The following is an 84297-nucleotide window of genomic DNA, read 5'->3' on the forward strand; positions in this document are numbered from 1 at the left end:
GCGCTCTGCGAGGCAATCGTTATAGAAGCGACGACACGTTTCAAGCGTGGCATCAAGCAGCCGCTCCTGGGCGCGGGAGGGATAGAGCCGGTAGCGAAAGGCTTTGCGCTCCATTGGCTAGAGTCCCTTTTGGGCGGCGATGTACCGCTGCACGGTTTCATTCGAGACGTTCCCGACCGTCGCGGCAAAGTAGGAGCGCGTCCAAAGTGACGGAAGTTTCCGCAAGACGGCATAACGTTCGCGTAGCTCGTGAGAGGTGAGACCCTTGACCGCCTTCACCACGTCGGCAGCCGAAACGCTCGGCCAAACGCGCACGAACAGATGGATATGATCGGGTTGGATCGCCAGCTCCACGATCTCCCATCCCTGCTCGGCGCACTTCTGCTCAATCAGCCGCCGACAGTCTACGGCAATCGCATCTTTGAGGACAGCCTTGCGGCGCTTCGGCGTCCAGACGAGGTGATAGAGGATGAGATGAACCCGGTGTTCGTCGCGCTGGTACTCCATCGCCCTGCCTTGCAGTTGTTGATTTCTATATTGACAGTATAGCAGAGAATGACAACAACCGCAAGGATGTTCGCTGTTCTGGCTAAAGCCAGCGAGAAACCCGCCTAACCGCACGCCCTAAAGGGCGGCGGCTTGCGGCGGGTTCCCGAAGGTCAATAGTGTCAACCACAACGGCACGGAGCAAGAAGATCTTGCCCCCACCAAAATCAACCTGAGATTGGTAGGCAACTCGTCCATTGCCCTCTGGCACTACCTGCTGAGGGTTTTCGAGGACGGAATCTACGAGGGACTGTGGGATCCTGCGATGCTCCATCTCCTCATGAGCGTGGTATGAGTAGGTAAAGCGAGGCACGGGTATTGCCTTCCACTGACGTTGCCTGCCACAACCTCCGAAGGCTCAGGGCGAGTTGCACGAGTGCCTGAGCATCTGAACGTAGGGTAGCACATCATTCGACCGGCGGCAACTGGCTGGCTGATCCCAACAGGGCTGATGCAAAGATACTGCTGGCAAACCCCTCCTCAGCGGGCTCCTGCGCTGATGGCGTCTGCGCAAAACCACCTCGTTTGTGCTATGCTTGGTCATACGAGCCGCAGACAGTTGGGTTGCTGCGTAGGGATTGGAGGTTACCGATGTCATTGCATGCCCCCCTGTTTTCCTGTATTCCGAACGAGACCGCACGGGTCGCCCATGCCGCCTTCCCCAAAGGCAATCCCTATATGCGGATGCGTGACACCCTTGGCCCGATCTATGCCAATCGCGATTTTGCCGACCTCTTTCCGAGGGACGGCGCACCCGCGCAAGCGCCGGCCCACCTTGCGCTCATCAGCGTGATGCAGTTTGCCGAGAACCTGTCTGACCGCCAGGCCGCCGACGCGGTGCGTGCGCGCATCGACTGGAAGTATGCCCTTGCCCTCGAACTGACTGACCCCGGCTTTGATGCCTCGGTGCTCTGCGACTTTCGTGCCCGCCTGGTCGCCGGAGGCGCGGAACAGCGTCTCTTTGAACAGATGCTCCTGCTGTTCAAAGAGCAGGGACTGGTTAAGGGCAAAGGCCGCCAGCGCACCGATGCCACCCATGTCTTGGCCGCCATTCACGTCCTCAATCGGCTCGAGTGTATCGGCGAAACCGTGCGTCACGCGCTTAATACCCTGGCGACCAGCGCCCCCGCATGGCTCACGTCCTGGGTGCCCGCCGAGTGGTATACCCGCTATGGACGCCGCATTGACGAATATCGCCTGCCTGAGGCCAAAGCCGACCGCTATGCCCTGGCAGAGGAATGGGGAACCGATGGTCGCGAGCTTTTGCATCGGCTCTGGGATCCGGCGACTGACCCAGCCCTGCGTGCATTGCCTGCCGTGCAGATCCTTCGCCTGGTCTGGCTCCAGCAGTTTTACGCCGAACCGCCCGAGGCACCGATGCGCTGGCGGGTGGCTGAGGATCTGCCTCCAGCCCCACAATTAATCTGCACGCCCTCTGATGTCGATGCCCGCTTCAGCAAGAAGCGCGAAACCAGCTGGGTCGGCTACAAGGTGCATCTGACCGAAAGCTGTGATGATGATGCGCCCCACCTGTTCACCGATGTGACCACCACGCCGGCGACCACGGCAGACAACACGATGCCTGCCATCATTCAGCAGCAGTTGGAGACGCGCGGCCTCGCACCCACCGAACACCTGGTGGATGCCGGCTATGTGTGTGCCGAGAACCTGCTGACGAGTCAGCAGGCGGACATCGATCTGGTCGGTCCAACCCCGCCCGAACCGGGCTGGCGGGCCAAGGCCAAGGAAGGGTTTGCGGGCTCTTGCTTTGTGCTGGATTGGGACGCGGAGCAGGCGACCTGTCCGCAGGGACAGGTGAGCCGCAGCTGGACGGCGAGTGCGGATCACGAGGGCCGGCCCTCGGTGGCCATCCGCTTTGACAAGTCAACCTGTGCCGCATGTCCGGCACGCACCCCATGCCTGGGAAACGCGCAGGGGCCGCGCTCCTTGCTGGTGCATGAGCGAGCGCACTATGAAGCGCTCCACGGGGCCCGCACGCGCCAGCAGACCGAGGCCTTCAAGACCGTGTATGCCGACCGGGCGGGGATTGAGGGCAGTATCTCGCAAGGGGTACGGGTCAGTGGGATGCGCCAGTCGCGCTACATCGGCTACCTGAAGACGCGCCTGATGCACTTCCTGGTTGCGGCCGCGCTCAATTTCATACGGGTTGCGGCATGGCTGGCCGAGGTGCCGCAGGCGCGCACGCGCACCTCGGCCTTTGCGCGCTTGGCGCCGGTCGCGACGTGAGCGCGTCTCCCAGGAGGGGTTTGCCAGCAGTATCATGCAAAGTCCCAGGAGGATTAGATAAAGTCCGCAGATGACGCAGATTACGCAGATGCGGAAGCTGTAATCTGCGTCATCTGCGGACGATCGAAATGACGTTGCAACAGCCCTGGAAGTGACCGTTACGATCAGTCGCGTTGCACTACCAAGCACATTCTAATGCTTTACATAATACGAACTGAGTGCTAAGATAAGCATACCAGCCTGACTCCAAAGGAGGGGTCCATGCTTTCCCGAACAGTGCGTGCCAGTTTGTTCATCATTGTCGTTGCGTTGCTGAGCCTGGTGGGTTCGTTGCTGTTGCGGTTGCCGGTCGGAAGTACGTTGGCGTTGGTTTCCGGTGCGTCACGTGCGGAAACCGAGGGCTCCCCTGGCCCGGCGGTGTCTCTGGCCAATACCCCCGACCCACCTGCGCATCCGGTGAAGCTGATCTTCATTCATCATTCGACGGGCGGCAACTGGCTGGCTGATCCTAATGAGGATCAGCCCTATGGTGGTCTGGGCCGGGCTTTGATGGAGAATAACTATTTTGTTAGTGCCACCAATTATGGCTGGGGGCCTGATCAGATCGGGAGCAATACCGATATTCCCAACTGGCCCACGTGGTTTACTGGCCCCAACCGCGATACCATCCTGGCGGCACTCTTTGCCGAAAATGACCAGCATATCTGCAACCCGACCTCGCCCTCGGACGATTGTTTTGGAGCCTGGCCGCGCCTTGCCTCTGACCCCGGCGGCGAAAACCAGATCGTCATGTTCAAGTCCTGTTTTCCCAATTCCGACCTGGGCGGCAACCCCGACGATCCACCGGCCTCAACGCCAAACGAAGATTACACGGTCGCCAATGCCAAAGCTGTCTATAATGACCTGCTTGCCTATTTTGCCACCCGCCAGGATAAGCTCTTTGTCGTTATCACGGCACCGCCCTTGATGCAGGGTGATACCAGTGCCGAACATGCGCTCAATGCCCGCGCCTTTAATACGTGGCTGGTCAACACCTGGCTCGTCGACTATGCTCATCGCAATGTGGCGGTGTTCGATTACTACAATGTTCTGACCAGCAATGGCGGCGACGTGGCTACGAATGATGCGGGTGCCGAGACAGGCAATCATCACCGCTGGTGGAACGGCGCGGTGCAACACCTGCAAACGGTCAACAATAACTACGCAGCCTATCCGAGCGGCGATAGCCATCCGACGACGGCCGGGCATCAAAAAGCTACGGCGGAATTTGTGCCGCTGCTCAACGTCGCGTACCATCGCTGGCAAAGTGATAGCCCACCGACCGATTCCAGGGTATACCTGCCGAGCATATTGAGACAGGCTGCATCCCAGCCGCCTGCATGTGCCGTGCCGCTGACCGGTGTCACTATCACCGGCCCGACCACTGGTGTTACTAATACGGTCGCCACTTTTACTGCGAATCTTCTGCCAGCGAATGCGACCACGCCCATTGCCTATACCTGGTCGCCGGAACCCCAAAACGGGCAGCATACAACCAGCGCAACGTATCAATGGGCTACTGTTGGCAGCAGAGCGATCAACGTCACGGCCAGCAACTGCGCTGGTGCGCATACCGCCAGTGCTGATCATACGATTACCATTCAGCCGCCAGCGGGCGATGGTTTGGTGCAACTGCAGGACTTCACCTATCTGGGCGCATTCCGGTTGCCCGGCGATGATGCCGACCCGCCGCGCACCTTGGCCTATGGCGGCAATGCGATGACCTTCAATCCCGATGGTGACAGTCCCAACACGGATGCTTTTGGTGGGTCACTCTTTCTGACGGGCCATGATCGGACCGATACATGGCTGAATGGCAGCCAGTTTGCCGAAATTGCGATCCCCGTCCCGGTCAACTCACGCAATGTGGATGATTTGCCCTATGCCGATCTTCTGCAGGGCTTTGCGAATGTGACCGACGGGCATTTTGTCGCCTTGAGCACCGTGCCCAAAGTGGGCATGCAATACCTCGCGCACCCGGATACCGGCCCCAGGCTCCATCTCACCTGGGGGCAACACTTGCAGCAACGCGAAGACTTTCTGCCCTCTCAGGCGTGGATCAATCCCGATCTGGCGCATCCTGATTTTCAGGGTGAGTGGTTTATTGGTGATCAAAACCCCAACAGTGTCAATGGGTATCTGTTCGATCTTCCCACTGACTGGGCTGATCTGCATGTGCAAGGCGGTTACCTTGCCACTGGCCGCTTTAGCCCCGGTGGGCTCGGCGGCATGGGGCCAGCCCTGATCGCCTATCGTCCCTGGCTAGCGGGCGGCGTCGCACCGGTATCGGGCACACATCTGCTGGAAACACCGTTGCTGCTCTACGAAAGCGCGATGCAAACCAGCGTCATCACACGCAGCCTGAACAATTATCAGCATGCCGATGCATGGGAAGGTGGTGCCTGGCTTACCACCTCATCGGGCAAAGCAGCCGTGCTTTTTGCGGGCACCAAAGCAACCGGCAGTCGCTACTGGTATGGTTACATTCACCCAACCGACCCGTCTGCGGCGTGCGTGGATATGGCTGTCATTGGGGACTTCTGGCCCTGTCGGTTGGCGAATGGCGACGAATGTCCGGCATCAGAAGTTGTGCATTGCTGTACCGAAGGTGTGGACTGTGTCAGTGCGCGTGGGTGGTGGAGCACGCGCCACGATGCTCAATTGATTCTCTACGATCCGGGCGATCTGGCCGAGGTTGCTGCGGGCACCTTGCAAGCCTGGGAGCCGCAGCCGTATGCGGTGCTTGACATTGATCAGTATTTGTACTTTGCCCCTCCTGAGTGGGATGTCTTTGAGCTAGGTTGGGGCGATCAGCGGCGCAACCGCATTGGCGACGTCGCCTTTGACCGACAAAACGGCTACTTGTACGTGGTGGAACTCTATGGCGATGGGGCCGTGCCGATCGTTCACGTTTGGCACGTGCAGTAGCGGGGGGCTGCGGTCCATGCTTGTGCAGGCGAACATGACCAGCTTTGTTGGTCATGTTCGCCTGCACAAGCGCGATTCTTAGGGGTCTGCGGCCCTGGATGCAAGCAAGCTCAACCCTGCTTGCGGCGCATAAAATCGAGCACCAGCGGGTCGATTTTATGCTCATCGAGACTGGTGAGGCGCATTTCGAGATTTTCAACCCCGCCGTAGGTCTCAAGGGCGCTGCGGGTTAGGGTCTCGAACTTGCCATCAGCAGGGCCGCCGTAATAGCCCGCCTCGCTGAGCATCGTCTGGATCTCGCACGTCAATTCGGGCGTAATCGGCAGCAGCGTGGCCGGATCTGACGTGGTAAGATAGAGCCGATGGAGTCGGAGGAGGCGTTCGAGTTCAACAATCGGATCTGGGTGATCGTCAACGCGCAAATCGACATAACGATCATGATTGCCACCATAGGCACCGCCAGCGCGTGCGACATAGAGTGCGGCGGCCTGGCGCCCGCGGCGATCACCGCCGGCAGCTTCACCGGCAGCCAGCGCAATGACCAGGCGTTCGGCGAGTTCACCCTGGGCCATTTCAAAGGCCTCGGCGATCGCCTCGGCGACCCTGGCCCCGGCGAGGATATTGCCTTGCACGGTATAGCCAGCGCCGAGATAGTGCCCTGCCCAGGGCATGCAAGCACTGCCGGTGTAGGCGGCAACTCGGCCTTGGGCATCAACGATGCCGAGCTGGCGCTGATCGCGCCCAGGATCATCGGCAATCAATTGGTCACAGACCTGTTCGGCTGAGAGCCCCTCGGCCAGCAGTTTTAGCCCGTCGGGGCCATAGCGAATATTGGCCCATGCCTGGGTGGCAAGGCCACCGACACCGGCCTGGGCCCAGGGGACAACCGAGCCAACGGCAAGAAACTTGGATTGAACCGCCACACCAACATCGCCCTGCTCAGGATCGAAGGCAACGATGGAAAAGGTGGCAACTGGTTGCATGTTTGTCCCTTTCTCTGAACTTCTGCGTAGTATAGCATATTGGAACATCCTGATGAGTCGCGAAACCCGCTATCCTATTCCTGCCGCACGTGCCACCACCGAGTTGATGGTCACCAATTCACGCTTCATCAGTCGTGCGGGCTATACCCCCGACGTGGACGCGGCCAAAGCCTTCATTGCGGCCATTCGTACCGCCGAGCCCGACGCGACGCACCACTGTTTTGCCTACCTGGTCGGCTACGGAGCCAGCGTCACCGCCGGTATGAGCGACGACGGCGAGCCCTCGGGCACCGCCGGACGCCCGATGCTCGCCGTGTTGCGCGGGGCCGATCTGGGCGATGTCACCGTTGTTGTAACGCGCTACTTTGGCGGAACCTTGCTTGGCACTGGAGGCTTGGTACGCGCCTATAGCGATGCGGTGCGGGCTGTGCTTGCTGTGTTACCCCGCGGCGAACACGTCGTCTTGCAGCGCCTGCGCATCGAAATAGACTACAGCCTCTATGCAACCGTGCGCCGCATCCTCGAACACGCCCAGGCGTTGATTGATGACGAAGTCTTTGGGGCGACCGTCGTCATCATGGCACGCCTGCCCGTCACGGACGTTGATCGCATCAGCGCGCACCTGGCCGAAAGCACCGCGGGTCAGGTACAGCTAGTTTTGACGTAAGGCAAGGTTTCAGAATGGCCCGATCAGCTTGACCGTTTGGTAGCACCGGCTGGAAGCCGCTCAGGAAGCCCCACCGGCTGGAAGCCGGTGCTACCCACCTGGTGGCGGACGCCTTTACCGCAACGATTGTGCAGCGGTCAGGAAGTCCCACCGGCTGGAAGCCTAGGGCGATTGCATCATATGAAACCGGATAAAAAAGACGCTCTATGTGGCAGCATGTGCATGCAACCAGCGGCGCAAACGGCGGCACCCGGCAACAACGAGGCGCCCGCAAGGGCACCCGCAAGGGCACCCGCAAGGGCACCCGCAAGGGCACCCGCAAGGGCACCCGCAAGGGCACCCGCAAGGGCACCCGCAAGGGGTGCCCCTACAGGGCCGGGGGCCGGGATCGGTGTAGGGGGCACCCCTTGCGGGTGCCCTGGTGGGGTGCATGCACGGAAGATGCAATCGCCCTGCTGGAAGCCGGTGCTACCCACCTGGCGGACGCCTTTACCGCAACGATTGTGCAGCGGTCAGGAAGTCCCACCGGCTGGAAGTCGGTGCTACTGTCTGTGAATGGTCAAGCTTGTTTGAAACCTTGTCCAAAGGCGCAAAGATCTCAAGTATCGCGACTTTCCTGGGTGCGTGGGTGCTTTTACGTGTGGGGCTCCCCTAGCGCACTCGGCACTTCGCCCACATAGGTTACGACCAGGCGCTGGCCTGCACGGGTCATCGCCATATAGAGCTTGCGGGTATTATCGCGGATCTGCTCGGCTCGTTCCTCTTCAGATAACCGCAGGCTCCCTTCGGCTTCAAGCAGACGATGGATGCCGACAAGAAAGACAATCGGGCTCTCCAGGCCAGTCGCTGAACCAAGTTGGCAGACGCGGATCTGTTCCGGCTGCACTCCTTCTTTGGGATGGGTCACATGCGCCGTCCCAAATTCAGCCCTGAGTCGGGTGAGCAGCCGGTTCGCGCCTTGCCAGTCGGCGTGCAAAATCAAGATATGCTCAAGCGGTGTCTCAGCCGCAACCAGTGCCTTGACCTCCTTGACGACCCGCGTGAGTTCATCCTGTTCACTGGTGAGGGCAACGACGTTAGGCGGCAAGCCACTCGGCGTTTGCTGCACATTGGCGGCAATGAGTGCCTCTTCATCGTCGGGTAGGCGGTGCTGATAGAAGCGGGTCGCAAAGGCCAGAATCTCTCTGGTTGTACGATAACACCGGTCAAGACGGCGGGTATGACCACGTACATTGAAGCCACTGGCGAGCCATGATTGGCGTCGTTTGAGGAAGCCCTGGGTCGGATCGGCGACCAGAAAAATCTGCCCCCGCTGCACTGGCAAAACGCGCTTGATAATCGCAAACCAGATCGGGGCAAAAAACTGAGCCTCGTCAATCAAGATAACATCATAGGTTGGTATGTGCGGGTCTTCTTCGATCAAAGCGCGCCAGATACGGCGCGGCACATCACCAAAATCGAGCCTTTCTTTTGCGTTCAACAGGTGCTGATAGGTCAGAATCGCCTCGTACACGCGGTCACGCATCGATTCTTTGAGCGCAAAGCCGCGGCCACTGCGATCGGCCTCGCGATAGCCCTGGCGTGTCGTAATCAAACGATCTTTGAGCCAATCAATTTCGCTCTTGAAGAGATCAAGCGAAATCGACGTATCGGCGAGGTGTTGCTGCCAGGCTTGCTGCAGAAGCGCACGCTGTTCATACTCTTTGATCAAACGCGGCCTGGGCGATGCAGGCCAATACGTGAAGCACCACCCCAAAAAAGTTCGCCATTCGACGCCCTGATCGCCCCCGCTTAAGACGCGATACCGATGCTGGAGATCGCGGATAAGGGGACGATTGTGGGTCAAGACGAGCATCCGCTTGCGCGGAAAAAACTGACGGAGCAAGCGCGCTCGATAGAGCAGGAGCAGTGACTTGCCGCTGCCTGCTACACCATTGACAAGTTGCAGGTGCAACTCGTGGCTGGCTTCTTCAGCCTCTTCGGAGAGGGCAAGATCATATTTGAGCACCCACTCTTGCTGGTAACTGAGCAGATATTCGGTCAGCACTGGTTCGGTGGCGCGCACCAGTGGTTGGCGGATGGTAAGCTGGGAAGGAACAATGATCTCTGGACTAAAGGCGCGTCGCAAGCGCTCGAAATGCTCGGGTGTGCAGCGCGAACCAAGCCGGGACACGAGCCAGGGTAAAAACGCCTCACTAGTCAGATCCTCGCGGGCACCCCAGACAACGCCTGGTGGAGGGTCGCCCAGGGCCGCCTGCAGATCGACGACCGGTATGCCTGGGAAGAGGATGAGGCCAGGAATGGATGCGAGGGCATCGGCAACATCCAGGTGCGTCCGAAACTGATTGAGGGCCTCTGTTTCCGTGGTTCCGGGCACGATAGCTTCGGCAAAGAGACCTTGCTGATGCGCCTGACGCAGATCGGTGAGGGTGGCAGGGACGACAGTGATCAAGGCGCAGCGCTCTTCCTGCGTATAGACCAGGAAGGAAGGCCCGTGATCCTGGATAGTCAGCCGTTGCCAGATAACAAAACTCTCAGGAAGTTGTTTGAGGAGCCGAAAGACGCGAATCGTTTCGCGTGGATATGAGCCAACCGGATGTTCGGGAAGAATCTTTGCCATAACGGTTTCGTAACGCTGAGCTCAGGTGATGCTCGGGTGGGCGCAACTGGCAAGCAGATCACGCCATAATTCAAGCCCGTGTTGTGATGTTGCCTCACCAGGGCGCGCCTCAAGCACGTGACGACTGCCCACGATAATCAATTTGTGACGTGGGCGCGTGATCGTCACATTGAGACGTTCAGGTTGGAAGAAAAAATCGGCCACGTCAGTGACAAACCTCGCATCGGAACTCGTCAGTGACACAATGATCACATCGCGTTCCTGGCCTTGCATGCGTTCAACGGTATCGATCACCAGCGCACGGCGCTCTGCATTATGCTCGGGCAGGGCCTGACGCAACCGATTGCGGATGGCCCGACTCTGGGCGCGGTAAGGTGTCACCACGCCGATTTCGGCAGGCGCTACTCCGCACGCCAGCAGGGTAAGGATGAGCTCAACCACGAGTTGCGCTTCCTGTTCATTGCGCGTGGTGGCGTTCCGATGCCCAAGATCAACAAAGACCTTCGGCGTGGCTGGATCAAGAATGTTGGCAAAGCGCTCGGGCGGCTGCGCATAGCTGATGCGCCGCGAACCGATGCCTTCGGCGGGCACCAGGCGTCCCGCATAAAAGGTCGTGCTTGGCCAGGCGGCCAGCACATCGTTGAGGCGATAGGTCTCTTCGAGCATCGTATCGAAGCCACGGTCAACTAGCACACCAAAGACCGAATCGCGCAGCATCTTGTCGCCATAGCGCGTCGCCAGGACGGGCGGTAGTTGCTGATGATCACCCACGAAAATGGCCCGCCGCGCCACGAGCATCGCCATAATCGCCAACGGGAGCGTGATCTGACTCGCTTCGTCAATGATCACCGTCTCGAATTCGACCCCCTGCAACCGACGTGTGCGGGTGGCAAATGGCGTTGCGCCAACAATATACGCCCCGGAGAGATCGCAGAGCGGCGACGAGTCGAAAGTGGCATAATGTTCGACCTGTAGTCCATCGGCACGGGACTCATGCCCGATCTTCACCGCCGTGACCGGTGTTGCATCCTCGCGTGAGGCGAGCTCGGCCAGTTTATTCAAGGCATTGGCGATCGCCCGATGGGTAAAGCACGTCACCAGGACGCGTTCGCCATCTTCGGCCAAGAGTTGGGCGAGGCGGGCCAGCACCACCGTCTTGCCGGTTCCCGGAGGCCCCTGAACCAGGTAGGCAAGATCGCTCGCATACGCCGACGCAACCGCATCGGCTTGCTGCGTGTTAAGCCCCCACTGTTCAGCCCGCTCAAGGGCATATTCAAAGCGTTCGAGATCAAGGCTTGGCCGGATCTGCCCGGTGAGCAAGGGCAGCACTCGTTCGCGACCAGCTGCCGTATCGGCGGCTTCGTCAAGTGCCTCCAGGATGTAATCGCTCACATTGAGGTAGCCCTCATCGAGCACCCAGCCATCGGGTTGAGCGACAAAGTCAAACGCCGTGATCCCTGGTGCATCAGTCGAGACAAGCAGATCCGTCTCTTCATCAAGCTCGAGCGTGACAAGGAAGTTTGGCTCGGCGAAAGGGTCGCCGCGGCTCAAACAGAGCATGTCGCCCTCACGAAAACGTGATTCGTTGCGACGACAGCGTAGCTCAACCAGACCGTCAGGGTGAACCTTGACGATCGTGACAGCATCAATCGCCCGCCCTGCTGCAACCCGTTTCATCAGCGGCTGAGACCAGAGATGCTCGATCTGCCGGGTTGCTTCGCTCGCCTCGGCCCGCACCAGGCGGGCTAATTCGGCAATGAAATCATGCAAAACGGCATCATCGGGAGGCAAGGGAAGTCGGCCAGCGTCGGGGGTCAACATAGCGCAACTTTCTCAACATGAAGAGGGCACGTAAATGCTCTGCTTGCCTCCGAATATAGCATGCCTTGCGCTGAGAAGCAACATGATACAATCGCATCGCCGTCTTGGCAAAACGCTGTACAATAGGGAACGGTTCACACGTGGCGGGCCTTGGTATGGGTACGCTTGAGAGGATGATCATAGATGGAGCAGAAGCCTGACCGTCGTTCACCACTGGATCTGGTTAGTCCAGGGTTGGTTGCTATCGGCATTCGTAGCTGGCTCTATCTCGGGGTCGCTGCGTTTGCCATCGCGGTGTTGTTCATTATGAGTGCGATTGGGAGCCTGGTGGTGCCGCTGGTTCTAGCAACCGTCATTGCGATGCTCTTCTATCCCCTGGTTGATTGGCTTGAGGCCCGGCGCGTACCTCGCCTGTTCAGTGCGCTCGGGGTGATGGCATTGCTTGGGGTGATTCTGGTGGGGGCGCTCTGGTTGGCGGTTCATGGCATTCTTGGTCAGGGTGACCAGATCGGCAAACTTGTGCTGTCGGGCTTGCAAGCCCTTGAGCGATGGACATCTGATGCCGATCTGCCGGTTGGCTTGTTTGACTGGGCGGTGACCAATGCACTGAATGCCGTGCCGCAGGTTGCGGCGGGTGTCGGCTCGTTCTTTACGGCCAGCTTTGCGGGTATGATCGGGCTTTTTATGGGCCTTTTTCTTGGTGTTTTCTTGCTTTATTATTTGCTAATAGATTGGCATGGTATTGTGGGCTGGCTAGCCCGGAATATTGGTCTGGCCCCTGCGTTGGGGGAAGTCGTGATCGCCAATACGACGAATGCGGTGCGGCGCTATTTTTATGCGCTGACCCTTTCGAGTATGGTCGTGTCGGTCTCAATTGGCAGTACAATGGCGCTGCTTGGTTTGCCACTGGCCGTGACGATTGGTCTGGTGACGATGGTAACGTCATATGTGCCCTATCTGGGGGCGATTGTTTCGGGCATCTTCGCCTTTCTCGTCGCGCTCGGGTCTGGTGGTGTGGGTTCGGCCATTACGGTGCTCTTTGTGGTACTGCTGATGCAGAATATTATCCAGACGATTATCCAGAATAAGCTGGCGAGCTCGCAGCTTCGGTTGCATCCTCTCGTGACGTTCATTGCGACGATTCTCGGCGGGATCCTGGTGGGCATTCTTGGGGCGATGCTTGGGACCCCTGCCGCAGCAGCGATCATCCGTGCCCGCGAGGATATTCTGCGTCTCCGCGATCCGCAGGAAGCCGAGCAGGCGCTTGCTGCCGCTGTGCCAGTCGTGATCGCTGCTGATCCGGATCCGTCGCGCTGAAGATTATGAGCATGGCCTATGTATGTGTTGCATCCGATCACGGTTCATTTTCCGATCGCCCTCTTGCTTGTCAGTACGCTCTTTACGTTCTTTGCCCTGCGGCAGGTGCGGGGCGCATGGGTGACAAGCGCGTATCATTGCCTGCTTGTCGGTTGGTTCGCTGGTGTGGTTGCGGTGCTCACGGGCCTGTTTGATGCGGCACGGCATCTGACTGGGCCTGATGCGTTGTACACGAATGAACTGATTGGTCAGGTGAATGCGCATGCCTTTACCAGTATCGCGGCCCTGCTTGTCTATGGGTTGGCTTTGCTGCGTCATCGTCGCCAACCCGATCTGCTTGAGGATGCCGAAGCACGACGCGGCTATCTTCGTCTTCATGTGCTTGGTGCGGCGCTCTTGATGGTGGGTGGATGGCTTGGTGGCTACCTTGTTTATGTTGCTGGTCTGGGGGTACGCTAATGTTTGTCCAGTTTGCGTATGGGTTGCTCTATCTCTGGCTTGGTTTTATGCGTCTGATTGGCTGGTTTCGCTGGAGTGTGGAGGGCATCGAGCGGTTGCCTCCCCGTGAAGCCGGCGGCATGATCATCGCGATGAACCATGTTCACTGGATTGATATTCCGATTATTGGGGCGATGCTCCCGTTTCGCTATCGTCTCTCGTGGATGGGCAAAGCGGAGCTTTTTCAAAACCCAGCGACAGGTTTGTTATTTCGTGCGATGGATGTGGTGCCGATCAAGCGCGGACAGCGCGATCTGGCGGCCCTTGATGCGGTGGTGGCCGCCCTGCGGGCCGGCAAGGTTCTGTTGATCTTCCCCGAAGGTACCCGCGGGCGAACGGGTGTTTTGCGAGCTGGGCGCGGGGGCACGGTGCGCATTGCCATGCAGGCCCAGGTGCCGATTGTGCCTGTGGCGTTGACGGGCACTGAACTGGGTTTTTGGGGGACAATCAAGCGCCGTCCGGTGCATGTGACGATCGGTGAGCCGTATCGCATTGAGGTGCCCGTGGGGACGAAAATCCCGGCGGATCAGATGGCCCGGTTGACCGATGATTTGATGAGGCGCATTGCGCTCCTCTTGCCCGAGGAGCGACGGGGGATCCATGCGCCCAAGCTGGCCGAGTAGGGCTACGCTGAAAATGGGGGAACCTGGTTCCCCCATTTTCAGCGTAGCCCTCTGACCAGAGCACCGTCGGGCTGAAGCCCTCGGCTACGGGTCGCGAAGGCCGGCTTCGCAGACGGTAGCCGAGCCGTTGACGACGACGGCGACCCTGGCGAGCTGACTTTGCCTTAGCCCTAAGCTGGCCGAGCGTGAGGAGTGATGAGGATCGGTTTCGTGGTACGATACGAGCATGTCGAATCGTGCTCTTTCACGTGATCTGCGGGCAACGCCACGCGTTTCCGCATGGCTGTTCCGTCTCTTGCGCCGGTATGCCGCTGCCCTGGGGCTGATGGTGTTGCTGCTGAGCGTGCTCGAGTGGGGCCTCCCTGCGGCTGGTGTGCCTCGCTATGTGCTGCCTACACCGTCGCAGGTCGTGGCAAGCTTTGGTGATCCGCGGGGCGATCTCTTTGGGCACGCCTGGGCGACTGCGTCGGCAGCCTTGCTTGGGTTAAGTCTTGGTGCGGCGATGGGGCTGTTGCTTGCCGTCGCGTTTGTGCATGCGCGCCCGGTCGAGGATGCCTTCTATCCGTGGGTCTTGCTCTCACAGGCGGTGCCTGCGGCGGCCCTTGCGCCACTTTTGACGATCTGGCTGGGCAATGGCCTTGCGCCACGGGTGGCGATGGCGGCCCTGTTTGCCTTTTTTCCGGTGCTGGTCAGTGCGGCACGTGGGTTGCGCGATCTCTCGCCCGAACAACTGGCCTTGATGCGTTCGTGGGGGGCGCATTCCTGGCAACTCTTGTGGCATTTGCGCATTCCTGTAGCCTTGCCAGCCATCTTTGCCGGGCTCAAGGTTGCGGCGGCGCTGGCGGTGGTTGGTGCGATCGTCAGCGAGTTGGCCGGGAGTGGGCGCGGCCTCGGTTTCCTGGTCAGCGTTGCAAGCTATCGCCTCCAGACGGATCGCGTCTTTGCGGCGGTTGTTCTGGCTGCCCTGATTAGCCTGTCGCTGCATGGGGCGATTGCGCTTGCCGAGCGCCTGATTGTCTTCTGGCGACGCCCTGGCTAGGATACCATTTCAGCGTGCAGATTTTGGATTGCAGATTGCCACCTGTGGTCTTCCAATGCGCCCTGGCCACACGGCCTATTGGCATAACATATTCGTTGCCGCAAAAGAACGCAAAGAAACGCAAAAAACAGGGAGACCTGATGTGCGTTGGTGTCCAATGGTGAAAGGTTGGCCTATGTCGCGGGCAGTGAGTTCTATGGTTGGGTTGGTTGTCTTCGTAGGGGTGCTTGTCGTCGGTTGTGGCGCGCCAGCGCAGCCTGCTGTCTCGGTGGTGCCTGATGGCCCCGAGCAGCCAGTCGTCAGCATGCGGTTGCAGTGGTTTCCGCAGTGGCAGTTTGCTGGTTATATCGTGGCGTTGCTCAAGGGCTATTATGAGGAGGCCGGCCTTGAGGTGACGCTTCACCCTGGCAGCCCTGATATGGTGCCGTTGCCGCTGGTGGCGGCTGGTGCTGATGATTTTGGCAGTACCGGGGCCGATACAGTGCTTCTGGCGCGTGAGCAGGGGATTGATGTCGTGGCCCTGGCAACCTGGTTCCAGGCGAGTCCGGTTGCGTTTATGGTGCATGCCGACGCGGGGATCGCTGGTCCTCAAGATTTTCCAGGACGCACCATTGGCATGTTCTACGGCGATAATGTCGAGACCGAGTATCTGGCGTTGCTGGCGGCCACCGGGGTAGACCGCACGCAGATCACCGAGATCCCGGGCGATTATAATATCGCACCGTTTCTTGAGCGTCGGGTTGATGTTTGGCCGGTTTATGCGACTGATCAGCCTTTTACGGCCCGCCGTGAAGGGGCCGAGGTTGATCTGATTCTCGCGCGGGACTATGGTGTCCAGATGATGGGTGATACGCTCTTTACCACGGCGGCGTTTGCGCGGGATCATCCTCGTACGGTGCAGGCCTTTGTTGCCGCTACCCTTCGTGGATGGCAGGATGCAATTGCCAATCCTGAGGAAGCAGTCGATCTGATTTTAACGTATAATCCTGAACTTGACCGTGATCAACTCGTCTTTGAGGCTGCCGAGACGATTGTCCTGTTGCAGCATGGCCCCGGCGAGCGCTGTGTTGGCTTTAGTGACCCCGACGTGTGGGCGGCGCAGGCGACCCTGCTGACCGAGCTCGATCTGTTGCGGCAACCAGTGGCTTTGCCTGATGTCCTGCTCAATCAGCCCTTGCTTGATTTCTATGCGGCGCAGGGGCTTGGGTGCGAATAAGTTTTTGATGCAGCAAGGCACGGCCAGTTCTGCTGGCCGTGTCTTGCTGCATCGAAAGCGATCTTTAGCGTGTCGGGTAGATCTGACCGACAAACCAGGTTCCCGAAGAGACCCAGGCGAGGTTGTCGTCGCTGCCAGCCCAGCCCTGGTTGACAAAGAAGGAGCGTTGGAATTCGGTCTTCCAGCTACAGTTGCGCCCGAAGATGTTACACGAACGGACGCGGCGGGTGCGTTCGGCATAACCGTAGGCCAGTGGGTAGTGGCTGAGCCAGCCGGTACCGATGATCGCCGGGGTTCCCCGTAGGACGATGGAGTCACGGGCGGCGTTGCGGAACCGGTCACGTTTGATGCCGACCGAACTGTAGTCAGTGCGCAGCGGATTGGGGCTGCGATTCTGGAGGTACCGCCGTGCATCGCTCATGCGCCACGGGAACGTAGCCCCGTTGCCGGCTGCGCAGAAGGTGCCGATCCGCTCACGGATCTCCCAGGTCATCGTCGCAACGCCTTGCTGTTCGGTGGTAAGCGGGTTGTTCATCCGCGGTGGCGCGATAGCCGCTGGCGAGCCGGTCGCAAAGCCTCCGGTACGGTAGATGCCTTCACTGCCGACCCACGGGGCGACGTTGTTGTGGGCTTGCTGGTCAACCCAGCCAAAGAGCATCGCCCAGGCGGTGGCGCCGCAGCCGCTGACGCAGCGTGACGTATTGGGGCCTTCGTCGCGGCGGAGTTGGCGGTAGATCCGCTGGTCGGCATTCGTTCCGGCCCACCAGAAGCGCCACGGCCCCCAACTCTGGGCAAGTTGCCCCCCTGACTGGGCAAACGGGTCGCGGGTTGCTCTGTTGCCCACAAGGGCGAGCGGGAGATAGAGACGGTTGGGTAGGGTGCTAATAATGAAGAAGGTGAATTGCTCGCTGGTGTTGTCTTCATAGGTAACGGTCGCCATCAGTTCGACGTCAGTGCCTGGCCGATCCGCGATAACTGTGATGCGATAAAAGGGGAGCGGGCCTTCGTTCTCCACCAACTCGCCTTCAACTAATGTTTCGCCAGGGCCACTCAAGGCCACGGTTGGCGTGGCGGCTAATGCGCTTGCCGCGCCTGTCTCAGCAACGAGCGGCAAGTGGTAGATATCGCCAACACGGAGGCCAAGGCCAAACGTGCTGGCCTCGCGTTCAAACGTCCAGGCCTCGGCAGCTAGATCACGCAAATTGGCAATATATGGCGTATAGGCTTCGGTATAGCCCGCCTTGAGCGCTTCCCACGACTCCCATTCGGCCAAACTAAAGCCGTCGGGTAGGGCCGGACCATCCGGGGTGCCAGGGCCACGCTCGATGGTCGTGCCTTCGCCACCTTCGGGATCAGGGCTCCATTCCATCATACTATCTTCGGTGAAGGTCTGGTGAAGATCGGGCGAGGCACCAACGATGCGCACCAGTTCTGAACCGAGGGTTGCTACGACTTCCCCCTTTGGCCCTTGCGCTGCATAGGCGAGCGTATCAAGCTTGAAGAACCGTTCGGGCGCAGCCTGACCATTTGCTTGGGCCTGGGCACGCATCTGCTCGGTTAGCGCAGGGCCTTCACTATGCCAGTGAGGGATGGGCAGATCGTGCTCGCCAGTGGCGAGGATCACAAAGCCCGCCGGTATGTCTGCTGGAGGGGGGGCCTGGTTGGGTTCAAGCTGTTGGCCCAGCGTCGGAGTACCAAGTACCTCGATTTCGTAGTAGGCAGGCACATCACCAAGATCGGGGCGATAGAGCGGTCGGGCCACCGTGCCCAGGCGGGCCTCGGCCCAGTTTGGCACAAGCGGGCTGCCCCGTAATTCGGCGACAAACGTCGCGGCACGGCGTAAGAGCGCCGCTGGCACAATGCGTAACCCGGGTTCGACCAGGAGTTGCACCTCGGCTTGTTGGGCAAACTCACCGGTGAAACAGGTGCCATCCGAGAGCGCGGCACAGACGCTGAGGGTTGCTGGGCCTGCTTGGGCGTCGAGGGGCACCTCGAGGGTGCGGGTAAATGAGCCAGCTACGGCTGGGCCAAGATCGGCAACCCTGCCCCCATTCCACAGGGCCGTGAGATCGATCTGCGGCGTAAACCCAGCGAGCGTCAGCGTCAGGCGCATCCCCGGCGTAACGACGGAACGATTCACCGCCAGACTCGGCGGTTGACTCTGAGCTGCAACTGGGACGTTGCCAATCAGCATGGCAACGACAAGCAAGCTACTGATCAACAAGGGCACGAACTGTTTTGGAAGAGCATATCTGGGCATCAAATTCTCCTTAAACCCATAGTTGCGCTAGCTATGCTCGCCAGCACAAGCGCGATTGTTAGGAGCTGTCGGCCTTGAGCCGTAGCCCCCAGCCTCCCTCGTCCCAGGGAGCCGTTGCGGTACGAGAAAAAACGCAGATTGCTTGCCAAAATAGTACAAAGCGGCACGGAATCAGGGCTGATTGCTCTTCAGATCTGCATTACACCTTGCGCCGGTGTGGTAGCATACAGCACAGAAGCAACGACGCTACTGGGTGCGTCGCCGCTGAGTGCAAAGGGGGGCAACGTGGACGTCAACCCGTCAATTTTCAAAGCATATGACATTCGTGGCATCTATCCGACCGACTTGAATGAGGATGCAGCTTATCTGATCGGACGTGCGTTTGCAAGCTTTCTTGGGGTAGAAAAGGTGATCGTTGGGCGCGATATGCGGATCTCCAGCCCGGCCATTTTTGAGGCGGTGACCCGTGGTTTGATGGATCAGGGCGCCGATGTGATCAACATTGGCATGGTCAGCACCGATCAATACTATTTTGCCTGTGCTACGCTCGGTGAGGCCGGCATGATGGTGACCGCCTCGCACAACCCCAAAGAGTATAGTGGCTTCAAGATGGTGCGCCAGATGCCGTATTTGCTCAGCGGTGACGAGGGCATCCAGGATCTGCGTCATCTCGTTGAGAGCGAAGCCTTCGCGACCACGACCCGCAAAGGCACGATGACCGAGCTCGACTTCCAGGCGCAGTTCATTGAGAAGATGCTCTCGCTGATCGATGTTGATCTGCTCAAAGATCGCAAGCTCAAGGTGATTGCCGATACGGGCAACGGGATGGTGGGGCCTTCGCTGCAAGCGCTCTACGAGCGTTTGCCGATTGAATTTGCCGGGATGTACCTTGACCCTGACGGCAACCTGCCGAATCACGGCCTTGATCCGTTGCAGCCCGAGAATCGTGCGGAATTGCAGGCGCGGGTCGTGACCGAAGGCTTTGATATTGGCTTCCTCTTTGATGGCGACGGCGACCGCTTCTTTGCCGTGGATGATCGTGGCGCGTTCATCTCGGGCGACTTCCTGACGGCGATTATGGGTCAATATCTGCTCGAAAAATATCCTGCCGCCAAGATCCTCTACGACGTGCGGGCCTCATGGGCGGTACCAGACCTGATCAGCGCCAAGGGCGGTACCCCCCTGATGGAGCGGGTCGGCCATGCGTTCATCAAGCAGCGTATGGCAGCAGAAGATGCGGTCTTTGCCGGTGAAGTGACTGGTCACTACTACTTCAAAGATTTCTTCTATGCCGACTCGGGCCTCTTGCCATCGCTCTTCTTGATGGAGATGCTGGCGAAACGGGGCATCAAGATGAGCGATCTGTTGCAAGAGTTGGAAGCGAAGTACTTCATCTCGGGCGAGATCAACTCGAAGGTGGCCGATGTCAAAGGCACCCTCGAAAAGCTGGCTACACAGTATCCCGATGCCACTATCGAGCGCATGGATGGCGTCTCGGTGAGCTATCCGACGTGGCACTTCAACGTCCGTGGCTCGAACACCGAGCCGCTGATTCGGCTTAATCTGGAATCGGTTGCCTCACCTGAAGAGATGGCCGAGAAACGTGACGAGGTTCTGGGGCTGATTCGGTCGTAACCTGGCTTCTGCCAATGGTGCTTGAAGGTGTTACATTGTCATGCTGAATAGTCTGGGAACTAAGTTTTCTGGCGTCCTCAGCCGTCCACGAATTGGGGGCACGAAGAAACGAAGAGCGCACCGCAACGCCCATATTCGTTTCTTCGTGATCAGTACTCGTGGTCGGCGGCGCTACCGGGAAATGTAGTTCCCAGACCACTGAGTGGTCTGTACACCCCCTCGTTTTCTGGAGTTTTGATGCCACGCACATTGCCTGCTCATCCTTGGGCGTTTCGCCTTGCTGTCGCAACTGAAGAAGATTTTGCCGTCGTTGCGCGTCTTTTTGCGGCCCTGCACACCTTTAACGCTTCCCTCGATCCCCGCTTTGCCCTTGCCGAAGGCTGGCAGGCCTTGCTGCACGCGCATTTTGTGCGTACCCACAATACCCCTGGCTCGCTCTGGTTGCTGGCCTGGGTTGATGGGCCTGACGCTGATGCGGCGCAGGGCGAGCCGGTTGGCCTGCTTTTGATGGAGTCGCATCTTGACTCGCCGCTGTTTGCGCAACGCCGCTGGGCCGAACTGGTGGCGCTCTATGTTGATGAGCGTGCGCGTGGCACGGACCTAGCCCAACAACTGGTCAAAGCGGGGACAGACTGGGCGGCTGAGCATGGCTTTGATCGCGTGCAACTCTATGTTACTGCCTCGAACGAGCGGGCCAGGGCCTTCTACACCCGGGCCGGCTTTGCGCCTGCCCAGGAGATCTGGCGGCTTGAGGTAGAGCCACAGCCGGATGTGACCCCTCCCCCTGAACCCACTGATCATATGCACCCCGAACTCGGGCACCATCACCTCGCTATTGACCTTGACCGTGATTGATCCACATCTGATCTTTCCGTCCATACTTTGGTATGCGCGACAAGGAAGCTACAAGCATCCACGCTTATTTGGTAGCTGAGCCGATCCTAGTGCGGGGCAATGGGATCAAGCACGGTTGCACACTGATCAAGCCAGATCAGAATTGCTTCAAGTTGACCGATGCGAAATTGGATCACTAGCCGATCAAGCAACTCAGACGCGGGGATTGTGCCCAGTTGGAGCTGAAACTCCGCTAACCATCCCTGGCACGCGTCTATCTGTCGCGCAATCAGAAGCGCTACCGTTGCGGGATCTTCTTTTTGCGCAAAGTAGAGTTTCGCCATAAATTGCTGACGAAACTCACGCCCATGTTCAACCGGGAGGGTAACCCATTGCTGAAAAGCAGCCATGCCATGGCTTGTCAAGCGAAGCATTCGTCGTGGAGGACGTCGTCCTTGTTCCAGTGTTGTGCTTTCGAGAAACCCCTCGGCTTGCAAGCGGTCGAGCAACGCATAGGTCTGCCGCTGTTTCAGATGCCAGACCAGGTGCAAGATGGCCGTCTGCTTGAGGCGTTGATGCACCTCATAGGGATAGCTCTGCCCATCGCGTAGAAAACCAAGGAGTGCATACTCCATACTCAATGGTAACTTGACCATCGGACTCATACCCGATCCTCGCAGCAATTGAACACGTTAGCCAAGAGTCAGACATTCAAGCACGAACGTGTGTACGTGTTCACCTTTGGGGTAAAGCACCACCCTGGGAGCGCGGGCGGCTCGCCCGCTCTGGTCTGGATGCGGGCGAGCCGCCCGCGCTCCCAGGACACGTGTCAACAGGTACGAACGTGCATCGATTTGACAGAGAGGAAAGCTGATGCCATAATACCATTGTCTGCCAATACTGATTAAATCAATATTGATATACTGTTGTCTGTGACGACAATGACTGAGCGGAGCAGCTGCATTGCCTCGTTTCTTACCTCGCGGGTGGCCTGAGGCCATACGCAGATACGATATGCCGCGTTAGCTGTCGAAGGAGGTTCTATGAAACACGCAGCGCTCGCCGTCATTGCCGTCGTGCTGGCCCTCGTGCTTGCTGCCTGTGGCGCACCACAGGCGAGCCAGTCCACGAGTCCGCCGCCCCCAACCAGTCCCCCTGCCGCGCCTACCGAGGTTCCAACCACCGGGCCGACCGTTGCGGCTACCGCGACCACGCTCAGCGGCCCCCTGATCGTTTTTGCGGCCGCCTCGCTGACGGATGCCTTTGAGGCGATCGCAACCGCCTTTGAGCAGGCCTACCCTGGAACCGAGATCATCTTCAATTTCGCCGGTTCGCAGCAACTGGCAGCGCAGATCAACGAAGGTGCGCCGGCTGACGTGTTTGCCTCGGCTAATCGCAGCCAGATGGAGGTCGCGATTGAGGGTGGCCGCGTGATCAGCGGTACGCAGCAGACATTTGTCCGCAATCGGCTTGTTGTGATTACCCCCAGCGATAATCCAGCAGGGATCACGACCTTGCAAGATCTGACCAACCCTGGCCTCCGGCTGATCCTGGCGGATCAGGCCGTCCCTGTTGGACAGTATAGCCTCGCCTTTTTAGCCAGGGCCAGTGCCCTGCCCGCGTATACCGAAAACTACAGCGCCACCGTGCTGGCGAATGTGGTCAGCTTTGAGGATAACGTGCGTTCGGTCTTGACCAAAGTGGCGCTAGGTGAAGGCGATGCCGGCATTGTTTATAGCACCGATGCCGCCCTTGAGGCCGACAATATTCTACAGATTGCCATTCCCGACGAGTTAAACACGATCGCGAGCTACCCGATCGCGCCGATCGCTGATAGGGCAAACCCCGCGCTCGCGCAAGCCTTCATTGATTTTGTGCTCGCACCCGAGGGTCAGCAGATTCTGGTCAAGTACGGCTTTATCTCGCCTGAGGGAACATAGCGTGGAAACCTCGCTTTCAGGTCGCTCCTCGCAGCCAGGATCACGACCAGGCTACCGCCTCCGCAACATAGCGGTGTGGTTCGCTGCGCTGCCACTGCTTGCGTTCCTCGTGGTTCCCATTGTGGCGATGTTGCTGCGGCTCGAATGGGGCGACTTGTGGCAGACCTTGGGGACGTCGGTGGTAGCGCAGGCCATCGGGCTCAGTCTGGTGACCTCGCTCGCGGCGACGATTCTCGCCCTGGTATTTGGCGCACCGTTGGCCTACCTGTTGGCGCGGCGGCACTTTCGTGGGCGCACCATCATTGACACCCTGATCGACTTGCCCATGGTTTTGCCGCCGTCGGTGGCCGGCATTGCGCTGCTTATGGCCTTTGGTCGTCGTGGCCTGATTGGAGCGCCGCTGGCCGAATATGGTATCATGCTCTCATTCACACAGGTAGCCGTAATCCTGGCCCAATGTTTTGTCGCCGCGCCCTATTTTGTCAAGGCAGCCACGGCTGGCTTTGCCAGCATCGATCGTGAGTTGGAACAGGCTGCCGCCTTGGATGGCGCGAGTGCCCGGCAGGTCTTTGGGCTAATTACCGTTCCGCTGGCCTGGCCAGCGCTCTTCAGTGGCGCAGTGATGACCTGGGCACGTGCATTGGGCGAGTTTGGTGCAACCATCATCTTTGCCGGCAATCTGCCCGGTCGCACCCAGACCATGCCCCTGGCGATCTATCTGGGCTTTGAACGAGACCTGAATCTTGCGCTAACCCTGGCGGTGATCCTGCTTGCCATCTCGTTCGCGGTGTTGGCACTGGTCAAAGGCTTGCTCAGGCAGCGCGTTGGCGTGAGTTAACGCGAACGGTAAAACGGGGTTCGTGAATCTTTTGTATAAGGAGAAATGACATGCGTTTGAGCGCACGAAATCAACTATCTGGTACGATCCGAAGTATTAAGGAAGGCGTCGTGACCGCCGAGATCGTGGTGCAACTCGCTGGCGGTGAGGAGATCGTGTCGGTGATCACCGTCGACTCGGTCAAGAGTCTGGATCTGAAGGTGGGCGACCCGGTGAAAGCCATCATCAAATCAACTGAAGTCATGATCGCAGCCGATGCGTAAGGCGAGGCGGAGGTTCCAAGTGGGGCTATCATTCATATCGAAGATGTTGATATGGTCGATGGCACGCCGCTGCTTGATATCAAACCGTATGTCCCGGCTTTCGATGAGCGAGTCGGTGCCAACATCGGTTGGTTCGCCGCAAATCTGCACCGCGTCCATACGATGCGCGCCGATGATCGATTTCGCTGATCAATTATCGTTCGGGAAGTTGGCTAGCTAACCTTCCCGGACGGTAGTACGTTCGCTGGCAAGAAATCGCAGCATAGGCCGTCAGGATGCGCCGATGCCAGCCTTGGCCCGGTAGCGATACACTTGTTCGCGTGATATAATGGCATACGTGGACTGTTTGTGAGCCAACACCGCAGGGGGCGTACGATGATTGTTGATATCGAACTGACACGGCGATCACATGATCGCTACGTCGCACGAGCATTGCAGTTCCCGGATGTCGAGGTTGAAGCAGTCTCACGCGAAGCCGCGCTTGCTCAGATACGCGAAGCACTCACTGCGCGTCGTCGGGCTGGCAGCGAGATCGTCCAGATCACCATTGACAACGGCAGCGCCGCACTGCAAGCGGCCTGGCCACATCATGCCGGCGCGTTTCCCGACGACGAAGCCTACCGCTCGATGCTTGCCGAGGTAGAGCGTCAGCGCCGTGAGCTTAACGAGGATGCTGAGGCGTGACGTTTCTCCTCGACACAGACCACGTCAGTCTCGATCAGCGCGGTCACCCGATCGTCCGCGCACGAGTTCAAGCTGCCGGATCTACACAGGTCGCAGTAAGCATCATCACAGTTGAGGAGCAAATGCGTGGTTGGCTCGCTGCGATCCGTGCTGCAACCACGCCCGAGGCTCGCACAACTGCGTATCAGCGGCTGCGGATGGCAGTCGAGTACTTCGCGAGTTTTGCTGTGGTCGATTACACTGTTCAAGCGGAAGCGCTGGTGAGCGATCTTCGTAAACAAGGTATCCGCATTGGGACGCAAGATCTGCGCATTGCTGCAATTGCAATAGTTCACGGTATCACGCTCGTGACCCGTAATACACGCGACTTTGCCCAGGTGCCCGGCCTGGTGATCGAGGATTGGTCAGCTATGTAGGCCGCTCGCAGACAAACGTGAAGGTATCGCCCTGGTGCTACGCCAGCACGAAGTGCGCCTGCGCTCCTTCGATCCTCAGTTCCCCCCGCCCGTGCATCGCATCCATTTCGTCCATCCCCGCGAAGCTGAAGCCGACTCGCCCCTCACCCTCGATTCGGCCATCGATATCGCCCTGCTGCAGCCCGACGTGATAGCTGCGGGTTCCGAGTTACCGGTCGCCCGACACGACTCAACGACCGAGCTTCGTTCGTTGGTAAGGTATCAAGAATGCGCGCTTCCAAGCGTCAGCACAGGACAAATCAGCGGTACCCACGAACGGCAGCTACTATCGCCCCAAGTCAGACGCCTGCGGTTCTGGCGCTTCGGCAAACGGGTCGCTGAAGCGTGGGTCGTTCACAAAGGTCTGGTCGGTTAGCGCTTCCAGGAAGGCCAGCAGGTCAGCCCGCTCCTGGTCGGTCAGGGTGAAGCCGCTTACAAGGCCGCTCTTGAGCGGGCTGTGCCGCCCATCACCGGCATATGGCCCGCTGAGGATGTGGCGACCACCTGCCTCATACAGGCGAACGACCTCTTCCAACGTCGCGACGCTGCCGTCGTGCATATACGGTGCCGTCAGCGCGACGTTCCGCAGGCTGGGGGCGCGAAAGCGGCCCATATCCTCGGGCCGGTTGCTCACCGCCGCCACACCAGTGTTATTGGCCGGGTAGGCGCCCTGGCCGTCCAGGTTGTAGAGACCGGTGTTGTGAAACGGGGTCTCGATGAAGACGGTATTGCGCTGCCGGGTTGAACCGGTGAAGTTGAAGCCGCCGTGGCAGTGGTGGCACTCGAGTTCCTCCGAGAGGAACATATCCATCCCACGCAACGCCGCCGACGACAGCGCACTGAAATCACCGGCCACGTAACGGTCGTACGGCGAGTCGGCTGAGATCAGGGCACGGTTAAAGGAGGCCAGGGCCTTGACGATGTTGCCCCAGGTATACGGGTCAGACTCGCCGGGGTAGGCTGCGGCAAAAAGCGCCTGGTAGTCCGCGTTGTTCTGGAAGCGGGCCAGCACCTCGGCCTCGTGCCCGGTGATGCCAAGCTCGACGGGGAACTCGCTGAACATCGGGATGAGGATCTGTCGCTCTAAGTCGGTCAATACCGGGTTGGCCCAGGTGAGCGTGCTGTAGTAGGCGACATTCGCCAAGCCCTGGCTGTTGCGGGTAAGCAGTTCGCCCGTTGCGCCGTGAGGGATGGGCTTGCCGTCGGTAAAGGCTCGACTCTGCTCGTGACAGCTTGCGCAGGCCATCGTCCCGTTGACCGAGAGGCGCTTGTCGTAGAAGAGCAGGCGTCCGAGCGCCACTTTCTCCAGCGTCATCGGGTTGTCGGGCGGGACATAGGGTGGCGGAAAGCCGGCGGGCAGGTTCCAGGCATAGGTATCTTCGACCTGTGCGGGTGCCAGCACATACCCCGCCTGGGCGGCATCGTCATGCACATGATTATGCCCATCGTGGCTGTGGCCTGGCGCCTCGGCCAACTGCGGCAAGGAGGGCGCAAGCACCAGACCGCCGCCCCAGGCCAGCAGTCCGGCACCAAGGCAAGGCATGACGCTGCGCACCAGCAGGGCGACCGGATTGCCCCGTGGGGGTGCGAAGGCCCCGGCATGATCGAGCCCCACCAGGGCGAGGAAAGCCCCGGCCTCGGCCAGTTTGGTGGCGGTCGCTGCCCAGTCAAGCGGGTGGGGCACCGTGGCAAAGGGCGTCGCCACTAGGTGCGTCAGCAACCAGAGCACCACGACCCCGCCCGAGAGCAGCAGCCCTGGCAGGCGCAGCGCCGGATCGAACCGATGCCACCAGAGCCCGGCATACCCGAGTTGGGCCAAGCCCAGGGCCGCGAAGATCAAGCCGTGAGCCGGCGCGTGAACATAGTGGTCGGGAGCGATCAACAGGTGAATCGCTCCAGCGACCATCATGCAGAAGAGGACGACACGTTGGATAGATCGCATTGGCTCGCTCCTCGTGTACTTTAGGGTTCAGGGTTCAGGGTTCAGGGTTCGGCGTGTAGCTACTCCCTGGCGGCTGAACTCTGATGCTGTTGCTTGTTGAACGCCCGCCTGAGGCCTCACAGGTCGTAGCGCGGGCTTCCAGCCCGCGTGGGGTCTGCGGGCTGGAAGCCCGCGCTACCATGGGCGGCTATGGACGATTGAGTATTCATTAGCCGGTACTCCAGCATACCAGGAAATTTCGTTCTCAGACCAGTGCGTACTACGCGTCGCGCCTGAGACCTCACAGGTCTTGAAGACCTGTGAGGCCTCAGGCAATAGGCAAACGCTACGGGTTTTGCAGCCGGAACAGTTGTTGGGGTCCGGCGACGGCTCCCGTCGTCAAATCCAGGCCGAAGCCAGCGAAGAGCGCAGGGCAGTCTGGGTCGCTCGGGCCAGACATGCAGCCGGGAGGCTCGGGTGTATTCTGGTCAAGGGGAACGCCCTTGAGCAGGCTGGCGAGGTCGGCGACGATGATGCTCTTGCTCGGGTCGAAGCCGTCGAGACGGGCCGAGACGAGGTTGGGGTTGCTGCATGGTGCGGTGGGGGCCGCAGCGCGGTCATTCGACTGGCAGCCAGTGCTGCCCATATGAATGAACCAGGCCGTTGGTGACGGGGCACCTTCCCCCTGCATCTCGCCCGCGCTGGTCGGGGCAGTGGCGCTCATGTCCATCGCCGGGGCAGTGGCGCTCATCTCCATCGTTGGAGCCATCGCCGCGTCAGCCATGCCGACCTGCATATCTACACGCATAAACTTGTAACCACCCTGCCAGTTCCACCAGAGCGCCTGGATATTGAGCGGTGAGGATGCGGCGGTGACGTCAACATGGTTGAGCGCGAAGGGCACGCCCATATCGAACGCGACTCCGGTGTACCGCCCGGCGGGTGCCGTGCCCTTGATCACGTTGTTGGTCGCTGAGTTGCCACTCTCGCTACAACCGGCGCTGCCATCTTCAAAGTCAAGCAGAGCGACGTTCTGGTACTGCCACACGCCATCCTGGGCGAGCTCAAGCGGAACCTCCTGACCCTGGGCGTTGATCAGGCGGATGTTGGACACATACAACCGCAAGTCGGTGAACGAGATCGCGCTACCCGAACTGCCAACGCCAGCGTAGGTCTGGCCGCAGACAGCGGGTTTGTCATCGACGTTCATAGCGAATTCGAGTGTGATATTGCCATCAGTATTGTTGGCCGGGCCGCAAGCAGCCAGGGCAAGCAGAAGCATGGCGGCCACAAGCAGGCCGCGAAGATAACGCAGCATAGAGAGTCCTCCCTTTCACAGTGCGAAAGCAAACACCAGCACAAGACACGGTGTTCTAGAGTCCAATTGATCCTAGAACATGCAAGTAGGCGAGCAGGCTGGGAAACTCAGGCGTGCAAAAGGCGAGGGGGTGGCGTAGGGGGAGGGATCGTGAGCGGTGCAAAGCGGCGAGCAGGTGGCAGGAAGAGCAGGGTGACCAGCAGGCTGGACAGCAACAGCAGTGGCGCAATGATCGAGACGAGCTCATAGAGCGCACGTGGCGTCATCGTTGTTGCCGGGGCCTCTGCTTGCCCCGTCGGGATCACGGTCACATCCTGCGCTGCCCTGGCGTGCTCACCGCAGAGGAAAAAGGCAATGGCGGGGCGCTCGGCGAGAAGTTGCTGCACAAGGCAGTGGATCACGCAACTGAGTGGGCTGAGCAAGCCAAGCTCGAGCGCGATCAGCAAGGCAACAAGGCGCGGCACCCAATGGCGCAGCTTGTTCGCCAGGGATGCCTTCACGCCCGAAGCCAACCGATGCCCAGAGGTCGGTATGAAATACAGGCTTTCATTTTTTGTGTATTTCATCACGAGCGTGATTATAGCAGCTTTGCTGCTGCGGGGCAATGAAGTTGCCCCGCAGCAGCAAAGCTGCGCTTGGCCTCTTTCCTCTCTCTTATCGCCGGAGCTGTGTTGCCGTCGAACAGCGAGCCGCAGACCTCGACCGTATTGCGCGCATCCGGGTTGAAGGAGTTCGACACGCCATCCAGGTGCAGCGCGCCGCCCCGCCGTGCCCGCGCACAACAATGCCGCCAGCGGTGGCGTCGGCAGCCCGGTTGTCGGTGAATGCGCTATTGTAGACCAGCAGACCAGTAGCAATGCCGCCGAAGGCCCCGCCGCTGCCCGCTTCGTTGTCATTGAAGCTGGCGCCAACAATGACCGTCTCGTAGATATTGGCGGCAAAGATCGCGCCGCCCTGATTATCTTCGTCAGTAATGCTGGTAGTGCGGTTGCTCTCGAAAGTTGTGTTCAAAACATGCAAGCGCGTACCCGGGTTCGCGCCAATCCAGATCGCGCCGCCGCGGGCATTGGCGTCACGGGCGAACGATGCGACGCAGGGCCTCACCAATCTAGGGCAAGGGTGCCGAGAAGTTCCCTTGTCGTGTAGGCCTCAATCCGCAAGTCGAAGGCACCATGTCTGATAGCCAGGGCTCTGCCATTTCGCGCCAAGCACCTGCTTAGGGCGACTGCATCTTCCGTTGGTGCGTGCCACCATGTGCGCGGATCGCACTCATCCGCCCATACCGTCGTCGTACACGGCTCGGCTACCGCGAGCGAAGCCGACCTTCGTCGGCTGAATCAGGCCACGAAGATGGCCTTTGCACACCACGAGCCGAGCCGTTATGGTCTTCCAGTACATAATTCGGTATGCGCCCGATGCCGTGGGGCTGAAGCCCTCGGCGAGGGGAAGCGAAGCCCGCCTGCGCGGGCTAGACCGGATTCATTTCGGGAAGATCATAAGCCGGCACTCCCTTCGGCAGCAGAGCAGAAAACTTATTTCCCAGACTACTGAATGCAGCGGCAATCGGCATCGCGCTGCGCATCCATGCGTCGGGGTCGTGGGTTGCCCGCTTCGTTGGCAGCGGCACCCTACGCGAACTGACCAGCGCGAAGGTCGCGCAGGGTGAGCCTAGGTGCGTAGGGAGATTGCACCTCTGGGCGCATCGCCGCCGCCGGAGCGCAGATGATCAGCGGTGTGAACAAGTGACTGATTCGCGTCGTGCTACTCCAAGATGGACGAAAGCGGTAGCACATAGGACAACGCTGATCTGATGGTTGGAGGAAGGGCATCACGTGGTATAATTCCGCTCGTCCAGATCCATCGCCCGCAGGCGAAAGCGCATCAATGATAGCAACGCATGTCAAGCGACGAACCCGGTCGAGTTTCCTGCCGCTCATGCCTCGCACTGCGACGGTGATCAGCTGCACTGCTGCCTTGCTCATTGGCTTCATCAACCCCATCCTGTGCCTCATCCATTGCGCGTTTTCCCGTCAGCACACAACGCTGACGAGCGAACAGCAGATCTTTCTCTGCGACCTCGAACCTAGAATAACATCCAGCGTAAGCGCACCCTTCTCGGCGGTCTGGAGCGGCCCCCGCGCGGTCTACCCAGCCCTCCAGGTTGCCCCGCCGATGCTGGTCGTCATCTTCATTATCGTGCTCAGGCTTGATTTCCTCATCGCTACGGTGCGTATCTATCTTCCGCCACCCAGCTTCCCTCCGCCAAAAGTGCGCCCCCACCTCACGGTGCGCTGAAATCGTTGCGTGTGCCTGCCGTTCTCGGCGTTTGGCGCTTGACGCTTGACGCTTTGCGCTTTGCGCTTGACGCTCTGCGCTTTGCGCTCTGCGCTTTGCGCTTGACGTTCTGCGCTTGACGTTCTGCGCTCTGCGTTCGGCGTTCTGCGCTCTGCGCTTTGCGTTCGGCGTTCTGCGCTCTCCAATCAGGTACCGCCTATGATTCAGCGCATCGACCATCAACTAGCACGAACTATTGTTCATCACTTTGGCATCTTATGGAGGTATGCATATGAGTTGGCGTCCAACGAACCATGATCGCCGCGGGTCATCATCATCTAGACCTGCGCACACCGAGCCCTCACTGCTCAATCCCACGTTGCTGATCCTGATCGGTGCCGCCCTGGTTCTGGGGGTGGTTGGCGTTGGGTTGATCGTTATCTTCGGCGGAGGGATGGGTCAGCAGGCTACGACGGCCATGCCGCCGCAGCCGGTTGCTGCCACCCTACCGCCGGCCGCGACCGCAACCTCGGCCCCGACCGCAACCCCAGCCCCGACCGTTGCTGCCCGTAGCCGTGCGACGCAAGCCACTGCGGCACCCGTCAGCGCTGCCGAGGCCGGGCCTGTGGAGACCACCGGCGATGCTGCTGCTGGTGCTGCCCTCTTCGTCGCCCTGCCGTCCGAGGCCATCGCCGTAGGCGGGATCAACTGCATTACCTGCCACAATATCGCTCCGGGGAGCGGCACCCTCGTGGGGCCGAGTCTGAGCGGTGTTGGCGCTACGGCCGCCTCACGCCAGCCTGACCTGAGTGCCGCGCAGTACCTGCGCGTCTCGATCATCAACCCGAACGCCTATGTCGTGGACGGCTTCGCTGCAGGAACGATGCCAGCGGTCTATCAACAACAACAGGGGCTCACCTCAGCACAGATTGAAGATCTGGTGGCCTATATGCTGACCTTGCCGTAACCACTTCTCGCATGGCCTTGCCGTCTGTGCGTATGGCATGACAAAGCCGCTCAGGGAGGATGCCCTCCCTGAGCGGCTTTGTCATGCTGCTGGCGGCTGATGCAACGTCATCCTGATCGCCCGCAGATGACGCAGATACGGAAGCTATCATCTGCGTCATCTGCGGATGCCACCTAACCCTATTGGGACGTTGCATCAGCTCTGGGGCTTCCCGCCCTATAAAGGTTAGCAATCCGTGAAAGCTGCTCTATCGTCCCTTCGTGCCACACCGGCGGCCACGCTGCGCATCAGATTGAGCTCGGCCACCACCACCTGGCGATGGAGCTTGAGGCCTGCCCTGACGAGGATCAAACGAAGGCTTGAGACCTTGACCCACAGCGGTTGAACGCCTGGCTCGCACGGCTGCTGCGCGAGCAAGGCACCGACATCTTCCGCATGAAGGGCGTGCTGCGCATTGCCAACGACCCGCGCCGCTTTGTCTTTCAGGGCGTGCATATGCTCTTCGATGGTCGCCCGCACCACGCATGGGGCAGCGATCCACGCACCAACAAGCTCATCTTCATCGGACGCAACCTGGATCGCGACGCATTGCATGCCGACTTCCAGGCGTGCCTGGTATAAGGAGCCGCGATGTTCTCTTCTCGCCAACGTGGTCGCGCCGTGCCGACCGATCCGCTTCGCCCCACGCTCACCCAGGGCTGGCAGGCGCAACTCGACGGCTACATCATCAGCCTGCGCTGGGCGTCCCATGGGCAATCCCTGGCGGCTGCAACCGTTGATGGCCCGATCACCATCTTTGCCGCCGACGGTACGCGCCTTCATGAGCTTCCCGGCCACACGATGGTCACCACCGCGCTCGACTGGCATCCTGAAGGACGGATCATGGCTTCGTCTGGGCAGGATGGGCACGTGCGGTTGTGGGATGCCGTCACCGATCGCGGCCCTGCGGCCTGATCTGGTGCTTGCCGGCCAGCAGGAGAACCGCGAGCGCGATGTGCTGGCGCTCGCCGCCGCTGGGATCAACGTCTGCGTGACCGCGATGCGTAGCGTCGCCGATGGACAGCGCAACTCGCCGCCCTGGCAGAGGTGAGCGTCGCCGATGTGACAGCGCAACTCGCCGCCCTGGCAGAGGTGTTGGACAATCCTGCATAAGGAAGCCTCATAATCGAGTTTCATGCCATCAAGCGATGCCAACCATGCGCGGATCTGCGTTTCTTGTTGGCTGCGCGTGCGCGGGCTCTTGCAGAGGAAGCGCATCAGCCTTGTCCCCAGCACCTCTTGGCGCAGCGTTTCCAGGCTGAGAAGGTGCGGGATCTGATGCTTCACGTGCGCACCGACCTGGGTGGTGCTGATCCCAGGCAGAGCAGGGGCGCGGCGGATCGGACTGAGGACACGCTCAGCCGTGGCTGGGTTGATGGCAAGGAGGGTGAATTATACATTTAGTCATCTGCATATCAGGAATGATTTAGCATAGTGTTAGATCACCATGATAGCCTCGTAGCACCCACAACGATTTGCAGTGCCATAATATAATCCTAATAGACAACGAAAATCATCATTATGGAGTAAATCGAAATATCTGCAATAATGCATTTTGCATCTACATGTGTCTGTTCAGGAAATAGTTTGTATATGCTGAAGGGGCGTTTGCCAGATTAGATGACAGATGCAAATACGGATGCTCAGACCAGATCTTCCCTCGGGAGAACGATCCTTCGCAATACGCTCTTTGTTTCTTCGGGTGGCGGTCTGATCCGCTTATTGACGTTTGCCTACACGATCCTTTACGTACGTACCCTTGGCGAGAGTGTCTATGGACAGTATGCCACGGTGCTTGCATTTGGCGGTCTCTTTGGCATCTTTTTTGAACTTGGGATGACGCAGTATGTTGAGCGTACGCTGGCGCAGGATCGTTCGCGTCTTTCCGAGTTGCTCTGGTTGCTGATTGGCGTGCGTCTCTTGCTGGCGCTTGCGGGCATTGGATTGTTGCCCCTGCTGGCCCTTGGCCTTGGCTATGAACGCGTCATTGTTCTGAGCATCCTCGTCTTGAGCCTGACGTATGTGCTTGCTGCGGTGTTGGCCCCGTTGATGGTCATCTTTACTTCTCATGAGCGGTATGACCTTTGGACGTTGTGCCAGGTGGTTGGTCAGGTTGGCACCATTGCGATTGGGGTACCGGTACTGCTGATGGGCGGCGGGCTCGTGGCGCTGGTGAGTGTCGGACTAGTGGTCATGCTCTTGCAGATCGTTGTTTGCCTGGGCTGCCTCAGATACATTCATCTTGATCCAGTGCATTTCAACTTTGACCGGAGAGCTGTACCGGGTTTTTTGCGTGCGAGTCTGCCGTTCGCGCTGAGTGCGCTTGCCTTGACGATCAGTTTTAACATTGATACCGTTCTATTGAGCTTGCTCCAGCCGAGCGAAGTTGTTGGGTGGTACAGTGCGGCGTATAAACTGGTACCAACGGCGATCTCGATCCTTGGAGGGTTTTTGACGGTGATTACGCCGTCGCTGGCCCGTACCTATGTGAGTGATCGTGAGACGGTGCATCATTGGACCCGGATAAGCATAAAGTGGCTCGCGCTTTTTGCGTTGCCTGTGGCGATGGGAACGTCGCTGCTTGCCCCCCAGATTATTGCGTTGCTTTATGGTCCAGCCTTTGCGCCAGCGGCGGTGGTTCTGGCGGTCATCAGTTGGGACATCCCGTTGCGGCTGTTCAATGCGTTTGCCGGCAATGTGACGGCGGCAGTGGGCCTAGAACGTGCCGCGTGGCGCACATTTATGACAGGAGCCCTGATTGGGGTTGTCTTGTACGCGCCGGCGATTATGGCGTTTGGCATGCTTGGCGCGGCAGTTGTGACGGTGCTGACTGATGGCATCAATGCGATCCTCTTTTACCGATTGATCGGCAAGCATTTGCATACGAGCGAAGTGGGGGTTACACTGCTGCTCGTATCTGCGGCAACGCTCGCGATGGGTGGTGTGGTCTGGGGTGCGGGGCAGTTTACAATTTTGCCAGTAACGGTGGCGCTTGGGATGGTGAGCTATAGCATTCTTGTTGTGATGCTGCGCCTGGTTGACCGGGCGGTTGTGGCGCAAGTGATGGCCCTGATTATGCGCAGGAGGCGTGTGATATGAGCGGGGTTTTCGGCTACTTTGGCTCAACCGCGTCGGCTGTCACTGTTGCCCGTACGATGGGGGTGGCGCTGAGTCACCAGCGGCGTTCGGTGGTCACGCTTGGGGCGGCCGGTGCCGAAGGGGCGTTGGGCCATGTCGGCATTGGTATTTTCAATCGCCGCGCCCAACCAGTGACAAATGCGGATGGATGTGTTCACCTCTGTCTTTGTGGTGAATTCTATTATCAGGATCGTCGGCGGGCCGAACTACACGCGGCGGGCGCACTGGCAGTTGATGCCGATGATGCGACCCTGGCGCTGGCGATGTATTTGCGCGAGGGTGCGACCGGCCTTGCCCGGCTCAATGGCGCGTTTACCGTAGCGGTATGGGACGAGAGTGTGGGCGCGTTGATCATTGTCAACGACCGTTTTGGCTTGTACCCGCACTACTACGCACATCCCGCTGGCGCATTGATCTTTGCCCCCGAGATCAAGGGCGTGCTGGCGGCCCCCGGGGTGCCGCGTCGGCTCGATTATACTGCCGTTGCCGAATATGTACGGTTTCAGCAGTTGCTTGGCGAGCGCACATGGCTTGAGGGTGTGCATTTGTTGCCGCCTGCTGCTATTCTGCGCTATACCCCTGCCGATGGTAAGGTGGTGTTGACGAAATATTGGGATTTTGATGCGATCAAGCCTGCGCCACGGGTGAGTTTTGACGAGGCCGTTGAGGAGACGATTGGCCGTTTTCAGCGTGCGATTGACGTCATGACGTTGCCGCCAGCGCGGGTAGGCGTCTATCTGAGTGGTGGGCTTGATGGGCGCACGATCCTCGGCTTTATTCACCCAGATAGGCCCGTGCAGACACTGACCTTTGGTGCGGCAAGTAGTCGTGACGTGCATTATGGAACTGCACTGGCACAGTGTGCCGGGCGACCACATCGCTGGTTTTCGCTTGATGATGGCCGCTGGGTATTGGAAGAGGCTGATCGTCACCTGATGCTCACCGAGGGCATGCATAGCTGGATGCATGCGCATGGGATGAGTACACTGGAAGAGGCCAGCGCGCTGATCGATGTCCACCTGAGTGGATGGGATGGTGGAACAACAATGGGCGGGCGGATCGGCGAATATGCTGATGATTATTTATTTCGTGAAGCGACAAGCGAGGCGACCTTAGCGGCACGTATGTACGAAGGGTTTTGTCGAGCCTTTACCTGGCCCGGTCTTACCGACGAGGAAGCCTCGGCCCTCTTTCTTGATGGCAACCTTGCGGGGCGGGCGCGTGAGTCATTGACGGCTGAATTGGCGCGGACGGCTCATTATGCGCCACCGTATCGTGCCGATTACTTTTATATACTCCAGCACTGTCGACGTTCGACCCAGAACATGATCGTCTTTCAGCGCTCGGCCTTTGAAGTACGCTGCCCTTTTTTTGATTACGATCTGATCAATTGGCTCTACAGCCTGCCAATGTCAATTCTTGCGTCGCCTGTGCTCCATCGGGCGGTGATCACCAGACGGATGCCAGCCCTTGCGCATATCCCGTGTGAAAAGGATAACCTGCCGCCGCATAGCAGCCCGCTGGTGCGTGGGAGGCATCGGGCCATGCACCGAACGCAACGCGTAGTGAACAGGCTGGCCGGGCCATACTTTCCAGAGCGTCCGCGGCTCTACGCCGACTACGAAAACTACCTGCGCCATGAGTTGAAGCCCTGGGCTGAAGCGATTCTGCTTGCCCCACGCACGCTCGAACGCGGTCTCTTCGATCCGGCGATGGTACGGCTGCTTTGGGAGCGGCACCAGCGTGGTGATGAGCTCTGGACGATTGGCAAGATTGCCCCGTTGATTACGCTTGAGCTTGTGATGCGAAGATTCATTGATGCAGCTGACCAATCAACGTGGCACGACGAGAACAAAACGCGAGAATGGGTTTCTTGAAGCTTGCGCGGCTCACTGGCATTCTGGTAGAGGGCAGCGAAGGAGCAGCATAGATGAAGACGCAGACTCTGTTGACAACTCAGCGCTGGCTGGTCGAGCCTGAACCACCGCAGCCAGATGCCGCTGTCCGCCTGATTTGCATGCCCTATGCTGGGGCCGGCGCGGTTGTCTACCGGCCGTGGCGCCAGGCATTGCCGTCACGTGTGGCGCTGAGCATCGCGCAGTTGCCAGGGCGTGAGACCCGCCTGCGCGAAGATCCGGTACGACGGATGGAGCTTTTGATCGAGGCCTTGACTGAAGCGGTAGCGCCGCTTGCGGCACGGCCATATGCATTATTTGGGCATAGCATGGGGGCGCTCGTTGCGTTTGAGCTTGCCCGCGCCTTGCGGCGCATCGGTGTGCCACCGCCGGTCTGCCTGTTTGTTTCGGGACGCCGAGCCCCGCAGTTGCCTGAGACCGAGCCTCATGTGCATCAGCTTGCTGACGGACCGTTTGTTGGCGCGATGGTGCGGCGTTACAACGCCATTCCGCGGGTGATCCTTGAAGATATCGAGTTGCTCCGCCTCTTTCTGCCCGCCTTGCGGGCGGATCTCGAGGTGATCGAGACCTATGCGTACACCAGTGAGGCCCCGCTTGGTTGCCCGATCGTGGCGCTTGGTGGCGCGAGCGACGTACGGGCTACGGCAGATGACCTAGAGGCCTGGCGGACGCAGACGGCTGCCGGGTTCGAGGTCGTTCAGTTTCCAGGTGGGCACTTTTATTTGCAGACCGAGCGACGTGCGCTGATCGACCAGATTGTGCGCGCACTCGGAGGGCAGCAAGGAGCAGAGCGATGAGCGAGCAGGCGATGCGATCAAAGGGTCAGGCAACGGGCGACCGCGAGCCGATCGCGATCGTCGGCATTGGCTGTCGGTTGCCAGGTGGTGCCGATAGCCCGGCGAAGCTCTGGCAATTGCTTGAAGACCGCGTCAATGCTGTGGGTCTCATCCCACCTGACCGCTTTGATCGTGAGCGTTTGTACGACGAGCGGCCTGCGATGCCGGGCAAGATTATGACCCGTTGGGGAGGTTTTCTCGACGATATTGATCTGTTCGACGCCGAGTTTTTTGGCATTTCGCCCCGTGAGGCCGAACGCCTTGATCCGCAGCAGCGCCTGTTGCTTGAGGTTGCGTGGGAGGCGCTTGCCGATGCGGGCATTGCGCCCGCAAGTTTGCGTGGTGGGCAGGCGGGCGTCTTTGTTGGGATGTGGCTCAATGAGTTTGAGTCGCGTCTGTTTGCCGATCCTTCCAGGCTCGATCTCTATATGACAACTGGCAGTGGACGTTATACTGCTTCGGGCCGGATTGCGTATATGCTTGATATCATGGGGCCAAGCATAACCGTTGATACCGCGTGCTCTTCTTCTCTGGTGGCGATCCACCTGGCCTGTCAGAGCCTATGGAGTGGTGAAACCCCTCTGGCGCTTGCTGGCGGGGCAAATGTGATCTTGCAGCCTCATATCACCATTGCCTATTCGCAATCGCGTATGCTGGCGTCTGACGGTCGCTGCAAGTTTGGTGACGCGCTTGCTGATGGTTATGTGCGTAGCGATGGGGCCGCAATGGTGGCCTTGCGCCGGCTCTCTGATGCGCTTGCCGCAGGCGACCCGATCTACGCGGTGATTCGTGGGAGCGCTGTGACTAACGATGGACGGAGCAGCGGGTTTCTTGCGACGCCTGGGCAGTTTGGGCAAGAAGAGATGCTGCGTCGTGCGTATGCAAACGCCGGCCTTGATCCGCAGGCAGTCCACTATGTTGAAGCCCATGGCACGGGGACGCGTGCCGGCGATCCGGTTGAACTTGGTGCCCTGGGAGCGATTGTTGGCGCGGGCCGTCCTGCTGATCGGCCGTGTCTGGTTGGTTCAATCAAGACGAACCTTGGCCATACTGAGGGCGCGGCGGGTGTTGCCGGGATGATCAAGGTAGCCCTGGCGCTCAAGCATCGACACATTCCCGCGTCGTTGCACTTGCAAGAGCCAAATCCGAACATATGCTGGGATGGCTTGGCGATTTGTGCCGAGGCCCAACTCTGGCCTGACGATGGTCGGCCTGCGACAGGCGGTGTTAGTTCGTTCGGCATTGCTGGTACGAACGCCCATGTGGTGCTTCAGGAGGCACCAGTTCAATCTGTTGGAACAGCCCTTGATCGGCGTGCGCAGCTTCTGGTGTTCTCGGCCCATACGCCTGCGGCCCTGGTTGAGCGTGCTCGTGCGGTGCAGGGCGTGGTGAGTTCAGATGGTTTGAGCCTGGCTGCGCTCAGTTATACTACCGGGGCGCGGCAGGCCCACCTTGGTCATCGGCTTGCGGTTGCAACCCACGATCGCACCGAAGCCGTGGCGGCCCTGGCGGCTTTTGCGGCTGGCGGCACCCATCCGGCGCTTCGGCAGGGTGAGGCGGCTGGAGAGCCTCTGCAGGTTGCGTTTGTTTTCCCCGGCCAGGGTTCGCAGTGGCTTGGCATGGCCCGCCAGTTGCTCGATGAAGAGCCTGTCTTTGCGGCTGCGCTTGCCCACTGCGACGAGGTCATTCACCACGAGGCGGGTTGGTCGTTGCTAACAGAACTGACCGCCGATGAGCGTACGTCGCGTCTGGATCAGATCGATGTGGTGCAACCCACGCTCTTTGCTATTCAGGTCGCGCTGGCGGCCCTCTGGCGGGCCTGGGGGATCGAGCCTACCGCTGTGGTTGGTCACAGCATGGGTGAAGTAGCGGCCGCACATGTTGCGGGTGCGCTGAGCCTGGCGGATGCCGCAGCAATCATTTGCCGGCGCAGCCGTTTGCTCCGCCGTGTGCGTGGGCAGGGGGCGATGGCTGTGGTGAGCCTGCCGCTTGCTGAGGCGCATCAAGCCATTGCGGGGTTAGAAGATCGTCTGGCCGTTGCGGTGAGCAACAGCCCACGTTCGACGGTATTATCTGGCGATCCGACTGCGCTTGAGCGTGTCCTGGCGCAGCTCCAGGCGCGCAATATCTTTTGCCGCCTGGTCAAAGTTGATGTGGCCTCGCATAGCCCGCAGGTTGACGGGTTGCTTGATGAGTTGGTGGTGGCACTCGCGACGATTGAGCCGCTGCCTGCGCATACGCCGCTCTGCTCGACGGTGACTGGTGACATGTTGGTCGGCGAGGCGGCGCGAGCCGCGCTTGGCCCCGCTTACTGGATGCATAATCTACGTCAGCCGGTGCGCTTTGCAGACGCGGTCGTTCAGTTGCATGATCATGGAGTGAGCGCATATATCGAAATGAGTCCGCACCCGATCTTGCTTGGGCCGGTAGAGGAGACCCTTGAGTACCATCAGCGGAGAGGGCTGACGTTGCCGTCGCTGCAACGCGGCCTGGCTGACCGCGTGTGTATGCTCGGGGCACTTGGTACGCTCTATACGCATGGCATTGCCCCGCATTGGCACGCCCTGCATCCAGCAGGCGGTACGCATGTGGCACTACCCCCGTATCCGTGGCAGCGGCGTCGCTACTGGATGTTGCCAACGACGTCTGATCCGGCGATGACATCTGTCTCCGATGGCACGCTGCTTGGTCGGCAGTTGCCGTCTCTTGCCATTATGCCTGATACCCGGATCTGGATTGGCAGCATCCAGGCAAGCGCCGTTCCTCCCGTGCTACGCGAGCGCATTGCTGGGGTTGAGTTTCTCTCATGGGCATACTATGTGGGCCAGGCTCTTCAGGCTGCGGCAGGCTCAGGAAGCGTGCATCTCGGGCAAGTTGTTTGTGAGCAGGAGCTTATCCTGGCAGGTGATGAGACGCGCATGTCTCAGGTTGTGCTTGCCAGGGCGGATGGCGAGCGCAACGTGCGGATCTTTAGTCGGCCTGGGGAGGATGAAACCTGGGTGGCGCACGTGCAGGCGCGCGTTGATGCCAGCGTGGACATGGTGACGCAGGCGTTTGCGCTTGATGCCATTTGCCCCGATGTGCCTGTTACGAGCGCAAGTCCTGTCGGGCTGATCGATGTGCGTCGTAGCAGCAATGAGGCATTGGCCCGGCTGGCACCTGTTGATGAGGAGCGGCAGGAACTGGCTGACGCTCTTGCTCTTGGGGCGGGCATGGGCCTGCTCCGTGAATTGGTCGCAGAGCGTGTTGCTGACGAGCAGGTGGTGACCGAGATTGGGAACGTCGCATGGCACGAGGGTCTGATCCCGGTGTGGGTGTATGCACGATGCAACGAGGCGAGCGTTGATGGGCATGGCGGTGAGGTGTACCTGCTTGATGAGCAAGGCCAGGTGGCAATGGGCGTCACAGGGGTGCATTTTGCGGCACCGAGTGATGCGCTCAAGGAACGTGCCGCGCAAGCACGGGCGGCTGATTGGCTCTACGAGTTGACCTGGCGGCCACTTGCGCCTACCTCGCATCCTCGTTCGGCGCACCTGTTGATCTTTGCCAACGGCACGGGACCTGGTGAAGAACTAGCCCGGCTCGTGCAGGAACAGGGCAGCCACGCTGTATTAGTCTATCCTGGGGATGCTTTTGCGCAACTGGATGCTGGCAGTTATCGCGTCGATCCTGCCGACAGCGAGGGTATGCGCAGGCTGTTCACCGAAGCATTGCCGCCCCAAAGCGAGAGGTGGGATGCCGTTGTGTACACATGGGGGATCGGGTACAGTGCGACCAGCGGCCTGACGGTTGAGCAATTGCTGTCCCGTCTTCAGGAGCTTGCGGGTGGTGCTTTGAGTGTCGCTCAGGCGCTTGCCGCTGAGCAGGCTGGGGCGCGGCTCTGGCTGATTACCCAGGGGGCGGTTGATGCAGGCAGCAACACCGTTGCGCCCGAACAAGCGACGCTGTGGGGGCTGGGGCGGGTTCTGGCTAACGAGCACCCAGAGCAGTGGGGCGGATTGATCGATCTGGATGATAGTAGGGCGGATGTGGCTCAACGGTTGCTTGATGCGCTTCTTGCGGGTGACGGCGAGGATCAGGTTGCCTTGCGTGGCAGTGTGCGCCAGGGAGCGCGGCTCAGTCGAACACGCTTTGGCCCGCCTGGGCCGGCTCTACGGCCTGATGTGACCTACCTGATTACTGGTGGGCTTGGTGGCGTGGGGCGTGTGCTCGCCCGCTGGATGCTGGACAATGGCGCCCGCAACGTCGCCTTGCTTGGCCGTAGCGTTCCTGGCGAAGCGTACGAAGCGCTGCTGCGTGCATATGGCGAGCGTGACGCGCAGATCATCTACCTGCAGGCCGACGTTGCGCAAGCCGCTTCGCTGGCGGAAGCTCTGGCGGTGATCGCGGCATCGATGCCACCGCTTGGCGGCATCATTCACACGGCAGGCGTGCTTGATGATGCTGCGCTGCTTGGTCAACGCTGGGGCCATTTTGAGCGCGTCATGGATGCCAAAGTGCTTGGTGCGTGGAATTTGCACCAGCAGACGGCTGGCCTAGACCTTGACATGTTTGTGGTCTGTTCGTCTGCCAACGCCCTGATTGGCATGCCAGGTCAGGCCAACTATGCTGCGGCAAACGCATTCCTCGATGCGCTGGCCCAGATGCGGCGCGCTGCGGGCCTGGCTGCGCTGAGCATTAGTTGGGGGCGCTGGGACGAAGTTGGCCTTGCCACGCGTGAGGGTCGGGATGCCCACCTTGAGCGGCGTGGGCTTGCCGCGATGGAGCCGGCCAGCGCTGCTGCTGCGTTTGGGCTGTTGCGAAGCGATCCGCGTGCCCATATTGCTGTGGCAGCAATCGATTGGACAACCTTGCTTGGCAGCTTGCCTCGTGGTGATGGCAATGCACTCTTGCGCCAACTCGCTGACGAAGGAGCGCTTCGCCCGCAAGCGGCCACGGTACAGCATGATCTGCTGGCAGTACTGACGGCGACCCCTGCGAGCGAGCGATACGAGCGTTGCCTGGAAGCGGTGCGTGGGCTGGTTGCGACGGTATTGCGCTTTGAGCATGCCGACCAGGTTGCCCCTGACCGAGGCTTCTTTCAGATGGGCATGGATTCGCTGACAGCGCTTGAATTGCGCAGCCTGTTGGGGCAAAAGTTTGGGCGAACTTTCTCGGCTACATTGGCGATCGACTATCCAACGGCGGCTGGGCTCGCACGACACCTATTGGTTGAGCTTTTTCCCGTCGTGCTATCCGAAACGCCTGAGGAAGCTGCGCATGATGAGTTGGATGGAGTAGCCCGCGATGATCTCAAGGCACTGCTTGATGCCGAACTTGATGCGATTGATCTGTAACGGAGACAGGGCATGACGATGACCCCGGAACACGCCGCCGATCTCGAGCAACTCAAGCGCGCGCTGGTGGCTCTGCGCAAGCTACGGGCGCGCGTAGATGAAGTAGAGCAGGCCGGGCGCGAGCCGATCGCGATCGTCGGTATCGGCTGCCGTCTGCCGGGTGGCGTCACTGAGCCTATGGCGTACTGGGAATTGTTACGCACAGGACGCGACGCCATCGCGGAAGTGCCAGTGGATCGTTGGGATAACGAGGCCTATTGGTCATCGGAACCAGATGTTCCCGGCAAGATACCGACGCGCTTTGGCGGCTTTCTTGAGGGAGTCGATCAATTTGATCCGCATTTCTTTGGGATCTCACCTCGCGAGGCCGCGTCGATGGATCCCCAGCAGCGCCTCGTGCTTGAGACGGCGTGGGAAGCGCTGGAAGATGCGACGATTGTTCCAGGGCGACTGGCGGGCAGCAATGCCGGTGTTTTTATTGGGATTGGTCTCAACGACTATGGGCGGCTTCAGGTACCGGCCCAGGCTGCCGATCCGACGCTGATCGACACCTACATGACGTCGGGCAATGTGCTGTGCATCACGGCGAATCGACTCTCGTATGTGTTGAATCTGCATGGCCCGAGCATGGCGATCGATACGGCGTGCTCGTCATCGCTTGTTGCGGTGCATCAGGCTGTGCGGAGCCTGCGCCATCGGGAGTGTGACCTGGCGCTGGTTGGTGGGTCAAATGTGCTCCTGGCGCCTGACATTTCGATCAGCCTGAACAAATTTCTTGCGCCTGACGGGCGCTGCAAGTTTGGTGATGCGCAGGCTGATGGGTATGTGCGTGGCGAAGGCGTTGTGATGCTGGTGCTCGTGCCGCTTCGACGTGCGCTTGCCGAGGATCTGCCGATCTATGCGCTCATCCGTGGCTCGGCGGTGAACCAGGATGGCTATAGCAGTGGCTTGACGGTGCCGAATGGCGTGGCTCAGCAGGCGATGTTGCGGGCGGCGCTGGCTGATGCGCGGGTCACTGCCCACGAGGTGAGCTATGTAGAGGCGCATGGCACGGGCACTGCGCTTGGTGATCCAATTGAATTGCAGGCCCTGGGCACGGTGCTCGGCGTGGGACGCCCGGCTGATCGCCCCCTGCTTGTTGGCTCAGTCAAGGCGAATATTGGGCACCTTGAGGCCGGGGCCGGCATCGCGGGCCTGGTCAAAGCTGCGCTGGCGCTGAAGCATCGCGTGATTCCGCCGAGCCTGCATTTCACCCAGCCTAACCCGCACATTGCCTTTGCGCAACTCGGCGTGCAGGTACCAACAATGGCGCGTCCGTGGCCGTCTGGGGATGGCCCGCGCCTGGCGGGGGTCAGTTCGTTTGGTTTTGGTGGAACCAATGCCCACGTCATCCTGGAGGAACCCCCGGTTGTGGCGGAGCCTGAAGCGCCGAGCGAGGCACGTCCGGTGCAGTTGCTCCCGCTTTCAGCGCGAGAGCCTGTAGCGTTGCGGGAACTAGCGGCACGCTATGCTACGTTGCTGGCGCGCAGTTCGGTGGATCTGGCTGATCTCTGTGCAGCAGCGAGCCGGAGCCGCACGCATTTTGCCGAGCGGGCCAGCTTTGTGGCAGCGACGACAACGGAATTGCGTGAACAGCTTGCGGGGTTTGCTGCTGGTGAGATGCCTCAGGGCGTGTATGCAGGGCGGATAGACCGGGCCACGACGCCGAAGGTTGCCTTGCTTTTCACCGGCCAGGGAGCGCAGTATCTTGGGATGGGGCGGCGGCTTTATGAGGCCGAGCCGATCGTGCGTGCGACGCTTGATCGCTGTGCCGAACTTTTGCGCCCTGAGCTTGCGCATGATCTGCGTGAGGTGATCTTTGGTGAAGGGAGCGAGGCAGCGGCCTTGCTTGATCAGACGGCCTATACGCAACCGGCGCTTTTTGCCCTCGAGTACGCTGTCGCCGAACTCTGGCGCTCGTGGGGGATCACGCCTGCGGCGGTGCTCGGCCATAGCCTTGGCGAGTATGTCGCTGCCGTGGTTGCCGGTGTGATGAGCCTGGAGGACGGCTTGCGTCTGGTGGCGGCGCGTGGCCGTTTGATGGGCAGTCTGCCTGCTGGCGGTGCCATGGCTGCGATCTTTGCGACGCCTGAACGTGTACGCAGTGCTCTGGCTAGCTCTGGTGATCGTGTCACGATCGCGGCGGTGAATGAGCCAGAGCATGCGGTCATCTCTGGGCAAGAGGCTGCGGTCGAGGTGATCTGCGCAGCCTTTGCCGCCGAGGGTGTCAAGACCCGCCGCCTGGTGACGTCGCACGCGTTTCATTCGCCGCTGATGGAGCCGATCCTGGCGGCGTTTGAGCAGGAAGCCCGGTCGATCAGCTTTCGCCCACCGCGGCTTGCCCTTGGCGCGAACCTGACTGGTGCGGTGTGGTCAAACGAGCGTGCGCCCGATGCGACCTATTGGCGACGGCACCTACGTGAGCCAGTGCAATTTGCAGCGGGTGTTCAGGCGCTGCATCAGCTTGGTTGTACCCTGTTTATCGAGGTAGGGCCTGCGCCTATCCTTGCGGCGGCGGGCAGTCGCTGCCTGCCCGATGCTGCTGCTGTCTGGGTTCCCTCGCTGCGCGCCGGGGCCGACGATCTCTACACGATGCTCAAGGCGCTCGGCATGCTCTATGGTGCTGGCGTCAGCCCTGATTGGCGTGCGGTTACCGCCGGGGCGAGTAGCCGCTCTCTTGCGTTGCCCACCTATCCATTCCAGCATGAACGCTACTGGATCAGTCTGCCGAAACGCTCGTCGGGGATGCCAATGGCCGAGCAGATCCACCCGCTGCTTGATCGGCGTTTGCGCTCGCCCGTACTGGCAGCGCAGGTTTTTGAGCTTGCGCTGAGTCTTGAGCGTCTGCCGCTGCTCGACGGCCACCGTGTTTATGGAACACCGGTCTTTCCGGCGACAGCCTATATCGAGCAGGTCTTGGCGGCCGTTGAGCATGCGTTTGGGCCTGGGTATGCCATTGCCGAGATGCTTGTGCAGCGGCCGCTTGCGCTGACCGACGAAATGACGCGCACGGTGCAGGTGGTACTACGCGATGCTGAGCAAGGGGTCAAGTTCGAAGTCGTTAGCCAGGGTGCCACTGACGAGCCGTGGTTGACTCACGCATCGGGGAGCTTGTTACGCGATCTGGTGCCAACCACCGAACCTGAAGTTACCCTTGCTGCGGCCAAGGCCGTCTGCCCCGATGAGATCAGCGTTGGCATGCTCTACGACGCCTTTGTGGCGATGGGCATGGGCTATGGCCCGGCTTTCTGCGGGATCGAGCGCGTATGGCGCGGCGATCATGCGGCGCTCGCGATGATCCGCCTGCCGCACGTGATTGCAGGTGAGGCTGGGCGCTATCGCTTTCACCCTGCTCTCTTGGATGCCTGCTTGCAGGTCGTTGGTGCGGCGCTTCCCGCTGACAGTGATCGGCTCTATCTGCCCATCAGTGTGGAAGGCTTTTGCTTTTGCGGTCGCCCTGATGCTGTTTTGTGGAGCGCGATCCAGTTTGGCGATGAGGCTGAGGGTGCCGAGACGCTTGCCACACGGCTACACCTTTTTGATCGTGATGGGCGGCTTGTTGCCAAGGCTGACCGGATTGTCTTCAAACGAGCCCGCCAGGCTGCTTTTGCGCCACAGCCGACGGCAGTTACCAACTGGCTGTATGAGGTTGCATGGCGCAGTATGCCCCCTGCGGTTGCCGCAGATCAGCCAGGTCACTGGCTGATTGTTGGCGGCGCGGGTGAACTGGGCGAGCGCCTTGTTGGCGAACTTGCGAGGGCCGACGCGACGTATACGCTTGTCACGCCTGCGGCTACCCTGGCGCAGGTGAGAGTTGGGCATTGGCACGCGGATCTTGCCGAGCCAACTCAGGTGCGTGAGTTGGTTGCAGCCGTTGTTGCTATGGGCGCGTTGCGAGGGGTTGTGTATCTGGCTGACGGCAGTGCCAACGATCAGCGCACGATCCTTGGTGGTGCGCTCAACCTTGCCCAGGCGCTTGTTGAAGCTGGCGCGCCTCCGCTGTGGCTCGTCACGGTTGGGGCGCAGGCGGCATCTGCCGCCGAGTTGGTTGAGCCTGCCGCCGCGACGATCTGGGGTTTTGCGCGGGTGGCCGCACGCGAACATCCCGCGTCAGGCTTCAGGTGCATTGACCTTGACCCAACCGATCCTGCGGGCATGCTGCCTCTGCTCGTGGCCGAGTTGCTCGGCGCAGGTGACGAAGATCAGGTGGCTTTGCGTGCAGGCGAACGGCTGGCGGCGCGGTTGGTGCCCAGGCAAGCGGCCGACGTTCCCCCTGTGCGCCTGGAGGTGACCAAGCGCGGCACCTTCGAAGGGCTGACGCTCAAGCCTGTAGACCGGCCAGAACCAGGGCCGGGCGAGGTGGTGATCCGTGTTTACGCGGCGGGTCTGAATTTTCGCGATGTGCTGAATGTGCTCGGCATGTACCCTGGCGAGGCTGGCGGCCTGGGGAATGAGTGTGCCGGCACGGTCGAGGCTGTGGGCGCAGATGTGTATGACGTGGCGGTTGGCGATGCTGTGTTGGCGATTGCGTTTGATTGTCTTGGCACATTTGCGGTAGCGCGGGCGGCCCATACATTGCCAAAGCCAGTTGGCATGAGCTTCGCCGAGGCTGCGACGATACCCATTGCCTTTGCCACCGCCGCGTACGCCCTGCGCACCCTGGCTGACCTCAAGGCTGGCGAGCGCGTGCTCATTCATGCTGCGGCGGGAGGTGTTGGCCTGGCGGCGGTGCAACTTGCGCTGCGGGCAGGTGCCGAGGTGATCGGCACGGCGGGCAGCCCCGCCAAGCGTGCCTTGCTCACCTCGCTTGGCGTGCATCACGTCTTTGACTCGCGCTCGCTTCGTTTTGCCGACGATATACGTGCGGCAACTGACGGTGCGGGGGTTGATGTGGTGCTCAATGCGCTGAGCGGCGAGTTTATTCCCGCTAGTCTGGGCGTGCTGCGTGATGGTGGGCGTTTCCTGGAGATCGGCAAGCGCGATATCTGGGAGCCTGCCGAGGTGGCTGCGCTAGGGCGTGCGCTTGTTTATCACATCATCTATCTCGGCGACGTGTGCGAGCGCGAACCCGCACTGGTACGTGATCTGCTGGTGCAGTTGACCAACGAGTTTGCCGCTGGCACGCTACAACCCTTGCCGCTGCGCGCCTTTGCGCTTGAGGACGCTGATGCCGCTCTGCGCCACATGGCCCAGGCGCGCCACATCGGCAAGGTTGTGCTCACCCCAGGGCAGCAGCGGCCCCTGACCCGCGCCGATGGCACCTACCTGATTACCGGCGGGCTCGGTGGGCTCGGTCTGACGGTGGCCCGCGGGCTGGTCGAAGCCGGGGCGAGCAATCTCGCCCTGGTTGGCAGGCGTGCCCCGTCACCAGCCGCCGAGGCCGCTGTTGCCGAGCTTGTTGCAGCGGGGGCAGAGGTGCTTGTTGCCCAGGCCGACATTGCCGATGAGGAAGCGCTGGGTGCGTTGCTGACGCGCATCGACGCCACCTTGCCGCCTCTGCGGGGCGTCATCCATGCCGCCGGGGTGCTTGACGATGGCCTGGTGGCGCAGCAGACCTGGGCGCGTGCCGAGGCCGTGCTTGCGCCGAAAGTCGCCGGAGCCGAGGCACTTGGGCGGCTGGTCGCGGGCCGTGATCTCGACTGGCTCGTCTTCTTCTCGGCAGGTGCGGCGTTGCTCGGCACGCCTGGGCAGGCGACCTACGCTGCGGCGAACGCCTATCTCGACAGCCTGGCCCACACACTCATGGCGCGTGGCTTGCCAGCGCTGAGCATCAACTGGGGCATGTGGGGCGAGGTGGGCATGGCGGCTGCGCTAGGCGAGCGTCAGCGACAACGCCTGCTTGATCAAGGTTTGCGCACGATCACGCCGGACACAGGTATGCGTCTGCTGGCAGCGGCTATCGCAACTGGAGCACCCCAACTTGCCGCATTGCCCGTGAACTGGAGCACCTTTGGGCATCAGTTTGGAGGCAACGCGCTGCCGTCATTATTCCGCGAGCTAGTGGATGCCGCGCCTGGATCACGTGCTGCATCGAGTTCGTCGGCTGATAGCGAGAGCCTTGTGGCGCGTCTGGCGAAGACCGCCCCCGGCAACCGACAGACCCTGTTACGCAACGTGGTGCGCGAGCACGCCGGACGCATTCTTGGGCTTGCGCCCGCCACCGTCGTTGATCCACGGCAACCACTGGGCGAGATCGGGCTCGACTCGCTGATGGCAGTCGAATTGCGCAACAGCCTTGGCGGCGCTGTCGGGCGCACGCTGCCCACGACCTTGCTCTTTGATTACCCAACGATCGCGGCGCTGACAAGCTTTTTGGAAACAGTGCTCGCACCGTCGTCCCAGCCAGAGGTAGCGCCGGTTGACAAAGCCGTCGTGATTGATGATCGCATTGCCGATCTCGAACAACTCACTGATGAGGAGGCAGAAGCGTTGTTGTTGGCCGAACTAGATGGATTGAGGGAGGAGCGGTCAGATACCCAATCGTGAACGATTGGGCTTGTGCTCGCTCCTCCACCCGAAGGTGGCGCAGCACAAGAGGCCGGGGGAAAGATGAAAGCGGAAAGATGAAAGATGAAAAATGATCCATGTTTCAGCTTTCGTCTTTCATCTTTCCGCTTTCCCTGGCCCTGCACAACGAAAGGTGTCGTGCGTGGCGCAGACCGTGAACCTTTTACCTGGCAGCGGGTTGCCTGCCAGAACCCCCGAAGGCTCAGTTGGAAACGTGCAAACCGTTGCTCGTGGTGCGCACCACGAGTGCCTTCGCACATCTGAGCGTAGTATACCAGTATTCGCATGCCCGAGCAAGCGTACGCTGAAGCGGGCTGAAGCAGAGCGCTTCCTCCCGCCCGTAAACGGTGCGGGTTTCCGCGCCTGAAGGCAAGCATCTATGAGTGTGAACGAGTCGGCCACCGAAAACCTCTCGCCGCTGAAACGGGCGATCATCGAAATCCGCGCCCTGAAGGAGCGTGTGGCCGCGCTTGAGCAGAGCGGGCGTGAAGCGATTGCCCTCGTGGGGATGGGCTTGCGTTTTCCTGGTGGTTGCACGACACCCGACGCCTTCTGGTCGCTCCTGAGTGAAGGAGGGGACGCAGTCGGCCCGATTCCAGCTGATCGCTGGGATCTTGAGCAATACTACGATGCCGACCCTGAAGCACCTGGCAAAATGACCACACGCCATGGAGCGTTTCTGGAGGGGATCGATCAATTTGCGCCACACTTTTTTGCCATTGCCCCACGCGAGGCTAGCCAGATGGATCCCCAGCAGCGCTTGTTGCTCCAGGTGGCCTGGGAGGCGCTGGAGCATGCCGGCCAGGCTCCCGACAGGCTCGACGGCAGTGCCACCGGGGTTTTTGTTGGCTTGAGCAACAGCGACTATATGCGGATGCTGGCAAATGACCCCGAACTGCTTGATGTGTACCTGGCGACAGGCAATAGTGCGAGCATCGCGGCTGGCCGCATCTCGTACCTGTTGGGCCTGCGCGGGCCAAGCATGGCGGTCGACTCGGCCTGTTCTTCGTCGCTGGTCGCGGTACATCTGGCGGTGCGTAGCCTGCGTAGCCATGAGTGCGATCTGGCCCTGGCTGGGGGCGTCAATCTCATTCTCACACCAGAGATCAACATCACCTTCTCGAAGGCCGGCATGCTGGCACCCGACGGTCGCTGCAAGACGTTTGATGCTGCCGCTGACGGCTATGTGCGTGGCGAGGGCTGCGCTATCGTTGTGCTCAAGCGCCTGAGTGACGCGCTGGCCGCTGGCGACCGCGTGCTGGCGGTGATCCGTGGTTCGGCAGTGAACCAGGATGGGCGAAGTAGCGGGCTTACTGCGCCTAATGGCCCCGCGCAGGAAGCGGTCATCAGGGCGGCCCTGGCCGATGCAGGCATTGCCCCCAGTGCGGTTGGCTATGTTGAAGCCCACGGCACTGGCACCTCACTCGGCGACCCGATTGAGGTGCAGGCCCTTGGCAGCGTGTTTGGTGCGGGGCGTGATCCGCGGGAGGAGCTTGTCATTGGTTCGGCCAAAACGAACATTGGGCACCTCGAGGCGGCGGCAGGGGTTGCTGGCCTGATCAAAGCTGTGCTGATGCTGCACCACCGCGAGTTTGTTCCCAACCTGCATTTTGTCACACCGAGCCCGCATATCCGCTGGGACGAGTTGCCGCTCCGTGTACCGACCATGCGGCAAGAATGGCACACCGAGGGTCGTCGCATCGCAGGAGTGAGTTCGTTCGGCTTTAGTGGCACCAATGCCCACGTCATCATCGAGGAGGCCCCCGCGCCTATCGCGAAGCCCACGACTGCACCCGAGCGTCCCTTGCATCTGATGACGATCGCGGCAAAAAGCGAGCGAGCGTTGCACGAGTTAGCCCGGCGCTATGCTGCGCACCTGGCAATGCATCCCGAGCAGCACCTCGCTGACGTAGCTTTTAGTGCCAACTGCGGGCGGGCGCAACTTGAGCATCGCCTGGCGATCGTGGCCCCTGACAGTGCAACGATGCGTGAACGGCTTGAGGCGTTTGTGGGTGGTGCTGCCGAGGGCCTGGCGGTTGGGCATAGTCCCGCCGGTAGCGCGCCCGAGGTCGTCTTTCTCTTCACCGGGCACGGCTCGCACTATGTAGGGATGGGCCGCTCGCTCGACGAGACACAACCCGTCTTTCGGAATGCACTTGATCGTTGCGACGAGTTGCTGCGCAGCGAAATTGATCGCCCGCTGCGCGACATTCTCTTTGGTGATGGCACGCTGCTTGACAGCATGCGCTACGCTCAACCAGCCCTGTTCGCGCTCCAATACGCCCTGGCCGAGCTCTGGCAGGCCTGGGGTGTGCGGCCGGCTGTGGTTGCCGGGCACAGCGCTGGCGAGTATGTTGCCGCTGTTGTGGCGGGTGTGCTTAGCCTTGAAGACGGTCTGCGCCTGATTGCGGCCCGTGGTCGACTGATGCAGACCTTGCCCGCCGAGGGCGAGATGGTGGCGATCTTTGCCGACGAGGCACGTGTTGCGCAGGCGGTGGTTCCATATGCAGACCGCGTAGGCATCGCCGCGATCAATGGCCCCGAGACAACCGTGATTTCAGGGCAGCGTGACGCGGTGCGTGCGGTGCTTGCCGCCCTGGAGGTGACCCCCGATGAGTATCGCAAACTTGACATAAGTATTGCAGCGCACTCACCCCTGGTTGAGCCGATCCTTGATGCATTCGAGCGCAGTGCGGCAGAGGTGCGTCTGAGTGAGCCTCAGATCGGCCTGGTGTCCAGTTTAACCGGGGCGATGGTCGACGCTGCGATCACGAGTCCGCGCTATTGGCGACGTCATCTGCGCGAGCCAGTGCGTTTTGCTACGGTCTTTGATACGCTCTATAGGGAAGGCTATCGCACTTTTGTTGAGATCGGCCCGCACCCGACTTTGCTCAAGCTTGGGCAGTCTGGTTGGCCCGACGCGAGTGGGGTCTGGGTGCCGTCGCTGCACCGTGACACCGAGCCGTGGGCGCAGATCCTTGGTGGCCTCGCGGCACTCGCTGTGGCTGGCGTGCAGGTGGACTGGCGGGCTTTTGATCGACCTTATGGTCGGCAGACATTGAGTGTGCCGACGTACCCATGGGAGAACGACCGCTACTGGGCGGTTGCGACGCGTGCGACGCAGCGCAACCATGCGGTTGAACCCTGGCCCGTCATTGCTGCGGCAGCGCTGGCCCAGGCTGAGCAGGGGCCGCTTGATTTGCGCGTGGAGACCTATGGCGAGCGCTGGGCCCTGCTGGATCAGCTTGCCGACGCCTACATTGTGCGCGCCTTGCGCAGCCTGGGCCTCTTTACCCGCGCCGGCGAGACGCACACGGTTGCCGAACTGGTTGAGCATCACCGCATTGTACCCACCTACGAACGCCTCCTGGCCCGCTGGCTCGATGGTCTCGCCACGGCAAAGCTGTTACGCCGCGAGAACGAGGAGCGTTTTGTTGCCGACGGCCCGCTGACCGAGCCGCCACTCGGCAGCCTGCTGGCGACAGCTGCAACGGTGTTTGCCGATACGCTCCCGCTGCTTGATTATGTATGTCGTTGCGGCGAGCGGCTTGCTGCCGTGATCACTGGTGAAGAGAGCGCGTTGACGACGCTCTTTCCGGATGGCTCATACGTGACGGTAGATTTTCTCTATCACGAGTGGGCGGTTGCGCGCTATTTCAACCGCATCGTGCGGGCCGTTGTGCTTGCTGCGGTGCATGCGCGCCCCGAGGGGCAGCTTCGCGTGCTTGAGATCGGGGCTGGCACTGGTGGCACCACTGCGGATCTGCTGCCCGTGCTGCCCCCCGAGCGCACCAGCTACACCTTTACCGACGTCTCCGACTTTTTCCTTGCCCGCGCCGCCGAGCGTTTCGTAGCCTATCCGTTTGTCCACTACGTGCGCTGCGACATCGAGCAACCGCCTGGCACACAGGGCCTGCTTGCCGAAGGCTATGATCTCATCGTGGCCTCCAACGTCCTGCACGCAACCCGCGATCTCGATGCAACCCTGCGCCATGTGCGCTCGCTGCTGGCTCCCGGAGGCACGTTGGTGCTTTATGAAGCTACCAGCCATCCGCACTGGTTCGATCTTACGACCGCCTTGATCGAAGGGTGGCAGCGTTTTGAGGACGATTGGCGCAGTGACAATCCGCTGCTCGCTGCCGATACCTGGGCCAGCGCCCTGGCGGCGGCAGGTTTTGCCGAGGTGCTGGCCCTTCCCGGTCGTGAGCAAGCCACGGCGGTGTTGGGTCAGCATGTCATCATTGCCCGGAACCCTGGCGAGGCGCGCGACGTGCGCACTGTTGTGCCGCTTGCCACGAGCTACGGTGACACAGCGGTGGCAGCAGCAACCCCGGTACTGGTTGGTGCCGAGTTGCGGGCTGCCCTTGAGGCAGCCTTGCCTGACGAGCGCCACGATCTGCTGGTTGATCTGGTACGCCATGCCATTGCCCGCGTACTCCGCATTGCCAACCCGCGCTCACTCCAACGGGAACAACCGCTGCTTGACCTGGGCTTTGACTCGCTGATGGCGGTCGAGTTGCGCAACGTGCTACGGCAGAGTCTTGAACTGCCACGCAAACTTCCGGCCACGCTGGTCTTTGACTATCCAACCATTGCCGGCATCGCCAGGTATCTCGACCATCTCGTCACCGGCGACGAGGCCGTCCAGCCATCGCAGCCCATACCCACGCCAACCGCTGCTGCCGTCAGCGCCGAAGCGATCGCCGATCTTTCTGATGAAGAGGTAGAGGCTATGTTGTTGAAGCGACTTGCTGAGTTTCAGGGAAATCAATGAGCAATGTAACAGAGCAGAGCACGCAGCTTTCGCCGCTCAAGCGGGCTTTCCTTGCCATCGAGGAGCTTCAGGCCCGGCTTGAAGCAACTGAACATGCACGGCGCGAGCCAATTGCGCTTGTTGGCCTCGGTCTGCGCTTTCCCGGTGCATCAACCCCTGAAGCGTTGTGGCAGTTGCTCTGTGCTGGCACAGACGCGATTGGCGCAATCCCGCCCGAGCGTTGGGATGTTGAGGCCTATTTCGATCCCGATCCCGGTGCGCCTGGCAAGATGACGCAGCGCGAGGGCGGCTTCCTGCGTGAGGTTGATCGGTTTGATCCACAGTTTTTTGGCCTTGCCCCACGTGAGGCGGCGGCGATGGATCCTCAGCAGCGCCTGTTGCTCGAAGTAACCTGGGAAGCCCTCGAGCGCGCTGGTTTGGCACCGAGCCGCATGATGGGCAGCCCGACTGGCGTCTTTGTTGCCCTGACCACTGGCGATTATCGTTCCGTCCATCTGGCTGCCCGTGGTCTTGATGGTCTGGATGCCTACTTTGCCTCGGGGGTCGCCGACAGCATTGCCTCGGGTCGGATCTCGTATGTGCTTGGCCTGCAAGGCCCGAGTCTGACCGTGGATACGGCCTGTTCGTCGTCGCTGGTCGCGGTTCATCTTGCGGTGCAGAGCCTGCGGGTCGGCGAGTGCCGCACGGCAATTGCTGGGGCCGCGAACCTGATCCTGTCGCCCGAGAACTCGATTACGCTCTCGAAGTATCAGATGCTTGCGCCCGACGCTCGTTGCAAGTTCGGCGATGCCCGCGCCGATGGCTTTGTGCGTGGCGAGGGTGTGGCGGCGCTGGTGCTCAAACGCCTGAGTGACGCCCTGGCTGATGGCGATCCGGTGCTGGCCGTGATCCGCGGCTCGGCAGCGAATCAGGACGGGGCGAGCAGCGGGTTGACGGCCCCCAATGGTCCTGCGCAGGAGGCGGTTATCCGGGCGGCCCTGGCCGATGCGCGTCTTGCGCCTGCTGAGGTGAGCTATGTTGAAGCGCACGGGACGGGAACGTCGCTTGGTGATCCGATTGAACTGCAGGCGCTCGGGGCTGTTTTTGGCCCGGCACGCCCAGAGACCCGCCCGCTGGTTGTTGGCTCGATCAAGACAAATATCGGCCATCTCGAGGCGACGGCTGGCATGGCGGGCTTGATCAAGCTGGTGTTGATGTTGCGCCATCGCCATATTCCGGCGAGTCTGCATTTTGTTACGCCAAGCCCGCATGTTGCCTGGGACGAGTTGCCGCTCCGTGTGCCAACGGCGCTGGAACCATGGCCAACGGCGGCGCCGCTGGTGGCGGGTGTCAGTTCGTTCGGCTTTAGTGGCACCAATGTCCACCTGGTGCTCGAGGCGGCCCCTGCTCGCGAGCCGGCGCTTCCCGTTTCGCCGCAGCCCGAGGCCAAGGAGCGCCCCGTGCATCTCTTGGCGCTTGCGGCAAAGAGTGCGTCGGCGTTGCGTTCGTTGGCGACGAGCTACGCCGCGACCCTTTCTGCCGCCGATGCGCCGCCTCTTGCGGACGCGGCCTGGACGGCGAATAGTGGGCGAAGCCACTTTGCCCATCGCTTAGCGGTTGTGGCTGAGCATAGCGCCGCTGCCGCTGCTGCGCTGGAGGCATACGCACGCGGCGAGGTTGCCGCTGGCCTTGTTGCCCGCCACGCCGAGCGCACTGATCCGCCTCGGGTTGCCTTTCTCTTTACCGGGCAGGGTTCGCAGTATGCCGGTATGAGCCGTGGCTTGTACCAGACGCAGCCGGTGTTTCGTGCCGCGCTTGACCGTTGCGCAGCGATCCTTGCCCGCCATCTCGACCGTCCGCTGCACGAGATACTCTTCGCCGAACCCGGCAGCGCAGCGGCTCAACTGCTTGACCAGACAACCTTTACGCAGCCTGTGCTGGTTGCGCTTGAGGTTGCGCTTGCCGAACTGTGGCGCAGTTGGGGCGTGGAGCCTGCTGCGCTGCTTGGCCATAGCGTCGGCGAGTATGCGGCTGCTATTGTCGCCGGTGTGCTGTCGCTGGAGGATGGCCTGGCTCTTGTTGCCACCCGTGGGCGGCTGATGGGTGCTTTGCCTGCCGGTGGGGCGATGGCCGCTATTTTTGCGCCTGCGAGCACGGTTGAGGCTGCCGTAGCCGCGCATGGTGGCGGTGTCGTTGTGGCGGCGTATAACGGCCCGGAGCACCTGGTCATTGCTGGGCCGGAAGCTGCGGTGGTGACGCTTATCGAGCGTTTCACTGCGGCAGGTGTTCGTGCGCAGCGCCTGAATGTCTCGCACGCATTCCATTCAGCGCTGCTTGAACCAATGCTCGCTGAGCTTGAGCAGGCGGCGGCCAGCGTTACGCTGAACCCACCGCGACTCCGCTTGCTTTCGAACCTCAGTGGTGGCGCTGTTGGCAACGAAATCACGACCCCGGCCTACTGGCGGCGCCACGCCCGCGAGCCGGTGCGTTTTGCCGAGGGCGTCGAGCAACTGGCTCGTCTTGGCTGCGACATCTTCCTTGAAATTGGCCCGCACCCGACGCTGCTCAGCATCGCCCAGACCGTGCTTCCACCAGACACGGGCACGTGGCTCCCCTCGTTGCGCAAGGGCCGTGACGATTGGCAGGTATTGCTTGCAAGCCTGGCTGACGCCTATACCTCTGGCGCAACGATCGACTGGGTTGGCTTTGATCGCGCCTATGCTCGCCACAAGCTTAGCCTGCCTACGTACCCGTTTGAACGCGAGCGTTACTGGGTGGCACCGCGCCGCGGGGCGCTCAAATATGGCTTTCACGAGCGCGAGCATCGAAGCGCTCGGCGTAGTGACGACCATCCGTTGCTGGGGCGGCGGCTGCGCTCGGCGCTACGGCAGATCCAGTTCGAGCAGGTGCTGGCCTCCGGCGATCTGGCCTACTTTGATGAGCATCGTGTTTTCACAACAACCATTCTGCCTGCCGCAGCCTTTGTCGAGTTGGCACTTGCTGCCGCACGCGCTGCTTTGCAGGCTACCTTGCCCGCGCTCGATGATGTCGTCATCCATGCGCCACTTGGTATGGAGGCCGATGGACCGCGGATTGTCCAGACGGTTGTTACCCCTGATGGGACTGGTGCCACGATTGAGATTTTGAGTCAGGGTGAGAACGAGCAAGCATGGAGCCTGCATGCTACGGTGACGGCCCTGCCGCGTCCGGTTGGCTCATTGTTCGACGGGGCGCTTGAAACTGGTGCCGACCAGGCGACCCTTGTTGCCGCCCGTGAGCGCTGCCCTGACGAGGTCGCTCCCGCCACGCACTACGCGGCCCTGGCAGCGCACGGCCTCAGCCTTGGGCCGAGTCTCCAGGCGGTGCGCCAGATCTGGCGTGGCAATGGTGAGGCTGTCGGCGCGTTGGCCTTGCCCGAGGGCGAGTTGCCCGATGCCGGACGGTACCTGCTGCACCCTGCGCTGCTTGATGCGTGCCTGCAACTGCTTGCCATCGCCTTGCCTGAGAACGAGGCGACATATCTGCCGATTGCGCTTGATCACCTGAGGATCTATGGGCCAACGGGTGCTCGTGCCGTGGCTCACGCCCGGCTCTTGCCAAGCGAGGGCGGGGCGGGGCGGCGGGAAACCCTGGCCGGCATGGTGCGTCTCTTCAACGAGGATGGCACGCTGCTTGCCGAGCTTGATGGATTGCGACTCAAGCGCGCCGAGGCGGTTAGCCTGCACCGCTCTGGCTATGGTACCCCCGATGATTGGCTCTACGAGGTGGCTTGGCAACCACTCGCTGTTACCGCTACGCTTGCCCCGGCGGCGACATTGTTGGCAGCGCCAGCCGTTGTCGCAACCGCTGCTGTTGCCCGGTTGGGCCTGCTTGATGCCGAGTTGAACCTTGCGCACTACAGCGCCCTCACCCCCGCGCTTGAGGCGCTGGCTGGCGATTATATTGTGCGTGCGCTGATGGCATGTGGCTGGCAGCCTGCGCCCGGCGAGCGCTTCACAACGGCCGCATTGGCACGCATGCTTGGGGTGGCAGCGCCGTATCACGAACTGCTTGGGCGGTTCCTGACCATTCTCGCCGAAGAGGGCTTGCTTCGTTCGGCAGACGGCGGCTGGGAGGTTGTTGCGGTGCCTCAGGTCAGCGATACCCAGGGTCGGGCCGAGACTCTTGTTGCCCGCTTTCCTGCCGCTCGTGGCGATATCGAGATGACCCGGCGTTGCGGCGAAGCGCTGGCCGATGCTCTGCGAGGCGCGGTCGATCCCCTTCAACTGCTCTTCCCCGGCGGCTCGCTTGCCACTGCCGAGCAACTCTACCGCGAGTCGCCGCTGGCCCGTGCCTACACCTCGCTGCTCGCCGAGGCCGTTGCGGCGGCTGTGGCAGCCGTGCCCACAGGACGAACACTGCGGGTGCTGGAGATCGGTGCAGGCACCGGAGGCGCTACGTCGGCGGTGCTGCCGCGCCTTGATCCTGCGCATACGAGCTATTGCTTCACCGATATCTCGCCCTTGTTCCTGGCCCGCGCCCGCGAAACCTTCGCCGCGTATCCGTTCGTTGACTACCAGATGCTCGATATCGAGGCCGATCCTCTTGCCCAGGGTTTTGTTGCTGGCAGCTTTGACCTGGTGATCGCAGCCAACGTCATCCACGCGACCGCCGATCTCCAACGTAGCCTTGCCAATCTGCGTCGACTGCTTGCCCCCTCTGGCGTGGTGCTGTTGCTGGAGATGACGGCGCCGTTGCGTTGGATCGACATTTCGTTTGGCCTGACGTCAGGTTGGTGGAAGTTTGCCGACCGCGCCTTGCGTCCGGCTTACCCGTTGCTGAGCCGTGAAGGCTGGTTGAGCCTGCTCCGTGGGGTTGGGCTCGAAGCCCCTGAGGCGCTGCCTGGCCCTGATTCGGCTGTGCCTCCCGGCTTGGAATACCAGCATATCCTGGTGGCACGTGGCCCGCAGCAGACTCTCGCTGCGTCTGCCGATTGTCCCGATTTGTTAATCTTTGCTGATGAGGGCGGAGTGGGCGCAGCCCTCGCGTCGCTTGTTCGCGCCGGGGGCGGGCGGGCTACCTTGCTCTACCGCAGGGCGTTGCTGGCGCGGCAAAGCGCTGAGCACGACCATGCGGCCTCTGGGTTGCCTGACGAACTTGCTCAACTTTTGCACGAGAGCAGCGGCCCTGACCAGGATAGCTGGGACGGCATGGTCTATCTCTGGCCCCTTGACGCACCCGCTTTTGCCGAAGGGTCGGCGAACCTGGTCGCTGACCAGCAAGCGCTGCTTGGCGGGGCGTTGCATCTGGCCCAGGCCATGCTGCGCGAAGGCGTCAACAGCCGGCTCTGGCTTGCAACGCGTGGTGGCACACCGGCAGGCGCTACTGCCGTCGAGCCGATGCAGGCGATGCTCTGGGGTTTCGGCAAAACCCTCGCGCTTGAGCATCCCGAATTGCGTGTCGTGTGCGTTGATCTCGATCCCGCTCCTGACGTTGATGCCGCCGCTGCGTTGTTTGATGAAGTGCTGCGCGGCGAAGAGCCCCAGGTGGCCCGGCGCGGCGCAAGGCGGCTGGCGGCACGGCTTGGGCGTGCGACCATCGGGGCCACGATCGTTGATGCGCAGCCTGTTGAACTGGTGATCACCGAACGAGGGACGCTTGACAATCTGGTGTTGCGTCCAATGACACGGCGTACCCCCGGCCCAGGTGAGGTCGAGATTCGCGTTGCGGCCACAGGGCTCAACTTCAAGGATGTGCTCAACCTGCTTGGCATGTATCCGGGCGATCCAGGTCAGCCCGGCAGCGAATGCGCAGGCACGGTCGTCGCCGTAGGCAGCGGCGTTACCGGATTGCACCCCGGCGACGAGGTTGTGGCTCTGGCAAGTGGGAGTTTCCGTAGCTACGTCACGGTGGATGCCAAGCTTGTGGCCTTGCGACCACCTAGTCTGAGCGCCGAAGCAGCGCTGACGATCCCTATCGCCTATGTGACCGCCGCCTTTGCGTTGCAGCATCTTGGTGGGATGCAGGCCGGAGAGCGGGTGCTGATCCATGCTGCCGCTGGCGGGGTTGGCATGGCCGCAGTGTACCTGGCCCGGCGCGCAGGTGCCGAGGTCTTTGCGACTGCTGGCAGCCCTGCCAAGCGTGACTACGTGCGCTCGCTTGGGGTCACACATGTCTTTGACTCGCGCTCGCTCGACTTTGCCGATGGCGTACGTGCTGCCACTGGTGGCGAGGGTGTCGACCTAGTGTTGAACTCGCTTGCCGGGGATGTTGTGCCGCGCAGCCTGGAGTTGCTGCGGGCGGGTGGGCGCTTCCTGGAGCTTGGCAAGCGTGATCATCTGACGGCGAGCCAGGTGGCCGGTCTCGACCGGCAGATTGCCTACCATGTGATCGACTGGGGCGATGAGGCGCGCAGCGATCCGGCGCTGATCCGCAGGCTTTTGCTTGATGTGCTTGATAGCGTAGGTCGCGGTGAGCTACCTCCGTTGCCGTTGCGCGTCTTTCCGCTGGAAGAGGCCGCTGCTGCCTTCCGCTTTATGGCGCAGGCTCGCCATATCGGCAAGGTGATTGTGACCCACGCGAATACGGGTGTTGCTGCTGCCATCAGTGCCGACGCGACGTATCTGATCACAGGCGGCCTGAGCGGGCTTGGCTTGCTTACCGCACGCTGGTTGGCCGAGCGCGGTGCGCGCCATCTTGCGCTGATGGGCCGTCGTGCTGCTGGCGATGAGGCCCTGGCAACGCTTGCGGAACTCGCGCATATGGGCACGCAGGTGATGACGGTGAGCGGGGATGTCGCGCAGGCCGGGGATGTTGCTGGTGCGCTGGCGCGCATTGAGGCTGAGATGCCGCCACTTCGGGGCATCATCCACGCGGCAGGTGTGCTCGACGATGGCGCAGTGACCCAGCAAACCTGGCCGCGCTTCCGCCATACGCTCGCCCCCAAGGTTGATGGCGCGATGCACCTCCACGCCCAGACGGTCGGCAAGCACCTCGATTTCTTTGTGCTCTACTCGTCGGCTGCGGCGCTGCTAGGTTCACCCGGCCAGAGCAACCACGCTGCGGCCAACAGTTACCTCGATGCCCTGGCGCATCGCCGGCGGGCTGATGGTCTGCCCGCCTTGAGCATCAACTGGGGGGCCTGGAGCGAAGTGGGGGCAGCCGTTAGCACGGGTACCGTCGAGCGCATCGGCACGCATGGTCTTGGGGCGATTGCGCCTGCCCAGGGGCTTGCCTTGCTTGGCCGCATGCTCGAGGCTGCGCCGCCCCAGGTAGGAGTGACCCCGATCAACTGGCCTATCTTCCTTGAGCGTTTTGGGGGCAACCCGTCCCCCTTCTTGCGTGAATTTATCACAACGTCGCGCGCCCAGGCACCCACAGCGACACCTGAGCGCACCTCGACCGACCCCGAGCTTGTCCGCCAACTGGCCGAGGCTGCGCCCCATCGTCGGCTTGATCTGTTGCGCAATTTTGTGCGCGAAACCACGGGTCGGGTGCTCGGTCTCGCCGCTGCCCGCATCGACGACGAGAGGCCGCTGAGTGCGCTTGGTCTTGACTCACTGATGGCCGTCGAGCTGCGCAACCTGCTTGGCGCTGGCCTGGGCCTGCCGCGCCGTCTGCCGGCCACCCTGGTTTTTGACTACCCGACTGTTGCTGCGATGACAACCTATCTTGCCAGCGAAGCCTTGCCTGCTACGCCATCCACCGCTGACGAAGAGCATCCCACCCACGTGAGTGCGCCGACCAGTGACACCGACGTCACCACGATGCTTGACGCCTTAGAAGATCTATCTGACGAGGAGATCGATCGGCTCCTTGCCGAGAAGCTACGGGATTGAGTATGAATGAATTTTTTGAGCGCATCAGCAAACTTTCGCCAAAGCGTCTGGCCCTGCTCGCCCTTGAGTTGCAGGGGCGGCTGGAGAGTGCCGAACGCATACGACGTGAGCCAATTGCTATCGTTGGCCTTGGTTGCCAGTTTCCTGGGGCCGATGGCCCCGAAGCTTTCTGGGCCTTGCTGCGCGATGGGGTGGACGCCGTGAGTGAGATTCCGCCCTCGCGCTGGGATCGTGATGCGCTCTATGATCCCGATCCTGATGCACCTGGCAAGGTTGCGACCCGCTGGGGCGGCTTCATCGAGCCAATCGACAGGTTTGAACCCGAACTTTTTGGTATCTCGCCCCGTGAGGCCCAGACGATGGATCCGCAACAGCGCCTACTCTTGGAGGTCAGTTGGGAGGCTCTGGAGCGAGCGGGGTATGGATCGGCGACGCAACTGAGTGGCAGCGCAACGGGAGTTTTTGTTGGTATCTGCAATACCGACTATAGCGTAATGCTGCTTGGTGACGACCCAGCGCAGATCGATGCGTACCTCTCGACTGGCAATGCGCACAGTGTCGCTTCAGGGCGGATCTCGTATGTGCTTGGCCTTCAGGGTCCCAGTCTCTCGATTGATACAGCCTGTTCTTCGTCGCTGGTGGCGGTGCATCTTGCCATTCAGAGCCTGCGCAATGGCGAGTGCCGGATGGCCTTGGCGGGTGGCGTCAACGCGATCCTTGCCCCAACAACGACGGTCACGCTCTCGCGGGCCAGGATGATGGCCTCAGATGGGCGGTGCAAGGCTTTTGATGCGCGTGCCGACGGCTTTGTTCGTTCTGAGGGCTGCGGCATGGTGGTGCTCAAACGCCTGGCCGATGCCCTGACCGATGGCGATACCGTGCTTGCTGTGATCCGCGGGTCGGCGATCAATCAGGATGGGCGCAGCAACGGTCTTACGGCACCGAATGGCCCTGCGCAGGTGGCGGTGATTCGGGCCGCCCTTGAGGATGCCGCGCTGAAGCCTGCTGATGTGCATTACGTCGAGACCCACGGCACCGGGACGGCGCTTGGCGATCCGATTGAGGTGCAGGCGCTGGGGGCGGCGCTCGGCCCTGGTCGTGATGCGTCGACGCGTCTGGCGATCGGTTCGGTCAAGACCAACCTCGGCCACCTTGAATCGGCGGCCGGGGTTGCCGGTCTGATCAAGGCGGTGTTGATGTTGCAACATGGCATGATCCCGCCCCATTTGCACCTCACCGAGCTCAACCCCCATATTGCCTGGGACGAGTTGCCGATTGATGTGCCTGCAACTGGCGTGCCCTGGCCCGTTCGCCCCGGCCCGCGCATTGCTGGTGTTAGTTCGTTCGGCTTTAGCGGCACCAATGCCCATCTACTGCTCGAAGCTGCACCCGAGTCTGAGCCGACTGCGCCGAGTGGGCGCGAATTGCATCTGCTCACGCTCGCGGCTCGTAGCACGACGGCCCTGCGCAGCCTGGCGGGGCGTTTTGCTACGCATCTGGCTGCGTACCCCGAGCTTGCACCTGCCGATGTGGCCTATACCGCTAATACTGGTCGTGCGTTGCTGCCCCATCGCCTTGCGCTTGTTGGTGACAGCCTGGAGGAGTTGGGCTCGCAACTTGCTGCGCATGCTGCGGATGACGAGAGCGAGACCGTGCTTGTCGGTCGCGCCGAGGGGCCGCGTCCCCCTGCCGTCGCTTTTGTCTTCACAGGCCACGGCTCGCAGTATCTCGGTATGGGCCGCCGCCTCTACGCAACCGAGCCGGTCTTCCGCGCTGCTTTCGATCGCTGCGACGCGCTGCTGCGTACCGAACTGGCTCTGCCGCTGGTGGCGATCATTGGTGATCCGACTGATGCTCAGACCAATGGCAATGGGCATCCTCTCGATACGATGGCCTATGCTCAGCCGGCGCTCTTTGCGCTTCAGTATGCCCTTGCCGAGCTATGGCAGGCGTGGGGCGTGCGACCGACGGCGCTGCTTGGGCATAGCGTAGGTGAATATGCCGCCGCTGTGGTGGCGGGCGTGATGAGCCTAGAGGACGGGCTGCGCCTGGTGGCGGCGCGCGGTCGTCTGATGGCTTCACTTGCGTCTGATGGCGCTATGGCTGCAGTGATGGCGCCCGAAGATCGCGTCGCCGCGTTGCTTGCGCCGTATGGCGATCGGGTCTCAATTGCTGCGATCAATGGCCCGGCCAGCACGGTGATCTCGGGGGCAGCTGACGCGGTCGCTGCGGTTCTGGAAGATGTTGCGCTCGCAAAGATCGAGACCCGTCGCCTGGAGGTGCCCGTTGCTGCGCATTCGCCGCACGTTGATCCTATTCTTGACGCATTTGCCCGTATTGCCGCTACTGTCAGCTTCCATGAGCCGCAGATCGATGTTATTTCTACCCTGACTGGCCGCCTTGTTGGCCCTGGCGAGCTGACCACCGTTGCCTATTGGCGTCGCCATCTGCGTGAGCCAGTGCGTTTTGCCGATGCGGCGCTCGCGCTCTACGAGCATGGCTGCCGGGCTTTTGTTGAGATCGGCCCCCATCCTACGCTGCTTGGCATGCTGCGCCACCTGCTCCCCGCTGATGGCACGGCCTGGGCCCCCTCGTTGCGCCGTCAGTCCGATGATGCGCGCCAGATCCTGATGGGCCTGGGTGCGCTTGTTGTTGCTGGTGTGCCAGTTGATTGGGCCGCACTTTCTCGTGGTGAAGGGCGTCGGCGCGTGCCGTTGCCTACCTATCCCTTTGAGCGGAGCCGCTACTGGGTTGATGTGGTACCGCGTAGGTACGCTCGCAGCGGGCCGCTGGCCCCAGGCGCTCACCCGTTGCTTGGTACGCGCCTGCGCTCGCCTGCGGTGCGGGGGGCTGTCTTTGAGCGCCGACTCAGCGTCGAGATGTTGCCCTTCCTTGGTGACCACCGCGTTTTTGGTACGCTGGTAGTGCCGTCGCCGGTGCTGCTTGAACTCGCACAGGCAGCCGCACGGGCAGTTGGGCGCACGGGGCCGCTTGCTGTGGAGCAGTTTGTGCTAAACGAGGCCCTGGTTCTGCCAGAGCATGGGGAGCGTGTTGTTCAGACGCTTTTGACCGAGCAGCGCGATGGGGTGATCGCTTTTCAGCTTGTTAGTTGCGCTGAAGATGGCGACGCATGGACAACCCACGCCGAGGGTCGGCTTGTGGCCGGGTTTGCTGCCGAGCAGGTGAGCCTGGATCGCGAGCGGATCAAGGCGGCTTGCTCTGCGCAGATCGACGATGACGCCTATTATGCGCACCTAGCGCAGGCGGGTCTGCTCTTCGGTTCACGCTTTCGGGGTCTGCGCTCAATCTGGCGCCGTGATGGCGAGGCGCTGGCGCTGGTCGAGCTTCCCGCCGAGCTTGTCTCCGAGGCGGAAGCCTATACCATGCATCCGGCCCTGCTCGATGCATGTTTCCACCTGCTCGGCGCACCTCTGCAGCGCTACGATGAGTCGGGCGCGTACCTCTTGATCGCGATCGATCGCTTCCAGATCCATGCCCCGCCAGGCCGACGCCTCTGGGCCCACGCAACGCTCCGCACTGGTCATACATTGGGTGCAGCACTCTTTACCGGCGATATGTGGATCTATGATGAGGAAGGCACCCTCGTGGCCGAGGCTCGTGGGTTGCATCTCAAGGCTGCCAGTCGCACGACGCTGCTGCGTACGCCGAACCGCCACGCGAGCGACTGGCTCTATCAGGTGCGCTGGGAGCCAAAGCCTCGCGTGGGCGCTGCTGCGCCGATGGCCTCCACTGCTGCTGTGCTTGCTGCGCCTGGGGTTGTGACCGCGACCGTGGCGTCACGCTACCCTGATCTTGCCGCGCAGCACAACCTTGAGGCTACGCTCGCCGCGCTGCCAGCGCTCGAGGCCCTCAGCGCTACCTACGCGCTGCAAGCGTTGCGCCAACTTGGTTGGTCGCCTAGCCCAGGTGAGCATATCACCACCGATGCTCTCGCTACCATGCTTGGCATTGCGCCACGGCATCGCCGCCTCTTCGTCCGCATCCTTGGCATGTTTGCCGAGGATGGCTGGTTGCGCCAGGCTGGCGGCTCGTGGGAGGTGGTGCGGGTATGGTCTGACCAGGGCGATGTATCCGTGTCTGTTGCTGCACTACGCAGCCGCCATCCTGCGAGCGCACCCGAATTGGCGCTGCTCGAGCGTTGTGGCGCTCAACTCGCCGAGGTGCTGGCTGGTACTGCCGATCCAGTGCATCTGCTCTTCCCCGATGGCTCGCTTGCGCTCACCGAGTCGCTCTATGCCGCTACGCCCTTTGCCAGAGTTATGAATGACCTGGCGGCCGAGACTGTCCGCGTGGCCTTGGCGACTCTGCCCGCTGGTCGCCCGTTGCGGGTGCTCGAGATTGGCGCGGGTAGCGGTGCGACAACTCGCGCTATCTTGCCGGTGCTGCCCGCTGCGGATCTTGACTACTGGTTCACCGATGTCTCGTCCCATTTTACGGCGCGGGCTGCCGAGCAATGGCCGAGGGTGCGTACGCATAGTTTTGATGTTGAGCGTGACCCCATTGCGCAGGGCTTGCCGGCCCACGGTTTTGACCTGGTGATCGCGGCCAATGTGTTGCACGCCACGGCTGATCTCGCACGCACCTTGCGCAATGTTGCCACTGTGCTGGCCCCCGAGGGTCTGCTGCTGCTGATCGAAGGCACACGCCCCCTCCGCTGGGTCGATCTCACCTTTGGCCTGACCGAAGGCTGGTGGCGGTTTCAGGATGTTGCGGTGCGGCCAACGTATCCGTTGCTTGCCGCTACGGCCTGGGTCGAACTGCTGGCTGCGCAAGGTTTCGGCGAGGCCATGGCTTTGCCAGGCGAGGATAGCGGCCAGGCCGTGATCCTGGCCCGCCCGCCTGCCGTTGTGGACGCCGATCAAGCTGAGGTTCCAACGCCCACCCACTCGGTGCCTGCGCAGCCACATGGCATTGCTGAGCCCCACATCGCTGCGCCTGCAGCCCGTGATGCATGGCTGATCTTTGCTGATGAGGGCGGCGTTGGCGTCGGGTTGGCAGCTGAACTTGCTCGTGCTGGCGAACAGAGCGTCGTGGTACGCGTCGGCTCAGGTCGCACACACCTCGCAGACGGCACGCTCCAACTTGCGCCCGACGCCAATGCCGTCAGTGCCCTGCTGGCCGAGCTCAAGGCGCACACTGTTTATCACAAGGTTGTCTATCTTTGGGGTCTTGACGGGCCAACTGGCGATGCCGAGCAATTATTGGCAGCGCAAGCGACCGCCGCAGGCGTCGCGCTAGCCATAGCTCAGGCACTTATCGGGACGACGGCCCGGCTCTGGCTTGTTACGAGCGGTGCGCAACCTGCGGGGCCAATCACAACCCCCGCAGGCGTCGGCCAGGCCGCCCTCTGGGGGCTCGGGCGGGTGATTGCCCTGGAGCATCCCGAACACTGGGGAGGGCTGATCGACCTAGAGGCACACGATCCGGTGGCCGCCGTGCCTGCCTTGCTGGCCGAACTACGCCACCCCGACGGCGAAGACCAGGTAGCCTTGCGTGGTGGCGAGCGGTTTGTTCCGCGTCTGACGCGCGCCGCGCCGCTTGCCTCTGCTGCGCCTGCCTTTGATCCTGATGCCTCGTACCTCGTCACGGGCGGGCTTGGTGCGCTTGGCCTCAAACTGGCGCACTGGCTCGCCGAGGGCGGCGCCCGCCACATTGTGCTCACTGGTCGCACGCCGTTGCCCCCACGCAGCCACTGGCCCGACCTGGCCCCCGAGAGCCGCGAAGCTGCGCAGGTTGCTGCGATCTTGGCGATCGAAGCGCTTGGGGCAACCGTGACGGCAAGCGCCGCCGATGTTGCCGATCGCACCGCAATGGCAGCGCTCTGCGCCCGCTTTGGCACCGAACTGCCGCCGTTGCGTGGTCTCTTCCACACGGCTGCTGCGCTGGGGGCTGCGGCTGTGCGCGATCTGACCCCCGAGGCCCTCAACGCGATGTTGCGGCCCAAACTTGTCGGCGGCTGGCTGTTGCACGAACTAACCCGTGCCCAACCGCTCGACTCTTTCGTGCTCTTCTCTTCCACCACCGCGCTCTGGGGTTCGCGCGACCTTGCCCACTACGCCGCAGCCAACCAGACCCTCGACGCACTGGCGCACTACCGCCGCAGCCTTGGGCTCCCGGCGCTTGCCATCAACTGGGGCACCTGGGACGAAATGCGGGTCGCCTCGGCGTCCGAGCAACGCACCGTCGCCAGTTACGGTCTTGGGCGGATGCCGAGCGCGCAAGCGCTCGATGCGCTTGCCGCGCTGCTCGCCGCAGGGGTTGACCAGATGGCCGTTGCTGCGGTAGACTGGCAGGTACTCAAGCCTGCCTATGAAGCGCGTGCGGCCCGCCCATTCCTGGCCCACCTTGCCGTGGAACCACCACCGCCCGAGCCAGCGCAGGCCGAGGTTCGCCCCGAATTGTTGCGGCGTCTCGAAGGCGTGACTGAGGCCGAACGGCGCACGGTCATTGCCATGTTTGTGCGCGAGACCGTCGCACGTGCCCTGGGCATTCGCGATACGCGTCAGATCGATGACCGCCAGGGCCTCTTCGAGATGGGCATGGACTCGTTGATGTCGGTAGATCTCAAGAGTCGCCTCGAGCGCAGTGTTGGCATGGCGCTGCCTTCGACGCTTACTTTCAACTACCCGAGCGTGGCCGATCTTGCGACCTTTTTTGCTGACGAGTTGCTGGTCGAGGCGATCACAGACAATGAGCCTGAAGCCCTGACGAGCAAACACGCGCCTGATCCGCAGTCTGCGCTGACCGATGCCGATGATCTATCCGAGGACGACCTGGCCGCGCTGCTTGCGGCCAAGCTCGCCCGGTTGCAATAGGAAGGTTCAATGAGCATCACGTGGTCTATAGAGACAAGGCAGCGCCTGATCGTCGCTGGATTGCTTGGTCTGGTGGCGCTACTCTGGACAATTGCCGAGATTTTGCCGACGATGCTTGCCCCTGACTACTCGTTGTATCAGGTGGTGTGGGTGCGTTATGGGACCCATATCCTGCTGATGCTGCTTGCACTGGTGCCGCGCCACGGCCTGGCGCTGATGCGCACCCGTCGCCCCGCCTTGCAGATTGGGCGTGGCCTGCTGATGATTGGCATGCCAGCAAGCTATATTGCTTCGCTCGGTCATGCTCGCGGCCTTGATGTCGTCGCGGTCTTCTGGCTCACGCCATTGCTGCTGCTTGCCTTTGCTGCCCTGGTGCAGCACGACTATGCCCACTGGTCGCTCTGGGTTGCCGCGTTTGGCAGCTTCCTTGGTGCCCAATTGATCTTGCGCCCAGGCCCCGAGGTCTTGGCGGCTATACCCTATGGCCTGGCGATGGGGCTATCATTTAGCCTGTATGTTGTGCTCACACGCTCGTTGCGTGATGAAGCGACGATGACCAACCTGTTCTATTCGGCGCTGGTCGTTTTTCTCCCGCTGACCTTCTTTCTGCCAGCGTTCTGGATGCCGCTGACGCCACGTGATGCGTTACTGATGGCCGCCGTCGGGGTTGTGGGGCTTGGCGTGCTCTGGGCGATCGACAAGGCCACTGACCTGGCCCCCATCTCGGGGCTCGCGTCGCTCTTTACACTCCAACTGGTCATCATCGCGGTGCTTCTCCCCGCACTCACAGGTATGCGCCCCGGACGGCTTGTGCTGGCTGGTGCGGGGCTGGTGGTAGCCTCGGCGGTTGCTGGATGGCTCTTGCCACTTCGTTTCTCGGCAACTCCTGTTGACCAAGCGCAGGTGCGCGTTCCAATGGAGGGACGATGAAAATAATGATCCGTATCCTGGCTATAACGGTCGCCCTAGCGTTTGCTGGCATTGTGGTTGCCAGCATGCGCTGTGGCCCGGGGCAGCCGTGTGTCTTTCTGCCGGTCGTGACAAGCCAGGCGACCTCTTCGGCCACCGCTGTGCTGCCACCGACTGCGACCTCGACCTTGCCGCCGACGATCACGGCGACTCCGATGCCCACGGTGACACCGGTTCCGCCACCATCGCCGACGCCGACCGGCAACCCGCAGCCGACGACGATCGTCGGTCTGGCTATTCTGGGTGATAGCACGCAGGACGAGTATCGTGCCGACAATCCGCGGGGCGGCGACTATGGCGCCACAACCTTCAACTGGGTCGAGTTGCTCGCCATCGTGCGTGACATCAATGTCGGTGCATGGGGCACGCGGCCCGAGCCGCGGCGCAGTGGCTATGCCTTCAACTGGGCACGCAGCGGCGCTACGTCGGATCAGATGATCAATGACGGCCAGCATACCGGCACTGCTCGGCAGATCCTCGACGGCGACGTTTCCCACGCCGTCATTCAGATCGGCATCAATGACTTCTACTTTAGCGGGCTCGGGTTGGAAATCTATGAAGGCACAGTGACTGGTGAGCAACTGCGGGCGCGTCTTGATGCGATCGCCAACAACATCATCACGGCTGCACGTACCCTGCAAGAAACGGAACGCTGCGCGGTGCTGGTCGCTGCTACCCAGGACTACCTCACGCTGCCGGTGGTGCCCGAGTTGTATGTGGCCTATAGCGATCCTGCTGGCCGTCAGCGTTTTGTTGATGCTGTTGCCTATCTGAATCAAGCATTAGAGCGCCTGAGCGCCGAGGCAGGCGTAACGTTCTTTGACTTCAACGCCGCCTACCTGGCCGAGATCCAGGGCCGCCTCGACAATGATGGCTTGCTCATGGTCGGCGGCGAACGCATCGATGTGCGCACACGCGGCGATAACCCCCGCTTTGGCCTGCTTGATGATGGGTACGTCCATCCCGGTACCGTCCTGTCCGGACTCTACGCAAAAGTGTATATTGAGGCGTTCAATCGCTCTTTTGGCACGGCGATCACGCCGCTGACCGATAACGAGATTCTTCAGGCCGCCGGCATTAGACCTTAGCCGCACGCGGACGATTACAGCTACGCAAGGATGATCAGCATGAGCAACCCAGGACAGAACGCCGATCGCCGTTCATTGCTCCAGAGCTCGCTCCAGGCCATTGAGATCTTGGAGGCGAAGCTTGCCGCAACCGAACGCGCCCGTACCGAGCCAATTGCCGTGATTGGCATGAGTTGTCGTTTTCCTGGCGGTGTCGATAGCCCCGAGCGTTTCTGGCAATTGCTCTACGAGGGTCGCGATGCCGTTACCGAGCTTCCCCCCGAGCGGCGCAAGATTGCTGAGGCTTTTGGCGTTACGGTCAACGATGACCCCGGAAAACCCGTCTGGCGGGGTGGTTTCCTCGATCAGATCGCGTACTTTGATCCGCAGTTGTTCGGCATTACCCCCCGCGAGGCCCAGACGATGGACCCGCAGCAGCGTCTGGTGCTTGAGGTGGCCTGGGAGGCGCTTGAGCGTGCGGGGCTTGCCCCCGATCGCCTCGCTGGCAGCAGGACGGGTCTTTTTCTTGGTATTAGTACCAATGACTATAGCGATATCGTGCGCGCTCAGGGCTACGCGAATATCGACGCGTATGCGGCAACCGGTGGCTCGATGAATGTTGCTGCAGGCCGTGTCTCGTTTGTCCTCGGTCTTCAGGGGCCGGCCATGGCTGTTGATACGGCCTGCTCGTCGTCGCTGGTGGCCGTGCATCTTGCCGTGCAGAGCCTGCGTAACGGCGAGAGCAGCATGGCGCTGGCCGGTGGCGTCAATGTCGTGCTGATGCCTGATGGCTTTGTGAGCTTTAGTAGTTGGGGCATGATGGCCTCTGATGGCCGCTGCAAGGCCTTTGATGCTCGTGCTGATGGCTTCGTCCGTGCCGAGGGCTGCGGCATGCTTGTGCTCAAGCGCTTGAGTGATGCCCAGGCCGCCGGTGACCCCATTCTCGCCGTGATCCGTGGCTCGGCCGTAAACCAGGACGGGCGGAGCAGTGGGCTGACGGTGCCCAATGGGCGCGCCCAGCAGGCGATGCTGCAGCAGGCACTTGCCAACGCGGGCCTGCAACCAGCTGAGGTGCAGTATATCGAGGCCCACGGTACCGGAACGGCGCTCGGTGATCCGATAGAGGTCGAGGCAATCGGGGCGGTGCTCGGCAAGGGCCGTAGCCCCGACCGCCCCCTCTTCTTGAGTTCGGTCAAGACGAATATTGGCCATGCCGAGTCGGCTGCCGGGATCGCGGCGATGATCAAGGTCATCCTGGCGATGCAGCATGGCGAAGTTCCACCTCTGCTTCATCTTCACGAGCGCAGCCCGAACATTCCCTGGCCGGCGTTCCCGATTGAACTCCCGACGGTGCCTACGCCGTGGCCTGCCTCCGATGGGGTGCGCGTGGCCGGTGTGAGTGGCTTTGGTTTTAGCGGAACCAATGCCCACGTGTTGCTTGCTTCGGCACCTGCCGATGCTGTTTCGACAGATACGCCAGGGTCAGCATCAACCAGCGAGCCACGCCAGTACAACTTGATCACGCTCTCGGCGCGAAGCGAGGCGGCCATACACGATGCCGCTTCACGTCTCGCAACGCATCTTGCCGCGTACCCTGATGCGTCGCTCGCCGATGTGAGCTACACGGCCAATACGGCGCGCGCTCAGTTTGCGCACCGGCTGGCTGTGGCTGCCGCAAGTGGCGAAGAGCTGCGCTCACGCCTCGAGATGTTTGTTGCAAGCGGTGCTGCGCCGGGTGTCACTGCCGGGCGTGCCATAGGTGGCGCTGCGCAGGTCGCCTTTCTCTTCACCGGCCAGGGTGCGCAGTATGCCGGCATGGGCCAACGTCTCTATGCGTCTGAGCCCGCCTTTCGCACAGCGCTCGACCGCTGCGCTGAACTGCTTGAAGCCCATCTTGATCTGCCGCTACTTGAGGTGCTGTTTGGCGCGGCGACCGATAAGATCGATCAAACTGCCTATACCCAACCGGCGCTCTTCGCCCTTGAATATGCGCTCGCTGAACTCTGGCGTTCGTGGGGGGTGGTGCCTTCTGCGCTCCTTGGGCATAGTGTGGGTGAGTATGTCGCGGCGGTGATCGCTGGCGTGATGAGTCTGGAGGACGGCCTGCGCCTGATTGCGGTCCGTGGTCGCCTGATGCAGTCGCTGCCGCCCGGCGGGGCGATGGCCGCGATCTTTGCGCCCCTCGAACAGGTGCAGGCTGCGGTTGAGCCCTATGCAACTACGCTTGCCATCGCTGCCGCCAATGGCCCCGAACATACCGTAATTTCCGGTGCCGTTGCTGCCGTCGAGGCCGTGATGGAACAGTTCGGTGGTGCCGGGGTGCGGGTTCAACGCCTTGTCGTAAGCCACGCATTCCATTCGCCATTGATGGACCCAATCCTGGATCAGTTCGAGCGGGTCGCAGCTTCAATCACAATGCATCCTCCACGGCTGCCTCTGATTTCGAATCTCAGTGGCACTGTTGCTGGCGATGAAGTGATGACTTCAGCCTACTGGCGCCGCCATCTGCGTGAAGCGGTGCGCTTCCATGCCGGTGTCACAACCCTTCGGAGCGCTGGGTTTGATCTCTTGCTTGAGCTTGGCCCTCACCCGACGTTGCTTGGCATGGTTCAGCAGGACTCCGAGGCCGCACCACTTCGCGCCGGCTTGCCCTCGTTGCGCCGTAGCCGTGACGATCATCAGCAGATGCTCGAAAGCCTCGGCCAGATCTATGTCGCTGGTGTGCCAGTCAATCTCGCTGCGCTGCACCAGGATGCCGCCCGTCGCAAAGTGATTTTGCCTACGTATCCCTTCCAGCGCAGTCGCTACTGGGTTGATCTGCCTGTGCTGACCGCACGGCGCGCCCGCGAACAGGCTTTTGGCGGCCATCCGCTGCTCGGGCGGCGCACGCGATCGCCGCTGCTGCGCGAGACGCTGTTCGAGAGCGAGGTGAGCGCGGTTGAGCCGGCGTTTCTCGCTGATCACGTTGTTTATGATGCGACCGTTTTTCCTGGCACAGCCTACCTGGAACTGGCCCTGGCCGCCGCCGCGAGCATTGGATCGCATCCGCTGCGGGTGTCCAACCTCAGCATTCGCGAACCGTTGCTTCTCAGCGAGGCACCCTATACCTTGCAACTCGTTCTGACCCCCGAGCTTGATGGTGCCTATACTGTCCAGATCGCTGGCTTTGATGCTAATGATCCCGAGGCTGTTCACAACCACGCCACAGGTGTTGTGCATGTCGCTGACGCTGCCATCGTTGCCCAGGCTGATCTCGCTGCTCTGCGTGCAACATGCCCCGAGCCAGTAGACGCCAATGAGTTCTACGCGGGCCTGGCCGAAAAAGGCCTTGGTTATGGCCCTGCCTTCCGCGGCGTGACTGCGCTCTGGCGCGGCGAGCATGCCGCCCTTGGCCTGGTGCGCTTGCCCGAGGCCGCTGGTGCTGCCGAGGCTTTTCAGATCCACCCCGCTCTGCTCGATGCCTGTTTCCACGTGATTGGCGCAGCTATGCCTGCGGGTGATGCCGGTGTCCCTGTTGGCATTGCCGATCTGACGCTCTTGCGTCCTGCGCCTACCACGCTCTGGTGTTATGCTGAACGCCTCAAGACCGATGCCCCAGGCAATCAGGCGTTGACCTGCCGCCTGCACCTCTTTGATGAGGCCGGGCAGACCGTCGCTACCCTCGAACGTCTTGAGGTGCTACGGGCACCCCGTGGTGCCTGGGAGCGCGATGCCCTGGCGCCCTGGTTCCATCAGGTCGCTTGGCGCCCACGGCCCCAGACGGCAAGCCAGACGCTGCTTGCGTCTGGGACATGGCTACTGCTCACTGATGAGGCCGACGCGGCTGAACCTCTCACGGCTGCGCTCACCGAGGCTGGGGCCGATGTGATAGTCGCTTTGCCTGGTTCGATGACTGTTCAGCACGAGGCAGGGCGCTGGCAGGTGAATCAGGCCGATCCCGCTGCTTTTGATCAGCTCTTGTCTGCCACTGGTATGCTGGCCGGCGTTGTCTGTTTGTGGGTTGCTCCGGATCTTCCGCGCACACTCGATGCCCTGGTTGCCCGTCAGCAAGTTGCCTGTGCCACGACACTTCATCTGGTGCAGGCGCTTGGCCGTTGCACCAGCGCGTTGCCGCGCCTCTGGATTGTCACGCGCGGCACGCAGCCTGCCGACCTGGTGGGTGCTTCGGTTGAACCGGCTGATGCGACGCTCTGGGGCCTTGGCAAAGTGATCGCTCTCGAAAATCCTGGACTGCGCTGCACCCTGGTGGATCTTGACCCGGCTGCCGATCATCAGGCCCAACTGCTCAATGAACTGCTGGCGCCCGATGCCGAAAATCAGGTGGCGTTCCGTGGCGGGGTGCGTCTGGCTGCACGCCTGATCCCACGCGCTTCGCCTGGCATGGCCTTGCCGCCTGGTGTCGCCTACCGCCTGTCGCTGCCCGAGCGTGGTCAACTCGATAAACTGGCCTATCTCCCCCTGGATCTTGCCACGCCTGGCCCTGGCGAGGTGGCTGTCACTGTCCACGCAACGGGGCTCAACTTCCGCGATGTGCTCAATGTGCTCGGCATGTACCCCGGCGACCCCGGACCTCCTGGGATCGAGTGTGCGGGCGTGATCGCGGCTGTTGGCGAGGGTGTGTCTGATGTGAGCATTGGCGATGCAGTGGTTGGCCTGGCCCCGCATAGCTTTGATGCGGTTGCGATCACGCCGGCCAACCTCGTTGCCCACATGCCCGCTGGCCTGAGTTTCGCCGCCGCAGCGACGGTGCCGAGTGCGCTGCTCACTGCCCACTATGGCCTGCGTGTGCTGGCTGATCTCCAGCCCGGCCAGCGTGTGTTGATCCACGCTGCGGCGGGCGGGGTTGGCCTGGCTGCTGTGCAGATCGCGTTGTCGTGCGGGGCCGAGGTCTTTGCCACCGCCGGTAGCCCGGCCAAACATGCCCATCTGCGTGCGATGGGCGTGCAGCATATCTTTAGCTCACGGACGGCAAACTTCCGCGAGCCGCTGCTCGAACGCACTGGTGGGCACGGGGTTGATGTGGTGCTCAACTCGCTCTCGGACGATTTCATCAGCGATAGCTTCGCCGTCCTGGCAACGGGAGGATGCTTTCTAGAGATTGGCAAGCGCGGGATCTGGACGCTCGCACAGGCTGCCGAGGTGCGCCCTGATGTGCGCTATCTGCCCTATGATCTCGGCGATGTTCTGCGCGATGAGCCGCAGTTGATCAAAACGATGCTGCAGGAATTGCTGGCGGCGATCGCACACGGCACCCTTGCGCCGCTGCCGTTGCGTGCGTTTTCTGCTGAAGCGACGGTGGAGGCCTTCCGCTATATGTCGCAGGCAAAACATATTGGCAAGGTGGTGGTTACGCACAGGCCGTCTGCCTGGCAAGGTCTGGTACGTCCCGAGGGGGCCTATCTGATTACTGGCGGCCTCGGCGGCCTTGGCTTGCGCGTTGCCGCATGGCTTGCCGAACGCGGAGCCGGCCAGATTACGCTTGTGGGGCGTCGTGAACCGTCCCCTCAAGCGCTCGCGGCCATTACGGCCCTGCGCGAGGCGGGCACCGAGGTGCAGATCCTCGCTGCTGATGTCGCAGACCCTGCCGATGTGACCCGTATCATCGCGACCATCGCCGCAACCGGCAAGCCGCTCCGCGGCATCTTCCACGCCGCCGGTACGCTCGATGATGGTGTGCTGTCTCAACAAGCGTGGTCGCGCTTTGTGACGGTTTTTGCCCCCAAGGTCGCCGGGTCCTGGAATCTTCATGCCGCAACGCTTGATGCTCCGCTCGATCACTTCGTGCTCTTCTCTTCGGCCTCGGCCCTGCTTGGCAACGCTGGCCAGGCGAATTATGCGGCGGCCAATGCGTTCCTTGATGCCCTCGCGCATGCGCGCCGCGCCGCGGGTCTCCCGGCGGTCAGTCTCAACTGGGGGGCATGGGCCGAAGTGGGCATGGCTGCGGCTCTTGATGCCGGTCACCAGGGCCAGATCGCCGGGCGGGGGATCGAGTTGATTGACCAGGCCAGGGGCGTTCTGGCCCTCGAACGGGCGCTTGCCAGTGGCGATGCGCAGGCCGCCGTGCTCCCCGTGCGTTGGGCCACGCTCCTTGAACAGTTCCCCGCCGGGCAAATGCCCCCGCTCTTTGCCGAGCTCGCACGCGCTACCCCCGTCAGGCCAACTCCCGCGACAGGCGACGATACGGCCACCTTCCGCCGCTTGCTCGCTGATACGCCAGGTGACCAGCGCCAGCGCGTGCTCGTCGAGCGGCTGACCCTTCACGTTGCGCGCGTGATGGGCCTTGATCCGCAAGCAACCGATCCTAGCCGTTCGCTCAGCGATCTGGGCATCGACTCGCTGATGGCCGTAGAATTGAAGAACCGTATTGATGCCGATCTGCGTGGGAGCGTGCCGGTCACGACCTTGCTCGCCGGGCCTACGATTGAAGCCCTCGCCGCTGAACTCGCCCCGCAGGCCGGTAGCGCCCCCGAGCAGCCTGCGGCACCGGATGTATCCGTCCATGCCCCCGCGCCAACTCCGGATCAGGTGCTCGCTAACCTTGACCAGCTCTCGGACGATGATGTTGATGCGATGCTCAATGCGCTGCTCAATGACCAGGGAGGTGCTTGATGTCTACGTCTCACCCGCCTATGGCCGATCTTTCGCCCGAAGAGCGCCGTGCGTTGCTCGCTCAGTTGCTGCGCGCGAAGGCGCGTGCGTCAGTGACCCGGATGCCGCTCTCGTATGGTCAGCAGGCGCTCTACTTCACGCAGCAACTTGCGCCCGAGAGTTCGGCGTACAATGTGGCGTTTGCCGCTACAGTGCGCTCGGCGGTCGATGCACTGGCCCTTCAGCGTGCGTTCCAGACAATCGTTGATCGCCATGCGGCCCTGCGTACCAGTTTCGAGCTTACCGATGACGGGCCAGTGCAATGTGTTGCTGGTGCCGCTGACCTTGATTTTGCGCTGCTTGATCTGGCTGGCTACGATGATGCCGAGCTCGCTCGCCAGGTCGAGGCGGCGCACGCGCAGCCTTTTGATCTCGCGTGCGCTCCGCTGATGCGCGTGCGGCTCTTTACGCGTCACGCGACTGACCATGTTCTGCTCATGACGGTCCATCACATCGTCTTCGATGGCTGGTCAATGGGCCTTGTGCTCGATGAACTCACCCGCCTCTATGCCGCCGAGTTGGGCGGCTCGGCGGCTGACCTCGCTCCTGTGCAGCACCAGTATGGCGAATTTGTCGCTTGGCAGCAGCAGATGCTCGCCGGCTCCGACGGCGAACGCCTGCGCACCTATTGGCATGGACGACTCGCTGGCGATCTGCCGGTGCTTGATTTGCCAATCGATAAGCCGCGCCCACCCTTTCAGAGCTTCCATGGCAGTTCGCATACGTTGACGTTTGCCCCCGGCCTGGCCCTCAAACTGCGTGAACTGGCCAAGGCTGAACACACAACCCTCTATGCGCTTGTGCTCGCCGCTTTTTATGTGCTCTTGCATCGCAGCACCGGTCAGGAGGATCTGATCGTCGGCTCGCCCATGGCTGGCCGCAGTCGCCCCGCTTTCCAGCAAACGGTCGGTTATTTTGTCAGTCCCCTGCCGCTGCGGGCGACGCTCGCTGCTGATGACTCCTTTCGCGATGTGCTCGGCCAGGTGCGCCAGATTCTCCACGAGGCAATTGCCCACGAGGATTACCCCTTCGCGTTGCTGGTCGAACAATTGCATCCTAAACGTGAGCCGGGTCGCACGCCGATCATTGAGGTTTTGTTCACCCACCAGAAGGCCCAGATCCTCGGCAAGCTGGCTGAAGGCATGGCAACAGGGAGCCTGCGCTCTCCCGAGATGGGCCTCCAGCTTGAGCCGTTCCCGCTGAGTCAGGAGAATGGTCAGTTTGACCTGAGTCTGCTGCTGATCGAGGCGGGCGATGCGCTTGGTGCGCAGCTTAAATATAATAGCGACCTTTTCGAGCCTGCGACGATCGCTCGCATGGCAGGCCACTTCCAGATGTTGCTGGATGGCATCATTGCCGATCCGGGGCAGGCTATTGGCACGCTGCCGATGCTGACGCCGGAAGAACAGTCCCTTATCCTTGCGCAGTGGAATGCGACTGACGCGGCGTATCCGGCTGACCGGTGCATCCATGAGCTTGTTGCGGCTCAGGCGGCACGTACACCCGAGGCCATCGCTGTCTGGGCCGACGCTGCGACGCTTACCTATGGTGAGCTTGAGCGGCGGGCCAATCGCCTCGCCCATCACCTGCGCACGCTCGGTGTGGGGCCAGGCTCCCTCGTTGGCGTGCTGCTCGAACGCACGCCGACCATGCTTGTCGCCTTGCTCGGTGTGCTCAAGGCTGGCGCTGCGTATGTGCCGCTTGATCCTGGCTTCCCCGCCGAGCGCCTTGCGATGATGTTGGAGGATAGCCGTGCGGCGGTTCTGCTTACCCAGGCTTCGCTGGTGGCAACCGTGTCGGCTGGCTCGGCGCACCTGGTGTGCCTCGATACCGACTGGCCGCCGATCGAGGCGCTGCCCGATGAGGCGCTGCCCTCCCTCGCCGGCCCCGAAGACCTCGCCTACGTCATTTTTACCTCTGGCTCGACCGGACGCCCCAAGGGTGTTCAGATCCCTCACCGTGCTGTGGTCAATTTCTTGCACAGCATGGCCCGTGAACCCGGCCTTGCCGCTGACGATGTGCTACTGGCTGTGACAACCCTTTCGTTTGACATCGCTGTGCTCGAACTGTTTCTGCCCTTGCTCGTTGGTGCCCGCGTGGCCCTAGCGAGTCGCGGCGATGCCGCGAATGGCGAGGCCCTGGCATCATTGCTGGTCGAGACCGGGGCTTCGGTTATGCAGGCGGCACCGGTAACCTGGCGCTTGCTGCTGGCGACCGATTGGCAACCAATCCATGGCTTCAAGGGGTTGTGCGGTGGCGAGGCGCTGCCAGCATCGCTGGCTGGCGAGTTGCTCGAGCGTGGTGTGACGCTGTGGAATATGTATGGCCCGACCGAAACCACCGTCTGGTCAACGCTGCAACGCATTACGTCTGCCGAGCCGCCGATCCTGATCGGACGCCCTATCGCCAATACGCAGCTCTACATCCTCAGCCCGGCCTTGCAGCCGCTCCCGGTTGGCGTGACCGGCGAACTCTATATCGGTGGCGATGGCCTGGCCCACGGGTACTTGCATCAGCCCGCGTTGACCAACGAACGGTTTATCAACAGTCCATTCAGCTCAGAACCGGGGGTGCGTCTCTACTATACGGGCGATCTTGCCCGCTACAAGGCCGACGGCTCGGTGGAAGTGCTCGGTCGTACCGATCACCAGGTCAAAATCCGTGGCTTCCGCATCGAGTTGGGTGAAATCGAGGCGACCCTTGTGCGCCATCCCGAGGTGGCCGAGGCCGCAGTTGCTGCCCGTGACGATGGGCGTGGCGGGTTGCGGTTGGTGGCCTATCTGGTGCCGACAGGCACCGAGATCCCGGCGGCAGGCGCGTTGCGCGTCTATCTGCGCACCACCTTGCCTGACTATATGCTGCCAACGGCCTTTGTGCCCCTGGATCAATTGCCGCGCACACCGAATGGCAAGCTTGACCGGCGCGCCCTGCCGGCCCCCGAGCCAACACGCGCCCTCGCTAACGCCAATTTTCAGCCCCCCTCTAGCTCCACCGAACAGGCTGTGGCCGAAGTATGGCGCGAGGTCTTGCAACTCGAACGAGTTGGTGTGTACGATAACTTCTTCGACCTCGGCGGCCATTCCTTGCTTGCCGTCGAAACCCTCGCTCGCCTCGAGCACCGGCTCGGCGTCAAGGTCGGGCCGGCTGTGCTGCGGATGCAGAGCCTCGGCCAGATCGCGGCGACCTACGACGAATTGCTGCGCACCACCCCCGAGCCTGCCAGCGATAAGAATGCCTCTGCGCCTCCACCAACACCGCCGAGTCAGGGTCTGGCCGGTCGCCTCTTCAACGCGGTGCGTCGGGTTGTTGCGCCGGGTGATGCCGACGGAAAGGGCGAGCGCTCATGACCAGTATGCCCACGCACGAGCCAATCGAGCCGGCCTTCTTTGGCCCACCATCCCATCGGCTCTTTGGTTGCTACCACGAACCCCAGGGTTGGCCTGTCCGTGACTACGGGATCGTGATCTGTTATCCCATCGGTCAGGAGTATCTCCGCTCACATCGGGCCTGCCAGTATCTCGCCTCGGCTGCAGCCCGCGCCGGCTTCCCCACGCTGCGCTTCGATTACTATGGTACCGGCGATTCTGCCGGTGATCCTGACGAACTCGCGCTCGAGCACTGGCGCAACGATCTTCTGCTGGCCGTCGAAGAGTTGCGGGCTCGTAGCGGGGTTGGCCCGGTTATTCTTGCCGGACTGCGCCTCGGTGCAAGCCTCGCCCTCACCGCCGCCGCACAGATCGACGATCTCGCTGGTCTCGTGCTCTGGGAGCCAGTCGTGCATGGCAATGCCTATCTCGACGAGTTGGTTGCCCTCCATGATGAGGCGATCCTGCGCTACTTTGTGCGTCCCCAGGATTACACGCCTAGCCCTCGCCCGGCCGAACTGCTTGGCTTTCCCGTTGGTGCCCCGCTGCGTACCGCGCTCGAGAAACTCGACTTGCTGGCAGTTCCTCCCCCTCGGGCCAGGCCGATCCTGCTGATCGAAAGCCATAGCATGCCTGAGCATGCCGCGCTCGCGAACCACCTGGGTGCCAGGGCGCGCCTCACCCACGAGCACGTTCCGAGTTTTACCGTCTGGACCGACGATGTTGATAAGGGACTTGTGCCAAACCAGGTCATCGCCGCGATTGTCGCATGGCTAGAAAAGGTTTTTGCGTGAACGAAGAGGCCATCCGTTTTGGCCCACAGCGCAGCCTGGTGGGCATCGTCACTGACGCAGGGGCACTGGCCAACCCGGAACTCCCTGCGGTTGTGCTGCTCAACGCCGGCTTGATGCACCGTGTTGGCCCGAATCGTACCTACGTGCAGCTTGCCCGCGCCCTTGCTGCGCGTGGGCACACGGTTATGCGCTTCGACTTCTCGGGCCTTGGCGACAGCCGCCCGCGCGCCGATCACCTGCCCTATCTCGAAAGCGCCCCCCGCGAGGCCAGAGATGCGATGGATTGGCTCGCCGACCAGCGTGGTGCCCACCACTTTATCTTGATCGGACACTGCGCCGGGGCTGGTGTGGCGCTCCTTGTTGCCCGCGATGATGCCCGCGTCGCTGCTGCTGTCCTGATCAATATGGAAGGCGGCGATGCAAGCTGGACCGAGTATGATCGCATGAAAAAAGTGAGCCAGATGCATGCCCGTGACTATGGTACGCGGGCACTCTTTAGCCGCGAGCGCTGGGCGAAAGTATTGAGCGGTCGCGCCGACTATCGCAGCATTGCGCGGGTGGTCTTCAAAGATATCATCTGGTACCGTCTCGCGAGCCTCAGGTTCCAGGTCAAGCGCACTGTCGTCAAACGGCAGCCTGCTCTCCGCGAAAAACAAGCCTCACTTGCGTCAGCATACCTTGATCCCATCATCAACCGAGGCGGTGCGATGCTGCTGCTTCACTCTGAAGGAAGTACCGGCCTTGAACAGATCCGTGCCACCTTCGGTGCCGAACTCGATCAGCGCATCGCGGCTGGTTCGCTTGACATAACAATCATCAACCAGTCTGATCACCTCTTTACCCTGGTTGCGCGCCAACGCCGTCTGTGCGATGAACTGGTTGCATGGGTAGGGCAACGCTGTGCGAGCTACGCAACGAAGCTCGTGGCAACCTCTGATGATCACTAGTTTCACACAGTTGCGACGCTATGCGCACTGGGGACGCGCCTCGACGCCCCCTCGTTTGTCCGATCATGAACTGCACATCTGGCGCACTTCATTGGCCTTGCCCCCTGATCAATGTGACGAACTTCGTGCCCTCTTGAGTGATGATGAAATCGTACGTGCAAACCGCTTTGTTTTTGCCCACGATCGTGACCGCTTCATCATCGCCCGTGCTCGTCTTCGGCGCTTGCTTGGTGCGTACCTTAACCTTGCACCGCAACAACTCCGCTTTGCCTACACCGCCTATGGCAAACCCTTGCTCGCCGACGCTGCTGTTGCCCAGGGGCTTACCTTCAACCTGTCGCACTCTGGCGACTTTGCCCTTTATGCAGTCTCGCTCAACGATCGCCCCGGCATTGATCTCGAACAGTTGCGCCAAAACCTCAACTTTACCCTCTTGCTCAACGATGTCTGTACACCCCGTGAGCAACAACGCATGGCCGGTATGCCACCTGCAACGGCACGCCAGATCTTCTTTCAAACCTGGGTCTGCAAAGAAGCGTACCTCAAAGCCCGCGGTGAAGGTCTTGCGTACCAACTTACTCATGCTGAAGTCCTGCTTTGCCCCAATGAGCCGCCTTCATTGACCTTTGCCGACCCGGCTGAAGATGCGCAGTGGCACCTCTCCCTGCTCGATCCTAGCCCGGGTTACGTTGCTGCTGTCGTAACCACAAAAGCAACCGCAACGATGCGCATGTTTGACTGCCCCTAACTGACCCTGATCGTGGTGACGAACGAAGTCGGCATGGGCATCGTGTCGGTCTACCCCCTTGGCCGCGTCTGTCGTGATTTGCTTGGATGGGCCAATCAACCGGTCGCCGCTGCGTCCACCGAGGTCTATGTGGTGGTCTGCGGAATCGCGGTCTAGTTGAAGGCCTTGGAGGTTGTATGGGCACCCTCAAGCGAGTAGTCCACGGCGCACTTGACGAGCATGAACTGAAGGTGACCATGGCTGGTTCGTCACAAACAATCCCCACTTGCATGCCGTGCGTTATGCCCGGACGACGGCGATCCTGCGCCCCTGTGGTGATAGTGCCGTCTCCACCGTGGTGCGCTGGGCGATGGGGGGTTGGCCGCTGCGCCGGTCGAAGACGACCAGCCAGCCGCGCTCGAGCCCCAGACCGGCCAGGTACGTATCGAGTTGCGCCAGCCCCTCGTCGCGGGGGTCGCTTTCGCCGTCGCGCCAGACCTTGAGTTCCATGCCCATCGTGACGGGCTGCGGGCCGCCGTAGCGCAGGCAGAGATCCATGCGCCGCGTGCCGATCGCGTATTCGCGGTCGAGCGAGCCGTTGCCGTTGACGACGCGGTGCAGGAAGGCCAT

At 61.5% G+C, this 84297-nt stretch carries 47 protein-coding genes and 2 pseudogenes; 37 read left to right on the top strand and 12 right to left on the bottom strand.

Annotation, left to right across the window (positions count from 1 at the left end):
• Both EKD05_RS15255 and tnpA read right to left on the bottom strand, forming a co-directional pair.
• The coding region (locus EKD05_RS15255; RefSeq protein ID WP_165360756.1) for a helix-turn-helix domain-containing protein at window positions 1-114 on the bottom strand (114 nt) is incomplete at its 3' end.
• 3 nt (window positions 115-117) lie between these two features.
• Complete coding sequence (tnpA, locus tag EKD05_RS15260; protein ID WP_129674228.1) at window positions 118-507, bottom strand: IS200/IS605 family transposase; 390 nt, start codon at window positions 505-507, stop codon at window positions 118-120.
• 630 nt (window positions 508-1137) lie between these two features.
• On the opposite strand from tnpA, the gene EKD05_RS15270 reads away from it, so the two are divergent.
• Together EKD05_RS15270 and EKD05_RS15275 are read left to right on the top strand one after the other, a co-directional pair.
• A complete protein-coding gene (locus EKD05_RS15270; RefSeq protein ID WP_129674232.1) occupies window positions 1138-2793 on the top strand; it encodes an IS1182 family transposase in 1656 nt (551 codons plus the stop codon).
• Between the two features lie 261 nt (window positions 2794-3054).
• Window positions 3055-5760 carry a hypothetical protein gene (locus tag EKD05_RS15275; RefSeq protein ID WP_129674234.1) on the top strand — a complete coding sequence of 902 codons (2706 nt, stop codon included), beginning with the start codon at window positions 3055-3057 and terminating at the stop codon, window positions 5758-5760.
• 110 nt (window positions 5761-5870) lie between these two features.
• Here the strand turns inward: EKD05_RS15275 and EKD05_RS15280 are convergent, their stop codons facing one another.
• Window positions 5871-6743: a DUF1028 domain-containing protein gene (locus EKD05_RS15280; RefSeq protein ID WP_129674236.1), complete on the bottom strand. Its 873-nt coding sequence runs from the start codon at window positions 6741-6743 to the stop codon at window positions 5871-5873.
• Between the two features lie 52 nt (window positions 6744-6795).
• On the opposite strand from EKD05_RS15280, the gene EKD05_RS15285 reads away from it, so the two are divergent.
• A complete protein-coding gene (locus tag EKD05_RS15285; protein ID WP_129674238.1) occupies window positions 6796-7410 on the top strand; it encodes a YigZ family protein in 615 nt (204 codons plus the stop codon).
• A 634-nt stretch (window positions 7411-8044) separates the two neighbouring features.
• Here the strand turns inward: EKD05_RS15285 and EKD05_RS15295 are convergent.
• Window positions 8045-10030: a UvrD-helicase domain-containing protein gene (locus EKD05_RS15295; RefSeq protein WP_129674240.1), complete on the bottom strand. Its 1986-nt coding sequence runs from the start codon at window positions 10028-10030 to the stop codon at window positions 8045-8047.
• A 21-nt stretch (window positions 10031-10051) separates the two neighbouring features.
• Window positions 10052-11851, bottom strand: coding sequence for a DEAD/DEAH box helicase (locus tag EKD05_RS15300; protein ID WP_129674242.1), 1800 nt, complete (start codon window positions 11849-11851; stop codon window positions 10052-10054).
• A 183-nt stretch (window positions 11852-12034) separates the two neighbouring features.
• Between EKD05_RS15300 and EKD05_RS15305 the strand changes: the two genes are divergently transcribed.
• From EKD05_RS15305 to EKD05_RS15325, 5 genes are all read left to right on the top strand, one after another.
• Window positions 12035-13168: an AI-2E family transporter gene (locus EKD05_RS15305; protein WP_129674244.1), complete on the top strand. Its 1134-nt coding sequence runs from the start codon at window positions 12035-12037 to the stop codon at window positions 13166-13168.
• A gap of 18 nt (window positions 13169-13186) precedes the next feature.
• Window positions 13187-13627, top strand: coding sequence for a DUF2231 domain-containing protein (locus EKD05_RS15310; protein ID WP_129674246.1), 441 nt, complete (start codon window positions 13187-13189; stop codon window positions 13625-13627).
• Window positions 13627-14289 (top strand): 1-acyl-sn-glycerol-3-phosphate acyltransferase, encoded by a 663-nt coding sequence (locus tag EKD05_RS15315; protein WP_129674248.1) that lies wholly within the window; start codon window positions 13627-13629, stop codon window positions 14287-14289. The genes EKD05_RS15310 and EKD05_RS15315 overlap by 1 nt, the downstream gene beginning before the upstream one ends.
• Before the next feature lie 226 nt (window positions 14290-14515).
• Entirely contained in the window at window positions 14516-15328 is an 813-nt protein-coding gene (locus EKD05_RS15320) for an ABC transporter permease (protein ID WP_129674250.1), read from the top strand.
• A 196-nt stretch (window positions 15329-15524) separates the two neighbouring features.
• The gene (locus EKD05_RS15325) at window positions 15525-16544 is read left to right on the top strand and encodes an ABC transporter substrate-binding protein (RefSeq protein WP_240695803.1); all 1020 of its coding nucleotides are present in this window, start codon (window positions 15525-15527) and stop codon (window positions 16542-16544) included.
• A gap of 64 nt (window positions 16545-16608) precedes the next feature.
• Here the strand turns inward: EKD05_RS15325 and EKD05_RS15330 are convergent, their stop codons facing one another.
• Window positions 16609-18804 (bottom strand): hypothetical protein, encoded by a 2196-nt coding sequence (locus EKD05_RS15330; RefSeq protein ID WP_129674254.1) that lies wholly within the window; start codon window positions 18802-18804, stop codon window positions 16609-16611.
• Between the two features lie 285 nt (window positions 18805-19089).
• On the opposite strand from EKD05_RS15330, the gene EKD05_RS15335 reads away from it, so the two are divergent.
• The gene (locus tag EKD05_RS15335) at window positions 19090-20439 is read left to right on the top strand and encodes a phosphomannomutase/phosphoglucomutase (RefSeq protein WP_129674256.1); all 1350 of its coding nucleotides are present in this window, start codon (window positions 19090-19092) and stop codon (window positions 20437-20439) included.
• A gap of 237 nt (window positions 20440-20676) precedes the next feature.
• Window positions 20677-21294: a GNAT family N-acetyltransferase gene (locus EKD05_RS15340; protein WP_129674258.1), complete on the top strand. Its 618-nt coding sequence runs from the start codon at window positions 20677-20679 to the stop codon at window positions 21292-21294.
• Window positions 21295-21380: 86 nt separating this feature from the next.
• On the opposite strand, the gene EKD05_RS15345 is transcribed toward EKD05_RS15340, so the two are convergent.
• Window positions 21381-21938 (bottom strand): PadR family transcriptional regulator, encoded by a 558-nt coding sequence (locus EKD05_RS15345; RefSeq protein ID WP_129674260.1) that lies wholly within the window; start codon window positions 21936-21938, stop codon window positions 21381-21383.
• Between the two features lie 378 nt (window positions 21939-22316).
• Between EKD05_RS15345 and modA the strand changes: the two genes are divergently transcribed.
• From modA to EKD05_RS15375, 6 genes are all read left to right on the top strand, one after another.
• The gene (gene modA / locus EKD05_RS15350) at window positions 22317-23213 is read left to right on the top strand and encodes a molybdate ABC transporter substrate-binding protein (RefSeq protein WP_129674262.1); all 897 of its coding nucleotides are present in this window, start codon (window positions 22317-22319) and stop codon (window positions 23211-23213) included.
• Between the two features lies 1 nt (window position 23214).
• Window positions 23215-24051, top strand: coding sequence for an ABC transporter permease (locus EKD05_RS15355; protein ID WP_205703952.1), 837 nt, complete (start codon window positions 23215-23217; stop codon window positions 24049-24051).
• Between the two features lie 50 nt (window positions 24052-24101).
• Window positions 24102-24314: a molybdopterin-binding protein gene (locus EKD05_RS15360; protein WP_129674264.1), complete on the top strand. Its 213-nt coding sequence runs from the start codon at window positions 24102-24104 to the stop codon at window positions 24312-24314.
• A gap of 30 nt (window positions 24315-24344) precedes the next feature.
• Window positions 24345-24503, top strand: coding sequence for a TrmO family methyltransferase (locus EKD05_RS15365; RefSeq protein WP_255427201.1), 159 nt, complete (start codon window positions 24345-24347; stop codon window positions 24501-24503).
• A 186-nt stretch (window positions 24504-24689) separates the two neighbouring features.
• Complete coding sequence (locus EKD05_RS15370; protein ID WP_129674266.1) at window positions 24690-24998, top strand: hypothetical protein; 309 nt, start codon at window positions 24690-24692, stop codon at window positions 24996-24998.
• On the top strand, window positions 24995-25414 hold the full coding sequence (locus tag EKD05_RS15375) for a type II toxin-antitoxin system VapC family toxin (RefSeq protein WP_129674268.1): 420 nt from the start codon (window positions 24995-24997) through the stop codon (window positions 25412-25414). Before EKD05_RS15370 ends, EKD05_RS15375 begins: the two co-directional genes overlap by 4 nt.
• Window positions 25415-25739: 325 nt before the next feature.
• On the opposite strand, the gene EKD05_RS15380 is transcribed toward EKD05_RS15375, so the two are convergent.
• The 4 genes from EKD05_RS15380 to EKD05_RS15395 all read right to left on the bottom strand — a co-directional run bounded on the left by EKD05_RS15380 (window position 25740) and on the right by EKD05_RS15395 (window position 29703).
• On the bottom strand, window positions 25740-27395 hold the full coding sequence (locus EKD05_RS15380; RefSeq protein ID WP_205703954.1) for a methanobactin export MATE transporter MbnM: 1656 nt from the start codon (window positions 27393-27395) through the stop codon (window positions 25740-25742).
• Between the two features lie 325 nt (window positions 27396-27720).
• Window positions 27721-28692, bottom strand: a complete 972-nt coding sequence (locus EKD05_RS15385; protein ID WP_129674270.1) for an MbnP family copper-binding protein — start codon at window positions 28690-28692, stop codon at window positions 27721-27723.
• A gap of 107 nt (window positions 28693-28799) precedes the next feature.
• On the bottom strand, window positions 28800-29192 hold the full coding sequence (locus EKD05_RS15390) for a hypothetical protein (RefSeq protein ID WP_205703955.1): 393 nt from the start codon (window positions 29190-29192) through the stop codon (window positions 28800-28802).
• 154 nt (window positions 29193-29346) lie between these two features.
• Entirely contained in the window at window positions 29347-29703 is a 357-nt protein-coding gene (locus tag EKD05_RS15395) for a hypothetical protein (protein WP_240695805.1), read from the bottom strand.
• An 873-nt stretch (window positions 29704-30576) separates the two neighbouring features.
• Between EKD05_RS15395 and EKD05_RS15400 the strand changes: the two genes are divergently transcribed.
• From EKD05_RS15400 to EKD05_RS15495, 21 genes and pseudogenes are all read left to right on the top strand, one after another.
• Window positions 30577-30987 carry a hypothetical protein gene (locus EKD05_RS15400; protein WP_129674274.1) on the top strand — a complete coding sequence of 137 codons (411 nt, stop codon included), beginning with the start codon at window positions 30577-30579 and terminating at the stop codon, window positions 30985-30987.
• 271 nt (window positions 30988-31258) lie between these two features.
• Window positions 31259-31933 (top strand): c-type cytochrome, encoded by a 675-nt coding sequence (locus EKD05_RS15405; RefSeq protein WP_129674276.1) that lies wholly within the window; start codon window positions 31259-31261, stop codon window positions 31931-31933.
• 381 nt (window positions 31934-32314) lie between these two features.
• Window positions 32315-32554 carry a GTP-binding protein gene (locus tag EKD05_RS27210; protein WP_129674278.1) on the top strand — a complete coding sequence of 80 codons (240 nt, stop codon included), beginning with the start codon at window positions 32315-32317 and terminating at the stop codon, window positions 32552-32554.
• Window positions 32555-32563: 9 nt separating this feature from the next.
• Complete coding sequence (locus EKD05_RS15415) at window positions 32564-32887, top strand: WD40 repeat domain-containing protein (RefSeq protein WP_129674280.1); 324 nt, start codon at window positions 32564-32566, stop codon at window positions 32885-32887.
• Entirely contained in the window at window positions 32856-33023 is a 168-nt protein-coding gene (locus EKD05_RS25800; protein WP_165360757.1) for a helical backbone metal receptor, read from the top strand. Before EKD05_RS15415 ends, EKD05_RS25800 begins: the two co-directional genes overlap by 32 nt.
• Before the next feature lie 569 nt (window positions 33024-33592).
• A complete protein-coding gene (locus EKD05_RS15420) occupies window positions 33593-35071 on the top strand; it encodes a flippase (protein ID WP_129674282.1) in 1479 nt (492 codons plus the stop codon).
• Window positions 35068-36987, top strand: coding sequence for an asparagine synthetase B (locus EKD05_RS15425; protein ID WP_129674284.1), 1920 nt, complete (start codon window positions 35068-35070; stop codon window positions 36985-36987). The genes EKD05_RS15420 and EKD05_RS15425 overlap by 4 nt, the downstream gene beginning before the upstream one ends.
• Window positions 36988-37040: 53 nt before the next feature.
• Window positions 37041-37823, top strand: coding sequence for a thioesterase II family protein (locus EKD05_RS15430; RefSeq protein WP_129674286.1), 783 nt, complete (start codon window positions 37041-37043; stop codon window positions 37821-37823).
• Entirely contained in the window at window positions 37820-43198 is a 5379-nt protein-coding gene (locus EKD05_RS15435; RefSeq protein WP_129674288.1) for a type I polyketide synthase, read from the top strand. Before EKD05_RS15430 ends, EKD05_RS15435 begins: the two co-directional genes overlap by 4 nt.
• A 12-nt stretch (window positions 43199-43210) precedes the next feature.
• A complete protein-coding gene (locus EKD05_RS15440; RefSeq protein ID WP_129674290.1) occupies window positions 43211-49723 on the top strand; it encodes a type I polyketide synthase in 6513 nt (2170 codons plus the stop codon).
• A 400-nt stretch (window positions 49724-50123) separates the two neighbouring features.
• Entirely contained in the window at window positions 50124-54518 is a 4395-nt protein-coding gene (locus tag EKD05_RS15445) for a type I polyketide synthase (RefSeq protein ID WP_129674292.1), read from the top strand.
• On the top strand, window positions 54515-62314 hold the full coding sequence (locus EKD05_RS15450) for a type I polyketide synthase (RefSeq protein ID WP_129674294.1): 7800 nt from the start codon (window positions 54515-54517) through the stop codon (window positions 62312-62314). Before EKD05_RS15445 ends, EKD05_RS15450 begins: the two co-directional genes overlap by 4 nt.
• Window positions 62315-62316: 2 nt before the next feature.
• Window positions 62317-69150 (top strand): type I polyketide synthase, encoded by a 6834-nt coding sequence (locus EKD05_RS15455; protein ID WP_129674296.1) that lies wholly within the window; start codon window positions 62317-62319, stop codon window positions 69148-69150.
• Between the two features lie 9 nt (window positions 69151-69159).
• Complete coding sequence (locus tag EKD05_RS15460) at window positions 69160-70080, top strand: DMT family transporter (RefSeq protein ID WP_129674298.1); 921 nt, start codon at window positions 69160-69162, stop codon at window positions 70078-70080.
• Window positions 70077-71207, top strand: coding sequence for an SGNH/GDSL hydrolase family protein (locus tag EKD05_RS15465; protein WP_129674300.1), 1131 nt, complete (start codon window positions 70077-70079; stop codon window positions 71205-71207). Before EKD05_RS15460 ends, EKD05_RS15465 begins: the two co-directional genes overlap by 4 nt.
• A gap of 39 nt (window positions 71208-71246) precedes the next feature.
• Window positions 71247-77795 carry a type I polyketide synthase gene (locus EKD05_RS15470; RefSeq protein WP_165360758.1) on the top strand — a complete coding sequence of 2183 codons (6549 nt, stop codon included), beginning with the start codon at window positions 71247-71249 and terminating at the stop codon, window positions 77793-77795.
• A complete protein-coding gene (locus EKD05_RS15475) occupies window positions 77795-81181 on the top strand; it encodes a non-ribosomal peptide synthetase (protein WP_129674304.1) in 3387 nt (1128 codons plus the stop codon). The genes EKD05_RS15470 and EKD05_RS15475 overlap by 1 nt, the downstream gene beginning before the upstream one ends.
• Window positions 81178-81993: a serine aminopeptidase domain-containing protein gene (locus tag EKD05_RS15480; protein WP_129674305.1), complete on the top strand. Its 816-nt coding sequence runs from the start codon at window positions 81178-81180 to the stop codon at window positions 81991-81993. The genes EKD05_RS15475 and EKD05_RS15480 overlap by 4 nt, the downstream gene beginning before the upstream one ends.
• Window positions 81990-82940 carry an alpha/beta fold hydrolase gene (locus EKD05_RS15485; protein ID WP_165360759.1) on the top strand — a complete coding sequence of 317 codons (951 nt, stop codon included), beginning with the start codon at window positions 81990-81992 and terminating at the stop codon, window positions 82938-82940. The genes EKD05_RS15480 and EKD05_RS15485 overlap by 4 nt, the downstream gene beginning before the upstream one ends.
• The gene (locus EKD05_RS15490) at window positions 82930-83688 is read left to right on the top strand and encodes a 4'-phosphopantetheinyl transferase superfamily protein (RefSeq protein WP_129674309.1); all 759 of its coding nucleotides are present in this window, start codon (window positions 82930-82932) and stop codon (window positions 83686-83688) included. Before EKD05_RS15485 ends, EKD05_RS15490 begins: the two co-directional genes overlap by 11 nt.
• Window positions 83689-83844 (top strand): annotated as a pseudogene (locus EKD05_RS15495) (bifunctional adenosylcobinamide kinase/adenosylcobinamide-phosphate guanylyltransferase); the annotation flags it as partial. It abuts the gene before it with no gap.
• Between the two features lie 123 nt (window positions 83845-83967).
• Here EKD05_RS15495 and EKD05_RS15500 read toward each other — a convergent pair.
• Window positions 83968-84297 (bottom strand): annotated as a pseudogene (locus tag EKD05_RS15500) (ATP-binding protein); the annotation flags it as partial.

Origin of the sequence: Candidatus Chloroploca sp. Khr17 (assembly GCF_004138165.1) — a bacterium.
In the GTDB taxonomy this organism is placed as follows: Bacteria; Chloroflexota; Chloroflexia; order Chloroflexales; family Chloroflexaceae; genus Chloroploca.

Bases quoted from the DNA above. Each gene is read 5' to 3' on its own strand.
- tnpA (WP_129674228.1), bottom strand. From the start codon at position 507: ATGGAGTACCAGCGCGACGAACACCGGGTTCATCTCATCCTCTATCAC.
- EKD05_RS15270 (WP_129674232.1), top strand. From the start codon at position 1,138: ATGTCATTGCATGCCCCCCTGTTTTCCTGTATTCCGAACGAGACCGCA.
- EKD05_RS15275 (WP_129674234.1), top strand. From the start codon at position 3,055: ATGCTTTCCCGAACAGTGCGTGCCAGTTTGTTCATCATTGTCGTTGCG.
- EKD05_RS15280 (WP_129674236.1), bottom strand. From the start codon at position 6,743: ATGCAACCAGTTGCCACCTTTTCCATCGTTGCCTTCGATCCTGAGCAG.
- EKD05_RS15285 (WP_129674238.1), top strand. From the start codon at position 6,796: ATGAGTCGCGAAACCCGCTATCCTATTCCTGCCGCACGTGCCACCACC.
- EKD05_RS15295 (WP_129674240.1), bottom strand. From the start codon at position 10,030: ATGGCAAAGATTCTTCCCGAACATCCGGTTGGCTCATATCCACGCGAA.
- EKD05_RS15300 (WP_129674242.1), bottom strand. From the start codon at position 11,851: ATGTTGACCCCCGACGCTGGCCGACTTCCCTTGCCTCCCGATGATGCC.
- EKD05_RS15305 (WP_129674244.1), top strand. From the start codon at position 12,035: ATGGAGCAGAAGCCTGACCGTCGTTCACCACTGGATCTGGTTAGTCCA.
- EKD05_RS15310 (WP_129674246.1), top strand. From the start codon at position 13,187: ATGTATGTGTTGCATCCGATCACGGTTCATTTTCCGATCGCCCTCTTG.
- EKD05_RS15315 (WP_129674248.1), top strand. From the start codon at position 13,627: ATGTTTGTCCAGTTTGCGTATGGGTTGCTCTATCTCTGGCTTGGTTTT.
- EKD05_RS15320 (WP_129674250.1), top strand. From the start codon at position 14,516: ATGTCGAATCGTGCTCTTTCACGTGATCTGCGGGCAACGCCACGCGTT.
- EKD05_RS15325 (WP_240695803.1), top strand. From the start codon at position 15,525: ATGGTTGGGTTGGTTGTCTTCGTAGGGGTGCTTGTCGTCGGTTGTGGC.
- EKD05_RS15330 (WP_129674254.1), bottom strand. From the start codon at position 18,804: ATGCCCAGATATGCTCTTCCAAAACAGTTCGTGCCCTTGTTGATCAGT.
- EKD05_RS15340 (WP_129674258.1), top strand. From the start codon at position 20,677: ATGCCACGCACATTGCCTGCTCATCCTTGGGCGTTTCGCCTTGCTGTC.
- EKD05_RS15345 (WP_129674260.1), bottom strand. From the start codon at position 21,938: ATGAGTCCGATGGTCAAGTTACCATTGAGTATGGAGTATGCACTCCTT.
- modA (WP_129674262.1), top strand. From the start codon at position 22,317: ATGAAACACGCAGCGCTCGCCGTCATTGCCGTCGTGCTGGCCCTCGTG.
- EKD05_RS15360 (WP_129674264.1), top strand. From the start codon at position 24,102: ATGCGTTTGAGCGCACGAAATCAACTATCTGGTACGATCCGAAGTATT.
- EKD05_RS15370 (WP_129674266.1), top strand. From the start codon at position 24,690: ATGATTGTTGATATCGAACTGACACGGCGATCACATGATCGCTACGTC.
- EKD05_RS15380 (WP_205703954.1), bottom strand. From the start codon at position 27,395: ATGCGATCTATCCAACGTGTCGTCCTCTTCTGCATGATGGTCGCTGGA.
- EKD05_RS15385 (WP_129674270.1), bottom strand. From the start codon at position 28,692: ATGCTGCGTTATCTTCGCGGCCTGCTTGTGGCCGCCATGCTTCTGCTT.
- EKD05_RS15400 (WP_129674274.1), top strand. From the start codon at position 30,577: ATGATAGCAACGCATGTCAAGCGACGAACCCGGTCGAGTTTCCTGCCG.
- EKD05_RS15405 (WP_129674276.1), top strand. From the start codon at position 31,259: ATGAGTTGGCGTCCAACGAACCATGATCGCCGCGGGTCATCATCATCT.
- EKD05_RS15415 (WP_129674280.1), top strand. From the start codon at position 32,564: ATGTTCTCTTCTCGCCAACGTGGTCGCGCCGTGCCGACCGATCCGCTT.
- EKD05_RS25800 (WP_165360757.1), top strand. From the start codon at position 32,856: ATGCCGTCACCGATCGCGGCCCTGCGGCCTGATCTGGTGCTTGCCGGC.
- EKD05_RS15420 (WP_129674282.1), top strand. From the start codon at position 33,593: ATGACAGATGCAAATACGGATGCTCAGACCAGATCTTCCCTCGGGAGA.
- EKD05_RS15425 (WP_129674284.1), top strand. From the start codon at position 35,068: ATGAGCGGGGTTTTCGGCTACTTTGGCTCAACCGCGTCGGCTGTCACT.
- EKD05_RS15430 (WP_129674286.1), top strand. From the start codon at position 37,041: ATGAAGACGCAGACTCTGTTGACAACTCAGCGCTGGCTGGTCGAGCCT.
- EKD05_RS15435 (WP_129674288.1), top strand. From the start codon at position 37,820: ATGAGCGAGCAGGCGATGCGATCAAAGGGTCAGGCAACGGGCGACCGC.
- EKD05_RS15440 (WP_129674290.1), top strand. From the start codon at position 43,211: ATGACGATGACCCCGGAACACGCCGCCGATCTCGAGCAACTCAAGCGC.
- EKD05_RS15445 (WP_129674292.1), top strand. From the start codon at position 50,124: ATGAGTGTGAACGAGTCGGCCACCGAAAACCTCTCGCCGCTGAAACGG.
- EKD05_RS15450 (WP_129674294.1), top strand. From the start codon at position 54,515: ATGAGCAATGTAACAGAGCAGAGCACGCAGCTTTCGCCGCTCAAGCGG.
- EKD05_RS15455 (WP_129674296.1), top strand. From the start codon at position 62,317: ATGAATGAATTTTTTGAGCGCATCAGCAAACTTTCGCCAAAGCGTCTG.
- EKD05_RS15460 (WP_129674298.1), top strand. From the start codon at position 69,160: ATGAGCATCACGTGGTCTATAGAGACAAGGCAGCGCCTGATCGTCGCT.
- EKD05_RS15465 (WP_129674300.1), top strand. From the start codon at position 70,077: ATGAAAATAATGATCCGTATCCTGGCTATAACGGTCGCCCTAGCGTTT.
- EKD05_RS15470 (WP_165360758.1), top strand. From the start codon at position 71,247: ATGAGCAACCCAGGACAGAACGCCGATCGCCGTTCATTGCTCCAGAGC.
- EKD05_RS15475 (WP_129674304.1), top strand. From the start codon at position 77,795: ATGTCTACGTCTCACCCGCCTATGGCCGATCTTTCGCCCGAAGAGCGC.
- EKD05_RS15480 (WP_129674305.1), top strand. From the start codon at position 81,178: ATGACCAGTATGCCCACGCACGAGCCAATCGAGCCGGCCTTCTTTGGC.
- EKD05_RS15490 (WP_129674309.1), top strand. From the start codon at position 82,930: ATGATCACTAGTTTCACACAGTTGCGACGCTATGCGCACTGGGGACGC.